Origin of the sequence: Methylosinus sp. LW4 (assembly GCF_000379125.1) — a bacterium.
Taxonomy (GTDB): domain Bacteria; phylum Pseudomonadota; class Alphaproteobacteria; order Rhizobiales; family Beijerinckiaceae; genus Methylosinus.
This window is the reverse complement of sequence record NZ_KB900626.1, coordinates 448,936-556,518: the sequence shown is the minus strand read 5'-3', so window position 1 is coordinate 556,518 and position 107,583 is coordinate 448,936. Positions and strand designations below refer to the sequence as shown.

General features: G+C 65.1%; 124 protein-coding genes (2 of these 124 cut by a window edge). 52 read left to right on the top strand and 72 right to left on the bottom strand.

The features are described from left to right. From METLW4_RS0102895 to METLW4_RS0102820, 16 genes are all read right to left on the bottom strand, one after another. Window positions 1-292, bottom strand: the 5' portion of a protein-coding gene (locus METLW4_RS0102895) for a GNAT family N-acetyltransferase (protein WP_018264708.1). It extends 212 nt beyond the left edge of the window; the window shows 292 of its 504 coding nt (coding positions 1-292); it begins with the start codon at window positions 290-292; its stop codon lies beyond the left edge, outside the window. Then, window positions 289-573, bottom strand: a complete 285-nt coding sequence (locus tag METLW4_RS0102890; protein ID WP_018264707.1) for a type II toxin-antitoxin system TacA family antitoxin — start codon at window positions 571-573, stop codon at window positions 289-291. The genes METLW4_RS0102895 and METLW4_RS0102890 overlap by 4 nt, the downstream gene beginning before the upstream one ends. A 43-nt stretch (window positions 574-616) precedes the next feature. Beyond that, window positions 617-985 carry a PRC-barrel domain-containing protein gene (locus tag METLW4_RS0102885; RefSeq protein WP_026191203.1) on the bottom strand — a complete coding sequence of 123 codons (369 nt, stop codon included), beginning with the start codon at window positions 983-985 and terminating at the stop codon, window positions 617-619. A gap of 72 nt (window positions 986-1,057) precedes the next feature. Then, window positions 1,058-2,410 carry an anion transporter gene (locus METLW4_RS0102880; RefSeq protein WP_018264705.1) on the bottom strand — a complete coding sequence of 451 codons (1,353 nt, stop codon included), beginning with the start codon at window positions 2,408-2,410 and terminating at the stop codon, window positions 1,058-1,060. A 14-nt stretch (window positions 2,411-2,424) separates the two neighbouring features. Continuing rightward, on the bottom strand, window positions 2,425-3,636 hold the full coding sequence (locus METLW4_RS0102875; RefSeq protein WP_018264704.1) for an MFS transporter: 1,212 nt from the start codon (window positions 3,634-3,636) through the stop codon (window positions 2,425-2,427). Then, window positions 3,629-4,093 carry a carboxymuconolactone decarboxylase family protein gene (locus METLW4_RS0102870; RefSeq protein WP_018264703.1) on the bottom strand — a complete coding sequence of 155 codons (465 nt, stop codon included), beginning with the start codon at window positions 4,091-4,093 and terminating at the stop codon, window positions 3,629-3,631. Before METLW4_RS0102870 ends, METLW4_RS0102875 begins: the two co-directional genes overlap by 8 nt. Before the next feature lie 100 nt (window positions 4,094-4,193). After that, window positions 4,194-5,045: a class I SAM-dependent methyltransferase gene (locus tag METLW4_RS26225; protein WP_018264702.1), complete on the bottom strand. Its 852-nt coding sequence runs from the start codon at window positions 5,043-5,045 to the stop codon at window positions 4,194-4,196. A gap of 85 nt (window positions 5,046-5,130) precedes the next feature. Then, window positions 5,131-6,096 carry a type I pantothenate kinase gene (gene coaA / locus METLW4_RS0102860; protein ID WP_018264701.1) on the bottom strand — a complete coding sequence of 322 codons (966 nt, stop codon included), beginning with the start codon at window positions 6,094-6,096 and terminating at the stop codon, window positions 5,131-5,133. Next, window positions 6,093-6,419 carry a phosphoribosyl-ATP diphosphatase gene (locus METLW4_RS0102855; RefSeq protein WP_018264700.1) on the bottom strand — a complete coding sequence of 109 codons (327 nt, stop codon included), beginning with the start codon at window positions 6,417-6,419 and terminating at the stop codon, window positions 6,093-6,095. The genes coaA and METLW4_RS0102855 overlap by 4 nt, the downstream gene beginning before the upstream one ends. Next, window positions 6,416-7,189 carry an imidazole glycerol phosphate synthase subunit HisF gene (hisF, locus tag METLW4_RS0102850; RefSeq protein WP_018264699.1) on the bottom strand — a complete coding sequence of 258 codons (774 nt, stop codon included), beginning with the start codon at window positions 7,187-7,189 and terminating at the stop codon, window positions 6,416-6,418. Before hisF ends, METLW4_RS0102855 begins: the two co-directional genes overlap by 4 nt. 1 nt (window position 7,190) lies before the next feature. Next, window positions 7,191-7,952, bottom strand: coding sequence for a 1-(5-phosphoribosyl)-5-[(5-phosphoribosylamino)methylideneamino]imidazole-4-carboxamide isomerase (gene hisA, locus METLW4_RS0102845; protein WP_018264698.1), 762 nt, complete (start codon window positions 7,950-7,952; stop codon window positions 7,191-7,193). Beyond that, complete coding sequence (gene hisH / locus METLW4_RS0102840; RefSeq protein WP_018264697.1) at window positions 7,940-8,587, bottom strand: imidazole glycerol phosphate synthase subunit HisH; 648 nt, start codon at window positions 8,585-8,587, stop codon at window positions 7,940-7,942. The genes hisA and hisH overlap by 13 nt, the downstream gene beginning before the upstream one ends. After that, window positions 8,584-9,054, bottom strand: a complete 471-nt coding sequence (locus METLW4_RS23720; RefSeq protein ID WP_018264696.1) for a DUF2628 domain-containing protein — start codon at window positions 9,052-9,054, stop codon at window positions 8,584-8,586. The genes hisH and METLW4_RS23720 overlap by 4 nt, the downstream gene beginning before the upstream one ends. 15 nt (window positions 9,055-9,069) lie before the next feature. After that, window positions 9,070-9,663 (bottom strand): imidazoleglycerol-phosphate dehydratase HisB, encoded by a 594-nt coding sequence (hisB, locus tag METLW4_RS0102830; protein WP_018264695.1) that lies wholly within the window; start codon window positions 9,661-9,663, stop codon window positions 9,070-9,072. Between the two features lie 123 nt (window positions 9,664-9,786). Beyond that, window positions 9,787-10,230, bottom strand: coding sequence for a very short patch repair endonuclease (locus tag METLW4_RS23715; RefSeq protein ID WP_018264694.1), 444 nt, complete (start codon window positions 10,228-10,230; stop codon window positions 9,787-9,789). Next, window positions 10,227-11,381: a DNA cytosine methyltransferase gene (locus METLW4_RS0102820; protein ID WP_026191201.1), complete on the bottom strand. Its 1,155-nt coding sequence runs from the start codon at window positions 11,379-11,381 to the stop codon at window positions 10,227-10,229. The genes METLW4_RS23715 and METLW4_RS0102820 overlap by 4 nt, the downstream gene beginning before the upstream one ends. 255 nt (window positions 11,382-11,636) lie before the next feature. On the opposite strand from METLW4_RS0102820, the gene gspG reads away from it, so the two are divergent. Both gspG and METLW4_RS0102810 read left to right on the top strand, forming a co-directional pair. Beyond that, the gene (gspG, locus tag METLW4_RS0102815; protein WP_018264692.1) at window positions 11,637-12,110 is read left to right on the top strand and encodes a type II secretion system major pseudopilin GspG; all 474 of its coding nucleotides are present in this window, start codon (window positions 11,637-11,639) and stop codon (window positions 12,108-12,110) included. A gap of 17 nt (window positions 12,111-12,127) precedes the next feature. After that, window positions 12,128-13,069 (top strand): type II secretion system protein GspK, encoded by a 942-nt coding sequence (locus tag METLW4_RS0102810; RefSeq protein WP_018264691.1) that lies wholly within the window; start codon window positions 12,128-12,130, stop codon window positions 13,067-13,069. Window positions 13,070-13,081: 12 nt separating this feature from the next. Here the strand turns inward: METLW4_RS0102810 and gspD are convergent, their stop codons facing one another. From gspD to METLW4_RS0102780, 6 genes are all read right to left on the bottom strand, one after another. Beyond that, on the bottom strand, window positions 13,082-15,445 hold the full coding sequence (gspD, locus tag METLW4_RS0102805; RefSeq protein ID WP_018264690.1) for a type II secretion system secretin GspD: 2,364 nt from the start codon (window positions 15,443-15,445) through the stop codon (window positions 13,082-13,084). Window positions 15,446-15,540: 95 nt separating this feature from the next. After that, window positions 15,541-16,080: a hypothetical protein gene (locus METLW4_RS0102800; RefSeq protein WP_018264689.1), complete on the bottom strand. Its 540-nt coding sequence runs from the start codon at window positions 16,078-16,080 to the stop codon at window positions 15,541-15,543. After that, window positions 16,077-16,679: a type II secretion system protein GspM gene (gene gspM, locus METLW4_RS0102795; protein ID WP_018264688.1), complete on the bottom strand. Its 603-nt coding sequence runs from the start codon at window positions 16,677-16,679 to the stop codon at window positions 16,077-16,079. Before gspM ends, METLW4_RS0102800 begins: the two co-directional genes overlap by 4 nt. 1 nt (window position 16,680) lies before the next feature. Continuing rightward, a complete protein-coding gene (locus METLW4_RS0102790) occupies window positions 16,681-17,802 on the bottom strand; it encodes a PilN domain-containing protein (protein ID WP_157234812.1) in 1,122 nt (373 codons plus the stop codon). 183 nt (window positions 17,803-17,985) lie between these two features. Beyond that, window positions 17,986-18,864 (bottom strand): heme-binding protein, encoded by an 879-nt coding sequence (locus METLW4_RS23710; protein ID WP_018264686.1) that lies wholly within the window; start codon window positions 18,862-18,864, stop codon window positions 17,986-17,988. A 203-nt stretch (window positions 18,865-19,067) separates the two neighbouring features. Beyond that, window positions 19,068-19,499, bottom strand: coding sequence for a hypothetical protein (locus tag METLW4_RS0102780; RefSeq protein WP_198290163.1), 432 nt, complete (start codon window positions 19,497-19,499; stop codon window positions 19,068-19,070). Between the two features lie 358 nt (window positions 19,500-19,857). On the opposite strand from METLW4_RS0102780, the gene METLW4_RS0102775 reads away from it, so the two are divergent. From METLW4_RS0102775 to METLW4_RS0102755, 5 genes are read left to right on the top strand one after another with little or no spacing between them, the layout of a single operon-like run. Further along, window positions 19,858-21,594 (top strand): GspE/PulE family protein, encoded by a 1,737-nt coding sequence (locus METLW4_RS0102775; RefSeq protein WP_018264684.1) that lies wholly within the window; start codon window positions 19,858-19,860, stop codon window positions 21,592-21,594. 1 nt (window position 21,595) lies between these two features. Then, the gene (locus METLW4_RS0102770; protein ID WP_018264683.1) at window positions 21,596-22,816 is read left to right on the top strand and encodes a type II secretion system F family protein; all 1,221 of its coding nucleotides are present in this window, start codon (window positions 21,596-21,598) and stop codon (window positions 22,814-22,816) included. Continuing rightward, a complete protein-coding gene (locus METLW4_RS0102765) occupies window positions 22,813-23,265 on the top strand; it encodes a prepilin-type N-terminal cleavage/methylation domain-containing protein (RefSeq protein WP_018264682.1) in 453 nt (150 codons plus the stop codon). The genes METLW4_RS0102770 and METLW4_RS0102765 overlap by 4 nt, the downstream gene beginning before the upstream one ends. Then, complete coding sequence (locus METLW4_RS0102760; RefSeq protein ID WP_018264681.1) at window positions 23,250-23,657, top strand: hypothetical protein; 408 nt, start codon at window positions 23,250-23,252, stop codon at window positions 23,655-23,657. Before METLW4_RS0102765 ends, METLW4_RS0102760 begins: the two co-directional genes overlap by 16 nt. Next, window positions 23,654-24,265 (top strand): PulJ/GspJ family protein, encoded by a 612-nt coding sequence (locus METLW4_RS0102755; protein WP_018264680.1) that lies wholly within the window; start codon window positions 23,654-23,656, stop codon window positions 24,263-24,265. Before METLW4_RS0102760 ends, METLW4_RS0102755 begins: the two co-directional genes overlap by 4 nt. On the opposite strand, the gene METLW4_RS0102750 is transcribed toward METLW4_RS0102755, so the two are convergent. Both METLW4_RS0102750 and METLW4_RS0102745 read right to left on the bottom strand, forming a co-directional pair. After that, on the bottom strand, window positions 24,250-24,870 hold the full coding sequence (locus METLW4_RS0102750) for a prepilin peptidase (RefSeq protein WP_018264679.1): 621 nt from the start codon (window positions 24,868-24,870) through the stop codon (window positions 24,250-24,252). The two genes, METLW4_RS0102755 and METLW4_RS0102750, sit on opposite strands and share 16 nt — an antisense overlap. Further along, window positions 24,867-25,238: a hypothetical protein gene (locus tag METLW4_RS0102745; protein WP_018264678.1), complete on the bottom strand. Its 372-nt coding sequence runs from the start codon at window positions 25,236-25,238 to the stop codon at window positions 24,867-24,869. Before METLW4_RS0102745 ends, METLW4_RS0102750 begins: the two co-directional genes overlap by 4 nt. Window positions 25,239-25,532: 294 nt before the next feature. Between METLW4_RS0102745 and METLW4_RS0102735 the strand changes: the two genes are divergently transcribed. Next, on the top strand, window positions 25,533-26,339 hold the full coding sequence (locus METLW4_RS0102735; RefSeq protein ID WP_018264676.1) for an ABC transporter permease: 807 nt from the start codon (window positions 25,533-25,535) through the stop codon (window positions 26,337-26,339). 66 nt (window positions 26,340-26,405) lie between these two features. Further along, window positions 26,406-28,943, top strand: a complete 2,538-nt coding sequence (locus METLW4_RS0102730) for a hypothetical protein (protein ID WP_018264675.1) — start codon at window positions 26,406-26,408, stop codon at window positions 28,941-28,943. A 13-nt stretch (window positions 28,944-28,956) separates the two neighbouring features. On the opposite strand, the gene METLW4_RS0102725 is transcribed toward METLW4_RS0102730, so the two are convergent. The 3 genes from METLW4_RS0102725 to METLW4_RS0102715 form a co-directional block, all read right to left on the bottom strand. Continuing rightward, window positions 28,957-29,580 carry a putative 2OG-Fe(II) oxygenase gene (locus METLW4_RS0102725; RefSeq protein ID WP_018264674.1) on the bottom strand — a complete coding sequence of 208 codons (624 nt, stop codon included), beginning with the start codon at window positions 29,578-29,580 and terminating at the stop codon, window positions 28,957-28,959. Window positions 29,581-29,594: 14 nt separating this feature from the next. After that, window positions 29,595-30,023, bottom strand: a complete 429-nt coding sequence (locus METLW4_RS23705; protein WP_018264673.1) for a hypothetical protein — start codon at window positions 30,021-30,023, stop codon at window positions 29,595-29,597. Window positions 30,024-30,121: 98 nt separating this feature from the next. Continuing rightward, entirely contained in the window at window positions 30,122-32,107 is a 1,986-nt protein-coding gene (locus tag METLW4_RS0102715; protein ID WP_026191200.1) for a hypothetical protein, read from the bottom strand. 223 nt (window positions 32,108-32,330) lie between these two features. On the opposite strand from METLW4_RS0102715, the gene METLW4_RS0102705 reads away from it, so the two are divergent. From METLW4_RS0102705 to METLW4_RS0102690, 4 genes are read left to right on the top strand one after another with little or no spacing between them, the layout of a single operon-like run. Then, on the top strand, window positions 32,331-33,167 hold the full coding sequence (locus tag METLW4_RS0102705; RefSeq protein WP_083919304.1) for a peptidyl-prolyl cis-trans isomerase: 837 nt from the start codon (window positions 32,331-32,333) through the stop codon (window positions 33,165-33,167). A gap of 8 nt (window positions 33,168-33,175) precedes the next feature. After that, window positions 33,176-34,144, top strand: a complete 969-nt coding sequence (locus METLW4_RS0102700; RefSeq protein ID WP_018264669.1) for a HupE/UreJ family protein — start codon at window positions 33,176-33,178, stop codon at window positions 34,142-34,144. Between the two features lie 12 nt (window positions 34,145-34,156). Continuing rightward, complete coding sequence (locus tag METLW4_RS0102695; protein WP_018264668.1) at window positions 34,157-34,762, top strand: HupE/UreJ family protein; 606 nt, start codon at window positions 34,157-34,159, stop codon at window positions 34,760-34,762. After that, entirely contained in the window at window positions 34,759-35,376 is a 618-nt protein-coding gene (locus tag METLW4_RS0102690) for a HupE/UreJ family protein (RefSeq protein WP_018264667.1), read from the top strand. The genes METLW4_RS0102695 and METLW4_RS0102690 overlap by 4 nt, the downstream gene beginning before the upstream one ends. 4 nt (window positions 35,377-35,380) lie before the next feature. Here METLW4_RS0102690 and METLW4_RS0102685 read toward each other — a convergent pair whose 3' ends face one another. From METLW4_RS0102685 to minC, 4 genes are all read right to left on the bottom strand, one after another. Beyond that, complete coding sequence (locus tag METLW4_RS0102685) at window positions 35,381-36,547, bottom strand: SGNH/GDSL hydrolase family protein (RefSeq protein WP_018264666.1); 1,167 nt, start codon at window positions 36,545-36,547, stop codon at window positions 35,381-35,383. Between the two features lie 132 nt (window positions 36,548-36,679). Then, entirely contained in the window at window positions 36,680-36,961 is a 282-nt protein-coding gene (gene minE / locus METLW4_RS0102680) for a cell division topological specificity factor MinE (protein ID WP_018264665.1), read from the bottom strand. After that, complete coding sequence (gene minD, locus METLW4_RS0102675) at window positions 36,958-37,773, bottom strand: septum site-determining protein MinD (RefSeq protein WP_018264664.1); 816 nt, start codon at window positions 37,771-37,773, stop codon at window positions 36,958-36,960. The genes minE and minD overlap by 4 nt, the downstream gene beginning before the upstream one ends. Before the next feature lie 15 nt (window positions 37,774-37,788). After that, window positions 37,789-38,562, bottom strand: coding sequence for a septum site-determining protein MinC (gene minC / locus METLW4_RS0102670; RefSeq protein WP_043332063.1), 774 nt, complete (start codon window positions 38,560-38,562; stop codon window positions 37,789-37,791). Between the two features lie 557 nt (window positions 38,563-39,119). Between minC and METLW4_RS0102660 the strand changes: the two genes are divergently transcribed. The 4 genes from METLW4_RS0102660 to METLW4_RS0102645 all read left to right on the top strand — a co-directional run bounded on the left by METLW4_RS0102660 (window position 39,120) and on the right by METLW4_RS0102645 (window position 43,501). Further along, complete coding sequence (locus METLW4_RS0102660) at window positions 39,120-39,443, top strand: hypothetical protein (protein ID WP_018264661.1); 324 nt, start codon at window positions 39,120-39,122, stop codon at window positions 39,441-39,443. 76 nt (window positions 39,444-39,519) lie between these two features. Next, window positions 39,520-40,626: a glycosyltransferase family 4 protein gene (locus METLW4_RS0102655; protein ID WP_018264660.1), complete on the top strand. Its 1,107-nt coding sequence runs from the start codon at window positions 39,520-39,522 to the stop codon at window positions 40,624-40,626. Beyond that, window positions 40,623-42,209 (top strand): glycosyltransferase family 4 protein, encoded by a 1,587-nt coding sequence (locus tag METLW4_RS26220; protein WP_051079610.1) that lies wholly within the window; start codon window positions 40,623-40,625, stop codon window positions 42,207-42,209. The genes METLW4_RS0102655 and METLW4_RS26220 overlap by 4 nt, the downstream gene beginning before the upstream one ends. Continuing rightward, the gene (locus METLW4_RS0102645; protein WP_018264659.1) at window positions 42,209-43,501 is read left to right on the top strand and encodes a glycosyltransferase; all 1,293 of its coding nucleotides are present in this window, start codon (window positions 42,209-42,211) and stop codon (window positions 43,499-43,501) included. Before METLW4_RS26220 ends, METLW4_RS0102645 begins: the two co-directional genes overlap by 1 nt. A gap of 84 nt (window positions 43,502-43,585) precedes the next feature. Here METLW4_RS0102645 and METLW4_RS0102640 read toward each other — a convergent pair whose 3' ends face one another. From METLW4_RS0102640 to METLW4_RS0102620, 5 genes are all read right to left on the bottom strand, one after another. After that, window positions 43,586-44,290, bottom strand: coding sequence for an energy transducer TonB (locus tag METLW4_RS0102640; RefSeq protein ID WP_018264658.1), 705 nt, complete (start codon window positions 44,288-44,290; stop codon window positions 43,586-43,588). A gap of 38 nt (window positions 44,291-44,328) precedes the next feature. Then, window positions 44,329-44,712: an ExbD/TolR family protein gene (locus METLW4_RS0102635; protein ID WP_018264657.1), complete on the bottom strand. Its 384-nt coding sequence runs from the start codon at window positions 44,710-44,712 to the stop codon at window positions 44,329-44,331. Continuing rightward, complete coding sequence (exbB, locus tag METLW4_RS0102630; RefSeq protein ID WP_026191199.1) at window positions 44,705-45,133, bottom strand: TonB-system energizer ExbB; 429 nt, start codon at window positions 45,131-45,133, stop codon at window positions 44,705-44,707. Before exbB ends, METLW4_RS0102635 begins: the two co-directional genes overlap by 8 nt. A 522-nt stretch (window positions 45,134-45,655) precedes the next feature. After that, entirely contained in the window at window positions 45,656-48,664 is a 3,009-nt protein-coding gene (locus METLW4_RS26215; protein ID WP_018264655.1) for a TonB-dependent receptor plug domain-containing protein, read from the bottom strand. A gap of 406 nt (window positions 48,665-49,070) precedes the next feature. After that, window positions 49,071-49,622 carry a CGNR zinc finger domain-containing protein gene (locus METLW4_RS0102620; protein ID WP_026191198.1) on the bottom strand — a complete coding sequence of 184 codons (552 nt, stop codon included), beginning with the start codon at window positions 49,620-49,622 and terminating at the stop codon, window positions 49,071-49,073. A 152-nt stretch (window positions 49,623-49,774) separates the two neighbouring features. On the opposite strand from METLW4_RS0102620, the gene METLW4_RS0102615 reads away from it, so the two are divergent. Both METLW4_RS0102615 and METLW4_RS0102610 read left to right on the top strand, forming a co-directional pair. Continuing rightward, window positions 49,775-50,734 carry an alpha/beta fold hydrolase gene (locus METLW4_RS0102615; protein WP_018264653.1) on the top strand — a complete coding sequence of 320 codons (960 nt, stop codon included), beginning with the start codon at window positions 49,775-49,777 and terminating at the stop codon, window positions 50,732-50,734. 82 nt (window positions 50,735-50,816) lie between these two features. Beyond that, a complete protein-coding gene (locus METLW4_RS0102610) occupies window positions 50,817-51,593 on the top strand; it encodes an SDR family oxidoreductase (protein WP_018264652.1) in 777 nt (258 codons plus the stop codon). Here the strand turns inward: METLW4_RS0102610 and METLW4_RS0102605 are convergent. The 3 genes from METLW4_RS0102605 to METLW4_RS0102595 form a co-directional block, all read right to left on the bottom strand. Then, complete coding sequence (locus METLW4_RS0102605; protein ID WP_018264651.1) at window positions 51,580-52,209, bottom strand: pyridoxamine 5'-phosphate oxidase family protein; 630 nt, start codon at window positions 52,207-52,209, stop codon at window positions 51,580-51,582. The genes METLW4_RS0102610 and METLW4_RS0102605 overlap by 14 nt on opposite strands. A 72-nt stretch (window positions 52,210-52,281) precedes the next feature. Then, entirely contained in the window at window positions 52,282-52,746 is a 465-nt protein-coding gene (locus METLW4_RS0102600; protein WP_026191197.1) for a nuclear transport factor 2 family protein, read from the bottom strand. 55 nt (window positions 52,747-52,801) lie between these two features. Next, a complete protein-coding gene (locus tag METLW4_RS0102595) occupies window positions 52,802-53,353 on the bottom strand; it encodes a carboxymuconolactone decarboxylase family protein (RefSeq protein ID WP_018264649.1) in 552 nt (183 codons plus the stop codon). 122 nt (window positions 53,354-53,475) lie between these two features. Between METLW4_RS0102595 and METLW4_RS0102590 the strand changes: the two genes are divergently transcribed. Further along, a complete protein-coding gene (locus tag METLW4_RS0102590) occupies window positions 53,476-54,378 on the top strand; it encodes a LysR family transcriptional regulator (RefSeq protein WP_018264648.1) in 903 nt (300 codons plus the stop codon). Window positions 54,379-54,464: 86 nt separating this feature from the next. Here METLW4_RS0102590 and bufA2 (METLW4_RS0102585) read toward each other — a convergent pair whose 3' ends face one another. After that, entirely contained in the window at window positions 54,465-54,722 is a 258-nt protein-coding gene (bufA2, locus tag METLW4_RS0102585; RefSeq protein WP_026191196.1) for a BufA2 family periplasmic bufferin-type metallophore, read from the bottom strand. A gap of 607 nt (window positions 54,723-55,329) precedes the next feature. Here bufA2 (METLW4_RS0102585) and dusA point away from each other — a divergent pair. Next, window positions 55,330-56,343 (top strand): tRNA dihydrouridine(20/20a) synthase DusA, encoded by a 1,014-nt coding sequence (dusA, locus tag METLW4_RS0102570; protein WP_083919182.1) that lies wholly within the window; start codon window positions 55,330-55,332, stop codon window positions 56,341-56,343. 7 nt (window positions 56,344-56,350) lie between these two features. On the opposite strand, the gene cobS is transcribed toward dusA, so the two are convergent. From cobS to bufA2 (METLW4_RS0102555), 3 genes are all read right to left on the bottom strand, one after another. Next, complete coding sequence (gene cobS / locus METLW4_RS0102565) at window positions 56,351-57,124, bottom strand: adenosylcobinamide-GDP ribazoletransferase (RefSeq protein WP_018264643.1); 774 nt, start codon at window positions 57,122-57,124, stop codon at window positions 56,351-56,353. A gap of 59 nt (window positions 57,125-57,183) precedes the next feature. Further along, window positions 57,184-59,499 carry a TonB-dependent receptor gene (locus METLW4_RS0102560; protein WP_083919181.1) on the bottom strand — a complete coding sequence of 772 codons (2,316 nt, stop codon included), beginning with the start codon at window positions 59,497-59,499 and terminating at the stop codon, window positions 57,184-57,186. Window positions 59,500-59,751: 252 nt separating this feature from the next. Then, window positions 59,752-60,009: a BufA2 family periplasmic bufferin-type metallophore gene (bufA2, locus tag METLW4_RS0102555; RefSeq protein ID WP_018264641.1), complete on the bottom strand. Its 258-nt coding sequence runs from the start codon at window positions 60,007-60,009 to the stop codon at window positions 59,752-59,754. A gap of 169 nt (window positions 60,010-60,178) precedes the next feature. Between bufA2 (METLW4_RS0102555) and METLW4_RS0102550 the strand changes: the two genes are divergently transcribed. From METLW4_RS0102550 to METLW4_RS0102525, 6 genes are all read left to right on the top strand, one after another. Further along, the gene (locus tag METLW4_RS0102550; RefSeq protein WP_018264640.1) at window positions 60,179-60,877 is read left to right on the top strand and encodes a phosphatidylserine decarboxylase; all 699 of its coding nucleotides are present in this window, start codon (window positions 60,179-60,181) and stop codon (window positions 60,875-60,877) included. 27 nt (window positions 60,878-60,904) lie between these two features. Beyond that, window positions 60,905-61,756 carry a CDP-diacylglycerol--serine O-phosphatidyltransferase gene (gene pssA, locus METLW4_RS0102545; RefSeq protein ID WP_018264639.1) on the top strand — a complete coding sequence of 284 codons (852 nt, stop codon included), beginning with the start codon at window positions 60,905-60,907 and terminating at the stop codon, window positions 61,754-61,756. Between the two features lie 224 nt (window positions 61,757-61,980). Then, on the top strand, window positions 61,981-62,910 hold the full coding sequence (pqqB, locus tag METLW4_RS0102540; protein WP_018264638.1) for a pyrroloquinoline quinone biosynthesis protein PqqB: 930 nt from the start codon (window positions 61,981-61,983) through the stop codon (window positions 62,908-62,910). Next, window positions 62,907-63,668, top strand: a complete 762-nt coding sequence (pqqC, locus tag METLW4_RS0102535; RefSeq protein WP_018264637.1) for a pyrroloquinoline-quinone synthase PqqC — start codon at window positions 62,907-62,909, stop codon at window positions 63,666-63,668. Before pqqB ends, pqqC begins: the two co-directional genes overlap by 4 nt. A gap of 11 nt (window positions 63,669-63,679) precedes the next feature. Continuing rightward, a complete protein-coding gene (gene pqqE, locus METLW4_RS0102530; protein WP_026191194.1) occupies window positions 63,680-65,137 on the top strand; it encodes a pyrroloquinoline quinone biosynthesis protein PqqE in 1,458 nt (485 codons plus the stop codon). 116 nt (window positions 65,138-65,253) lie between these two features. Continuing rightward, window positions 65,254-65,619: a hypothetical protein gene (locus METLW4_RS0102525; RefSeq protein WP_157234804.1), complete on the top strand. Its 366-nt coding sequence runs from the start codon at window positions 65,254-65,256 to the stop codon at window positions 65,617-65,619. Window positions 65,620-65,627: 8 nt separating this feature from the next. On the opposite strand, the gene METLW4_RS0102520 is transcribed toward METLW4_RS0102525, so the two are convergent. Further along, the gene (locus METLW4_RS0102520) at window positions 65,628-65,873 is read right to left on the bottom strand and encodes an acyl carrier protein (RefSeq protein ID WP_018264634.1); all 246 of its coding nucleotides are present in this window, start codon (window positions 65,871-65,873) and stop codon (window positions 65,628-65,630) included. A gap of 371 nt (window positions 65,874-66,244) precedes the next feature. Between METLW4_RS0102520 and METLW4_RS0102515 the strand changes: the two genes are divergently transcribed. The 6 genes from METLW4_RS0102515 (at window position 66,245) to sciP (ending at window position 69,498) form a co-directional block, all read left to right on the top strand. Then, window positions 66,245-66,454, top strand: coding sequence for a cold-shock protein (locus tag METLW4_RS0102515; protein ID WP_018264633.1), 210 nt, complete (start codon window positions 66,245-66,247; stop codon window positions 66,452-66,454). 107 nt (window positions 66,455-66,561) lie between these two features. Continuing rightward, complete coding sequence (locus tag METLW4_RS0102510; protein WP_018264632.1) at window positions 66,562-67,284, top strand: tetratricopeptide repeat protein; 723 nt, start codon at window positions 66,562-66,564, stop codon at window positions 67,282-67,284. A gap of 55 nt (window positions 67,285-67,339) precedes the next feature. Then, complete coding sequence (locus METLW4_RS0102505; RefSeq protein WP_018264631.1) at window positions 67,340-67,948, top strand: malonic semialdehyde reductase; 609 nt, start codon at window positions 67,340-67,342, stop codon at window positions 67,946-67,948. Window positions 67,949-67,979: 31 nt separating this feature from the next. After that, window positions 67,980-68,369 carry a DoxX family protein gene (locus METLW4_RS23685; protein ID WP_245258397.1) on the top strand — a complete coding sequence of 130 codons (390 nt, stop codon included), beginning with the start codon at window positions 67,980-67,982 and terminating at the stop codon, window positions 68,367-68,369. Between the two features lie 295 nt (window positions 68,370-68,664). Then, the gene (locus METLW4_RS0102495; RefSeq protein ID WP_018264630.1) at window positions 68,665-69,006 is read left to right on the top strand and encodes a septal ring lytic transglycosylase RlpA family protein; all 342 of its coding nucleotides are present in this window, start codon (window positions 68,665-68,667) and stop codon (window positions 69,004-69,006) included. A gap of 216 nt (window positions 69,007-69,222) precedes the next feature. Then, window positions 69,223-69,498: a CtrA inhibitor SciP gene (gene sciP, locus METLW4_RS0102490; protein WP_018264629.1), complete on the top strand. Its 276-nt coding sequence runs from the start codon at window positions 69,223-69,225 to the stop codon at window positions 69,496-69,498. Between the two features lie 105 nt (window positions 69,499-69,603). Here the strand turns inward: sciP and METLW4_RS0102485 are convergent, their stop codons facing one another. Beyond that, window positions 69,604-70,581, bottom strand: coding sequence for a UPF0104 family protein (locus METLW4_RS0102485; RefSeq protein WP_018264628.1), 978 nt, complete (start codon window positions 70,579-70,581; stop codon window positions 69,604-69,606). A gap of 168 nt (window positions 70,582-70,749) precedes the next feature. On the opposite strand from METLW4_RS0102485, the gene METLW4_RS0102480 reads away from it, so the two are divergent. Genes METLW4_RS0102480 through METLW4_RS0102470 form a run of 3 tightly spaced genes read left to right on the top strand, consistent with a single transcriptional unit; the run spans window position 70,750 to window position 73,057 of the window. Beyond that, window positions 70,750-71,682 (top strand): TIGR04222 domain-containing membrane protein, encoded by a 933-nt coding sequence (locus METLW4_RS0102480; RefSeq protein WP_018264627.1) that lies wholly within the window; start codon window positions 70,750-70,752, stop codon window positions 71,680-71,682. Window positions 71,683-71,687: 5 nt separating this feature from the next. After that, window positions 71,688-72,512 carry a DUF692 domain-containing protein gene (locus METLW4_RS0102475; protein ID WP_018264626.1) on the top strand — a complete coding sequence of 275 codons (825 nt, stop codon included), beginning with the start codon at window positions 71,688-71,690 and terminating at the stop codon, window positions 72,510-72,512. Next, the gene (locus METLW4_RS0102470) at window positions 72,503-73,057 is read left to right on the top strand and encodes a hypothetical protein (RefSeq protein ID WP_018264625.1); all 555 of its coding nucleotides are present in this window, start codon (window positions 72,503-72,505) and stop codon (window positions 73,055-73,057) included. Before METLW4_RS0102475 ends, METLW4_RS0102470 begins: the two co-directional genes overlap by 10 nt. A gap of 12 nt (window positions 73,058-73,069) precedes the next feature. On the opposite strand, the gene METLW4_RS0102465 is transcribed toward METLW4_RS0102470, so the two are convergent. Continuing rightward, the gene (locus tag METLW4_RS0102465; protein WP_018264624.1) at window positions 73,070-73,444 is read right to left on the bottom strand and encodes a flagellar export protein FliJ; all 375 of its coding nucleotides are present in this window, start codon (window positions 73,442-73,444) and stop codon (window positions 73,070-73,072) included. Between the two features lie 240 nt (window positions 73,445-73,684). On the opposite strand from METLW4_RS0102465, the gene METLW4_RS0102460 reads away from it, so the two are divergent. After that, entirely contained in the window at window positions 73,685-74,179 is a 495-nt protein-coding gene (locus METLW4_RS0102460) for a cupin domain-containing protein (protein WP_018264623.1), read from the top strand. Between the two features lie 12 nt (window positions 74,180-74,191). On the opposite strand, the gene ruvA is transcribed toward METLW4_RS0102460, so the two are convergent. The 7 genes from ruvA to METLW4_RS0102435 form a co-directional block, all read right to left on the bottom strand. Continuing rightward, window positions 74,192-74,806, bottom strand: a complete 615-nt coding sequence (ruvA, locus tag METLW4_RS0102455) for a Holliday junction branch migration protein RuvA (protein WP_018264622.1) — start codon at window positions 74,804-74,806, stop codon at window positions 74,192-74,194. After that, window positions 74,803-75,252 (bottom strand): hypothetical protein, encoded by a 450-nt coding sequence (locus tag METLW4_RS28225; protein WP_018264621.1) that lies wholly within the window; start codon window positions 75,250-75,252, stop codon window positions 74,803-74,805. Before METLW4_RS28225 ends, ruvA begins: the two co-directional genes overlap by 4 nt. A 143-nt stretch (window positions 75,253-75,395) precedes the next feature. Then, a complete protein-coding gene (ruvC, locus tag METLW4_RS0102445; RefSeq protein WP_018264620.1) occupies window positions 75,396-75,920 on the bottom strand; it encodes a crossover junction endodeoxyribonuclease RuvC in 525 nt (174 codons plus the stop codon). 243 nt (window positions 75,921-76,163) lie between these two features. Next, a complete protein-coding gene (locus METLW4_RS28850; RefSeq protein ID WP_198290162.1) occupies window positions 76,164-76,823 on the bottom strand; it encodes an MAE_28990/MAE_18760 family HEPN-like nuclease in 660 nt (219 codons plus the stop codon). A gap of 1 nt (window position 76,824) precedes the next feature. Next, a complete protein-coding gene (locus tag METLW4_RS26850) occupies window positions 76,825-77,961 on the bottom strand; it encodes a DUF262 domain-containing protein (protein WP_198290161.1) in 1,137 nt (378 codons plus the stop codon). 98 nt (window positions 77,962-78,059) lie between these two features. Next, complete coding sequence (locus METLW4_RS0102440) at window positions 78,060-79,229, bottom strand: L-lactate dehydrogenase (RefSeq protein ID WP_018264619.1); 1,170 nt, start codon at window positions 79,227-79,229, stop codon at window positions 78,060-78,062. A gap of 28 nt (window positions 79,230-79,257) precedes the next feature. Then, window positions 79,258-79,527 (bottom strand): hypothetical protein, encoded by a 270-nt coding sequence (locus tag METLW4_RS0102435; protein WP_018264618.1) that lies wholly within the window; start codon window positions 79,525-79,527, stop codon window positions 79,258-79,260. Between the two features lie 174 nt (window positions 79,528-79,701). On the opposite strand from METLW4_RS0102435, the gene METLW4_RS0102430 reads away from it, so the two are divergent. Further along, window positions 79,702-81,174 carry a DUF1800 domain-containing protein gene (locus METLW4_RS0102430; RefSeq protein WP_018264617.1) on the top strand — a complete coding sequence of 491 codons (1,473 nt, stop codon included), beginning with the start codon at window positions 79,702-79,704 and terminating at the stop codon, window positions 81,172-81,174. A 2-nt stretch (window positions 81,175-81,176) separates the two neighbouring features. Continuing rightward, window positions 81,177-82,418 carry a DUF1501 domain-containing protein gene (locus METLW4_RS0102425; RefSeq protein ID WP_018264616.1) on the top strand — a complete coding sequence of 414 codons (1,242 nt, stop codon included), beginning with the start codon at window positions 81,177-81,179 and terminating at the stop codon, window positions 82,416-82,418. Between the two features lie 22 nt (window positions 82,419-82,440). Here the strand turns inward: METLW4_RS0102425 and METLW4_RS0102420 are convergent, their stop codons facing one another. Then, window positions 82,441-82,875 (bottom strand): iron-sulfur cluster assembly scaffold protein, encoded by a 435-nt coding sequence (locus METLW4_RS0102420; protein ID WP_018264615.1) that lies wholly within the window; start codon window positions 82,873-82,875, stop codon window positions 82,441-82,443. 129 nt (window positions 82,876-83,004) lie between these two features. Between METLW4_RS0102420 and folE the strand changes: the two genes are divergently transcribed. The 6 genes from folE (at window position 83,005) to METLW4_RS0102390 (ending at window position 89,097) form a co-directional block, all read left to right on the top strand. Then, window positions 83,005-83,634: a GTP cyclohydrolase I FolE gene (gene folE / locus METLW4_RS0102415; protein WP_018264614.1), complete on the top strand. Its 630-nt coding sequence runs from the start codon at window positions 83,005-83,007 to the stop codon at window positions 83,632-83,634. 21 nt (window positions 83,635-83,655) lie between these two features. Beyond that, window positions 83,656-84,066, top strand: a complete 411-nt coding sequence (hisI, locus tag METLW4_RS0102410; RefSeq protein ID WP_018264613.1) for a phosphoribosyl-AMP cyclohydrolase — start codon at window positions 83,656-83,658, stop codon at window positions 84,064-84,066. A gap of 50 nt (window positions 84,067-84,116) precedes the next feature. After that, window positions 84,117-85,055, top strand: a complete 939-nt coding sequence (locus METLW4_RS0102405) for a glutaminase (RefSeq protein ID WP_026191192.1) — start codon at window positions 84,117-84,119, stop codon at window positions 85,053-85,055. Window positions 85,056-85,179: 124 nt separating this feature from the next. Next, window positions 85,180-86,211 (top strand): patatin-like phospholipase family protein, encoded by a 1,032-nt coding sequence (locus METLW4_RS0102400; protein ID WP_018264611.1) that lies wholly within the window; start codon window positions 85,180-85,182, stop codon window positions 86,209-86,211. An 83-nt stretch (window positions 86,212-86,294) separates the two neighbouring features. Continuing rightward, window positions 86,295-86,696 (top strand): DUF2946 family protein, encoded by a 402-nt coding sequence (locus METLW4_RS0102395; RefSeq protein ID WP_157234802.1) that lies wholly within the window; start codon window positions 86,295-86,297, stop codon window positions 86,694-86,696. 82 nt (window positions 86,697-86,778) lie between these two features. Next, window positions 86,779-89,097, top strand: a complete 2,319-nt coding sequence (locus METLW4_RS0102390) for a TonB-dependent receptor family protein (protein WP_157234800.1) — start codon at window positions 86,779-86,781, stop codon at window positions 89,095-89,097. A gap of 12 nt (window positions 89,098-89,109) precedes the next feature. Here the strand turns inward: METLW4_RS0102390 and METLW4_RS0102385 are convergent, their stop codons facing one another. Both METLW4_RS0102385 and METLW4_RS0102380 read right to left on the bottom strand, forming a co-directional pair. Next, window positions 89,110-89,541, bottom strand: a complete 432-nt coding sequence (locus tag METLW4_RS0102385; protein WP_018264608.1) for a CBS domain-containing protein — start codon at window positions 89,539-89,541, stop codon at window positions 89,110-89,112. A gap of 63 nt (window positions 89,542-89,604) precedes the next feature. Further along, the gene (locus METLW4_RS0102380) at window positions 89,605-90,384 is read right to left on the bottom strand and encodes a rhomboid family intramembrane serine protease (RefSeq protein WP_043332048.1); all 780 of its coding nucleotides are present in this window, start codon (window positions 90,382-90,384) and stop codon (window positions 89,605-89,607) included. Between the two features lie 161 nt (window positions 90,385-90,545). Between METLW4_RS0102380 and METLW4_RS0102375 the strand changes: the two genes are divergently transcribed. Continuing rightward, window positions 90,546-91,142 (top strand): PAS domain-containing protein, encoded by a 597-nt coding sequence (locus METLW4_RS0102375; protein ID WP_018264606.1) that lies wholly within the window; start codon window positions 90,546-90,548, stop codon window positions 91,140-91,142. A gap of 63 nt (window positions 91,143-91,205) precedes the next feature. Here METLW4_RS0102375 and smbP read toward each other — a convergent pair whose 3' ends face one another. Together smbP and METLW4_RS0102365 are read right to left on the bottom strand one after the other, a co-directional pair. Then, a complete protein-coding gene (gene smbP / locus METLW4_RS0102370) occupies window positions 91,206-91,541 on the bottom strand; it encodes a small metal-binding protein SmbP (RefSeq protein WP_026191191.1) in 336 nt (111 codons plus the stop codon). Between the two features lie 148 nt (window positions 91,542-91,689). After that, entirely contained in the window at window positions 91,690-91,896 is a 207-nt protein-coding gene (locus tag METLW4_RS0102365; protein ID WP_018264604.1) for a hypothetical protein, read from the bottom strand. Between the two features lie 406 nt (window positions 91,897-92,302). On the opposite strand from METLW4_RS0102365, the gene METLW4_RS27545 reads away from it, so the two are divergent. Both METLW4_RS27545 and METLW4_RS0102355 read left to right on the top strand, forming a co-directional pair. Then, window positions 92,303-93,796 (top strand): hypothetical protein, encoded by a 1,494-nt coding sequence (locus tag METLW4_RS27545; protein WP_018264603.1) that lies wholly within the window; start codon window positions 92,303-92,305, stop codon window positions 93,794-93,796. Between the two features lie 68 nt (window positions 93,797-93,864). Next, window positions 93,865-94,074 carry a hypothetical protein gene (locus METLW4_RS0102355; protein WP_157234798.1) on the top strand — a complete coding sequence of 70 codons (210 nt, stop codon included), beginning with the start codon at window positions 93,865-93,867 and terminating at the stop codon, window positions 94,072-94,074. Window positions 94,075-94,081: 7 nt separating this feature from the next. On the opposite strand, the gene METLW4_RS0102350 is transcribed toward METLW4_RS0102355, so the two are convergent. The 11 genes from METLW4_RS0102350 to motA form a co-directional block, all read right to left on the bottom strand. Next, a complete protein-coding gene (locus METLW4_RS0102350; RefSeq protein WP_018264601.1) occupies window positions 94,082-95,176 on the bottom strand; it encodes a flagellar basal body P-ring protein FlgI in 1,095 nt (364 codons plus the stop codon). Beyond that, window positions 95,176-95,640: a flagellar basal body P-ring formation chaperone FlgA gene (gene flgA, locus METLW4_RS0102345; RefSeq protein WP_018264600.1), complete on the bottom strand. Its 465-nt coding sequence runs from the start codon at window positions 95,638-95,640 to the stop codon at window positions 95,176-95,178. The genes METLW4_RS0102350 and flgA overlap by 1 nt, the downstream gene beginning before the upstream one ends. Further along, window positions 95,637-96,425, bottom strand: coding sequence for a flagellar basal-body rod protein FlgG (gene flgG / locus METLW4_RS0102340; RefSeq protein WP_018264599.1), 789 nt, complete (start codon window positions 96,423-96,425; stop codon window positions 95,637-95,639). The genes flgA and flgG overlap by 4 nt, the downstream gene beginning before the upstream one ends. 18 nt (window positions 96,426-96,443) lie before the next feature. Then, entirely contained in the window at window positions 96,444-96,764 is a 321-nt protein-coding gene (locus tag METLW4_RS0102335; RefSeq protein ID WP_018264598.1) for a flagellar hook-basal body complex protein FliE, read from the bottom strand. After that, window positions 96,761-97,180, bottom strand: coding sequence for a flagellar basal body rod protein FlgC (flgC, locus tag METLW4_RS0102330; RefSeq protein ID WP_018264597.1), 420 nt, complete (start codon window positions 97,178-97,180; stop codon window positions 96,761-96,763). Before flgC ends, METLW4_RS0102335 begins: the two co-directional genes overlap by 4 nt. A gap of 6 nt (window positions 97,181-97,186) precedes the next feature. Next, on the bottom strand, window positions 97,187-97,570 hold the full coding sequence (gene flgB / locus METLW4_RS0102325; protein ID WP_018264596.1) for a flagellar basal body rod protein FlgB: 384 nt from the start codon (window positions 97,568-97,570) through the stop codon (window positions 97,187-97,189). A gap of 72 nt (window positions 97,571-97,642) precedes the next feature. Then, window positions 97,643-98,722 (bottom strand): EscU/YscU/HrcU family type III secretion system export apparatus switch protein, encoded by a 1,080-nt coding sequence (locus tag METLW4_RS0102320; protein ID WP_018264595.1) that lies wholly within the window; start codon window positions 98,720-98,722, stop codon window positions 97,643-97,645. A 13-nt stretch (window positions 98,723-98,735) separates the two neighbouring features. Further along, a complete protein-coding gene (locus METLW4_RS0102315) occupies window positions 98,736-99,761 on the bottom strand; it encodes a flagellar motor switch protein FliG (RefSeq protein WP_018264594.1) in 1,026 nt (341 codons plus the stop codon). An 18-nt stretch (window positions 99,762-99,779) separates the two neighbouring features. Then, window positions 99,780-100,082: a flagellar motor switch protein FliN gene (fliN, locus tag METLW4_RS0102310; protein ID WP_244635349.1), complete on the bottom strand. Its 303-nt coding sequence runs from the start codon at window positions 100,080-100,082 to the stop codon at window positions 99,780-99,782. Between the two features lie 124 nt (window positions 100,083-100,206). After that, complete coding sequence (locus METLW4_RS0102305) at window positions 100,207-101,154, bottom strand: flagellar motor switch protein FliM (RefSeq protein ID WP_018264592.1); 948 nt, start codon at window positions 101,152-101,154, stop codon at window positions 100,207-100,209. Between the two features lie 5 nt (window positions 101,155-101,159). Then, the gene (gene motA / locus METLW4_RS0102300; RefSeq protein ID WP_018264591.1) at window positions 101,160-102,032 is read right to left on the bottom strand and encodes a flagellar motor stator protein MotA; all 873 of its coding nucleotides are present in this window, start codon (window positions 102,030-102,032) and stop codon (window positions 101,160-101,162) included. Window positions 102,033-102,186: 154 nt separating this feature from the next. On the opposite strand from motA, the gene flgF reads away from it, so the two are divergent. The 3 genes from flgF (at window position 102,187) to METLW4_RS0102285 (ending at window position 104,762) form a co-directional block, all read left to right on the top strand. Beyond that, window positions 102,187-102,909, top strand: coding sequence for a flagellar basal-body rod protein FlgF (gene flgF / locus METLW4_RS0102295; protein WP_026191187.1), 723 nt, complete (start codon window positions 102,187-102,189; stop codon window positions 102,907-102,909). Continuing rightward, window positions 102,906-104,240, top strand: coding sequence for a flagellar protein export ATPase FliI (gene fliI, locus METLW4_RS0102290; RefSeq protein WP_018264589.1), 1,335 nt, complete (start codon window positions 102,906-102,908; stop codon window positions 104,238-104,240). Before flgF ends, fliI begins: the two co-directional genes overlap by 4 nt. A gap of 81 nt (window positions 104,241-104,321) precedes the next feature. Further along, the gene (locus tag METLW4_RS0102285) at window positions 104,322-104,762 is read left to right on the top strand and encodes a hypothetical protein (RefSeq protein ID WP_018264588.1); all 441 of its coding nucleotides are present in this window, start codon (window positions 104,322-104,324) and stop codon (window positions 104,760-104,762) included. Here the strand turns inward: METLW4_RS0102285 and METLW4_RS0102280 are convergent, their stop codons facing one another. Then, window positions 104,763-105,311, bottom strand: a complete 549-nt coding sequence (locus METLW4_RS0102280; protein WP_018264587.1) for a hypothetical protein — start codon at window positions 105,309-105,311, stop codon at window positions 104,763-104,765. Between the two features lie 217 nt (window positions 105,312-105,528). Between METLW4_RS0102280 and METLW4_RS0102270 the strand changes: the two genes are divergently transcribed. After that, window positions 105,529-106,713 (top strand): hypothetical protein, encoded by a 1,185-nt coding sequence (locus METLW4_RS0102270; protein WP_018264585.1) that lies wholly within the window; start codon window positions 105,529-105,531, stop codon window positions 106,711-106,713. 13 nt (window positions 106,714-106,726) lie between these two features. Here METLW4_RS0102270 and METLW4_RS0102265 read toward each other — a convergent pair whose 3' ends face one another. Both METLW4_RS0102265 and fliK read right to left on the bottom strand, forming a co-directional pair. After that, on the bottom strand, window positions 106,727-107,320 hold the full coding sequence (locus METLW4_RS0102265) for a transglycosylase SLT domain-containing protein (protein ID WP_018264584.1): 594 nt from the start codon (window positions 107,318-107,320) through the stop codon (window positions 106,727-106,729). Continuing rightward, window positions 107,268-107,583, bottom strand: partial view of a flagellar hook-length control protein FliK gene (gene fliK / locus METLW4_RS27540; RefSeq protein WP_157234796.1) — the 3' portion only. It continues 554 nt past the right edge of the window; only the last 316 of its 870 coding nucleotides appear in the window; its start codon lies beyond the right edge, outside the window; the stop codon is at window positions 107,268-107,270. The genes METLW4_RS0102265 and fliK overlap by 53 nt, the downstream gene beginning before the upstream one ends.

Genomic DNA, 107,583 nt, shown 5'->3' with positions numbered 1-107,583 from the left:
GCCAATCGCTATGCGTGGCGAGACGCGCGAGGATCATCAGCGGAATAGGATGCCGAGGCATGCCTTTGACGACGCGCTCTGGAGCGTCCGCATGCCTCGCCTCTCCCACAACCAAAGAATAAAATCCGACTATTCGATTATCGATCGAGCCGACATAGGTCAAAGCGGATCCCGCTTGCTGCGCCTGAAGCGCATGACGAATCAGGAAACGATCCAACTCCGGCCGACAGCAGGTGAAATTCTCGACGGCATGGGTACGATCGAGCTTTTCGATCCTCGGGCCGCTCGTCACGATTTGGGATCGAAAATAGACGGCTCGCGAAACAAACGCTCCAACCTGGCATGCCTGCGTGGCGGAGCCTCTAGCGCCGCCACGAAAGCATCCCAGCTTTCGACGTCGAGCGTGAAAACGCGACGATCCGCCAAGCGTTCTTCCGCCTCGCTCAACGCGCTCTCCAGCACGAAGTCGCTCACCGTTTTGCACGAAACCGCCGCCGCCGCTTGCAAAGTCCGCTTAGCGTCCTTGCTCAGGCGAAGGTCCAGCTTCTCGCTTCTCGTCCCGCGTACAGCCATGTGAGAAATCTACGCGCCGTCCAGACAATGTCAAGACAACGTGTTACCGCGCCGCGCCTTCCCAATAGGGCGCTGCACCATAATGCTGGTGGATGCGCGTCTCCCAGTCGCGATCGGCCCAGCTCGCCTCGTCGAACTCCGGCGCCTTCTCGAGCATCTGCTCCGTCACAGAAGTCGTATAACGGCGCCTGTCCTGATCGTAGCAGAGCGCCTTCCACGGCACGGCGTGATGGCCCTTGCGCAGGCACATGAAGCCGCAGAAATCGACGATGGCGTAGCGCGCCTGGCCGGTGATGGGATCGATCATCAGATGATCGATCTCGCCGATCTCCTTGCCGCTCCGATCGAAGATTTTCGCGCCGACGATATGCTCGCTCGAGATCATATGAAGTTCAGGGATAGCGGTCGCCATTTCGACCTCCCTCATGAGCCCCCGGCCCTCTTTGCATCAAAAACGCGGCGCGAGACGAAAAGTTGCCTCGCGTCACAGAAGCCATGCGCCGAAGGCGACGGTGATCAGCGTCAGCGGCGCGCCGATTTTGAAATAGGCCCAAAAGCCGATGGAGACGCCCGCCGCGCGAGCGCGCTCGGCGACGATGAGATTGGCGACGGAGCCGATGAGCGTCAGATTGCCGGCCAGAGTCGAGGCCATGGCGACGACGAGCCAGGCGCGCTGCGGATCGGCCGCGCCAGCGAGGAAGGGCTTCAGCGCCAATACCGCCGGCACATTGCTGACGAGATTGGAGAGGACAGCGGAAACCACCGCCAGAACGCCGGCGTTGGAGAGATCGAAGCGGCCGATGGAGGCGACGGCCTCCGGCGTCAGCACAGTGGCCTCGAGTCCCTCGACGACGATGAACAGGCCGACGAACATCAAGAGAAGCGGCCAGTCGATCTCACGATAGACCTTCTCCGCCTTCACATGGCGCGTGACCAGCAGCAGCGCGCCGCCGACGATCGCCACTTTCGCGACCGGCTGGCCGGCGAAGAAGAGCGCCATCATGGCCAGCGTCACCACCACCGATTTGACGACGAGAAATCCGCGCGCCCGCGCCGGCGCAGGCGCCGCGACGGGCAGTCTCTCGCGCGTGAGAAACTCCCCCCGGTAGAACAGCGCCACCAGCACGAAAGTGGCGAGCAGACCGAATGCGGCGACCGGCCACAGCGCCGCGGCGAAGGCGCCATAGGGAATATGCGACAGGCCGCCGATAATCATGTTCTGCGGATTGCCGGTGATCGTCGCCACGCTGCCGACATTGGAGGCCATGGGCACGGCGAGGAGATAGGGCAGCGGATCGCGCTTCAGCCGGCGCGTCAGCTCGAGCGTCAAAGGCGTCATCACCAGGCAGATGGCGTCATTGACGAGAAAGGCCGAGAAGGCGCCCGTCACCAGCACGATGGCGGCGAGCAGAGCGAGCGGCGTCTTCGCGCGCGCGACGACGAAATTGCTCGCCAAGCGAAAAAAGCCGGAGAGGCGCAGATTGGCGACGACGATCATCATGCCGAGTAGAAGCGTGATCGTGTCGAAATCGATGGCGCGATAGGCCGCATCCAGCGGCAGCACGCCGAGCCCGACCATCAGGCTGGCGCCGAGCAGCGCCGCGCCGGCGCGATCGAGCCGCAGCCCGGGCGCCTCGCCGAGCGCGATGACGAAATAGGTCGCCGCGAAGATGATGATAGCGATAGCGTGCGTCCAGGCAGGGGACGCGCCGCCCGCGAGCAGCGCCGGAAGCGCGGCGAGCAGCGTCACGCCGGCGGCGGCGGCCAGCGCGCCGCCAAAGACGAGCGCAACCGTCAGCAGCGCCGCGACAAAGGGCGAGCGTTCTCTTTCGACCATTCGGACTCACGCGTTCAAGCGGCGGATCGCGCCGGCTTAGCGCTTTCCGGCATGCCGAGCCAGAGCAGCAGAAAAGCGAGCGCCGCGACGCCGGACAGAAACAGAAAAGCGACGTTGAAACCGGCGGCGTCGACGAGCGCGCCGGCGACGACATTGCTGAGCGCGGCGCCCGCGCCCCAGCAGGCGCCGGAGGCCCCGAGCGCGAGGCTGTAATGGCCCGTTCCTTCGGTCAGATCGTCGATCACGATGAAGAACAGAGCGCCGAACAAGCCCGCGCCGACGCCATCGAGCAATTGGATGGAGACGAGATAGGCCGGATCGTCGAAGAATGTGTAGAGCAGCCCGCGGATCGGCAGCACGGCGAAGCCGGCGAGCAGCAGCGGCTTGCGGCCCCAGCGATCGGCCTTGGCGCCGACGAGAGCGGCCATGGGAATCATCACCGCCTGAGCGGCGATGATGCAGGCGGCCATGAACAGCGAGCCGGTCTGCTCGCGCCCCTCGCTCAAACGTTCGCCGACCAGCGGCAGCATTGCGGCGTTGGCGAAATGAAACAGCGTGATCGCCGCGGTGAAGATCAGCAGCGGACGCGATTCGAAGATCACGCGCAGCCCGCTCGGCCGCGCGCCATCGTCGGGGTCGTCGTCGCCGTCCGCGAGACCGCGCGCGGCGCGATGGTCGATCTCGCTCGCGTCGATCATCACCAGCGCGAAAGCGCTGGCGCAGGCGAGCAGCACGACGAGCCAGAGCACGGCGACCGGCGCGATCAGCCAGCCGGCGAGCCCGGCCGCGATCGCCGTCACGACATTGCCGGCATGATTGAAGGCTTCATTGCGGCCGACGCGCTCGGCGAAGAGCGCGCGGCCGACGACGCCGAGGCTGATCGCCGCTATGGCCGGCGGAAACACCGCGTCGCAGGCGCCGATGATGGTCTGCGCCGCCGCCGCGGGCCAGAAATAGGGGAAGAGGCCGAGCGCCGCAGTGCCCGCCGCGACGAGCAGCGCGCCCGCCGCGATGAGCCCGCGCTTGCCGCGCGTCCAATCGACCAGCGCGCCGGCAGGGGCGCGCGCGGCCACTGTCGCCGCGCCGGCGATGGTCATGATGACGCCGATATGGGTGGCGTCCCAATGTTGGCTCGACCACAGATAGATGGCCAGAAACGGACCGACGCCGCTCTGCACATCGGCGAGCAGAAAGCTCACCCAATCGAGCCCCCGCTCGCTACGCATGGATCGCCGCGCGCTTCACCGCGGCGGGCGTCGCGCGAAAGGCGATGGCGATGCGGTTGTAGGCGCTCATCACGCCGATCGCGATCGTCAGATCAGCGAGCTCCTTCTCGGAGAATTGCGTCGAGACGGCGGCGAACTCGGCGTCGGGGACGCCGGTCTCGGCGACTTTCGTCACCGTCTCCGCCCAGGCGAGAGCGGCGCGCTCGCGCTCGCTGAACAATGCCTCCGCCTCGCGCCACACCGAGACCAGCGCGAGCTTGTCCACGGTGAAGCCCTCGGCGACGAGCGCGCGCGTATGCAGATCGAGACAATAGGCGCAGCCGTTGATCTGCGAGACGCGCAGATAGACGAGCTCGGCGAGCGCCTTGCCGAGGCTCGCGCCGACATAGGAATGCACGGCGCCGAGCGCCTTCATGCCCTCGGGCGCGGCGTGAGCGTAATCGAGGCGGCTGGTCATTCTTGCTCTCCTGCTCGAGCATCGGGAAAGGGCGGAAGGGTCTCGCTCGAATCGACGAAGAATATAGGGGACGAACGCGCCGGCTCTGTGTCGCTGGCGGTCACGGCGCAGTCGCGACGCAAATGAAGCTCGCCGACGCGCGCGGCACGAAGTCGAGCTCACGCGGCTTTTCGGCGCGAATTCTCGCGACGATCGCCTTCACGCACTCGATTTCGGCGGCATCGATCGCGGCGCCGGCCAGCGCCTCCCTCACCCAATCGCGGCCCATTTCCTCTTCCAGAAAGTCAATGTCGTAAGTCTCGATCGGGTCGAGACGCACGCGATCGTTCGACCACATGCGTATATTCTCGAGCCCCGCCCGCGCGAGCAAGGTCGGCAAGCGCAAGCCTATATCCTGATCGCCTCTCCGCGATTTGACGAAATCGACGAATCTGACCCAAACGCCATAGAAGGCGGCGCGTTCGGCGGGCGCGAGGAAATGGGTCAATTCGAGCGTCTGCGCCCAATTCAAATGATTGACCGGCTCGACGCAGAGGATGGTTCCGCCTCGCTTCGCCACGCGACGCATTTCCGCGACAATTTTTTCCGGCGCGAGGCTATGCATCAGCAAAGTCTGCGCGGTGACGATATCGAACGAGCCGTCTGGCAGGCCCGTGTCGCTCGCATCCGCCTCGACCGCGCGATAGGCGATATGCGGCGCGCGCTCGGCATATTTTTTTGCGGAGCGCGCGCACCATTCGCGCTCCCGATCGACGCCCGTCACTTCCCGCAGATCGACGAAGGCGTCGAGAAGGCCGAGGCTCCAATGCCCTTCGCCAACGCCGAAATCGGCGAGGCTCGTCGCAATGGCGTCGCCGATCGCGCGCGTCTTCAGCAGGCGGAGAAAATCACGGCTCCACCAATCGAAGCGCTCGTCGTGAATGTAATCCGCCGAATGCGGCGCCTCCGACATGATCGCTCCTGTGCAATGACAATAGGCCCGCGCCGATCGAAGCGGCGCGGCTCGGCAATAAATTGGACGCGCCGTCGCGCCGCGCTCACAGCTTGCGCAGCGCGACTTCCTCTATGCGATGGTCCGCGCCTTTGGTCAGCACCAGGCTGGCGCGCGGGCGCGTCGGCGAAATGTTGCGACGCAGATTTTCGAGATTGATGCGCGTCCAAATATCCTTGGCGACGCGCATCGTCTCCTCATCGTCGAGATCGGCGTATTTCTTGAAATAGGAGAGCGGATCGCGGAAGGCCGTCTCGCGCAGGCGCTGAAAACGCTCCACATACCATTGCTCGAGCACATTCTCCTCGGCGTGGAGATAGACCGAGAAGTCGAAGAAATCCGAGACGAAGGGAATCTCTCGGCCATCCTCGCGCGGACGGCTGGCGAGCAGGACGTTCACGCCCTCGACGATGAGAATGTCGGGCTTGTCGACATAGAAGAACTCGTCCGGCACCACATCATAGATGAGATGCGAATAGACCGGCGCGGCGACATTGCGCTGGCCGGCCTTCACATCGGAGAGAAAGCGCAGCAGCGCGCGATTGTCATAGCTCTCGGGAAAGCCCTTCTTGTCCATCAGCCCGTCGCGCTCGAGCACGGCGTTGGGATAGAGGAAGCCGTCGGTGGTGACGAGCTCGACCTTCGGCGTGTTGGGCCAGCGCGACAGCAACGCCTTGAGAATGCGCGCGGTCGTGGATTTGCCCACGGCGACCGAGCCGGCGACGCCGATGATATAGGGCATCTTGCCGTCCTCGGCGCCCAGGAATCGCTGCGTCGCCTTGAACAGCCCTTGCGTCGCCGCGACATAGAGCGCGAGCAGGCGCGAGAGCGGCAGATAAATCTCTATGACCTCTTCCAGAGAGATCGGATCGTCGAGCGATTTGAGCCGCGTCAGATCGTCGATCGTGAGCGTGAGCGGCGTGTCGGCGCGCAGGCTCGCCCATTCGGCGCGGGTGAAGCGCCGATAGGGCGACAGCGCGACGCCGGCTCCCAGATAGGCCTCGGCGTTCATTTGCGCTCTCCGCGCGACGCTTTTTCCGCATGGCCGGATTGGATGGTGCGCCTCTCCAGCTCGGCGAGCACCTCCGCGAGCGTGACGCCGCCGGCCTCCAGCAGCACGAGCAGATGATAGAGCGTGTCGGCGGCCTCGCTGGTCAGATTCTTGCGGTCGCCCTCCATGGCGGCGATGACGGTCTCCACCGCCTCCTCGCCGAATTTCTTGGCGATGCGGGGCGTTCCGGCCTCGAACAAGCTCTTGGTGTAGGACTGCGCGGCGTCGGCGCCCCGCTTCGATGCGATGATCTGCGCAAGATCGGCGAGGGAAAAATCGCTCATGAAGGCTCCAGGCCGTCGAGACGCATCGGTATGCCCGCTTTCGCCATATATCGCTTCGCCTGCGGGATGGTGAACTCGCCGAAGTGGAAAATAGACGCCGCGAGAACGGCGGAAGCATGGCCCTCGCGCACGCCCTCGACGAGATGATCCAGCGTGCCGACGCCGCCCGAGGCGATGACCGGCACATCGACGGCGTCCGCCACGGCGCGCGTCAGCTCTATGTCGAAGCCGATTTTGGCGCCGTCGCGGTCCATGGAGGTGAGCAATATCTCGCCCGCGCCGAGGCTCGTGACCTCCTTGGCGTATTCGACCGCGTCTATGCCGGTCGGGCGGCGGCCGCCGTGAGTGAAGATCTCCCAATGATCGCCGACGCGCTTGGCGTCTATGGCGACGACGATGCATTGCGAGCCGAATTTCTCGGCCGCCTCGCGCACGAATTGGCGATCGGCGACAGCGGCCGAATTGATCGAGGCCTTGTCGGCGCCGGCGAGCAGGAGATTGCGGATATCGTCCTCGACGCGCACGCCGCCGCCGACGGTGAGCGGCATGAAGCAGGCCTCCGCCGTGCGCCGCACCACATCGAGCATGATGCCGCGATTCTCGTGGCTGGCGGTGATGTCGAGAAAGCACAGCTCGTCGGCGCCGGCGGCGTCATAGGCGATGGCGCATTCGACCGGATCGCCGGCGTCGCGCAGATCGACGAAATTGACGCCTTTGACGACGCGGCCCTCTTTCACGTCGAGGCAGGGGATGACGCGGGATTTGAGCATTCTATCCCTCGTTCGTCGACGCCTGCCGGGACTGGCGGATCAGCGCCAGCGCTTCCGCCGGATCGAGCCGCCCGTCATAGAGCGCGCGGCCGGTGATCGCGCCCGCGAGCTTCTTGCAGTCGGGTTGCAGCAGCCGCTCTATGTCGGCGAGCGAGGCGAGGCCGCCCGAGGCGATGACCGGAATGCTCAGCGCCTCGGCCAGCGCCAGCGTCGCCTCTATGTTGAGGCCCTTCAAGACTCCATCGCGGGAGATGTCGGTGTAGACGATGGCGGCGACGCCGGCGTCCTCGAAGCTGCGCCCCAAATCCTGCGCCGAGACATGGGTGCGGCGCGCCCAGCCCTCGACGGCGACAAAGCCGTCCTTGGCGTCTATGCCCACCGCTATGCGGCCCGGATAGAGCCGCGCCGCCTCGCGCACCAACGTCGGGTCGCGCACCGCCGCCGTGCCGATGATGACGCGCGAAATCCCCTTGTCGAGCCAGCGCGAAATGGTGCGCATCTCGCGAATGCCGCCGCCGAGCTGCACCGGAATCTTTATGTTGGCGAGAATGCCCTCCACGGCGAGGGCGTTCATCGGCGCGCCGGCAAAGGCGCCGTCGAGATCGACGACATGCAGATATTCGAAGCCCTGTCGCTCGAAGGCCTGCGCCTGCGCGGTCGGATCGTCGTTGAACACCGTCGCCGAGGACATCTCGCCCTCGACGAGGCGGACGCATTGACCCTCTTTGAGATCGATCGCAGGAAACAGGATCACGGACGCCACCTCAGAAAATTCGCGATGAGAGCGAGGCCGAGCCTCTGGCTCTTCTCGGGATGGAATTGCGTGCCGACGAGATTGTCGCGCGCCACCGCCGCAGTCAGCGGGGCGCCGTAATCGGTCGTCGCCACGATATGGTCGGGCGAAGCGGGCAGGAATTGGTAGGAGTGCACGAAATAGGCGTGCAGCCCGTCCTTTCCGGTGGGGATGCCGGAAAAGAGCGCATGCGGGCGCGTCAGCTCCAGCGTGTTCCAGCCCATATGGGGGATTTTCAGGCTCTTGTCCGCAGGCTCGATGACCGCGACATCGCCGGCGATCCAGCCGAGGCCGGCCGCCTCGCCATGCTCGAGGCCGCGCGTCGCCATCAGCTGCATGCCGACGCATATGCCGAGGAAGGGTCGGCCGCGCTCGATCACCGCCTCGCGCAGCGCCTCGTCCAGCCCGGCGAGGGCGGAGAGGCCGCTCCGGCAATCACGAAAGGCGCCGACGCCCGGCAAGCAGATGCGCTCGGCCCGGCGCACCACATCCGGGTCGCTGGTGACGATGATCTTTGCCCCCTCGCCTTCCCGCGCGGCGCGCTCGAAGGCCTTGGCGGCGGAGTGCAGATTGCCCGATCCGTAATCGATGATCGCCGTCGTCACGCGCGCGGCTCCTCGAACAGGCCGCCGATGACCGAACGCATCGCGGCCCGGCCGCCGGAGGGCGCCGCCGTCGTCGGAAGAACGCCGGATGGGCGCCAATTGGCGAAAAACACGTCCTCTGCCTCATCGATCCTAGCCGCGACCATTACGGCGCTTTCCGTGTAACCCTTGCGCTCGAGCGACCAGGCGACGAGCCGCGGCCCCTCGAGGCCGAGCAGCAGGCCGAGCGCCAGCTGCAAGACCGAGGCCGCCGCGGCATTGATCCCTAGAGCCACGCCGCCGCCGAGAATCAGCGCGAGCGCGGCTGTCCATAGGACGGCCGGCAGCCACGCCCGCCGCCACAGCAGCCACAAAGGCCCGAAGAGAAAGGCCGGCGTCGAGAAGCCCTCGCGCAGAAACACGATTCGCTCCGGCGGCGGAGCCTCGCCCGGCGCGGCCGAGGGTATAAGGACGGTGTAGACGGCCATGGGCCCGCCTCCCTTTCAGTCGGTGAGCGTGCCTTTGGTGGAGGGCACCACGCCGCCGCGGCGCGGATCGGGCGCTGTCGCCTTGCCCAGGGCGCGGGCGAAGCCCTTGAAGCAGCACTCCGCTATATGATGAGAATTGACGCCGCGCAGCGCCTCCACATGCAGGCCGATACGCGCATTGGTAGCGAAAGCCTGGAAGAACTCGCGCACCAGCTCCGTGTCGAACTCGCCGATCTTGGCCGCGGGAAAGGCGACGTCGAAGACGAGGAAGGGCCGGCCGGAGACGTCCACCACGACGCGGGAAAGCGCCTCGTCCAGCGGCACATGGGCGTCGCCATAGCGGGCGATGCCCTTGCGGTCGCCGAGCGCCTGATCCACCGCCTTGCCGAGCGCGATGCCCACATCCTCGACCGTATGATGGCCGTCTATGTGCAGATCGCCCTTGGCCGCGACGGTGAGGTCGAGCGGCGCGTGGCGGGCGATCTGGTCGAGCATATGGTCGAAAAAGCCGATCCCGGTCGAAATATCGGATTTGCCCTCGCCGTCGAGATCGACGGCGACGGCGATACGGGTCTCTTTCGTGTCGCGCTCGTATTTGGCGCTGCGCATGGCTCGGCTGGCTCGCGGTGAATCTCGAGGGGCTGGAACGGAATATAGACCGCTCCCTGCGCGGCTTGTAGCAATTCGGCGGGCGCATGGCCAGAAGCGTGGGCGATCGGCGTGAACCGCGCTCTACCGCGGCCCGTCCAATTGTTCCCGCCCCCAACGCTCGGCGAGGCGGGAGGCGCGCGCTTTCAGGCGGGGCGGGTCCAGCGCCTCGCACTCCCACAGGATCGCGACGCGAAAACCCAGCGCCCGCAGAGCCTTGGCCTTACGGGCGTCGCGGGCGCGATTGGCGGCGAATTTTTCCAGCCAGAAGGCGTTGTTTTGTTTCGGGATCGTGCCGCGGCGGCAGTTCTTGTGGTGATGCCAGAAGCAGCCATTGACGAAGAGCGCCCAACGCCGGCTGCGATTGACGAAATCCGGCGCGCCGGGCAGGCCCTTGGCGTTGCGCCGATAATGGAGCCCGCCCAGCCGCAGCGCCGCGGCGACCGCCTCCTCCGCCCCGGTGCGGGACTGGCGCACCCGCTTCATCAGCGCCGAGCGCGCCGGATCGCTGGCCGGCGGCGTCCTCATTGGGCGGCGGCGAGGCCGGGGCCGGCGCGCATCGCCTCGAGATGGGCGGCCACCGCCTCCCGAAAGCCGGGCTCGAATCGCAGCTTCGCCCGCATGGTGCGGGCGAGAAACCCCGCGCTCGCGCGCTCGGACAGTGGCTTGCCTTGATGCTGCAGGAAAACATGCAGCGGCGCGCGTTCGCGCCAGACGGGAAAGGCCGAAATCTCGACGCCGCAGCGCCGCTCGCCGTCATAGCGCGCGGCGCGGGGCCAGCGCGCGCCCTCCTCCAGAACCGCGCCGTCGCGAGAGGGATCATAGCGCCCGGGCGCCTCGAGCCGGCCGCCGACCCATTCGGCCACCGGCGCGCTGACGGCGTTGCCGACCAGCGACCAGCGCCAGCCGGGACGGCCCAGCGCCTCGGCCGGCGCGGTCCAGTCGGCCGGAAAACCCTGCAAGCGCTCGGCGTCGCGAATATCGGGCGTCACCACGCCGCCGCCCGGCAGGAGAATCGCCGGCGGCGAGGCGATGCCGAGCGTCGAGCCGTTCTTCAATGTCGGCACGCAATCGGCTCCCCAGCCGAGGCCGCGCACGCCCTCAGTCCAATAAAAGCCATGGGCGTGGGTCGCCAGCGACGTGGCGCGCGGGCGCGGCGTCGCCTCGTCCACCAGCAGAATATCGGCCGGATCGGCGAGGCGCGAGGCCAGAAACAGCACGCGCTCGCGCCGCTGCGGCAGAAAGGCCAGAGTGTTGACGACACGATAGGCCCAGCGATAGCCGCGCTCCTCGAAGGCCGTGACCAGCCGCGCCATGGCGCGTCCGCGATCGAGGCTCAGCATGAAGGAGACATTCTCGAGCAGCGCATGCGGCGCGCGCGTCTCGTCGAGCAGGCGGAACACGTGGCTGACCAGCGAGGATTTGCGCCCGCCTATGCCCTGCGTGCGGCCGGCCTGGCTCAAATCCTGACAGGGAAAGCCCGCCGTGACCAGCTCCGTCTCGCCCGGCAGCGCGCGCAGCGCGGCGACATCGCCCACATTGGGCGTCTGCGGAAAATGTGTCGCCAACACGCGCGCGGCGAGCGGCCAGTTTTCGGAAAACATGAGACAATCATGTCCGGCGCGCGCGAGCCCGAGCTCGAGCCCGCCTATGCCGGCGAAGAGGCCGACGACTTTCATGGATATGGCCTCGCGGCCGAGGGCCGTCGTGCGATTCGTCTGCGCATGAGCGGAGTTGACCGCCACGGACAAAGGAGTGTCAAGCCGCGGCGCGACGCGCATCGCCCGCCAAGACATGCTCGCATGTCGCGACGATGACGAAAGGCGCGAATTCCTTTGCCGAGAAAGCCGTCGCGCGGCTGGACTCGTCGGCCCGCTCTGCCTAGTCTTGCGACGCTTTTTTCCGCGTGTGAAACGCCCAGCCCTACGAGTCCGATGCGCGCCATTCTCCCGCTCAAAGCCTCGACCCTTTCGAAACGCCGCGCGCTTCGCTCCGCGCGCGCCGGCTACACGCTCGTCGAAATGCTGGTCGTGCTCGCGATCATCGGCTCGATCGTCGGCCTCGTCGGCCCGCGCGTGCTGAACTATCTCTCCGAGTCGAAGGTGAAGACCGCGCAGATTCAGATGGAGAATATTTCCAGCGCCCTCGATCTCTTCTACCTCGACGTCGGCCGCTATCCCGCGACGGAGGAAGGCCTCTCCGCGCTCGCCCGGCGGCCGGCCGGCGCTTCTGTGTGGAACGGCCCCTATTTGAAATCCGCCAATGTGCCCAAGGATCCTTGGGGACACGACTATCTCTATCGCGCTCCGGGTCAGAACGGGCCTTACGACATAGGCTCGCTCGGCCCCGAAGGCCGCGAGGGCGGCGCCGGATCGATCACGCGCAGCCGCGACACGGCGGCGCGCTGACCATCTTCCCCGCGCGCATGACGCATGGCCGCAAGATCGCCGAGAGAAAAGGCTTCGCGCTTCTCATCGTGATCTTCGGTCTCGGGGTCATTATTCTGCTGATGACCTCCTTCATGGCGACGGCGCGCTTGCGCCTGCGCAGCGCCGTCGACAATTCCGCATCGATCAAGACGCGGCTCATCGCCGAAGGCGCCGTCAATCTCGCGATTTTCGGTTTGATCGCCGAGCAGCGGCCGTCCAATGCGCAGCAGGCCGAGCCACCCGTTTACGATGGATCGCCGCGCCTCTGCTCGCTCTCCGGCGCCGCCGTCGCGATCTCGATCGAGGATGAGAGCGGCAAGCTCGATCTCAACGCCGCATCTCCGCAGCTTCTCGAGGCGGCGCTGCGCGGCTTCAGCGCCCCCGACCCCAGCGCCTTGTCCCGCGCGATCATCGCTTTTCGCGAGGCGCAGACGTCCGAATTCGCGCGGCTCGCAGCGCCGCCGCCCTCCTCCGACCGGCCCTTCGCGCCGAAGCACGCGCCCTTCCAGACGGCGCTCGAGCTGGATCAGGTCGAGGGCATGGAGCCGCAGCTGCTGCGCGCGCTGCTGCCGGTCGTCACCATTCATTCGCATAGCGTCGGAGTCGATGCGCGCACGGCGCCGCCGGCCTTGTTCGCGGCGCTGGCGCGCTATTCGGCGACCGATGTTCTCGCGCTTTCCGCCAAGCCTTTTCCCAACAGCCTCGATCGCCGCGATCCGCGCTTTCCGCAGGAATATCGGCAGAACGGCGTCTTCGGCGGCGGAACCTATTCGATTCACGCGGAGGCCGCTCTGCTCAATGGCGCGATCGGCGTCGTGGAAATGGTCGTGACGCTGCGGCCGAACGAGCGTCTCCCCTTCACCGTGCTTGAGACGCGACGCGCGCCGGCGCGCAATCAAAGCCTGCTCGGCGCCGGCGTCGCAGCTGCGCCCTGCTGACGAAATTCGCTTCTACTCGTCGAGCAGAATGCGCCGCGCCGTGCCTTCGATATTATGCGGACGCACCTTCGCGCGCGTCGATATGTTCAGCAGCTTGCGCTTATATTCGTCGGTGATGTCGCGCGCCTCGCCGAGCGTGCGCACCACATGCGGCGTTATCATGATGAGCAGCTCGGTCTTGCCGGAAGAATCGGTCTTGTCCTTGAAGGCGTTGCCGAGCAAAGGCACATCGCCGAGCACGGGAACCTGGCTCGAGCCGCGCGTGCGCGAATCCTGAATGAGGCCGCCGAGCATCAGCGATTCGGCGTCATTGACGACGACCTGCGTTTTCACGCGGCGCTGCTGGATCGTCGGCGTCGTCGTCGTCGCGCTCGCGCCGGAGGCGACATTGGAGACCTCCTGCTCGAGCTCCAGCATCACGCGGCCGCTCTCGTTGATATGCGGCGTGATGGCGAGAATGACGCCGGTGTCGCGATAATTCACCGAATTGAATGTGGTGATGCCGCCTTGCGCCGTCGCGCCCGAGAGAGTCGTCACCGGCACCTGGTCGCCGACCTGCAGCACCGCCTGACGATTGTCGAGCACGGTGAGCGAGGGCGTCGAGACGATATTGACATTGGTGATCTGATTGAGCGCGTTGAGCGTGATTTGCGCATTGGTCGCGCGCAAGGCGTAGGCGAAGCCGGGCGACACCGCGCCCACCGCCGTGCCGAGCAGATTATTGCCGAGCGTGTCATTGGCCGCCGGCGTGCCGGCGTCGCCGGTGGAGAAGCCGGAGAGCGAGGCCTTTTTCTGCAGGAACCAGCGCACGCCGAAATGCAGATCGTCATTGAGCGAGACCTCCGCGATCGTCGCCTCGATGAACACCTGATTGGGCAGCACGTCGAGCTTCTCGATGACGCGCAGCAGACGCTTGTAGTCCTCCGGCGTCGCCATCACCACAATCGCGTTCTTGGCCTCGTCCACGGCGATCTTGAAGCGGCTGTCCTCGCCGAGCGCGGACGCCGTCGATGCGGTCTGATCTTGCGCGCTATTGGAATTGGCGGCGCCATTCGACGCGCCGCCGCCGAAGGAGGAGGAGCCGAAGCCGCCGCCGCCCGCGCCGCCCGAATTCAACGGCGCGATCGCGCCGAGCTGGCCCGAGGACGAACCGCTCGACGATCCGAGACCGCCAGAGGAGCCGAGACCGCCCGAAGAGCCGAGGCCGGAAGAGCCGAAGCCGGACGAGCCGCTCGCGTTCGACGACTGGCCGCCGGAGGAGGTGGAGAGCGCCGAGGAGCCGAAACGCGGCGACACCTCATTGCTCTTGGAGACGCCGGCGTCGCGCCCGAACATAGACGCGACGACCTGCACCATCTCCTTGGCCGGGCGATTTTGCACGCGATAGCTGAAGAACTGCTTCTGAACGCCTTCCGCCCGCGCGTCGAGACGCTCGATCCAGGCGCGCGCCCGCGCGAGATAGCCGGGCTGCGGCGTGATCGCCAATATGGCCGACAAATGCTTGTTGCCGATGAACTGGATCATGCCGTTCATCGGCCCTTCGCGTTCCGAGCCGAAGACCTTGCGCAAATCCTCGGCGAGCGCGTCCGGGTCGGCGCTCGTCACCGGCACGACGGCGAAGGACATGCCGCGCATCGTATCGACGTCGAAGAGCGCGATGGCGTCCTCCATCGCCGCGATCTCTTGCGCGCTGCCCGTCAATGTCAGCGTGCGGCGCTGATCGTCGGCGCGCACGACCGCGCCTTGACGCGTGATCGGCTCCAGCACGCGCTTGAGCTCCGACGCCGAGACATAGCGCAGGCGCACGATGCGCGCGCCGCTGCCGAGACGCTCCGCATCGAGCGGCTGCGGCGCGACGGAGAGCGTGGAGCCGGCGGCCGCCTGATCCAGCGGCACGATCTTATAGACGCCGTCATTCTCGACGATGGCGGCGCCGGAGACGCGCAAGGCCGATTGGAACAATTCGATCGCGGCGGATTTCTTGACGGGCCGCGCCGTATGCACGGTCACCTTGCCGTCGATGCGCGGATCGACGACATAATCGACGCCGACGATATCGCCGAGCACCACTTTCGCCGCTTGCGCGATGGGCAGATTGGCGAGATTGAGGCTGACGCCCTCCTTCTCGTCGCGGGCGTCGTCCTTGCGGCGCGCCACGCTCTCCCCGACGAAACGCCCGCTGCCGACGATCGCTTCCGCAGCGAGCCGTCCGCGCGCGGCGGGGACGCCGCTTTTCGTCCCGCCCTTCGAAGCGGCCGCGACATCGAGCGATTCCCTGCTCCACTCGGCGATTGGAGGATCGCTCGCGCTCTGACAACCAGAGACTGCGACCGCGACGAGGGCGATCAGGCTCGAATGGAATAAAGGCAGACGCACATTCGCCTCTGGGACGCCGAATAGACAAGCTCACGCCACCTAACATGATTGGCGGTCACACGCCACACGCCTCCTCGCGCAAAAGCGATGGAATATTATTGCAATTGCTCTGGATAGAGCTGCAGGCGCGCCGATTGCGCGCCATTGACGAGCTTCAATTCCAGCTCGCCGACCTCGGCGATCGTCCAGCCCTGCACGGATTCTCCGGGCGTGAGCCAGCGGCCCTCCGGCTCGTCGCTGGAAACGACGAAAGCGCGCACGGCCCCGCCGGAGCGCACGATCGCCGCGAGCGCGAGGCCCGCGGGCGCCGTTGGAATTCCGGCGAATCCGTCACGATCGGATTTGGCGACGGCCGGGCGCGGACGCCGCGATTTCCAGAAGATGGGGCGCGACAATGTCTGCGCGTCCTCGCGCGCGAGCGACGCCGGCCTGGATGCGGGCGAGAGCGCGCTGGGCGGACGCCAGTCGGATTTCGCCGGCGACGCGGATTCGTCCGGGCCGATCCATGCGAGAAGCGCGAAAGCGAGAGCGGCGACATCCACCGCCGCCAGCGACGCGAGCAGCATGGCGGCGAGCGGCGACAAGCGCAGCTCGCGCATGAGCGCGCGAATGCGCGCGGCGAGCGCCCGCGTCATGAGCGCTCCTTCGATGCGCCGCCGAAGACGTCGAACTGCGCGGCGAGCATGCCGTCATTGGCGGCCTGCGCGCCCCAGACCGGCATTTGCCGACGCAGCGAGGCCGTCAGCGCCAGCAGCAGCGGCGTCTCGCTCTCGAGCGATCGGACCAGCGCATGCAGCGATTCGATCGAGCCGCTCACATCGAGCCGCGCGCCGACCAGCGACGCGCCATTCACGGTCTTTGCGGGCAGCATGCGAATGGAATTCACCGTGGCGCCGGAGCGATCCGCCGCGGCCTTCAGCAGCGCTTGCAGATTGGCGTCGACGACGCCCTCCGTCGCGCCAGAGAGCAATTCGCCCTGCGCATTGCTCTCCGCCACCTGCTGCGCATAGAGACGCACCGCCTTCTCCTGCGCGGCGACGGCCGCATAGCGCGCGAGCGTCGCGCGCCGATCGACGATTCCCTCGGCGCGCTCGGCGAGCAAGGCGCGCAGCGGCTCGACGACGATGAAATAGAGCAGCAGCGCGGCCAGCACATTGACGCCGAAGAAGAACGCGCGCCGCGACCATTGCGGATGCGAGAGGGATGTCGAGCTCAGCGCCATCGGCGTGACCATCTCATGGGTTGCGTCTCACTCTGGCCTGCAGCGAGAAGGTCTCGCGCTTCTCGATCGGATCGGGCGTGATCGGCGCCGTCAGCTTGGCGTCCGTGAAAAGCGTGGAGCGATCGAACAGCGCGGGAAGGCTGGCGGCCGAATCGGCGAGGCCGACGATCTCTATCGAGCGCTCGCCCTCGCGCGCCTCGACGAGGCGCATGTCGGAAACGAAGGCGCCGTCCGGCAGAAGGCGCGAGGCTTCCTCCCAGAGATCGGCGAAGGCCGGATATTTCGCGCGCTCGCCACGGAGCGTGGCGAGAAGGCGGCTCTCGGCGGCGGCCTGCTCGGCGAGCTGACGCGCATCTGCGGCGCGGCGCGACACTTCGGCGATCTCGACATCGAGCGCCGTCGCCTCATTGTCCTGCCGCCAGAGCGTGACGCCAACGCCGACGAGAAGAAAGGCGATGGCGAGGACGGCGAGGATCAGCGCCACGGCGCGCTCCCGATGCGGCGCCTCCGCCGCGCGGCCGAGCGCGAGAGCGGGAACGAGCGCTGCGCCCTCGAGCGCCGGCTGCACAATGTCGATATCATCGACGGAAAGGCCGGAGCCGTCGAGCAGCCGCGGCAGCAGATCGCGGCGTAAAATCCATTGCTCGACCGCGAGCTTGCCGGGCGATTGCGGATGCGGCTCGATGATATGGCCATGCACGATATCGGCGAGCAGGAAAGGCGTCTTGCGCTCCACTTCCGCCGCGAGAAGGCGCGGCAGATCGGACTGCGCGGCGAGCGGCGCATCGAAGCGTCGAACAAAAAACGCCTCGCGCGGAATTTCCACGACGATCTTCGTCGCCGCGCGCGTCGCGCCGCGACGCTCCAGCGCTTCGTCGATCGAGATGCGGGACAGCTCCTCCGCCGAGACGGGCTCGGCGAGCTCTTGACCATCGGCGGAAAGCAATTGCAGCGGCAAGAGCCCTCGCCCGACGCGCAGCAGCAGACGCCGCTCGCCGCGATCGAGCAGCCATGCGAGCGTCGCCGGCGAGAAGAGCGCGAAAAACTCGGCGCGATACCAGCTCCACGCGCGACTGGCGGAACTCGCTAGCGAGCCTTCGAAAAGCTCTCTACGCCAAATGGACGACGATGACATCGTGACCTCGCCATTCCCGACCGCAGAACGATCGCTCGCCTGCTCGGCCCGCGAGCAGGCGACGATTGTGAATATGAAATCGCCGGCGATCTCGATCCGATCCGTCGGCGATTTCCAGAGAAAAGAGGAAGCGGCCCGCCGCTTCCTCCTCATGTTCGACAGCTTCTCGACCTCGCCGAAAGATCAGCGCACGGCTTCCAGACCGGCCGGCGTCAGATTGTCGCCATTGAGGGTGGGAGTATTCAAGCATTTGGGATGCCCAAATCCTTTTACGCTGAGACCATTGCCGCCCGTCGTTCCGCCGACATTGTCGGGTATGTCATAGATGATCGTGTCGGGGTTCGACGCATTGGGCGCCACGCCGCCGACGCCAGCGGTCTTGAGGTAATCGAGATTGAGGCCGCGGCGCAAATGCCAAGCCACCTGATGATCGGTGCAGGAGGTGTCGCCGCTGACGCCGACGCCGCCGACCTTCCCGCCTGCCGAGCTGAACAGAGCGAGGCCGCCGCCGAAAACATTGACGCCGCCGATCGGGCGCCCGACCATCGGATCATTGGCGGTGCCGAAGGTCGCCGGATCGTCGGGCCGTCCGTTGCGCTGGAAATAGGCGTCGGTCGGATCGACCGGATTGCTGAACTGCAGGCCATAGAGACTGCCGCCCGGCTGAACGGCCGCATAGAGATTGGCGGTGGACAAAGCCAGCGCGCCATTGGGAGAAGCCGCGCCGCTGCTGACTTTGCCGAGGCTCAGACTATTCGCCGTCGCGGCTTTCTGAGCCGAGATCACGCGGCTCGCCAGCCATTGATCGGTAAAGGAGCCACCCGAAAAGGCGACCGCGCAGACGGTTCCGTCATTGGCGACGACGGTTGCCCACATGTTGAAGCCGAGACCGCCATTGTTTGCGCCGCTTTTGACGGCCGCCCGGAGGGCCGACGTCAGCGTCGCATTGTTGGGCAGGCCTCTGCAGGAATTGACGCGCGCGCCAGGATCGAAATCCAAAGCGAGCGCGAAGCTCGAAGACGCAACCAGAACAGCGCTGGCGAGCAAGCCACTTCTCAGCATATTTCTCTCCCTCTCAATAGATTCGTTCGACTTTCAGGGCTGGCCATCAAATCCGATCCAGCGACGACGAAATGAGACGTTTGTCGAAACGGTCGGCCAGCGCAGACGGCAATAGCATTTTTTTCATTTACGGCAAAGCTTAAGACGGTTCTCCTCCGTCGGCGAGCCGAGACGAACGATGAGGCGAAACCCTTTCGCTCGCATCACTCGACGAAGGGCGCCGCGCGCAGGCGTTGGCGCCGCGCCGCGGAGGATTCGCGCCGCGCCGGGCCGACATCCTCGCGCGGCGGCGGCGCGTCGATATCGACAGCCTCTTCTTCTTCCGAACTCTGTGAGGCTTGCTCCGCGGCGGCCTTCGCTTTCGCCTGAAAGCGCCCGACGGGCAGAATAGGCGCGAAGCCGGCGACGATATGCGGCGTCGGCTCGATCGCGTGTGAGATCGGCTGCGCCACGAACGCTCGCGGCGGCGTCTCCACCGCGATGACCGGCGTCACCGTCGGCGCGCCGCCGGTCATGATCTCGACGCCGAGCAATGTCGGCCGATAGGCCTCCTCGGCGTCCGCATCCTTCTCGCATAGACGATATTTCGCTTCGCATTTCCAACGCGTCGAGAAGCGCGCGATACGCTCGCGCAATTCGATCAGCGAATTGCCGAATGCATGCGCGCAGCCCTGTCGCGAGAATCGCCCGGAAGCGACGCAGGCCTCTGCCGTAGCGAATAAATATGACGTTCCCGCCACAGCGCGCGGCGCGACGAGACAAACGGACGCGATCGCCGCGAAAAATAACAAAATATGAGACGCGCGCCGGCCCCGGCCGAGGGGGCGGCGCCTCGGCTCCATCGACGCCGACGACATTGACGCTCGCTCGTTCGCTGCTCGGCGCGATTGCGCCTGGAACGCTGCGAGGCTACCATCCGATCCCGCGAAGCGCCAGAGCTTGGCCAGCAGACCGCAGCGGGGACATTTTGAGATTTTTCGACGAGTGGCGACGATGATCGACGGCGCATATTCGCAAGGGACGCCGCCCCGTCCGCACATCGACGGCGCTGCGCTGCTGGAGCAATTCGGCGCTTATCTGCTGAGCGAGAAGGTCGTCGACGAGCTGGCGCTGCAACGCTCGCAGCGCGCCGCGCGGCAGAGCGGCGAGCGTTTCGATCATGTGCTGACCAAGCTCGGCCTCGTTTCCGAGAATGATCTCTGCATTCATCTCGGCAGATTTCTGCGCATTCCCGTTATGTCGGCGGAGGAGACGCCCGGCGAGCCGGTGCTCGAGGCGAAAATCCCGAAGAAATTCATCCGCGCCAATGGGATTCTCCCGCTCGCCGCGACGCAGGAGCGGCTGACACTCGCCGTCACCGATCCGCTGGAGAACGGCCCGATGGAGGCGCTCGCCTATTCCACGGGCCTCGCGCTCGAATTGCGCATCGCGACGCCGGCGCTGTTCGAGAAAGCCTGGGCCAGCCTCTATGGCGAGCGCTCCGAGGGCTCGGCGCTCGTCGAGGCCGACATACGCGCGGAAGACGCCAGCGATTTCGATCTGCAGCGCCTGCGCGACATCGCCAATGAGGCGCCGGTCATTCGGCGCGTCAATCAGATCGTCGGCGGCGCGATCGAGGCGCGCGCTTCCGATATTCACATAGAGCCGGGACTCGACGCGGTGCAGGTGCGCTATCGCATCGACGGCGCGCTGCGCACGGTCGACACGCTGCCGCCGGGATTGAAGGCCGCCATCACCTCGCGCATAAAAATCATGGCGCGGCTCGATATCGCCGAGCGGCGATTGCCGCAGGACGGGCGCATCAAGCTCGCCGTGCGCGGCGTCGATATCGATTTTCGCGTCTCCACCATTCCGACCGCGCATGGCGAGAGCATCGTGCTGCGCATTCTCGACCGCAGCCAGGTGGCGCTCGATTTCGAGGCGCTCGGCTTCGAGCCCGGCGTCATCGCCTCGCTGCGCAAGGTGATGCGCAGCCCCAATGGAATCGCGCTCGTCACCGGCCCGACCGGCAGCGGCAAGACGACGACGCTGTACACGGCGCTCAAGGAGCTGGCCAATCCAGAAGTGAAAGTGTTCACTGTCGAGGACCCGATCGAATATCAGCTCGCCGGCGTCAATCAGGTGCAGGTGCAGCCGGCCATCGGCCTCGATTTTCCGACCAGCCTGCGCGCCATGCTGCGCCAGGACCCGGATATCATCATGATCGGCGAGATTCGCGACGCCGAGACGGCGAAGATCGCCATACAATCGTCACTGACCGGCCATCTCGTCTTCTCGACGCTGCACACCAATAGCGCGGTGGGCTCGATCACGCGCCTCATCGACATGGGCGTCGAGCCCTATCTCATCGCCTCGACGGTGAAGGCGATCATGGCGCAACGCCTGGTGCGGCGTCTCTGCCCATCCTGCAGCAGCCCGCTGCCGGAGCGCGCGAGCTGGCGCAGCCGCCTCGCCGGCGAGGCCTTCACGCGCGAGCCGGAGCGGCTCAGGCAGCCGGTCGGCTGTCCCGCATGCCGCCACACGGGCTATGCCGGCCGCTCGACCATCGCGGAAATGCTCATCATGACCGAGCCGATGCGACGGCTCGTCTGCGAGGCGGCGCCCGAGGCGACAATGACGGCGGCGGCGCGCGAAGCCGGCATGACGACGATGTATCAATGCGGCATGGGCAAGGCATGGCGCGGCGAGACCAGCGTCGACGAGGTGCTGCGCGTGACGCAGGTCGATTGACATGTCCAATTTTCGCTATCGCGCCTATTCGTCGATCGGCGATCTGATCGAGGGCGACATAGAAGCGCGCTCCAGCGAGGACGCCGAGGACGCATTGTGGCGACGCGGGCTCACGCCGCTCTCGCTGCGCGAGACGCGCGCCGGCGCCAAGGGCTCGCTGCTGTCTCTGCAATTTGGCGCGCGCAAGCCCTCGCCCGCCGATATCGCCTCCTTCACGCGCGAGTTCGCGACGCTGGAGCAGGCCGACGTTCCGCTCGACCACAGCCTGCGGCTGCTTTCGACGCAGAGCGCGACGCCCGCCTTGCGCGCGCTGGCGGACGAAATATTGCGGCGCGTCGTCGATGGCGCGTCTCTCTCCGACGCGCTGGCGACGCGGACCGATCTCTTCGGCCCCGATTACATCAACATCGTGCGCGCTGGCGAGACGATGGGCAATGCGGCGCAGGCGCTCGGCGACATGGCCGATATTTTGGAGCGCCGCCTCGAGATGCGCGCGCGCATTCAGAGCGGGCTCGTCTATCCGGCGCTGCTGATCGTGCTGGCGATCGTCTCCACAGCCGTGGTGCTGAGCGCGCTCGTTCCCAATATCGCGCCGATCTTCGTCGACAGCGGCCAGCCCATGCCGGCGGGCCTGCAATTCGTCATCGATGTCGCGGCGCATTGGCGATGGGCCGTCGGCGCGCTCGCGCTCATCATCGCGCTCATCGTCTCGCTGCGCCGCTATGCGGCGGCGAGCCCGGATTTCGGCGTGCGTTTCGATCGCGCGCTGCTCGCTCTGCCCTATGCCGGGCCGCTGAGCGCCAAATTGCAGACGGCGCGCTTCGCCTACACGCTCGGCTCCTCGCTGAAGGCCGGCGTGCCGCTGCTGCAAGGCCTCGAGAGCGCGCGGGCCGTGCTGTCGGATCGCTATTTCTCGGCGGAGCTGGCCAAGGTGATCGAGTCCGTGCGCGGCGGCGGCGCGCTGAGCTCCGCCCTGGAGCGGGTCGAGCGTCTTCCGCCGACGACGGCGACGATGGCGCGCATCGGCGAGGAGGCCGGGCGGCTCGACGACATGCTGCTGCGCCTCGCGGCGATGTTCGAGCGGCAGACGCAGCGCAGCCTGGAGCGCGCCGTCGGCCTCATCACGCCGAGCCTGACGATCCTCATCGCCGCCGTCGTCGGCGGGCTGGTGATGACGGTAATGGACGCCGTTCTCGGCATCAATGATCTCGCTCTGCGATGAAGCCGCCGCGCACGCGTCGGCGCGGCTTCTCCTTGCTGGAGACGCTCGCCATTCTGCTGATCATCGCGCTGCTCGCCGGAATGGCGGGCCAATTCGCACGCCGGCCGTCGCCGCGCCTGCGCGTCGAGAGCGCGACGCGCGCGCTCTGCGCCGGACTGCGGGCGACGCGCATGCGCGCCATCTCCACCGCCAGCGAGCAGGCGCTGACGATCGACCTGCGGCGCAAAGCTTTCTTTTCTCCGGCCGTCGCCGAGACGGCGCTGCCGGAGGACGCCGCTATAGAGCTGGCCGTTTCGGCGCGCGAGCGGACGGAGCCCGCGCGCGGCGCCATCGCCTTTTTCCCCGATGGCGGCTCCTCGGGCGGCGGGCTGACGATCGGCGTCGCTGGCGCGCGCGCGGAGATCGACGTCAATTGGCTCACCGGAGCGACGCGATGCGCCTTTCATTAGCGCGGCGCGGCTTCGCGCTGGTCGAGGCGCTGGCGGCCTTTCTGATCCTGGCTCTGGTGCTGGGCGGGCTGCTGCAGGGCGTCGGCTTCGGCGCCCGCAATGAGAGCCGCGGCGATTTCCTGCTGCGCGCGGCGCGCCAGGGACGCTCACAGCTGGAGGCGCTGGGCGTCGCCGCGCCGCTCGCCATGGGCGAAAGCTCAGGGCGCTATGCGGACGGACTCGTCTGGAGCCTTTCGGTCGGCCCCTGCCGCTCCGCCGCCGACTCCGGCGGCCTCGGCGAGATCGTCGCCTGCCCCGTTGCGCTCGCCATACGCCGTCCGGGCGACGCCGCTCCTGGCGACGCGCTGACGCTGCGCACGGTCAAGATCGACGCCAATCGGCCGGCGCAATGAGACTCCCGCGCCGCGCCCGCGGCTTCACCCTGCTCGAAGCGCTGCTCTCCATCGCGCTGATGTCGCTGATCGTCGGGACCATCGCCGGCGGCTTTCGGCTCGGCAAGCGCGTCTGGGAGACCGGTCGCGACTATGAAGGCGTGCAGGAGGTGGAGGAGGCCGCCGGCGCGCTGGAGGCGATCTTGTCCCGCGCCTTTCCCGTTCAGCTCGACAGGCGGGACGGCCGGCCGACGGTCGCTTTCGAGGGCCGCGCCAATCGCATTCGCCTGGTGACGACCAGCGATGGCGGCGCGGATTGGGGCGGCCTGGCGCTGACCGAAATCTCCGCATCCGCGGACGACCTCGACGTGCGCTCCGGCGTGCTGCGGCAGGAGGCCTGGTTCGGCGGCGGCGGTCCGTCGCGCTCCGCCACGGCGCTGCGCGGGCTCGCCGCCTTCGAGCTCTCCTATTTCGGCGCGCCGGAGCCCAATGCGCCGCCCGTCTGGACCAATGAGTGGGTGGATCGCGACGCCCCGCCCAAGCTCATCGCCGTGCGGCTGGCGGGCGCGCGTCGCGGCAAGCGCATCGACGCCTCATTCACCGTGCGCATTCGTCAAAACCCGCTCTGAGCCGCCTCCAGCGGCCCGAGGCTCCAGCAGAGCCAGAAGCCGAGCGCGAGATGTGGGCCGAAGGGGATGGGCTGCGCCATATGGCCGAGCGCGCCGTCGCGCGCCGCGATCAGCGCCGAAAGGAAGGCCGAGACCACCGCTATGAGCAGGCAGCCGGGCAGAGCCGCCGGCCCCAGCCACAGGCCGGCGAGGCCCAGCAGATGCGCGTCCGCGAGGCCGAGCCCGGCGCGCCCACGCAGCAGCCGAAAGGCCATGTCGACCGCTCGCAGAGTCGCATAGCCGCCGGCCGCGCCCGCGAGGCGCAGCGCCGCCTCTTCGCCATCGGAAGGCAGCAGGGCGAGGCCGAGCAGCAGCAGGACGATCAGCGGCCCGTCGGGGATGATGAGGAAGCGCGCATCGAAGACAGCGGCCAAAGCCAACGCCCCGAACAGAACCAGAGTCGGCGCCGCCCACCATCCGAGCTGCGCGAAATCGACAAATGTGAAGGCGAGAGCGACGAATGCGATCCAGACGACATGCGCCAGCGCGCGCCCTTCGCCGCGCGCGGTCGCCGCCCGGACGGCGGTCTCGACGAGCGCAGCGCGGCGGCGCGCCGGGACGCTCAAATATCGACGTAGATCTCGCAGCCGAAGGCCGAGACGGGAAGATGCGCGTCGTCGAGAATCTTGGTCCAGCATCGCCCGACGCCGCTGATCATTCGAAACAGATAGACGCCAGTCTCGTCCTCGAGACGCCGCTCCCGGACATGACGATAGCCGAGATAGTTGAAATAGGAGATGGCGACGTCGCCGTGACAGCGATAGAGGATCTGTCGCGACAGGACATAGACGAAGCTGCGGTCCTTCGCCTCGTTGACGCAATAGGAATAATGCGCGAGCGCCTCCGGCTCGACGCTGACGCCGGACGGCGCCGCCGAGCAGGGCGCGCCGAGCGAGAGGGCGCAAATCGATATGACGCTCGCGGCTCTGCGCATCGAAACGCCCCATTTCGCAAAGAGGCCGCCAATGCGAAACGCGCTGGCCTCCGACAATTCTATCTAAGTGAAAGCCGCCGCCGGATCAAGAAGCTCCGCGTCTCGCGCGCCCGCCGCGCCGATCTTGCCGGCGCCCGAGGATTGCGATATCGAATCGAGCCGCGCAAGCGCCCGGCTCTATCGAGCTCCGCGCCGCATGGGCGCCATATTCGAAACCTATTCGAGGCGAAACCCTTCGCCCAATGATCCGCGCGCTCCGAGCGGGAGATCGCCAAGCCCGAGTGGAGGCAGCCCATGTACGCCACGCAGAGCGCGACATCGGAATTACAGGACGCGTTCCGGCGCCAGCGGCGCGTGCTGCTCGCCTTGATGCTGCGCAATATTCGCACGCGCTTCTTCGGTCACGGCCTCGGCTATCTGGTGGCGATCGCCTGGCCGCTCTTGCATACGCTGGTCATCATCCTGCTCTTCGTCTTCAACGCCCGCATGGCGCCCATCGGAGAAAGCACCATGCTGTTCGTCGCGACCGGCGCCATTCCTTTCCAAGTCCAGGCCTATCTCTCCACCTTCATGATGACGTCCGTCCTTCAGAGCCGGCCGCTCTTCGCCTTTCCCGAGGTCAAGGTAATGGACGCGCTGATCGCGAGCATTGTGCTCGAGATCCTCTCCTCCTGCATGGTCGTGCTGATTCTCCTCATTCTCGGGACTGCCGCCGGCGAAAATTTCACGCCGCGAGACATGGAGCAGGCGGCGGCGGCCTATGGCGCCGCGATCATATTGGGCGTCGGCGTGGGGTTCTTCAACGGCGCGCTGGCTCTCGCAATGCCGATGTGGGCGATGCTGTTCTCTCTGATCCGCATTTTGCTATGGTTCGCTTCGGGCACCGTTTTTCTGCCGGACAATCTGCCGGAACCCTATCGCACGATGCAATCCTACAATCCGATCGCGCAATCGATCGAATGGATGCGCTACGCTTATTACGATGGCGTGGGCGCCGGCTTTTTGGACCGCGCCTATGTGCTCGAATTCGGCGTCGGCATGATTTTCGTGAGCCTGCTGATCGAGCGCATGACCCGAGGCCATCTGCTGTCGCTGCGCTGATCGTCATCAAACCGTATCGAAGGCGCGATACGCGAGGAATTTCGCGGCTTCACGGATAATGAGACGATGCGGACCTCTATCGATCCAGCGCGCCGGGCGCAGATCGAGCTCACGGCGCTGATTGCGATCACCGTCGCATCGGGCTTCGCCGGTCTCGGCTATGAGATCGTCTGGACGCGCATGGCGAGCCTCGTCGTCGGCTCCGAGATGATGGCCGTGCTCGGCGTGATCGCCGGATTTTTCGCCGGCCTCGCGCTCGGCGCCTTCCTTCTCGACCGCCTCATCCGCGACACGCCTGCGCCCTTTCTCGCCTATGCTCTGCTGGAAGCGGCCATCGGTCTGTGGGGCGCGGCGAGCGTCCTCGTCCTCGAGCAGGCTGCGCGCATCGCGCCGGCGCTGCTCGGCGTCGATCCCTCTCCCGCGGCGCTATGGGCCGTCGGCTTCGCCCTACCGGCGCTTCTGCTGCTCCCCGCGACGACGGCGATGGGCGGAACGCTCGCCGCCCTCGCCCGCATGACCAAGGCGCTCTCAGGCGATGCGCGCGTCTCCGCCGGCGTCTATGGCGCCAATACGGCGGGCGCGGTGCTCGGCGCGCTGGTCTCTGCTTTCTGGCTGATGCCGCAGCTCGGCCTGTCGCGAACTCTGCTCGCGCTCGCCTGCGTGAACGCGGCCTGCGCGATCGGCGCCGTCGCGCTGCAGAGACGGGTCGAGCCGAGCCCCTCCCCTCGCACGTCGCCTGCGAGCGCGACGCGCCTGCTCTGCGCTCTTTTCACGACCGGCTTTCTCGGCATCGCCTTCGAGATGACGATCGTGCGGCTGGCCGCGCAGATTCTCGAGGACACGGTCTACACATTCGCGAGCCTGCTCGCCGCCTATCTTCTCGGCTCCGCCGTCGGCGGCCTGGCGTGGCAGAAATTCGGCCGGCGCTTCGGCGACGCCGCCGCCGGCTGGCTGCTCGCGGCGACCGCCGCCGCCTGCCTTTCGACGACGGCGCTCGCGCCGAGCGTGCTCAGCGCCGCGGAAAAGGCGGGCGGCTTCGGCGTCGCCGGCGAGCTCGTCGCCGCATTCGCGCTCTTCGCTTTGCCATCCATCGCCATGGGCGCGCTCTTCGGCCGATTGGCGCAGCAGGCGCAGGATTTGCGCGGCTCTCTCGGCTTCGCGGTCGGCGTCAATAGTCTCGGCGCCGCGCTCGCGCCCTTCGTGACGGCGCAATTTCTCATCCCGACATTCGGCGCATGGCGCGCGACCATACCGATCGCGCTCGGCTATCTGCTGCTGCTGCGTCCCCGTCTCGCCGCGCTCGCGCCCATGGCGGCGCCGGCTCTCGCTGGCGCTCTGCTGCTCGCCCTCCCGGCGCCCTCCTTCATTCGCGCGCCGCAAGGCGGACGCGTGCTGGCGACGCTCGATGGCCCGACCGTCACCGCCAGCGTCGTCGATGACGCCGCCGGCGTGCGCTATCTCGATCTCAACGGCCATTTTCGAATGGGCGGCACCAGCTCGGCGCGCTCCGACTTCCGCCAGGCGATGCTGCCGCTGCTGCTGCATCCGGCGCCGCGCGAGGCGCTCTTCCTCGGCGTCGGAACGGGAGCCACGCTCATCGGCGGCGCCATGACGCCCGGCGTCGACGCGCAAGGCGTCGAGCTGTCGCCGGAAGTCGTGGCGCTCCTGCCATGGTTCGCCGATGAGACGCGCTCCCTAGAGCCGAAGGTGCATGTCGCCGACGCCCGGCGCTACATTCTCGCCGATCGCGCGAAATATGACGTGATCGTCGCCGATCTGTTTCATCCGGCGCTGGATGGAAGCGGCGCGCTCTACACAGTGGAACATTTCGCGGCGACGCGCGCGCGGCTCGCGCCCGGCGGCCTCTTCTGCCAATGGCTGCCGCTCTATCAGCTCGATCTGCCGTCCCTGCGCGCGATCATTCGCAGCTTTCTCTCCGCCTATCCCCACGCGTCGGCCTGGCTCAATCATTACAGCGTGCGCACGCCCATGCTCGCGCTGATCGGACGCAGCGATGACGCGCCTCTCGACATGGACGCGCTTTCCGCACGGCTGAGCGAGCCCGCGACCGCGGCCGTCACGCGCCCGCTCGGCCTTTCCACGCCGATCGATCTGCTCGGCCAATATGCCGGCGGCCCGCATGCGCTCGCTGCTTTCGCCGGCGCCGGGCCGCTCAATGTCGATGATGCGCCTTTCGTGACCTTCGACGCGCGCCGCAATGTTCGCGCGCTGACGGCGCCGCCCTGGACCACGCTCCTCGCCGTGACGCGCGAGATGACGCCAGACGCCGCAGAGCTCGCGCGCGACGATGACGCGCTCGCGCGGCGCCTCTCCGCCTATTGGCGCGCACGCAATCATTTCCTCGAGGTCGGCGCCGCTCTGCCCGGCGATCCACGCGGCCGCGCGCTCGTGGACGCCGCCGCTCCGGGATTGCTGGAGACGCTCCGCATCAGCCCGGAGTTCGATCCGGCCTATGCGCCGTTGATGGCGATGGCGCGATCGCTCGGCGAGTCGAGCCGCGAAGAGGCGACGCGCCTGCTGCAGGCGATCGACGAAGCCGCGCCGCAAAGACGAAACTCGCGCGGAGAGACTGGCGGCGAGTGATCGCGCGCCATTCTCACGGAGCGAATTTGATCTGATAGCCCCAGCAATCGAGACGATCGGGGATCGCGTTGAAGGCGACCGTCACCCGCACGCCGCCCTGATTCTTCGGCACCTCATGATAGAGATAGCTCGGAAACAGGATGAGATCGCCCGGCTCCGCCTCGGGAACCACATATTTTCCGGCGTTGAAAGGCCCCATCGAAGCAGAGCGCGTGTGATGCCGAAAATTGAACTCGAATCCGCCGGGCGGCCGCACGAAAGCGGTGCGGCTGCCAGGATGCGAGGGCGTGAGATAGAAGACGCCAGAGGCAAAGCTGTTGGCGTGCGAATGAAGCGCCTGATTGCCGCCGGGCTCGAGCACATTGGTCCACATTTCCTTGACCATCCATTCCAGCCGCTCTCCGAAGAGAAGCGCGCCGAAATCGACGAGCTTGGGAATAGCGAGATCCGACATGCGGCGAAACAGCTCGTCGCTGCGCGGGTCGGCGATCTCCGTATGAAAGAGCTGCTCCGAGCGAAGGTTTTTCTCGATGCGCGCATTGCCGATCGCTTCGACAGCCGCCTCGACGAGCGCCGCGTCCAGAAGGCCGGGACAGCGCATCAGCGGAATGGGAAAAAGCGGCTCGATCTGATCCATCTTTCGTCCTCGGCCTATTTTCGCGCTTTGTCGCGCATGGGCTTCTTCTCTGCATCCTGAGCGGGCGCCGGCTTCTCGTCCGGCCGCAGCACGCCGAGCGTTTCTCCCGGCCGCAGCTGGTGCCGCAGCTCGCGCACCTCATCGGCCGCCGCCGCCGCCCAATCGAGGCAATCGTCGAACTCGCCATTGCCGGCCTCGACCATCGACTGATGCAGATGGCGCTCCGCAATGTAGCGCGAGGGATGCTCCTTCGGCAGAGCATCGGCGAGCGCCCGCGCCTTTTCCACCGCGGCGACGCAATCCTCGCGCGTCGGCTCGGCGTCCGCAGCCTTCGCTGTCGTTTCGACGATCGCAGCTGCAGGCGCCGCGGGCGCGCGCGCAGTTGTGGGCGGCTCTCGCCGCGCTGCGAGCAGCAGCGCCGCGCAGACGAAAATATTCGCCATGAAAACAAGCACAGCCCGCATCGCCATAGAACCCGCAAAACGAGAAAGCCGGCGACGATAAATCGCCGCCGGCGTTTGAGCTACGCGAAAGAGAGCGATCAATCGCGCTCGGCGTGTTCCTCGCGCCAGCGATCGAAACCGTTCTGGATGGCGAGACGCCGCGCGAGCTCGGCGTTCTGCTCGACGAGCAGCTTCGGCGAGCCGACAGGACGCAGGAAAATCGGGTTTCCGTAGAACCAGAGATTGGACCAGGCCTGCACGTCATGGGTCACTTTCTTGACGCCATTGACGGATTCGAGATGCGCCGGGCAGGAGCTGTCCGTGCAGCTGACCGCCGCATTATTGGCGTCGAGCAGCGGATTGCCGGCGCTATCCGTCACATTGGGAGTCGCGACCGGAATATTGGTGCCGCGCGCGCGAATATAGCCCGGCTCCGATCCCATGGTGAATGTGGTCTCGAAGGAGAGGCGCGTCGAGCCGTCGCGCTGCTTCTTGACCTTCATGTTCCGCCAATTGATCTGCTTGGCGATCGCCGCCGTCGGATTGTAGACGATCGACGCGCCGGCGACGCCAGCGGCGTTGGCCACGGCGTAATTGGGCGCGCTCGGCGACACGACGCCGGTGATCTTGCCGGTGATGAGATCGATGTGATCGATCGACGGCTTGTTCAGCGGCTGATGCTGGCCGATCTGCGCCAGCAGCGGATTGTCGAAGCTATAAGGGCTGTTGTTGGTCGCCGGAACGGTCAGCTCGACTTCGAGCACGATCTTCTCGCCAGGACGCGCGACGATCGTCTCGCCCATCGTCTTCCACTGGCCATGCGCGCTGGCGCGGAACTCGAAATCCGGGCCGATGACGTCGCCATTCACCGAATAGCTGTTGCCGGAACGCATGCCGTCGATGATCGACTGATTGCGGAAGCCTTCCGTCCGCGGAACATAGAGCTTCGTATATTCGCCCGGAATGAAGTCCGCCGTGGTGTAGCGATCACGCGCGCCGAAGGCGCCGCGCTGATGCCAGTCCGAGCTGATGAACATGAAGAAGTTGCGGCCTTCCGCGAGCAGGCCGTCCCACAAGCCGCCGACCTTCGCCGTATAGACGCCGACCATGCCGTAGGTGCCGCCGCCGACCGCGCCGGAGCCATAAGAGCCCGACCCGCCGGTCAAGCCGCCTTCCGCCATATGGCCTGGAGACTCGATGCCGAAGGCGACCGTCGGCGCCGCATTGTTGAAGTCGCGGAAATGCTCGATATTGTAGCCTTTGCTGGCCGTCGCCGAGAACGGCCCCTGGCGCTCCGTATGCGTCGGGATGGCGTAGGACTGCAGCGGGTAGTTCGCCTGCAGCCATTTGACGCCTTCCAGCGCCTTTCCATGGCCGGCGGTTCCCGAATTGTTGACATTGTCTTTGCCGGGCCACAGCGGGTTATTGCTGAGATCCACCGGGCCTATGCTGTCGGTGTCGCCACGGTCGAAGCGGAACTCGAACTCCGCCATCTTGTCGGCGTTGCCGCCATGACGCGGATGCTGGCCGGCGATCACCGCCACATCCGTATGCTCATGGCCCGGAACGACCCATTCGAGGCCTTCGACGAGCACCTTGTCATATTGCGCGGAGCGATTGACGATGATCGGATATTCGACCTCGCCGATCGACTGCCAGCGCCACATGTTCGCATTGGCGCCGGTTCCATTCGCCGAGCCTTTCAGGCCGGTGATGGTGATGCCCTGAATGGTCTGGCCGATCGTCTGCGACCAGGTGGTGGTCGTCTCGCCCGGGATGTTGGCGCTGGTGTCGGCGAAGCGGCAATCGCGATTGCCCGAGCCGCCATGATTGCCGAGCGTGAACCAATCGAGATCGAAATTGGTTCCGCCAGCGGCGGCCTGACCGGTTCCGACCGCGCGATCGATCGTGTAGCCCGCGGCGACGGAGCCGTCGGTGCAGGTATTGTGGTTGTGCATGTCGCCGGCGACATACGGATTATTCTTGCGCGACTCCTCGCCGAATCCCCCTGCGGACGCCGATTGACCCAAAGCGATCGTGACAGACGCGGCAGTCAATAGAACCGCTGATTTCGAACGGTGCATGCCAATCCCCCGCAAAAACCTAGACGAGCCCCCCAGCGTCGAGCGACGCATCGGCGCGCGGAATATGGAAGAACGACAACGACAGTCTTGTGACCGTTTCATTACAAGGACGCGCTTTTATTCATGCTGGAACGTGTTTTTTTCATCAAGGAGCCGATGACAAAGCGCATGCGTCGATGCATAAGGCTGCTCTCGCGACATATTCGAAAAGCATATGGTCTCGATGGTGAAGTCACTCTCCTCAGCTCTCCTTCGGAATCGGCTCGGCGACGCGGCGCGACGCCTTCGCGGCGAGCCTCTCCTGCATTTTCTGGCGATCGGCGCGCTCGTCTTCGCCGCCGACGCCGCGCTGCATCCCCCGCCCAAGGACGAGCGCGTCATCACGGTGAGCAAGGCGCTACGTCAATCCTTCATTGATAATTTCGACGAGGACAAAGCGCGCGCTCCCTCGGACGCGCAGCTGCAGGCGATGATCGACAGCTGGGTGGCGAGCGAGATTCTCTATCGCGAGGGCAAGGCGCTCGGCGTCGATCGCGGCGACGACATGATCCGCGACCGCATCGCCTATAAGCTGCAGCTGCTCATCTTCGATCAGATCAAGCTGCCGCAGCCGAGCGAGGAGCGATTGCGCGCCTGGTTCGAGCAAAATCGCGACCGCTTCGACGAGCCGGAGCGCGTCGGATTCTATCTCACGCCCGCCGCCGATTCCGCCGAGGCGGCGCGCTGGCTCGAGGAAATCTCGGCCGGTCATGAATCGGAAGAGCTTCGCGAGCGCACGCGCGCCATTCTCGCGCGTCCCGTCACCAGCCTCGCGCCCGCCTTCGGCGAGAAATTCCGCGACGATCTGCTCGCGCTGCCGCAAGGCAGCTGGGCGAAGCTGCAATCGAAGGAAGGCTGGCACATCGTTCGGCTCGACTCGCGCCGTCCCGGCGAGCCCGCGCATTTCGAGGATGTGCGCGACGAAGTCTTGCGGCAATGGCGCGTCGACGAGACCCGCTCGCGCGCATGGGAGGCGGTCAACCGGCTGAAGGCGTCCTATACCGTGCGGATAGAGCCGTGAGACGAGCGATGCGACTGCTCGCGGCATGGATCGTCGCGGCGACGCTACTGGCGCCCGTGGCGCTGCTCGCGCATGAATCCTCGCTGGGCGTTCTCGAATTGCGCGAGGTGCGGCAAGGCGCCTATGTCGGCCGCTGGACGATGGAGCCGACGATCGGCGCCGCGCGCGTCGATCTGCGCGCGCCGCCGCATTGCTTCTTGCGCATGCCGCAACTCGAATGCGGCGCCAAGGGCCTCATCGGCGCGATGACGATCGGCAATCTCGGCTCGAGCATGTCGGCGGCGCTCATCAAGATCATCCCGCTGCAAGGCGAGGCGCACAGCTACACCATCACCTCCGCCAATCCGACGGTCTCTATTCTCGGCTCCGAGGCGCCGACGCTGGAGAGCTGGATCGCGCTCGGCGCGACCTATCTGAATTATGGCGTCGACCATATTCTGCTCGGAGCCGATCATCTTCTCTTCGTCTTCGGCTTGATCTGGATCGTCGGCGTCGGCCGGCGGCTCGTTTCGACGATCACCGCCTTCACCATTGGGCACAGCATATCGCTGGCGGCGGCGGCCTTCGGCGTGATCGGCGTGCCGGAGCGGCCGCTCAACGCCTGCATCGCGCTCAGCATCGTCTTCGTCGGCGTCGAAATCGTGAAGCAGCGACGCGGCGAAGCGGGATTGACGGCGCGCTATCCATGGGCCGTCGCGGGGGGATTCGGCCTCGTTCACGGAATCGGCTTTGCGAGCGCGCTCGCCGGGCTCGGCATCGAAAAGCGCCTGCTGCCGGCGGCGCTCGGCTTCTTCAATATCGGCGTCGAGATCGGACAGCTCGCCTTCGTGCTTCTCACTCTCGCGCTCATCTGGGCGCATCGCCGCCTCGGCGCTGTTCTCCCCGGCTCGCGCGATCTTCTTCCCGGCTATGCGATCGGCTCGATCGCCGCCTTCTGGTTCATCGGCCGACTTCTTCGCGTGCTCGCGATCGATTGAGGAGCCTTGCCCATGTCGTCCCGTCTCCGCCTCTTCGTTACCGCTCTTCTCGCGGGCGTCGCGCTCGCCTCGCCCGCTCTCGCGCATGACGGCGAAGGCGTGGCGGGCGGCCTCACGAGCGGCTTTCTGCATCCATTGACCGGCGCGGATCATCTCGTCGCAATGGTCGCCGTCGGTCTTTGGGGCGCGCAGCTCGGCGCGCCGGCGATCTTTCTGCTGCCTATCGCCTTTCCGCTCGTCATGGCCTTGGGCGGCGTGCTCGGCGTTCTGCATATTCCGCTGCCGGCGCCGGAAATGATGATCGCGCTATCGGCGCTTCTTCTCGGCGCCGCCGTAGCGATGTGCGTGCGGCCGCCTGTCGTCGTCGCCGCGCTCATCGTCGCGCTCTTCGCGATCTTCCACGGCCACGCGCATGGCGCCGAGCTGCCCGGCGCCGCCGACCCTATGGCCTATGGCGTCGGCTTCATCACCGCCACCGGGCTTTTGCACGGATTCGGCATCCTCATCGGCGCCTTGTCGCGATGGCCGCTCGGCGCGCGCGTCATCCAGGGCCTCGGCGCGTCGATCGCGCTGCTCGGCGGCTATTTTCTGTTCGTCGGCGCGGGCGTCGCAGGATGATGCGCCGCTCGCGACAGGCCGGCGTCGGCGCGCTCTTTCTGCTGCTCTCGGCCACGAGCGCGAAAGCGCATATCATCGGGGCGCGGCTCGGCGATTTCTACGCCGGCGCGGCGCATCCTCTCACCGATCTGAAAGATGTGACGCTCTGGGTCGCATTGGGCATGCTCGCCGGCTCGCTCGGCGCAAAGCAGACGCGGCCGCTGCTGCTGCTTTTCCCCTTCGGCCTCGCCATCGGCGTCACGGGCGCGATGGCGCTGAATGTGACATCGGAAGGCGCATTGCTCGCCGCCGGCGCTCTGGTTCTGCTCGGCGCCCTTCTGGCCTCGGCGGCGCCCATTCCCGCCGCCGCGCTGGGCGGATTCGCATTGGTTCTCGCGGCGATGCGCGGCGCCGCCAACGCCGCCGCCATAGGGCCGGAGACCAATCGCCTGCTGTTCGTCGCCGGACTTTCCGTCGCGGGCTATGTGATCGTCACGCTGGTCTCGGCGGCGACGCTCGCATTTCGCGGCGACAACGCCGATGCGCGCGCGTGGCGCTCCGTCGCCATTCGCGCGCTCGGCAGCTGGCTCGCCGCGCTCGGGCTGATGATGGGTGGATTGGCCTTGGCGTCCTGACGCCTCATCGGCGACGAAACTTCTCTATGAGATCAGCGGCGAGCAGGCGGTTGCCCTCGGCGTTGAAATGCACGTCCGCCCAGAAATAGAGATCGCGCACATAATCCGCGTGTCCGCTCTTATATTGAACGAAGGCGGGAAAATGATCGAAGTAGCGCGCGCATTTTTCGGCGCACCAATCGCGCCAAATCTGCGCTTGCCGCGAATTCTCGACATCATAGAGAAGCTGATGCGGCCAGGGGTAGACGCCGACCGAGAGCGCGATTCCGCGCGCGGCCAGCAGCTCATGGAGACGATCCATCTGCTGCAGCGCCTTGCGCACGCCGCCGGCGACGCCTGCATCGCCATAACAGCTCGCCTTATCGTCGAAGGTCCAGGAGGCGCGGCTCCAATCACGACTATAGACCCGGCCCGGCCGCATCAGCTCCGACAGGCTGGCGCTGGCGTTCGCCGCATTGGCTTTCTTGACGAATAGAAGATTGGAAACGAATTCGGCGACGAAGGATCGCTTCTCCAACCAGCCGGGCGGATCACGCGGCAGCAGCTGATAGGCGCTCGGCAGACATTTTTCTGGATTGGGCGTGAACACGCCGAGCTCCAAAACGCCCTTATCGTCGTAGCGATAAGAAATGGCCTCGTCTTGAATGTCGGAAATGTCGATGTAGACGATCGCCTCGTCGAATTTCAGACCCTTGTCGAGATAATATTTCAGCTTCTCGTAATAGGCGGAGGGCGCATAGCTGGAGACGCCCGCGTTCAGCACGTCGATCTCGGGAAAAGCCTGCGCGAAGCGGCCGACGAAAGTCTGCTCATAAGGCAGACCGACGCCCTCGGTGAAGGAATCGCCGATAAAGACGATGCGTCGACGGTCGGAAAGCAAGGGAACATTGCGCGCCGCCGCATCCTTGAAGCCGAGCGAATTGGTGAATATGCGCGGCGTATAGGGCCCCCATACGTCATAGCCGTCGAAATTTGGACGCAGCGTATGGGTGAAGACGGGATCGCGCGACCGCAGCGCATTCTCGCCGTGGTCGAGGAAAGGGTTGGTCCAATTATAGACGCGATGAAGAATGAATTCCGTCGCCGCGAGCAGGGCGATCGCCAACGCCACATTGAAGAGAACGAGGCCCGATAGGCGCAATGCGCGCGCCCTTGTGGTCGAGACCGCCATCGCCTCCTCCAGCTCGTCGCGGACGCCTCTCGACGTCGATGCGAGGAGGCTTAGGCGACCAGAGAGGCGGGCGTCAATTCGCGATGATTACGTGATGCGAGCGGCGGATCGCCGCCGCTCGCCTCGTCAACGTCACGCCGCGGCGTCGGCGATCGCCTCGCGCGCCGAGGCGCTGGTCGAAATCTCTATATCGATCTCGAGCAGCGACATGTCGTCGCCCTCGCGCAGCTTGACCTCCACCTTCTCCGGGTCGATCTCTATGTGCTTGGAGACGGCGGCGAGCACCTCTCTGTGCAGCAGAGCGACGAGATTGGAGTTGGACACGGATGCGCGCTCATGCGCGAGCAGAATCTGCAGACGCTCGCGCGCGACCGGCGCAGATGCGCGGCGATTGAAAAAATTGAACAGCTTCATGCCGCCCTCCGACCAAACAATCTAACGAGAAGCCCCTTTTTGTCGGACGGTATGTCCATCGGCACCTCGGCGCCGCACAGGCGCCGCGCCGCATCGGCATAGGCGCGCGACGGCGCGCTCGTGCCGCTGTGGAGCGTGACCGGAGATCCGACATTGGAGGCGCGCAGGACATCCTCGCTCTCGGGAATGATGCCGAGCAGCGGGATCGACAGAATTTCCAGCACATCGTCGACATTCAGCATCTCGCCGCGCGCGGCGCGGCCGGCGTCGTAGCGCGTCAGCAGCAGATGCTTCTCCATGCGGCCGCCCTTTTCGGCGACCTCCGTCTTGGCGTCGAGCAGGCCGATGATGCGATCCGAATCGCGCACCGATGAGACCTCGGGATTGGCGACGACGACGGCCACATCGGCGAAGCGCATGGCGAGCGTCGCGCCACGCTCAATGCCCGCCGGGCTGTCGCAGACGATCCAGTCGAAGCGCTCGCGCAATTCGTCGATGACGCGGCGCACGCCCTCCTCGGTCAGCGCGTCCTTGTCGCGCGTCTGGGAGGCGGGAAGCAGATAGAGATTGTCGAGCCGCTTGTCGCGAATGAGCGCCTGATGCAGCTTGGCGTCGCCCTGCGCGACATTGATGAGGTCATAGACGACCCGCCGCTCCGCGCCCATGACGAGATCGAGATTGCGCAGGCCGACGTCGAAATCGACGACCGCGACCTTCTGATTCGACTGAGCCAGCGCGGCGCCGAGCGCGGCGGTCGACGTCGTCTTGCCGACGCCCCCTTTGCCGGAAGTGACGACCAATATCTTGGGCATTTTATACCGTCCCTCTCAGTCGAGCTTGATGATCTTGATCGTTTCGTCCTCGAGCCTTGCGTGAACCGCGCGTCCGCGCACGTCGTCTCGAATTTCGTCCGCCGTCATATAGAAGCCGCCGACGGCCAGAAGCTCCGCCTCGAGGCGGCGGCAGAAAATGCGCGCCCGCGAATCGCCATAGGCGCCCGCCATGATTCGGCCGCGCACGGTTCCGTAGACGTGGACCGAGCCGCCCGCGACGATGTCGGCGCCGGAGGAGACCGAGCCGATGACGATCACATCGCCATCGGGATGAAAGATGGACTGGCCCGAGCGCACCGCCGTCTCGACGATGAGCGGCGCGGCGCTTCGCTCCGGCTCATGGGGCGGCTCCGCGCCGGCCTCGCCGCCGCCGAGCGCCTCGGCGATCTCATCGAATGCGGCGCGCTCGCTCGGCGACAGGCTCGGCGCCTCGCCGCCCTCGGCGGGCGGCTCGTCGGCGACGATGGAACGGCCATTGGTGAGGATCGGCGGCAGGTCGTCGCACGCCCAGGCGGGATCGACGCCGGTCAGCCCCATGATGCGGACGCCACGGCCGGACAGCTGCTCCACCAGCTCCCCGACGGTGTCGCGATCGAGTCCCAGCCTGGCGACGTCGATGACGATCGCCTTGCGGGAAAAGAAGGCGGGCGAATGTTCGAGGCAGGCGTCGAGCCGCTCGAACCATCCGGCGATCGGCGCATCCGGCTCCAGGGCCAGGACGGGGAAGGATCGGCCACGAAAACGAATGTGAGTCGAAGGTTGGGTCAACGGCGGACTCGGCTCCAGCTGCGCCTTCATCTCACGCCGTCATGGTTAACAATAGGTTAAATTACCTAAAGGTAAATTCGGAGAAAGTGGGGATTGGCCATGCGGGCGCGACCCGCGGACAAGATCGAATGGTCCGAAGCGTGCTTGTGGAAAGGAATGAGATCGACCATCGGCGCGAGCCTGCCTCGCGCTTGGGCGCCCCGCGAACAAAGCGAGCGCCTCTCGCCTGCTCGCTCGGCGCCGTCGCCTCGTCCGCGACGACGCCGCGAAATATCGCCGTCGCGTTGCACGCTTTATCGACGACGACGCACGAACGACATGTCATGGGCTTTCGATAGCAATGGCCGCGCGTTGACATATCGACAGTCCGCTTTATACAACTGCGGCTGCGAGCTTACAAAAAATGGAAGGCTCTTATGAATAAAGTGATATCGACAACGGAGAAGCGACGACTATCCGAATTCGCGCATGCGCTCGTCACTCGCGCAAGATCGCAACCACAGGGTGAAACATCGAGCGAGCTGCCGCCACTCACATTCACGAGCGGCGTTTCGACGATGGATTCCCTGCTGCTCCATTTGACTGAACAACGCAATTACCTCCTGAAATTCTCCGCGCAGATTTCCGCGCAGCTTCTCACCCTCTCCTCGACCATCGATCGCCTGTCCACGGAAGTCGCCAAGGTCGGCGGCGAGGTGGACGGCTTGAGACGCGAGCGAGAGGCGCTGCAGCAGGCCCTCGAGGACGCCAAGCAGGAGATGAACGATGTCGCCGAAGCCGTCGTCGCCGGCGTGACGCAGCAATTGGAGCAGCAGATGGAGGTGTTCGGGCCTCTGGCGCGCGCTCCCTCCTCGGCGGAGACGGAAGCTTCGGGGCTTTGATCCAACAGTTCTCCGCTGTGGCGGAGACGCCCCGTCTTGGCGGCTCGATTTCGAAACATCTGGCTGGTGAGGATGAATGTCACGTGTTGTTCAATATCATCCCTCGGTAATTAGCGCCGACGCCATCGGCGCCTCGATTTCATCCCTTCATCAGATCCTTCGAGAGCGCGGCGCCGCGTCCTATGTGGCGTGCGCGGATTCCACTATCGCCACGAGCGATTATGCGACGCTCTCGACCTCCATGCTGAAACGCATGGCTTGGAGCGACACGGATCTGCTGCTGCTGCATTATTCTTTTTTCAATGAGGAGCTCGAAGCGCTGCTGGACCTGCCCGTCCGCAAGATTCTGATCTACCACAATGTCACGCCGGGCCATTTTTTCCGCGGCCAGGGCTCGATGAGCTGGCTCGGGGACATGTGCGACCATTCCCGCGCGCAGATGCGGCGCTTCGCCGGCGCATTCGAGAAAGGCGTCGGCGATTCGGACTACAACACCGCCGAGCTGAGAGAATTCGGCTTTCGGGAACCCGTGACGATCCCGGTGTTTTTCAACGACGCTTTTTTCTCGTCGCGCGAGCTCGACAATCAGCTCTATCTCGACATAAAGGCCGCGTCAGAGGTCAATATCGTCTTCGTCGGACGCTTCGTTCCCAATAAGCGGCACGATCTGCTGATCGACACTCTGGCCGCCTATAAGAGGCTCTTCGGCCGCTCGGCCTCGCTGCATCTCGGCGGCAAGATTTGGGGCGACGAATATTTCCATGGGCTGCTGGGGCGGGCGGTGCAGGGCGGCGTCCTCTCCGACATCAAAATCTATCAGAACGCCAGCGGCCTCGCGATCAAGACGCTGTTCGCCGCCGCCGACGCCTATATTTCCATGAGCGAGCACGAAGGCTTCATGGTGCCTGTGCTCGAGGCCTTCACGGTAGGCTGTCCAGTGCTCGCCTATGCGGGAACCGCAGTGGGCGAGACGATGGGCCCTGCCGGCATCAAATTCGACACGCTCGATCCATCGATCCCCGCAGGCTATCTGGAGCTCTTGCGTCGCGATAAGACGCTGCGCAACAATATCGTTCGCGAGCAGGCGGACCGTGCGACGGACTTCTACTCCGAAGCGACCGCGAGACGGTGGCTCTCATTCTTAGAGGGATTCGTCGACATCTCCGCGGGGTTGCACTCATGATCATCGCATATGACGCCGGCGCCTTTCAGCAGTCGATCAGCGGTGGAATTTTCAATGTCTCCGTCGGCTTTTTGAACGCCGCCGCCAGAGTCGCCCCCGACGCCGAATTCGTTTTCGTCGCCGACCCGTTTTTCGGCGAGGTGCGGCCAGACGCCTTGGCGGCGTTGGCCTTCAGACCGCGCGTGATCTATCGCAGCGTGCTGAAATCCTCCGGCTCCTTCTCGCTGCGCACAAATCGGGAGCGCGTGCGCTTCGAGGTCGACGGCCGCATCGTCCCGACGGAGCAGACAACGACGCCGGACGGCGTTTGCTATTATTACGACGGCCCGACGCCTCGGCATAGATTGTTGCTGCGCAGCCGAGCGGCGCGTCCTTGCGACACGATGAACTCGCCGGACAGCCGCAGCCTCGGCGTCGCCCTCAGCAAGATCGTCATCGAATCGGACAAGGGATCGCAGGAGTTCGCCTTCGACGACGCCCGCCTCACCAATGGCTATCACGACCCGGAGAGCGCTTGGCGCTGGACCAATGGCGCCGCCGAAATCCCGCTCGAATTTTTCCCGCGCGTCGAAACGGCGCGCGTCAGCGTGCATATTCGGCACAAGGTCGTCTACAGCCTGGCGGACGGCCGCTTCGATCGTCGCTACAATGGCGTCGTGCAAGCGGCGATCGAGCAGCGGCGCGCCTACAATTTGCAGGAGCTGGGCCGCGAGCTGCGTGAAATGGGCGCGACCGTCTATTTCGCGAATCACTTCATTCCGATCGCCATCCCGGGGCTCGCTCTGGCGAGCTGGGCGCATGACGTCATCCCGATCCTGTTTCCGAACTTCTTCGGCAAGGACGCGATCGAAAATTTCGCCAATGTCATCGATGTATTCAAACGCGCCGATCACATTTTTTGCAACTCGGAGACGACCCGCAAGGACATTATCGACAATGTCGGCGTCTCTCCCGAGCGTCTGACGACCTCATGGATCGGCCCTGGGGCGATCGGGCCGCGCCCCGCTCCCGTGGTGGACGCGGCGATCGCCAAATTCGGCCTTCGTCGAGACTATATTCTCAATGTCGGGACGCTGGAGCCGCGCAAGAACCATGTTCGTCTGGTTCAGGCCTATGACGAATTTCGCCGCGGCGTCGACCATCCGCCGCAGCTCGCCATCGTCGGCTCGCATGGGTGGGGATATGACGAATTGGTGCGGCTGATCGCCAACAGCGGGCTCTCCGAGCATGTGAGAGTGCTGAGCGGCGTCGACAATGACGATTTGTCGGCGCTGTATTCGGGCGCGATGTTCGTCGCCTATCCCAGCGTCTATGAAGGATTCGGCATGCCCGTGCTGGAGGCCATGGCCTGCGGCGTCCCGGTCTTGACCTCACAGGAAACCAGCATGCAGGACATAGCGAAGAACGCCGCCGTTCTCGTGGATCCTTTGTCGGTGAGCTCGATCGCTCAGGGACTGCGCGAGCTCTCGCTCGATTCCGAGCTGCGCTCGCGCCTCGCCTCCAAAGCAAAGGAGGCCGCGTCGCGCTTCGATTGGGACCGCGTCGCCAAAACAATCATCGATGTCTTGAAAGGAACGCGCTGATGAAGATCGTTGTCCTTTCCACATTCGACATCACCCCGGTCCGCGACGGCGGGCAGACCCGTTACGTCTCGGTCTACAAGAATATCGCGAAAGAGCATGACGTCACGCTCATCGCCTATGATTTCAAGCAGACCGATCACATAAGGCGCTATAAGCTCGCCGACCGTTTCGACGTGATCGTTTTCCCCGCGGCGCCCAGCGACCAGCATCACGTCTGGCACATAATGGAGAAGACGCGGCGCCTCGCGCATGATGTTCTCTGCATAAGGGAATATCATTTCTCGGACGAGTTCGTGCGCGACGCGCGGCAGATCATCGGCGCGGCCGATGTCGTCATCTCCTCGCATCCCTATCTCGCGCTTCTGGGCTTCGGCTTCGCCAAGCGGAACGCCCTCAAAATATATGAAGCGCACAATGTCGAATATGACATAAAGGAGCAGCATTTCCGCGGCGGACTCGGCGCGGCGCAGCTCGATTCCTTCGTGGATACGGTGTTTCACGCCGAGAGAATGGCCTGTCGCGAGGCCCATTTCGTGACCACTGTGAGCGCCCATGACGCCGAGCGCATGGCGCAATTATACGATGTGCCGCGCGGCAAGATCACTGTCGCGCCCAATGGCGTCGATTGCTCCCAATATCCGGTCTGGGACAAGGCGAGCCGCGACGAGCTTCGCAGCAGGCTGCAGATCGGCGACAAGACGCTGGCCGTCTTTTTGGGCAGCGGCTATGGGCCGAATGTCGAATCCTATTCCAAGGCGCGGCAGCTGCTGGCGCAGGCAGGTTTCGACGGCGCTGTCGCCTTGATCGGCTCGATCGCGCAGGCCGACCGCACCGGCTGGCCCGATGTTCCCTTCGACGAGCTGTGGTTCGATTACGTCGAGGACGATCTCAAGATCGCGCTCCTGAGCTCGGCGGACATCGCTCTGCAGCTGCTGTTTTCCGGCGGCGGAACCAATTTGAAGCTCTTCGACTATATGGCGGCCGGATGCCTGATCGTCGCCAATGAGTTCGGCGCACGCGGCGTCGCCGCGGACGGATGGCATGTAGCGGCTCAGAATGAGAGCGAGCTGCAGACATTGCTGCGCGAGCGCGTTTGGGAAACCGAGCGCGGCGAGGCGATCCGCGCGAAGGCGCGCGCCATCGCCAAGGAGCAATTCGACTGGTCGATCATCGCCAAGAAGATCACCACGCTCTTCAGCCCGCGTCTCGATATGGCGGCTACGGAGGCGGCCGCCGCCGCGCTCGCCGATGATTCCGAGCAGGCTCCGAGTAGAGAGGCTCTATCCGCGTAAACAGCGAGCGCGATAAGTGCGGGAGCGTCGGCCGACTGCTTGCGACGAGCGGGCGACGCCCCCGAGCGCCGGCGAAATTCGCGCTCAGCGCGAGGGGCCGAACTCGACGTCGATAGCCACATTCATCTCCCGCGGCGGCGCTGCGAAGGGCGCGCTCGATCGCACCGTTTTCAACGCGCTGACGTCGAGGCGCTCCTGACCGCTGGTCGAAACGATCTTGAGCGTTTCTTCGCGGATTTGTCCGCTCTCGAGGATGCGGAAGGAGACTTTCGCGACGCCCCGCAGCCCGGCGCGACGCCCCTCCTCTGGATAAACCAGCCGCTCGTGAACGCGCTTCGATAATTGCCGCAAATAGGCGCGAATGCGGTCTTCCTCGCTTACCGTGCGGCGGGCGATGGTGCGCGCGACCTGCTGCTCCTGCGCGCCGGTCACATTGGCGGAGCCGGCCGGGTCTGGCTTCGACTGCGAAGGTGCCTGAGCGGGGACCGCGGCTGCATTGGCCTCGCCTTCATCCGCCTGCTCGCGCTGCTCGACAGGCTTCGCCTCCGACGCCCGAGTCTCATTCGGCGCGGTCTCCTGAGTCGCGCCCGCATTATCCTGCTGCACTTTCTCGTCGGTCTGCTCGTCATCGACGAGACCATCGAGCTCGAAGACGAGAACCGAAGCCTCTTCTTCGGTCGCATAGAGACGATGCAGAAGGTAGGGCGCGCATAGCAGGGCATGCAGCGCCAAAGAGAGCGCGACGCCATGATAGATGGTGAACCGGCTCGCCGGTCTCACAGTGTTCATTGGCGCGGACGCCGCCAGGAAAGCCATCTCTGCGCCTCTCACTTGGGACTGTTCTTGGTCTGCACGGCGACCTTGGTGAAGCTCATGCGCTTGAGCAGCTCGGCGACGTCGATGAAGCTCTGCAATGCCACAGCGCGATCGGCGCGAATGAGGAAGCCCGTTTCCGGCGGCAGGCCTGTGAGCCGGCTCCGCAACTCGTCCTTGGTCGCGACATGGCCGTCGAAATAGACGCTTCCGTCGGCGGCGATCTCGATCGTCTTATCCTTCTGGCGGTCGACCTGCGTCTGCGCAGCCTGCGGCAAGGCGACCGGTATGCGGCCCGTCGCGATGAAATTCGCCGTCGTCAGCACCATTGTGAGAAGCACGAGCATCACATCGACGAGCGGAATGACGTTGAGCGTCTCGAAAGGCTTCTCATCCATGGGCGATCTCCCACTTCAGCATCAGCACCTTCGTCTTGCGCAAAAGGGCGTTGTAGGAGACCACCGACAAGAGCGCGACGACGAGCCCGATCGCCGTCGCCTTGAGCGCGAGCGCGAGGCCGGCCATGATCTTGCTGGCGTCCGCCGAAGCGTCGAGGCCGAGATTATAGAAGGTCAGCATAATGCCGAGCACAGTGCCGAGCAGTCCGATGTAAGGCGCGTTGGAGGCGACGGATGCGATGACGACGAGGCGCTTGGTCAATTCCAGCTCCAGCGCCTTGATGCTGGTGAAGGTCGCAATGTCGATCGCCCGGTAGAAAAAATGCCGCTCCAGCGCCACGGCGACAACGACGACGCTGAGCGCGGCCAGCAGCCCTATGACGCCGAAATCGATCGCCGTCGACAACCATTCCATTTGCATTGCGCAATTCTCCAGCAGAGGCGATCGCGAAGGACGAATGTCGAGAGCCCTGGGCGCGCCGCACTCGTCATCGCTCGCCATGACGCGCTCGCCCACGACGAGTGTTCCATCGCGTCGATATCTACATTCGTTACATTGCGAACGCGCCGAGATCGCGTCAATGGGAAAATTCGCGCGCAGACAAAGCAGCCGAATGCGGGCGCCTGATTTTCAGCCACCCAATATAATTCGTCGCTGCGTTCGGCGTCCAAAGCCAGTCTAAAGTAACGAGGAAATTACCTCGCCGGCGACAACGGGACGGAAAGCTTTATCGAAATGGCCGAGCGGCGGCGCTATTGTCCAATTCTCGCACAAGTTGCATCTTTTTTTGCTGACTTGCGGATTTTTTTTGCAATAGATGATCGCGCCTTTCGACTCCCTGCTCTAAGAGCCGAAAACCGACCGAGATTGCTACGCCTGCGCGCAAAGAGAGAGACGGCGCTATGCCGGCCCTCTCCCGATGCACACGAGAATCGTCGGCCTCTATTCAAAATGATAGTTGACGCCGGCGCGCAGGACATGGCCGGCGAGGCGCGACGACGAGATCACGGCCGCCCCATAGAGGCCCGGATTGGCGGCCGCTGTCTGATTATAGCCGGCCATGATCCCATAGGCGCCCTGGTTGCCGAGGTCGTAGCGCAGATATTCCAGCTTGGCGCTCCAACTCTGCCGGAACATCCATTCGCCGCCAGCGCCCGCCGCCCAGCCGATGCGGATCGACGAAGAGCCGATGGTTCCGCCGTTCGGCGCGAAGGACGCCGCGGTGGAGGACTGCGTCAGAGACGTCGAGAAGCCGCCTTCGCCATAGGCGAGACCGGCGGTGAGATAGGGAAGCAGCGTCGGCGCCACGAGATAGCCGACGCGGCCGCGCGCCGTGCCGAGATAGGCGAGGCTCTTCGTCACCGCCGTCGACGTCGCCACATTCGCGCCGGTGACGGGCTCAGTCGCGGAGCGCAGCGAGGAGCCCGAGGCGCGCCCGCCCGCCACGCCTTGCAGATCGAGCTCGAGACCGCCGATCACATCGGGACGGAAGCGCCAATTATAGCCGAGCTGCGCGCCGCCGATTCCGCCGCCGACGCCGAGCGGGATCGTGCTCGCCGCGCTGGAGGCGCTGGCCCGGCCGAAGAAGGTCGCCGGGCGGCCGACCGCGCCCTTGTCGTCGTAAGCGTCGCCGAGAATGGTGGACGTGCCGGGAACCGTGTTGACCCCATGTCCGTCGCCGAAGAGTCCGCCGGCGTTGAGGCCGGCGTAGAGCCCGCTCCAGGGCGACGGCGCATCGTCGGCTCCGGCCGGCGCCGCCATGCCCGGCAGCGGCACGGGCGAGGAATGCTCGCCCCAGGAGAGCTTCAGCTCCGAGCCCCAGACGGCGCCCCAGGCCTTGTAGGTGTAGATCGTCTCATAGCGCTTATTGGTGATGTTGCGGCCGTAGAAGCTGAGCCGCGCATCCCAATCCATGAGCTGGAATTTATAAGCGATGTTGGCGTCCAGCGTCGTGTAGTTGCCGATCTGGTGATAGGCGTTGTCGACGGCGAAGCCATTGGACCAGTACATGGAGACATGATTGAGCGCGACCGTGCCGGTGAAACGGTCCCAAGCATGGGTGAACGCGAAGTTGATTTGCGTTCTGGGAGTCTGGAAGCGATAGGGGTTGAGCCAGTCGTAGGTTCCCAGCGAATTGCTATAGACCTCGGTCAGCCGCGTGTAGCTGCCGCGATAGGTCGTCTTGCCGAAAAGCTCGTCCTGCAGCACGCCTTGCGCGACCGCCTCTACGCCCTTGCGCGAGGTATTGCCCTGCGTCCAGTAAGTGATGTTGTTATTGTTCACCGTGACGGTGCGCGAGGGCTGCTTGTTGTTCTGAATTTCGGTGTCGAAATAAGTCACTTCCGGCGTGAACCAGCGGAAGACCGGGATTTTGACGCCCGCTTCGTATTTGTCCTGCTTCTCCGGCAGCAGAGTGACGTTCGCGTCCGCGATAATGCCGGACATATCGCTCTGCTCAGTGTGCGAGTAGCGGCCGCTGAAGGAGACATTGGCGAGGCCCTCGAGCGGATTGAGATCGCCGAGGGACGCGCCCATCCCACCGATCCCCGATCCGCGCAGCGGCTTCACCGTGGCGCCGCCCGCATAATTCACCGCGAGCGGGAAGCCGCGATTGTAGAAATATCTCGTCGTTCCGGCCGAATCGACTCCGACATAATCGAAGTGATTGTCCAGCCGGAAGCTCGCGTCGAAGATCAGGCGATCTTCGAGCAGCTTCTGCTCGAAATTGCCATAGCCGCTGAGCGTGTCCTCCTTGCGCGCATAATTGGCGTAATTGGTCTGTCCGCTGGGGCTCGCCCAGTTCACATATTGCAGGCCGAGCTGCGCCAATGTGCCATCATAGGTGAAGCTGTGGCGCGCGTTGATCTGGCCGGTATAGCCCTGCTCATTGGCGACTGTCAGATTGGGGCTGGTGAAGGAGGCGAGGACGTTGTTGTCCTCCGTTCGCGTATAGGCGAGCGTGAGCAGGCTGACATTGTGCTCGTCCCAGCGGAACGTCGAGTTCCAGGATAGGAATGTCGATTCGATCGGCGAATAGCCCCATTTCTGCGCGAGCGTGCTCGCCGTCTGCTCGCCGAAGGTCCCCTGCTGAAAGCCATAGCGCGTGCTCGACTGAAACAGGGTGAAGCTGGTGTCGAGCGGACCGACAGTGAAGCCGCCCTTGAGCAAGCCGGCGACCGTGTCGTTCCAGTTGGAGCCGTTCGCCGGCCCATCGTCGGAGCTCTTCTTAATGAAGCCCGAGATAAAGGCTGGAATCTCGCCGGGCTTCTTCCCGAAGACATAGCCGCCATAGACGCTGCCGAGCACGCCGCCATAGCTCTGCGCCGCCGTGCGCAGCTCCATTTCATTCTCTTGCGGCGTATGTGTGCGCACGACGACGAAGCCGCTGTTGAGCGCGCCCGAGGAGGAGCCGAAATCGACGAGCGGGCCATGCGTCAGCGCCGAAGCGTCGCGCACGACATCGACCTGATCGAGCGCCGAAACGGGCAGCGATTGCATCATCAGGCCTGCGGTCTGCGCGCTCACATAGGCGCCGTCGACGATGAAGCCGAAATTGCCGTCGCCGCGGAATTTCAGATTGTTCGGAAATTTGCGGCCCTGATAGGTGACGAGAATGCTGGTCGCATTGCGCAGCAGGCCGAACACATCCTGCGGGTTCAGCTCCTCTATGTCCTGCCGCGTGAATGTCTGCGTGTGCGAGCGGCTGCTGGTGGCGACGCGCGCGGCATTGGCGACATTGTCGGGCTGGAGATCCGGCCGGGCGAGCTGCGGCGCCAGCGGCGCTCCCGAGGAGGCGGCGTTGGAGCCGCCCGACGCCACGCCGATCTCGATCGCCGGCAAAGCCTCCTGAGCCGAGGCGGCGACTGTCAGAACGACCGACAAAGCGAGCGCGGAGCTGGTGGAGTAAACCGCATCACGTATATGCGGCGTCGCAGCGCTGTTCTTTGTCATGACATCCCTTGGTTGCGCTCTATATGAAACGGTTGCGCCACGACTAGCGGCGGCGGCTCGCCGAACACGTGATATATTTGTAATATAGGTAGTGACCGCAGAGGTCCTCGGGCAAGCCGATAATCAAGGCAATCCGCCTAAATCCTGGTCCAATAGAGACATTTTTGTGGACACCGAAGGTGTTGGGTTCGGTATTCCTTCCGGCAGGACGAGGCGCGACCCCTGCTTGTGACTTTACTATAAGACGCCAGATTGCATTATATTCGATCAAATCTGGATGCGGCTCGAAGCGCCATAGACGAGCATGCGTTCGACATCGGGATTGCAGAAACGCCCATCGCTCCGACTCGAGAGACGATTCCACGCTTATTGGAATGCCGGGCCGCGACTCGGCCGCGGACATAGCTCATTTCTCTCGCGCCTTGCGCGCGCGATATTGCGCGACCTTGTCGCGATTGCCGCAGATCGCCATCGTGCACCAGCGCCGAATGTTATTGCGGCCGCGATCGTAGAACACCATAGAGCACGCCGGGTTGCCGCAGCGCTTGAGCCGAGCAGGCTCCGCCTCACAAACGAATTGCGCGAAATCCCGCGCGACGGTCGTCGCCACGACATCCTTCTCGATGCGCGCATCCTCGATGAGCGCCACATGGCCGTCACGCAGGTTCAATCGCTGACGAATCACCACCGCGCCGAGCAGGCGATCGATCGGCTCGAGGCGCTGGGCGGAGATCGCGCGCCCCGCAGAAAGCTTGTCGAAGAGCGCGCGTAGCGCCGCGCGCGCCTCCCACGCCGACTTCAGCTCCGCCTTCGACGGTTTCACTGCGCAATCGATTCCCGCGGCGCGCGCCCATTTGGCCAGCCCCTCCGCGTCGGAGAGAAAATCGACCGCCTCGCCGTTCATCACCGGCGTCGTATTGAGAAAGTCGATCCAGAGCGCGCCTCCAAAGAATGGCATCCCGTCTCGCCACTCGCTCACATCGGTCGCCATCTCCCCACCCTCTCCTCATGCGCAGCCGGCAAATTTTTGTAACCGGTAAAGTGAACCTTGACAGGCGTCGCCGCAAGTGTCACCACTATATATGTATAACAGTGGTTACAGGAGACCCCATGTTCCTCGCCTCCAATCCCCTCCTCACGCTCGCCGCCGTGTCGGCCGCGACGATCGCGACCGCCATGCCTCTCCAATCCAACCGCGCGCACTTCCAGAATCCCGAAGTCCGACATCGGCATCTCGACGTCATGGGACGCTCGATCTTCTTTCGCGAGGCCGGCGATCCGAAAGCGCCGGCGATCATTCTCCTTCACGGCTTTCCGACCTCGTCGCGCATGTATCGCGAGCTGATCCCGGCGCTCGCCGACAAGTTTCACGTCGTCGCGCCGGATTATGTCGGCTTCGGCCATTCGGAGGCGCCGGCGGCGGATCAATTCCCCTACACATTCGAGACGCTCACCGCCCATGTGACCGGCCTGATCGATCAGCTCGGCCTGAGCTCTTATGTGCTCTACATGCAGGATTATGGCGGCCCGGTCGGATTCCGCATACAGGCTGCGCGTCCGCATCAGGTCGCCGGATTGGTGGTGCAGAACGCCAACGCCTATCTCGAAGGCGTGGGCGAGGCGCCGCGCCAGGTCTTTCTGCCTTTGTGGGAAAAGCGCGACGAAAAGAGCGAAGCCGGCGCGCGCAGCCTGCTGCAGGCGGATATGACCAAATTCCAATATGTGTATGGCGCGCGCAATCCCGAGGCGATCGATCCCGATAATTGGACGGTCGATCAAGCCTTGCTCGATCGGCCGGGCGTCGCCGCCTATCAGATCGATCTGCTCGAAAACTACAAGACCAATGTCGCCTCCTATGACGCCTGGCACGCATCGTTCCGCGCGCATCGCCCGAAGACCTTGATCGTCTGGGGCAAGAACGATCCGATCTTCATTCCGGCCGGAGCCGAGGCGTTCAAGAAGGATTTGCCGGACGCCAAGCTCGTCTGGCTCGACGGCGGACATTTCGCGCTCGAAGAGAATGTCCCGCTCGTCGCCTCCGAGATCAAAGCGATGTTCGCCGGAAAATAGCCCCCTCCTCCGGCGAATGGGGCCGATCCGACAGCCTCTCGGATCGGCCCCGACTCTCTTTGCTCATACGAAGGAATTGGCCATGCCGAACCAGGAACGTGTCGCGATCGTGACCGGAGCGAGCCGCGGAATCGGCCGCGCGACCGCCATCCGTCTCGCCCGAGATTTCTCCGCCGTCGTCCTCGTCGCGCGCGACGCCATCGCCCTCGCGAGCGTCGCCGAGGCGGTGAGCGCAGCCGGAGCCGCGAGCCTCACGCTCTCGCGCGATTTGCGCGTCGCAGATGCGGCGCGCGAGGCGATCGAGACGACGCGTGATCGCTTCGGACGCATAGACGCGCTCGTCAACATCGCCGGCGCGGTTCCGCAAGCCGACCTCTTCGCGATGAGCGAAGAAGAATGGACAGATGGCCTCTCGCTCAAATTCCACGCTGCGCGTCGTCTGACGCTCGCCGCTTGGGAAACGCTCGTCGAATATAGAGGCTCGGTGGTTTTCATCTCCGGGACCTCGGCGCTGACGCCGAAAGCCTCGCTCGCCGCAGTCGGAACGATCAACGCCGCCATTTCGGCGCTCGCGAAAGCTTTCGCCGAGCGCGGAGTCGGCGATGGCGTGCAGGTGAACGCCGTGCTGCCCGGCCCTGTGTTGACCGATCGACGCCGCGCCATGCTCGCGCTCTATGGCCAGGCGAAAGGCCTGTCGATCGACACGGCCATGAACGCCTTCGCCGCGGAGACGAAGATCACGCGCTATGGAACGCCGGAGGATATCGCGGAGCTGATCGCCTTCGCCATTTCGCCGGCGGCGCGCTGGATGACAGGCGTGACGCTGCGGATGGATGGCGGCGAGATCAAATCGATATGACCGCGCCAGGGTCCGCGCTCGCGCGCAGCTCCTGCACTCGAGCTTCCAGCGCAGCGATGCGCGCGTCTCGTTCCGCCAGCGCGGCGGCGACGTCGGCCGCCTCGAAGCGCTGCGGAATATGGCTGGGGCAGTTCACATCCAAGGCGACAACGGAAAAAAGGATCGCGCGCTCGACGCGCGCCGCATAGTCTTTCGGCGCGAGCCGCGCGATCAGCTCGGCGTCGTCTTCCACGACGCGCGCCGTTCCCCAAATCTTCACGCGGCGACGGCGCGAATAGTCGATCAAGAAGAGATAGGCTCTCGGATTGTCGGCGAGATTGCCGATCGTCACATATTGGCGATTTCCCGAGAAATCAGCGAAGCCGATGGTCGACTCGTCGAGCGTCTTCAAAAAGCCGGCGGGGCCGCCGCGATGCTGGATATAGGGCTGCATTTCCCTATTCGCGGTCGCGAGAAACACGCTGGTCTGCTGCGCGATAAAGGCCTCTATGTCCGGCGTCACGCTCGTTCGCCACGAATGCTCCTCCTCCATGCGCGCATAGGCGCGGCGCGAGCCCTCGCGCGCTTGAATTGACTTGACGGTGGGCGTGAAGGCGATGTCGCTGGGATAGGTCATGTCGATTGCCTCCCGAGACGCGAGAAAAGGATCGACGCGCGAGCGCAGCTATCGCGCTCGCGCGGCGTTCGATCAAAGACCGAGGTCGCTTAGGCCCGGATGCTCGTCCGGGCGGCGGCCGAGCGGCCAATGGAACTTGCGATCGGCATCGACGATCGCAAGATCGTTGATAGAGGCGATGCGCAAGCGCATGAGGCCATGCTCGTCGAACTCCCAATTCTCATTGCCATAGGCACGGAACCAGGCGCCGCTGTCGTCACGCCATTCATAGGCGAAGCGCACCGCGATGCGGTTCTCGCGAAAGGCCCACAGCTCCTTGATGAGCCGATAGTCCAGCTCGCGCGACCATTTGCGCCCGAGAAAAGCTTCGATCTGATCGCGGCCGACGATGAATTCGGCGCGATTGCGCCAGCGACTGTCCGGCGTGTAGGCGAGCGCGACCTTTTGTGGATCGCGGCTGTTCCAGCCGTCCTCGGCGACGCGCACCTTTTGCGTCGCGGTTTCGAGCGTGAAGGGGGGAAGCGGCGGTCTCGACATGCTCATTGCTCCAATGAAGGCGCGCGCCTGGAACGAATCCAGACGCGCTTGCAATCTACGCCACGCGGCGCGTCTCGAGCGCGGGAAAGTCGACCAGCGTGTCGGCGACTTCATTGATGTAATTGGTCAGCGTGTTGAGCCCGACATGGAAGATGATCTCGATGATCTCTCCCTCGCCGAATCCCGCCGCGCGAACAGCCGCGAGATCGGCGTCGGAGACGTGGCCGCGCTTGCGGGCGACCTCGAGCGCAAAGCGCAGCGCCGCCTCCGCCTTGGGGTCGGCGGAACGGCCGTCGCGATTGGCGCCGATCTCCGCATCGTCGAGCTTGACGACCGCCTTGCCGATATAAGCATGGGCCGAAAGGCAATAGCCGCAGCCGTTGAACTCTGCGATCGCCACGGCGAGACGCTCGCGCGTGCGGGCGTCGAGCGCGCCCTTCGCCAACGCGCCATTCAATCCGATGAGGCCTTCGAGGCTCGCGGGGCTGTTGGCGACCAGGCGATAGAAATTCGGAACGACGCCGAGCTTCGCCTTCACTGTCTCCAGCAGCGGGCGAGCGGCAGCGGGGGCGATTTCGATGGCGGCGGGAGTGGAGATACGAGGCATGAAGCGCTCCTTTTAAGGATGATCGCAGGTCTTTCGCCTGACCAGGGGAAGATGATAGACAATGATCGAGATGATAATCGCCATCCTCGACACGACATCGTTGCAGGTAGCGCCGCAATCCCATGGACCGTTTCGACACGATCGCCGCTTTCATCGCGGTCGCCGATCATAAGGGCTTTGCGCCGGCGGCGCGGGCGCTCGGCATTTCTGCGCCTATGGCGACGCGGCTCGTCGCGGCGCTCGAGGAGCGGCTCGGCGTGCGTCTTCTGCAACGCACGACGCGCTCGGTGGGCCTGACCGATGAGGGAGCGCGCTTCCTCGAGCGCGCCCGCCATATCGTCGCCGATCTCGAGGAGGCCGAACGTCTCGCCGAGAATGAGCGGAGCGAGCCGAGTGGACGATTGAGCGTCTCCGCGCCGCTGATGTTCGGACGCATGCATGTCGGACCGCTGATCTCACGCTATATGACCGAGCACCCGCAGGTCAGCGTCGAGCTGTCGCTCTCCGACCGCTTCGTCGATCTCATCGAGGAAGGCGTCGATCTCGCTCTGCGCATCGGACATTTGTCCGATTCTGCGCTGGTCGCGCGCAAGCTCGGCGCAACGCGACGCGTCGTCGTCGGTTCGCCCGCCTATCTCGAGGCGAGAGGCGGCGCGCCCCTCGCTCCGGCGGACCTCGGCCGCTATCGCCTCATTTCCTGCTCTGCGCTGACGCCGGTGACGCGATGGCGCTTCTGGTCGCAGTCGCGAGCATTCGACGTGGAGACGCGCCCGGCCTATGTGACCAACAGCGCCGAGGCGGCGATCTGCCACGCAGAAAGAGACGGGGGGCTGACGATCGCGGTCGGATATCAGGTTTTCGATCTCGTTCGCGCCGGCTGGCTGCAGGTCGTTCTGGCCGACTATGAGCCGGAGCCGCTGCCGATCCAATTCGTCTATCCGAGCGCGAGATTGCTGTCTGCGAAGGTCCGAGCGTTGATCGATCTGGCCGGGCGGCAATGCGACTGGAGCTTCGTCGATCTTTGAGCGACGCTCGCGCGCTCCGGGCGCGAAGCCGCGCATCGAGAAGCGGATGGGCGAAGTCTCGCCCATCCTTTTGGCGAAAGCCCGATTCAGCCGAGCGCGCCGCCCTGCGCTTCGCAAGCCGCTTCGGACTTGGCCGGTAGCCAGCCATGGCCCTTGCAGGAGTTCTGCCCTTTGCAGCTATTGTGCGCCGACTTGCACGCCGAGTGACCGCGACAGGAATTCACGCCGAAGCACTGCACGGTCCTGTGCGCCTTTTTCGCAGAAGCCGGCGCCCCCGCGCCAGCGAGGACGAGCGCGACGGCCGCGGCGGCCAGCGAGCCGCCGGATATGATGCTCATTTTCATCTCGATCTCCCGAATGAGAGCCAGCCCTGTAGCGGACCGCGACAAGCCAGGACTCGGCTTGCTGAGCTCAATTCGCTTCGTCGACGATCAGCGTTACGCAGAAGGCGTGACGAGACGAAAATTTCTGCCGTCCGTCGAAGCGAAACATGTCGAGCGCGCCGCATGGCCGCGAATGACGTCGCAACGCGCGCGGCTCGAGACGCGTTTGGACAATTCGCGCGCTCGCGAGAGTGGGAGCGAATGGTCTGTCGACGCCGCGCAAACCGAAGTCTTTCAAATTGTCTCGCGCGGCGGCTGATGAGAAAGTCTCAGCGTCGCCGATTGCGGGACTCGAGCCGCGCGCCATCGATCGCGATCTTCGAAGAGCGGCTCGATCGGCTCGTCCTGGCCAGAAGCAATCCGCCTCGAGCCGCGCTTAGCTCGGCGGTCGCCAATTCCAGCAAGTCGGCGATGGCGGCGCGCTCGCCACGCTCACGCATCTCGATCGTTCCGCGCGCAGGCCGGGCGTCGCTCGATTCGGCCCTGCGCGGAGAAGTCGAAAAGGAGCGAAAATTGTCGTATCGAGGCGCGGGGCGCGCACGCGCCCGCCCATCGCCATGAGATCAGGATGACATCGCTGACAAATCGAGATTTTAGATTCTCCGTGGCCCCGATGATGGACTGGACGGATCGTCACTGTCGCTCCTTCCATCGGCTGATGTCGCGCCGCGCGCGGCTCTATACGGAGATGCTGACGACCGGGGCCGTGATCTTCGGCGATCGCGATCGGCTGCTCGGCTTCGATGCGGCGGAGCGTCCGCTGGCGCTGCAGCTCGGCGGATCCGATCCGGGCGAGCTGGCCAAGGCCGCGCGCATCGCCGAGCCCTATGGGTTCGACGAGATCAATCTCAACGTCGGCTGCCCCTCTGATCGCGTGCAGAACGGCGCTTTCGGCGCCTGCCTCATGCGGCGGCCCGATCTCGTCGCCGATTGCGTGCGCGCGATGAAGGATGCGGTCGCGCTTCCCGTCACGGTCAAATGCCGCATCGGCGTCGACGATCAGGAGCCGAGAGCCGCGCTGTTCGGCCTCGCCGAGCGCTCCGTCGCCGCCGGCTGCGACGCGCTCGTCGTCCACGCTCGCAAGGCCTGGCTCTCCGGCCTCTCGCCCAAGGAAAATCGCGACGTTCCACCGCTCGACTACGGCCTCGTCTATGAGCTGAAGCGCGCCTATCCGAATTTGCCGATCGCGATCAACGGCGGCATTGCGACGCTCGAGGACATGCGCGCGCATCTCGCTCATGTCGATGGCGTGATGATCGGCCGCGCCGCCTATCATGAGCCGGAGCTTCTGCTCCGCGTCGATCCCGAGCTGTTCGGCGAGGCGGCGCCGCTGGCCGACGGCTTCACCGCGGTGGAAGCCTTCATTCCTTACATCGAGGCGCAACTGCGGCATGGCGAGCGTCTCTCCAACATGACGCGGCATATGCTCGGCCTCTTCGCCGGCAAGCCCGGCGCGCGCGCCTTCCGCCGGCGACTCGCAGAAGAGGCGGCGCGGCCCGGCGCCGGCGTGGAGACGCTGCGCGCGGCCGTCGACGAGGTGCGGCGCGCGACGGCGCGCATGGCGGAGGCGGCCAGAGCCTGACGCCGCTTCAGCCGCCGCTCGCGAAGACGAGCAGCGCCGCGATCTCGGCCGCCTGCTGCGCGCCGCCGAGCACATCGCCGGTGAGGCCGCCGATCTGCCGCTCGGCGAGCTTGGCCGTCGCATAGGCCGCGGCGACGGACGCCGCGCCGGCCAGCAGAGCCGCGACCGGCGAGACCCCGAGCGCGATCGGCAAAATGGAGAGGGCGCTCGCCAGCAGCGCCGCCGTCTGCAGCGCCTCCTTGAACGGCCGCATGGCGGCGTGACCGGCCCCGTCCGCGCGCGCTGGCGCGAGGATCATGATCGGCAGCAGCCCGGCCGTGCGCGAGAGCGACGCCGCGAAAATGAGAATGGCCGCCGCCTCGAAGACTCCGCGCTGCGTGATGGCGGTCAAGGCGCCGAGGCGCAGAGCCAGCGCGAGCATCAGCGCGACCGCGCCATAGGAGCCGAGCCGGCTGTCGCGCATGATCTCGAGCTTTTCCTCCCGCGTCGCGCCGCCGCCGAAGCCATCGGCGAGATCGGCGAGCCCGTCCTCATGCAGCGCGCCGGTGACGGCGACCAGCGCGGCGAGCGCCAGCGTCGCGGCGAGGAAAGGCGGCAGGCCGAGCGCGCGGGCGGCGAGCAGCGTCCAGGCCGGCGCGAGCGCGATCAGCGCCCCCGCCAGCGGCAGCGCCCGCACGGCGGTGCGAAAGTCCGGCATCTCATGCCCCCGCGGCGCAGGAACCGGCAGGCGGGAGTAGAAACGCAGGCAGGCGAGGAAGTCGTCGACGAAGGGACGGAACATGCGTCCCCTCATGAAGCCAAAGAGGCGATTTGTCGAGAAGGGGCGATCCGGCCTCGGCGTCACCAGACGTAGCGGACCGAGGCGAAGATCGAGCGCGGATCATTATAGGCCACGGTCCAATAGGCAGGCAGGCCCGCGCCCGGCCGTCCCGCGGAAATCGCCTGATAGGTGTAGCTCTGCGGATAACGGTGATCGAAGAGATTTTTCACCGCGAGCTTAAACGTCCAATGACCATCGGCCGTGGTGTAGCTCGTCTGCAGATTGGCGAAGGTCTGCGGCGGTATTTTTATGATCGGGTTGTTGATGATATCCGTGTAGAGCGACGTCTGCGCCTGTACGGAGCCGCCGATCTTCCACACGCCCGGCACATCGAGCGGCACGCGATAATTGGTGTAGAGGCTGCCCTGGAATTTCGGCGAATAGGGCAGACGCGAGCCCGAATGCGCGGCGGTCGGAACGACGGCGTTGGGGCCGAACGGCGAATTGACCAGCGTCGCCCATGTCGTCGTTCCCGCGTAAGAATCGAGCACGGCGTCGAGATAGGAGCCGGTCGCGCCGATCTCCCATTCGTCGATCGGCGTGAAGGTCGCCTGCCCTTCGACGCCCCTGGAGCGGCCATGGCCGGCGCTGAAACGATGCGAGCTATTGGTGACTGGATCGATCGCCGTCGCCTGCACATTGCGAAAATCGTTCCAAAAGGCCGAGATCGCGACGTTCAGCCGCTCGTCGAGCCATGATGATTTCACGCCGAATTCATATGTCGTCAGCGTCTCCGGCTTATAGGGAACGCTCGCCTGCGTCACAGAGGCGATAGTCGGTCCCTGCGCGCGAAAATCGAAGCCGCCGTCCTTATGACCCTGCGAGAAGGAGGCATAAGCGAGGATCTCCGGCGTCGCTTGATAGGAGAGGACGGCTTTGGGAGAGCCCGTTCCCCATGACGCGCTGTTCTGGACGCTCCAATTGAGCACGCCGCGCGGATTGTAGAAGGCCGCGAGCCAATCGGTGGAAGTGAAGCCGCCGCCCAGCAACGACGAGGTCGTCTGCCCATTCACCAGCGAATAATTGTAATTATTGTTCCACTGCTTCTCGTAATTATAGCGGCCTCCGAGCGTGAGCTTCAATTCGTCGGTGAGCCGATAATTCGCTTCGCCATAGACGGCGTAAGTGTTGGTGTATTGCCACAGCTCCTGCCAATTCGGCTGGAAGGTCGTCGGAACCTGCGGAGTGGCGAAAAAGCTCGTCACTGTTCCGAATGCGTTAGCGCGTCGGCCGGAGAACCATTCGTCGCGATTGAGATAGACGCCGCCTTTGAAATCCAGGCGATCGTAATCGCCGATGACGCGAAACTCCTGCGTGTAGTTGCGATCCCAATAATGGAGCCAGTTGGAGCTGCGCGCCCACAGATCGCTGGTGTTGTCATAGAGCGCGACCTGCTCGAAGCGGCGCGCCTGGGTGATCGACTTCAGCTGCAGATTGGCGTCGAGCTGATAGCTGATCGTCAGCGCTCCGCCATATTGCTGGAAGTGATTCAGTGGATAGAGCGGATAATAGGCCGTGCTCGACGTGTTTCCAGGAATGGCGAGATTATTGTAGGACTTCGCTTGGCCGTCGTCGAACTCGCCGTCGAAGGCGAGCAGCACCTCGAGCGGCTGGATCGGCGTCCAGCGCAGCTTGGCGAGCGCATTGCTCAGATTGACATTGTTGACGTCGGCGTTGCGCAGCAGATTGCGCGTGACGCCATCGCGCGCCCGATGGCTGTAGGAGAGGCTGCCGAAGAGCTCGTCCGCGATGATAGGCCCGCTCACCAGCGCGCCGACCTTCCATTCATTGTAATTGCCGTAGCCCGCTTCCACCTCGACGCGCTTTCTATTGTCCGGCTTGCGCGTGACGATCTGAACGACGCCGGCTTCCGCATTATGCGGCGAAGACGTGTCCTGCGGCCCCGGACGCGCGTCTATACGCTCCACATCGAGCAGCTCGATGCGCGAGCCGAGGAGGCGCGGGAAATAGGCGTCGTCGAGATAGACGCCGACAGAGGGCTGTCCCTGCGGATCATATTCGCCGATCCCGCGAAAGAAATAATTGGAGTTGGACGTCGTGACGCCCGTGCGGAACTGCGTCAGGCCCGGCACATAGCCGGAGAGATCGCGCGTATTGGTGATGCTGAGGTCGCGCAATTTCTTCTCGTCGAAGCGCACGATCGTCTGGGGTGCCTTTTGGGCCTCGACCCGGTCATGCTCCGCTTGCACGACGACATCCTGCACCGTCGCCTCGCCGGCGCCGCCCTGCGGCGCCGCCAGCGCCGCGCAGGCCTGCAGCGTCAAAGCTCCGACGCCCGTCGCCACAATACGTTGTTTCTGTGAGGCTTTTGTCATGTCATAACCACTTATAAATATTAAGTCTGTAGATATAATATGTTTTAAGCTAGAACTTGGCAATCAATCGGCTATGCCGATTTGCGAAAATCATACATGTTAAATAGAGGTATCACGCTGGCGCGTGGCGGGACGGGGCAAGCAGGCCGGCCGTTTGACTGGCCGCGATGTGACGTCGAGACGGGCGAATGCGGCCCATCCCGGAGGGACAGGCGCGCATCGCTTGCCAGAAGTCGTTGCGAGAGGTCTGGATCAGTTCAGCGTCTTGCCGCCGGCGGCCTTGCAGGCCTCCTCGGACTCGACGAAGGCCCAGCCCTTGCCCTGGCAGGCGTTCATGCCCTTGCACGCGTTTTTGGGGCTGTGGCAGTCGCTCTTGCCCTTGCAGGCGTTGGCGCCGATGCACTGCACCTTGCCGGGCGTCGCCGCCATGGCCGTCGTCACGGCGCCGGCGAGCGCGAGAGACACGGCCGCTATGGCCAGGGCCGTTCCGTTGCGAATATTGTCTTTCATGTTTCCTCCCCGAGGGGTGTCCGCCTCTTTGGGCTTCGACCGCGCCTATCTGTCGTGAATCCGCCGCAGGGGCAAGGGCGCAGACGGCTCGCCCGCGTGACTTTCGCGCCGCAAAATGGCAGAACTCGCCCCGCCTGCGGCGACGGGCCGCATTCGGAGCCTCTCATCCATGTCGATCCTCGAATCGGTCCGCAAATCGCTCGTCCCGATCCATCCCGAAGGCTACATCTTCATCGCCGCCTTCGCCATCGCCGCCCTGCTGCTGCATTGGATTTCCTCGACGCTCGGCTGGGTGGGCTTCATCGCCACAGGCTGGTGCGTCTATTTCTTCCGCGATCCGCAACGCCTGACGCCTTTGCGCGAGGGGCTCGTCGTGTCGCCGGCGGATGGCGTCGTCTGCTCCATCGGCTTCTTCCTGCCGCCGGCCGAGCTCGGTCTCGGCGCGGAGCCGATGCAGCGCGTCTCCATCTTCATGAGCGTCTTCGACGTGCATGTGAACCGCGCCCCCATCACCGGCCGCATCAGCAAGGTCGCCTATAAGCCCGGCATCTTCCTCAACGCCGATCTCGACAAGGCGAGCGAGGACAATGAGCGCAACGGAATCGTCATCGACGCGCCCTCCGGCCGCTATGGCGTGGTGCAGATCGCTGGCCTGGTGGCGCGGCGCATCGTCTGCTTCGTGCAGGATGGCGAGCCGATCGGCGTCGGCGACCGTTTCGGCCTCATCCGTTTCGGCTCGCGCGTCGACGTCTATATGCCGACCGCCGCCAAGCCCCGCGTCGCCGTGGGCTCGCGCGCGATAGCGGGCGAAACGATCCTCGCCGATGTGAACTCCACCGCCGCTCCCCTGAGCTTCAAGGCCGGCTGAGCCGTCGCCGCGACAAAGGCCTCTCCGATGACCGAACCTTCGTCCTTCGACGCCGGCCCCGAGGGCCGGGACGCGCAATTGTCGCCCTCGGAACGGCGCCGGCTGCGCTTCCGCAATATTCCGATCCGCGTGGTGCTGCCCAATCTGGTGACGCTTCTGGCGCTCTCCATGGGCCTCACCGCCATACGCTACGCCACGGAAGGCAAGTTCGACACGGCCGTGACCGCCGTCATCGCCGCCGCCGTGCTGGACGGGCTCGACGGCCGCATCGCGCGCGCGCTCAAAGGCACGTCGCGCTTCGGCGCGGAGCTCGATTCGCTCGCCGATTTCGTCGATTTCGGCGTCGCGCCGGCGCTTCTGCTCTATCTCTGGTCGCTTCACGAGATCAAAGGGCTCGGCTGGTTCGCGGCGCTCGTCTTCGCCATCGCCGGCGCGCTGCGCCTCGCCCGCTTCAACGTCACCGTGGACGATCCGGGACGCCCGGCCTGGCATTCGGATTTCTTCGTCGGCATGCCGGCGCCCGCCGGCGCCGTGACCGTGCTGCTGCCGCTCTATCTCAACCTCTCGGTGGTCGATCTGCCCGGCTCCAAGGCGCTGGTTCCGCTCTTCATCATCTATGTGCTGGCCATCGCCTTTCTGATGGCGAGCCGCATTCCGCATCTCTCCGGCAAGCGCATCGGCCGCATCCCGCGCGAATATGTCATTCTCGTGCTGTTCTGCGTCGGCGTGACGGCGCTGCTGCTCGCCATCTATCCGATGGAGACGCTGGTGCTGGCGAGCCTCGCCTATCTCGCCGCCATCCCCTTCGGCGTGAAGCGCTACAAGGAGCTGGAGCGGCAGGAGGCGGAGAGAGCGGCGGAGAAGGCGCGGCCGGCCTGACGCGGCGGCTCGAGCGGCGCGACAAAGTGGCGCTTGCGCGCCGCCGCGCGCGCCGACATAGTGCCTGCGAAAACAAGCCGTCCATGGCCATGCGCCATGGGAAAAAGCGGCAAAATCGGGAGGGGAGCGAAACAGCGCTTCGAGGAGAAGCGGTTTCGCTCTAGAACGTCGGCTCGAGAGGAGAGACCGCGCCTTTAAAAAACGGCGCCGTCGCGGATCGCGTCATGTTCATCAAGATACTCGGATCGGGCGCCGGCGGCGGCTTCCCGCAATGGAACTGCAATTGCGCCAATTGCCGCGCCGTGCGCGAGGGCAAGCCCGGCTTTTCGGCGCGCACGCAATCCTCGCTCGCGGTCAGCGCCAATGGGGTCGATTTCGCGCTGCTCAACGCCTCGCCGGATTTGCGCCAGCAAATCGCGCAAGCGCCGCAGCTCTCGCCCGGCCCGCAAGATGGTCTGCGCGCGAGCCCGATCAAATCCGTCGTGCTGACCAATGGCGACGTCGACCATGTCGCCGGCCTGCTGAACCTTCGTGAGGCGCAGGCCTTCTCGATCTATTCCTCCGGCCGCATATTGAACGTGCTCGCCGGCAATCGCATCTTCGACATTCTGGTCCCTGAATTGGTGACGCGCGTCGAATTTCCCTTCGACGAGGCGATCCCCCTGCATGGCGCCGGCGTCGATCTCGGCCTCGCGGTGAAGGCCTTTCCCGTCCATGGCAAGATTGCGCTGTGGCTCGAGGACAAGAGCGTCGCGGGTTTCGGCACGCAGGTGGGCGACACGCTCGGCGTCGAGATCATCGAGACCGCGACGGGCAAGAGCTGTTTCTATATTCCCGGCTGCGCGAAGATCGACGAGCCGCTGCGGGAACGCCTGCGCGGCGCGAGCGCCGTCTTCTTCGATGGAACATTATTCCATGAGAATGAGATGATCGAGCAAGGATTGCTCGGCAAGACCGGCTCCCGCATGGGCCATGTGAATATGAGCGGCGAGGACGGCTCGATGAAAGCCTTCGAGGATTTGTCCGTCGCGCGCAAAATCTATGTGCACATCAACAACTCCAATCCGACGCTCGACGCTTCCTCCAAGGAACGCGCCATCGTGAATGCGGCCGGATGGGAGATCGGCGCGGACGGCATGGAGGTGACGCTATGAACGACTTCTCGACGGCCGAGTGGCACGACGCTCCTCCCTTGTCGAAGGAGGCCTTCGAGGCCGCGATCCGCGCCGTCGGCGAGGAGCGCTATCACGACAAGCATCCTTTCCATAAGATGCTGCATGGCGGAAAGCTGAGCAAAGGCCAGGTGCAGGCCTGGGCGCTCAATCGCTATTGCTATCAGGAGGCGGTGCCGCGCAAGGACGCCGCCTTCATGAGTCGCGTCCATGACCGCGAATTGCGGCGCGAATGGATTCACCGCATCCACGATCATGATGGATTGGGCGAGGAAGGCGGCGGCATAGAGCGCTGGCTCGTGCTCACCGACGGGCTCGGCCTCTCGCGCGATTACGTCACCTCGCGCAAGGGCGCGCTGCCGGCGACCAAATTCGCCGTCGAGGCCTATGTGCGCTTCGTCGTCGAGCAGCCGCTCGTCATCGCGGTGGCGTCATCGCTGACGGAGCTGTTCGCGCCGGCGATCCATCGCGAGCGCATCGCGGGAATGCTCGAGAATTACAATTTCGTCGATGATTCCGTGATGGCCTATTTCAAGCGCCGTCTCGCCCAGGCGCCGCGCGACAGCGATTTCGCTCTGTCGTATATTCTCCAGCACGCCTATACGCGGGCGGAGCAAGAGGCCTGCGTCGGCGCCGTGCGCTTCAAATGCGACGTGCTATGGGCGCAGCTCGACGCGCTCTATCAGGCCTATGTGACCGGCCTCATCCCGCCCGGCGCATTCACGCCGGGAGAGAAGTGAAGGACGAGAGAATGAGCGAAGCGCGTTTCATTGTGGCGCCGGAGTCGAAGCCGGCCTTCACGCGCTATTCGCGCCTGCACGAGGATGTCGTGCGCAAGCGCAAGGTGATCCTCGCGCCGGAACGCGCCTATGAGCTGGACCCGATCGGCCTCGCCGTGCTCGGCCATGTCGATGGCCTCGCCAGAGTCGCCGAGATTTCGCAGCGTCTCGCGCAGAGCTATTCGGCGCCGGTCGAGGTGATCCAGACGGATGTCGTGAAGCTGCTGCAAGGCCTCGCCGACAAGCGCCTGCTGCGCGACGGGCCGGACGCATTCTCGCCCCCTCCCCTGTCGCAGACGGCGAAATCCTATGCGCCCTTCGAGCGCGGCCCGGCGGGGCTGCTCGCCGAGCTGACGCATCGCTGTCCGCTCCAGTGCCCCTATTGCTCCAATCCGCTCGATCTCGAGCGCGCCAATACGGAGCTGACCTCCGGCGAATGGGGCGACGTGTTTCGTCAGGCCGCCTCCATCGGCGCGCTGCAATTGCATCTCTCCGGCGGCGAGCCGACCATTCGCCGCGATCTCGAGGAGATTCTCGCCCACGCCGTCGACGCCGGCCTCTACACAAATCTCGTGACCTCCGCCGTGCTGCTGACGCGCGAGCGTCTGGCGCATCTCGCCGAGATCGGCCTCGATCATGTGCAGGTCTCGGTGCAGGACGTCGTGCCGGAAAGCTCGGACCATATTTCCGGCTATGAGGGCGGCGTCGCCAAGAAGCGCGACGTCGCGCGCTGGGCGCGGGAGCTCGGCCTCGGCCTCACCATCAATGCGCCGATCCATCGCCAGAACATCGACCATCTGCCGCAGATCATCGATTTCGCGGTGGAAGTCGGGGCGCAGCGGCTCGAGGTGGCGCATATTCAATATTACGCCTGGGCGGAAGTGAACCGCGCCGCGCTGATCCCGACGCGCGAGAAATTCCTCGCCACCGTCGGCATTGTGGAAGAGGCGAAGAAGCGCCTGCAGGGCGTGCTCAATTTCGATTTCGTGATCCACGACCATTACGCCTCGCGCCCGAAGGCCTGCACGGGCGGCTGGGGCCGCAGCATCATGGTGGTGACGCCCTCCGGCAAGGCCCTGCCCTGCCATGCCGCGCAGACTCTGCCGGGCCTTTCCTTCGACAATGTGCGGGACCGCCCGCTCGCCGAGATTTGGCGCGACGGCGCGGCCTTCCAGGCCTTTCGCGGCGAGGAGTGGATGCAGGAGCCCTGCCGCAGCTGCGACAAGCGCGGAGTCGATTATGGCGGCTGCCGCTGCCAGGCGCTGGCCGTCACGGGCGACGCCGCGGCGACCGACCCCGCCTGCCATCGCTCGGCCCATCACGAGGAATTCGCCGCGCTGGGGCAGAACGAGTCGCTGCTGCCGGCGCCGCCTTTCGTCTATCGCCGCCTCGGCGGGGCGGAGCGCAAGGAGAAGGCGCTGGACCAGTAGCCGGCGTGAGGCCTCCGGTCACTCCCTGCTAATCATATCCCACGCTCGCGCTGGAGCGACGCGGGCGGCGCTCCATTTGACCCTTTCGGCCGGTTTTGCGGCCAAGGGGGTCCAAAATGTCACGAGCAGATTTGGGCGCGCGTCGGATCGGCGCGCTTTTCGTCGCCTTCTCGGCGTTCGTCTTCTTCACCATAGTGGTGATGATGGAGCGCGCCTGCGCCGCGCCGCCGCCGGCCTATCGCATTCCGCTCTTCGCCCAATGCGGGCTCGACGGGCTGACGCCGGAGCCGGGGGCGGAGAAGCTGGCCGCCCGCGCGACGCGCGAGGGACGCTCCGCCGCCTTCCAGAGCTGGGCGGCCTCGACGCGGCCGGTGACGCCGGCGCTGCTGGCTTTCGCGCCGCAGCAGAACGCCTTTCCAGCCGCGCTCTCGGCCGGAGCCGATCGCAAGGCGCGCTATTGCCCCTCGGGCGCCCGCCTATGAGCGCCGGCTCAGGCCGCCTTGCGCTCCAACGCATGCAGGCAGGAGACGATGGCGGCGATGGAGGCGAAATTGCGACGGCGCAGCATATGCTCCGGGAATTGGACGCCATAGGCGTCCTCGAGCGCGAGCATGATTCTGACCGCCGCGAATGAGGTGAGGCCGAGCTCATAGAGGTCGGCGTTGTCCGCTATGTCGCAGGCGGGCGCGGGCAGGCGTCCATTCTCGTCGATCGCTTGCCGAACGAGGTCGATCACTTTTGCTCTCCGCTTCTGGCTGCGCGCGGGGGCCTCCCCCCGCCGTCGCAGGTCACGATCATTCAGCGACAATTCGACGCGATGATCGTAAATCCAACGCTAAGATCGCGCCGTCTCGATGAATGTGGCGTGAACCAGGCGCCTCCTCCAATTGTGTAGGTTAGGAAATCCTTTCTTTTTCGGGAATTACTTATGGCCTATAGCGTGATCCGCCATTGCCCGGGGCGGTTCGGCCCTCTATGTTCCCGAGCATCGATTTTCGGCCGGCGACTTGGGCGCGCTTCGGAGACGGAGCCGCTGACGACCTCTCCCTACATCGATCGACCCGGCCCCGCGCAGGCGGGCCTTCTCCTCTATGTCTGGAGAGACAAATGGCGACTGGAACGGTTAAGTGGTTCAACGCCCAGAAGGGCTATGGCTTCATCCAGCCGGATGGCGACGACAAGGACGTGTTCGTCCACATCAGCGCGGTGGAGCGCGCCGGCCTGCGCGATCTGCGCGAGGGCCAGAAGGTGAGCTTCGAGATCGCGCAGGACCGCCGCACCGGCAAGTCCTCCGCGGACCAGCTCAAGGCGCTCTGAGCCTTTGATCTGAGCTTGAAACGAGAGGGTCGCCGCTCAGCGGCGGCCCTTTTTGCGTTTCGCATGGTCCTTGTCTCGAGGCCAGCGCCTTTGCTACAGTCGCGCTCATGCGCCTCGCGCCCTCGTCCCGCATTCTCGCCGCTTTGCTCGCGGCCGCGTTTTTCCCCGCTCCCGGGGCGCTCGCCGCCGGGGCCGAGCGTCCGCTCACCGAGCCGCAATTTCTCGAAATTCCCGGCATAGGCCGCGTGCCGATCCCACTGCCGCCGGGCGCGCGCGTGTTCTCGCCGCAGCGCCGGCCGGCCGCCCCGGCCGAGCCGGAGATCGCGCCCGAGCGGGCGCCGCAGACGGCGCGCGACTCGCTCGACGATCTCATCCGCCGCCTCTCCCTCGCCGAGAGCGAGGAGGAGGAGAGCGCCCTCGCCCAGGCGATCGGCCGGCTCTGGGCGCGCTCCGCCTCCCCCACCGTCGACCTGCTGATGCGCCGCGCGCTCGTCGCCGTCGGCCTCGGCGCGGATTCGCTGGCGCTCGATCTCTTCGACCGCATCGTCATCCTCGAGCCGGAATGGGCGGAGGCGCTGGTCGGCCGCGCCAATGTCCGCATCGCGCTCGGCGATCTCGACGGGGCGGAGCGCGATCTCGAATCCGCGGTGCGGCTGGAGCCCCGCCGTTTCGACGCGCTCGGCGCATTGGGCGCGCTACGCGAGCGAGCCGGCGCCGCGGCGCGCGCGCTCGAGGCCTATCGCCGCGCCCGCGCGCTCGATCCGCGCCGCGAGGAATGGCGCAAGGCGGAGGAGCGGCTGCGATTGGAAGTCGAGGGCCGGGACATCTGAGCGGCGCGCGCGTTCTCCCGCGAGCCGCGATGCGAGCGAGCCGAGGAGCGATGATATGGCGCAAAACGACATTTCGCAGGAAATTCTGAGCGCCGAGGCGCTCGCGCAGCTTTTCACCGAAGCGCGCACTCACAACGGCTGGTCTGATCGCGAGGTCCCCGACGCTTTGCTCCAGCAGGCGGTGCGGCTCGCGCTATGGGGGCCGACCAGCGCCAATTGCCTGCCGGCGCGCTTTCTCTTCATCCGCTCGGCGGAGGCCAAGGCGCGGCTGGCGCCGGCGCTCGCTCCCGGCAATCTCGACAAGACGCTCGCCGCGCCGGCGACGGCGATCGTCGCCCATGACACGCAATTCTACGAGCATCTGCCGCGCCTCTATCCGGCGACCGACGCGCGCGCCTGGTTCGTCGGCAACGCCCCGCTCATCGAGACGACGGCCTTTCGCAATGGCACGCTGCAGGGCGCCTATTTCCTGCTGGCGCTGCGCGCCGTCGGGCTCGACGCCGGGCCGATGAGCGGCTTCGACAATGCGAAGGTGGACGCCGAATTCTTCCCCGGCGGGACGGTGAAGTCCAATTTCCTCATCAACATCGGCTATGGCGATCCGGCGAAACTCTATCCGCGGGGTCCGCGTTTCTCCTTCGAGGAGGTCGCCTCGATCCTGTGAGGCGCGATCCTCGACAAATGAGGAAACGCCCATGGCTTCTCTGGCTTCGCCGGGCCGCGCGCAGGCGCTGCTCGGCCTTTTGCGCATTTTCGCCGCTCTGCTTTTCCTTCAGCATGGGACGGCCAAGCTCTTCGGCTTTCCACATGTGGCCATGTTCGACGGGCTGAAGCTCGTCTCTCTGCTCGGCCTCGCCGGGGCGATCGAGATCCTCGGCGGCCTGCTGCTGCTCCTCGGCCTCTTCACCCGGCTGACGGCCATCGTGCTCGCGGCGGAAATGGTCGCCGCCTATGTCGTCGGCCACGCCGCCCGCGGCGCTCTGCCGATCCACAATGGCGGCGAGCTGGCTCGTCTATGGCGTCGCCTTCGCGCTTTTCGCCCTCGCGGGTCCCGGCCGCTTCGCCCTGGATCGATCCGTTCATGACAGGGCTTGACAGCTGGCCGACAGATTCTCGCAGCCTGTGTCATTTCGGTCACAGAAAAGTAATTCAATGACAAATATATTGCAAAATACATAAATGTTTATTTGAGGCTTTAGTATAGATTACATCGAAATATTGATGCGGCATACTTGGCGTCGTGGCGCGGAACTAGGCAAAATCCGGCGCTGGCGCTCTCGCCACTATTTGATCACAACTCACCCTTACCGCGGGTCTACTCGACAGCTCGGGCCGAGCTCGGTCGGCTGTCGGGAGAGAAACGGCAAGGGGGATAGCGCATTGAAACAATGGATCATCGGAGCGGCGATTTTTGCGGGTTCGACAGCGACGGCGGCGGGCCAATCCTGGGTGGGGAAGGCCTCCTACTACGGCTATCATGGCCGGACGGCGAGCGGGGGCCATGTGGGGGCGCTGACGGCGGCCCATCGCAGCCTTCCTTTCGGCTCGCGCGCGCGCGTGACCAATCTCGGCAATGGCCGTTCTGTGGTCGTCACGATCAATGATCGCGGCCCCTTCGTGCATGGACGAGTGATCGACGTCTCCGCTCATGCGGCGGACAGCCTCGGCTTCCGTTCGGCGGGCGTCGCGCGCGTGAAGGTGGAGCGGGTCGCGGGCGAGTAGCTCGGGCTCTGTCGTTCCGGCGGGGAATCCCGAGCGATAGGCTCGCTATCGCTCGGGATTCCCGATCGCTCGCCCCGCGGCGCCGCCGACCGTGAGCTATGGTAAACGGCGATTTCTCAATTGGCCGCAAACACAGGAGTTTGGCTTAGGCAAATGTTAAATCGCCTCGCCTATAGAGGGAGGGTCGAGTGATCGTGAGAGTATGCGAGTAACAAAATGACCGAGACGCATCGTCCGCGTGTCAAATATGTCATCGGCCCCGATGGCAGCCCATTGACCGTCGCGGATCTGCCGCCGCCCACGACCAAGCGTTGGGTGATACGCCGCAAGGCCGAAGTGGTCGCGGCGGTGCGCGGCGGGCTCCTCTCCCTCGAGGAGGCTTGCACCCGCTACACGCTGACGGTGGACGAGTTTCTGAGCTGGCAGATGTCGATCGACCAGCATGGTCTCGCCGGATTGCGGACGACCCGCCTTCAGCAATACCGTATGTGATTTCGGCGCCCGATCGCGGCGCCTCTTTGAAAACGCAGAGCCGGCGCGCCTTGGAGGCCGCCGGCTCTTCGTCGTTTCAGGGCCTTTTTCGCGCCAGTTCGGCCGTCAGCTCTCGCTGTCGGCGCGGCCGCGCAAGGTCTCGGCGAGACGGCCGCGCTCGAACACCAGCACGACGACGAGCGCGAACAGCAGCGGCACGATGAGATAGAGCAGGCGGAACACCAGCAGAGCGGTCAGCACCTTGAGCCGCGGCACATCCGGCATGGCCTTGATGAAGATGAGCTCGAACACGCCGAGCCCGCCGGGCGCATGGGAGACCAGCGCCGCCGAGAAGGACAAGAGGAAAGTGCCGAGCACGACGATATAGGGCGTGCCGCTGCCTTCCGGCAGAGCAAAATAGATGATGCCGGCGGCGCCGATCAGCTCGAGGGGCGCGGCGAACATCTGCCGGATCATCACCTCGGGCCGCGGATACATCACATGGATCTTGCCGAGATCGATCGGCTTGAAGTGCATCAGCGAGCCAACGACATAGAGCGCGACGGCGCCGAGGCAGGAGAGGCCGATGATGAGCGCCGTATGCTCATTGGTGAGCATTTCCGGCAGCATGCCGGAGAGGCGGCCGAGCAGGCTCGGCTGATAGGTGAGCAATATGCCGGTGAGCAGCACTGTGCCCAGGCCGAAAGTGTAGGAGCACAGCACCACCAGCACCGCCACCTGACCGGCCGTCAGGCCCTTGGTGGAATAGGCCCGGTAGCGCACCACGGCGCCGGAGAACACCGAGGCGCCGATATTGTGCGAGAGCGCATAGGTGGTGAAGGAGCACAGCGAGATGAACACCATGGAGATGTGCTTCACGCCCAGATGCAGCAACGCGATCCGATCGTACCAGGCGAGCGCCGCATAAGCGAGCAGCGAGCAGAAGCCGGCCGCGATCCAATGGGAGACGGGAATGGCCCGAAGATCGGCCCAGACCTCCTCGCCGACCGATTCCCCGCGAAATTCGCCATAGAGAAGATAGAAAGAGGCGATGACAGCCACCAGCCCGACGAGAGGCCAGACAAATTCCAAAATTTTTTTCATGTGGCGCTGTGGGTTCGGCGCTCCCGGTGCGGAGCGCGCGCTCTCACTGGCATGGCCACGCCGCGACCGCAAGCCTGAATGCCGGCGTCGTTCCGGCGTCGGCTTGTCCGCAGCGCGGGGGCTGCTAATCTGCTCCGCAATTTCTTTTCAGCCAGCGCGGGGGCGCCTATGGCCGGCTTTTCGATCCTCGGTCTTCCGGGGCCGGAGTTTTTAGGCCTCTATGCCGGCGTGGCGGCGCTGACGCTCGGCCTGTCCTTCCTCTTCATCCGCGCGGCCGATCCGACGCGCGACATGGCCCGGCTGAAAGCGCCGAGCGAGCCCGACGCCATTGCGCTCGCCTATCTCGCGGGCGGCGTCAATAATGTCATCCGCACGCTTTTGTTCGATCTGCGCCAGCAAGGCTATGTCGGCATAGCCGATGGACGGCTGGAGCGGGGCGCCGGACCACAGTCCGGCCGCGCGCTGGACGCCCGCTCGGCGCGCGTGCTGGCGGCGCTTTCGGCGCGGCCGACGCCGGGCGATCTCTTCGCCGATGAGGCGCTGGCGGCCGATATAGAAAGGCTCTGCGCGCCGGAGCGGCGGAGCCTCGTCGAGAATGACCTGCTGGCGCCCCTCGGCGTCGGCCGGACCGCCGGCTTGGCCTTTATCCTCGGCTCGATCGTCCTCCTCGGCCTGGGGGCGAGCAAGCTGGCGGCGGCGCTCCTCGCCGGCCATCACAACGTGATCTTTCTCATCGTCCTGGCGGCGGCCGCCGAAATTTTCCTCTGGATGCTGACCTCCAAGGCCCGCAAGCGAGTCGCCAGCGCGCGCGGGACGGCCTATCTCGCGACGATCAAGCGCGCCTATGGCCGCCGCCTCTCCGAAAAGCTCGGCCAGGCGAAATCGCGCCCCGCCGGGGCTGCGGCTTTCGACGCCGGCTCGCTCTTCCTCGTCTCGATCTTCGGCTATGAGGCGCTGAAGGGCGCCTTAGAGCCGGAATTCATGAGCCTGTTCAGGAAGTCGGCGAGCGATTCCTCCGGCTCCTGCGGCTCGTCCTGCAGCAGCGGCGGCGGCGGAGACGGCGGCGGTGGTTGCGGCGGTTGCGGCGGCGGCGGCGACTGAACCACATGGCGACGCCCACAGAGCTGCGCGCCGGCCTCGGCTATCGGCCGCAATTCTGCGCCGATCTCTTCGCCAATCGCGAAAAGATCGAGATCGTCGAGATCATCGCCGACCATTATCTCGACGCCTCGTGGGAGAAATTGGCCGAGCTCGATCTCCTCGCCGATCATTTCCCCATCGTGCCGCATGGGCTCGATCTCTCGCTCGGCTCGGCGGAGGGCGTCGATCCCTCCTATCTGCGAAAGCTGGCGGCCCTCGTCGCGCGGCTCGATCCGCCCTGGTGGAGCGAGCATCTCGCCTTCACTAAGGCGGGCGGAATCTCCATCGGCCATCTCGCCGCCCTGCCCTACACGCAGGAGGCGGCGGAGGCGGTGGCGCGCAATGTCGAGACCGTGCGCCGGGCGATTTCCACTCCGCTGATCCTCGAAAATCCGACTGTCATCGCGCTCGTCCCCGGCGGCGAGATGGACGAGGCGGGCTTTCTCACCCGCGTGCTGGAGCTGACCGGCTGCGGCTGGCTCTGCGACGTCACCAATCTCTACACCAACGCCGTCAATCAGGGCGTCGATCTCGAGGCCGAGCTCGACCGCTGGCCCTTCGAGCGCGTGGTCCAATTCCACATCGCCGGCGGGCGGCGGCTGCGCGGCCTGCTGATGGACAGCCATGACGCCCCCGCGCCGCCGGAAATCTGGAGCCTGCTCAAGAAAGTCCTGCCGCGCGCGCCCAATGCGCGGGCGATGGTGCTGGAGCGGGACGAAAATCTGCCGCCCTTCGGCGATCTCCTCGAGGAGGTCGCGCACGCGCGCGCGATCAGCCGCCTATGCCGCTGAAGGAGACGCAGGAGCTGCTGGCGCTTCTCTATACGGACGAGACGTTCCGCAAGGCCTTCTTCCGCGCGCCGCTCGAGCGTGCGCGGCAATTCGGGCTCGGCGAGGCGGAGGCCGAGAGCTTCGCCCGCATCGATCCCGCCGCCGTCGCGCGCTTTGCCGATTGCCTGAAGGGAAAACGGACGCTCGACGCGCGCAAGACGCTGCCGCTGACCTATAGAGCGCTGGGCGCGCGTTTCGATCGCGAACTTCTCGCCGTTGTCGCCGGCCCGCCGCGGCCAGGGCGCCATCGCGCCGATGCGGCTGCGCTCGCAGCGCGCCTCGCGCGCGCCGAGCCCGCCTGGATCCGCGATCTCGCCCGCTTCGAGCTGGCCTTTGTCGAGGCGGGCGCGCGCCGCAATTACCTTACGCTGCGATTCTTCCGCTATCCGGTCGCCGAGATCGCGGAGCAGCTCGCATGCGGCGAGGCGCCGGGCGCGGTGCGGCGTCCCAGCGTCGGCGTCTGGCTGCGGCTTTTCGGCTCGCGCCTCTTCTATTTTCTGGCCTGAGCCAGAAAAACGTCAGACGCGCCGCTCGGCGACGAGATCGATGATGCGATCGCCGCCGCGGTCGCGGGCTTCCTGGCCCTGCGCCTTGCCCAGCTCCTCGGCCGCATCCTTCATATGCGTCTCCGCCTCGACCAGCTGGTCCTTGAGATCGGCGACAGAGCGCAGGAGATTGTCGCGGCGGGTGCGCGCGGCCTGAGCATAGGTCGGATAGGCGAAGTGATTGGGGTCGGTGATATTGGCCCGCTGCTCCTCATGAGCGATCTCGCGATCGAGATCGCCCGTCATGCGGGTGAATTCAGCGATCATCGTCTGAAGCTGCGCCACGCGGCGCCGGCACTCTTCGGCGTGAAAACGTTTCAGCCGAACCAAGGCATCTCGCGACTTCATGACACTACTCTCCGGCACAAGTTACTTACGACGCATGCGAACACAATCGCTTTTCCGCGAGACGAGCGGAAATATGGCGCAAGGAGGTTGCTCGAGTGTTACTGCCCGACATTTCTGCCGGCCAAACAAAAAAGCGCCGTAATTTCAATCAGCCCCTCGGCCAGTCGGAGCCGCGCCCTATATGAGCCGCCGCGGGCGCAGCGCCCGTCGCGAGGTTTCTGGCGAAGAGAGGAGGCGAAGATGAGACGCGCCCATGCGATCATTGCGGCGGCCGGGGTCGCCGCGCTCCTTTCGGCGGCGCCGTCGGGCGCCGATCATGTGGGGACGCATAAGGTCCTCCTGCCGGGCGACATTCCCTTCACGGCCGCGCCGCCGTCGCTGCCGGCCGGGGCGGAGGCCGCCGTCCTCTATGGCGATCCCGCCAAGGACGGAATCTTCGTGATGCGGCTGAAGGCGCCCGCGGGCTATCGCATTCCGCCGCATACGCATCCCAAGGCGGAGGTCGTCTCGATCGTTTCCGGGCGCATGCGGCTCGGCCTCGGTCCGGCGGCGGATCGGGCGAGCGTCGAGGAGCTGCCCGCGGGCGCCTTCTCCATCATGCCGCCGGGCGTGGCGCATTACGCCTTCTTCGACGCGGAGACGGTGCTCCAGATCGACGCCATGGGGCCTTGGAGCATCGATTACGTCAATGCCAAGGACGATCCGCGCAATCAGATCGCGCCGGCGCAGCGGTGAGGCGCTCGGCCGTCAGCCCGCCAGCTCCTTCAGCCCCCGGCGGATGAGCGCGCCCGTATCGGCCCCCTCCCCCATCGCCTCGAGGCTCTTGGCGACGGCGGCCGCCGCCTGCGGGCGTCCATAGCCGAGATTGACCAGCGCGGAAATCGCGTCCTGCGCCGCCTGGGGCGCCGCCGCTGGCTCCTCGCCGGAAAGCCGCGCCACTGCCGGATCGATCCCGGCGAAGGCCGGAGCCTTGTCCTTCAGCTCGGCGACGATGCGCGCCGCCAGCTTGGGGCCGACGCCGGAGGCGCGCGCCACCATCGCCTTGTCTTGGGCCCCAATGGCGGAGGCCAGCTCGCCCGGCGAGAGAATGGACAAAATGGCGAGCGCCACCTTGGAGCCCACGCCCTGCACGCTCTGCAGCAGGCGGAACCAGTCGCGCTCGGCCTCCGACGAGAAGCCGAAGAGGCGTATGGCGTCCTCGCGCACCTGCGTCTCTATGGAGAGCGCCGCCGCCTCGCCCACGGGCGCGAGCTTTTGCAGCGTGCGCGCCGAGCAGCTCACCACATAGCCGACGCCATGCACGTCGATAATGACGAAATCCTCGCCATAGGAATCGACGATTCCCTTGAGCTTGCCGATCATCTCGCCCCCGCGCAGCGCACGAGCCCGGCGCTCTTCGTCCCGTCGCTCCAGAGAAATCGCAACACGCCGCCTTCGAGCGTCAATTTGAACGCGTCTCGATGCGGCTTGCCGCCCTCCTCGCCGGAGCAGGCCCGCGCCGTCACAGAGAAGAGCGCGCGGCCGCCCTTATTCTCGGTCTCGTCATATTCGACGCCTTCGCAGGAATAGGTCGGCAGCGTGAGCTTCGTCTCCTCGAGCGTCGCGAAATAATCCTTCGCCTTGCAGCTCGCCGCATCCAGCGCATAACGCCCGATCGGCGAATGTGCGTCGAGCGAGCCCGCCTGCGCCGCGCCGGCGAACAGGAGGATCGCGAGCGCGCCAATACCGCCCCAGAGTGATAAAATGAAGCTTCCCTCATCCTGAGGAGCGGCCGCAGGCCGCGTCTCGAAGGACGAGGGAAGCGTCACGCGGCGCCCAATGGAGCTCGCCCCCGTGCTTCGAGACGGTCGCTTCGCGACCTCCTCAGCATGAGGGCGAGGGTGATTGTCCAAGGCCGAGCCGCGCCCGGACCGCGAGCCTTCAGGCTCGCACAGCGCCCCGCGCGAACCGCTCATCGCGCCCCCGCAGCGAGCTTGCGCGCGGCGATGCGGCCGGCGCGATGATGGGCGTGGCAGATGGCGACGGCCAGCGCATCGGCGGCGTCGGGACTCTCGGCCCGGCTCAGCGGCAGCAGCACGCGCACCATCATGGCGATCTGCTCCTTATCGGCGTGGCCATTGCCGACCACGGTCTTCTTGACGACATTGGCGGCGTATTCCGCCACCTCGAGCCCGGCGAGCGCCGGCGCCGCCAGCGCGACGCCGCGCGCCTGTCCGAGCTTCAGCGCCGATTGCGGATCGCGATTGACGAATGTCTCCTCGATCGCCGCCTCATGCGGCGCATGCTCCTCGATGATGCGCGCGAGCCCGCGCTGCAATTGCGCGAGCCGCTCGCCCATGGAGGCGTCGCCGTCCGAATGCAGCGAGCCGCAAGCGACAAAGGAGAGCCGCGAGCCGCGCGACGCCTCGACGAGCCCCCAGCCCGTGTTGCGAAGGCCCGGGTCTATGCCGAGAATGCGAATCGTCTCTTCCGTCATGGCGGGAGGTTAGGGGGAAAGGCGCGCGAGCGGTAGCGGCGTCTCTCGCGCTGAGCGGCGCGCCCACCTCCCCCTCGAGGGGAGAGGTCGATCGCCGAAGGCGAGCGGGAGGGGGTGATCCCCGAGTCTCGGGCGTTGACCCCACCCCGGACCGCTCCGCGGTCCGACCACTCCCCTTTAGGAGTGGGCCATGAGACAGACAGTTTTGCGTTCGTATCGAATACGATCAGAATTTTAAATCTCCTAAGGGACTCGCTTGTATCCCGATCGCTCAAACAGATCTATTATCTCTACCGCCAGCGCATGCATTAATAGTATAATACTAGATTGCAACTGAAATATATCTGCTGCCAGATCAGCATTCGACTTTGTCGTATCAAAAGTAAGTTGCTCACCATGTGCACAATCGTGCCGAAGCGCGACAATCCGGCCTATGTCTCGGCGAGCGTAAGAAAATTTGGTCGGATCCACACCAACACACCCAAGCGCCCAGTCGAAATTTTGATTATTCAAATTTCCGCAGTCTAGTATCATAGAAGCATCTGGAGGCGGCAAATCATCAACCAAGCACAATGATTTAATTGCACACGCAGATAATTCCTTGTTAGATAAAGAGGAAAGATTTTGCCTCAATCTATTTGCAAAAAGATTAACTATTATCGAATCGCAGCATTCTGACCACCTTATTCCAGATGTAAATATATCCTGCATAGCCTGCGCAATTATTCGCTTCGAAAAAGCTTCATAGTGTGCATATGTAAGCATAACTATACACCTATATGAATACGCGAATGCCATTCTGTCAATTAGAGATTTATGAAGATGGAGCTTTGCAATTGCGAGCTCACCTTCGCGCCAGCATAGTTCGCCATCGATCGTAGATATAAGCTGCTTAGATGCCATGTTAGGCGCTCTTAATAGCTTCTTCCAATATTTCTATACGACCGATTAGCTTTGTTCTCTTATTTGCGCCGGTACCAACATTGCTACGGAACTCATTTGTCTGTCTTGATGCTACCAAAATCCCATTCAAACGAATAGGATCAACAGACTCTACCTTTTCAATCTGCCGCGCAAAAGAACAGGCAACCGCCTCGAAGTAAGCAGGCGCAAGCCCACCTATGGGCAGATCGTTCTTATACTTGCAGAACGCTCCCTCACCACAGACTCGATAAACTGCATCAAAAACCCTCTGGAATAACTTACGCTCAAAATCATAGTCAAATTTACAGTTACCAAGAAAAACGGACTCCATATAACTATTTAGCCACTCCGCCACGTTTCCATGATAAAATTGAGGACCATTCTTCGCCGCAAAGAACCTGAGCACCAATTCTTCGCGCCCCCTTTTTTCCTCATCAGCATCAGCAAGCGTATTTGTAGTTGACGAAAATGTCGGAAATTTTGACAACTCAACCAAATATTCATAGAAAACAACACCAATTTCACCAAAAATTCTAGCAGAGCAATTGCGTATCTCCTGCTCACTAAGCTCAGATCCACCTGTATTTAATCGCTTGAACATCTCGTAGCGAAGAAAATTCTTACTCTGCCGCTTGATCACTACCGCACGAACTGTTGACCGCTTCAGTTGTAACCGAAGAGTCAGTGGCAGCACATCAAATGTCATCCCGTTGAGGTCCCCGACAATGTCGCACCCCTTAAGCACGAGTTCCGGCTTATCGACAGCTTTGTGATTCAGAAATTGCACCATCGAGCTTACACGTTGCAGTCCGTCAATTAGCTCGTATCGACCGTCTTCATTTTCTATAAAGAAAATCGGAGGGATCGGAAGTCGTAAAAGAATCGACTCTACTAAGCGAGATCTCTGCTCCTCCGACCAGCGAAACAACCTTTGATAGTCTGGATCGATAATAATCTCATTATCTTTCATGAGATTCATAATTTCACCAAAGCTTAAATCAATAGCTTCGGTTCTAACCTCCCCAATTTTTTTATCGATCGCCGTCAACAACTCATCTTGAGCAGCAGTTACAGCCTTCGGCTCCGGGTCGACGTTTGCACTCACTGCTTGCTCCAATCACGAGTTCGTAATAGGCGACCATCGACCGCCCAACTCACCTAAACGTGTAACGGCTAAAATCGTTCTAGCCAACCAGAACACAGCAAAGGCTTGGCTCATGGCTGTCGCTGGCCCTGTCGCACTGGTTCAATCACTCGGCAAAGATTTGAACGACCAATTTGCCTCACCTCCCCCACCCCGCACAACATCATCCCCACCCGCAGCTCCGCCGCGAAAATATCCAGCATGTTCTCCACGCCCGCCTGCCCCGCCGCGGCCAGCGCATAGGCGTAGGCGCGGCCCAGCAGAACGCCCTTCGCGCCCAGCGCCAGCAGGCGCAGCACGTCGAGGCCGAAGCGGGCGCCGGAATCGGCGAGGAGGAGGAGATCGTCGCCCACGGCGTCGGCGATGCGCGGCAGCATGCGCGCGACGGAGGGCGCGCCGTCGAGCTGGCGGCCGCCGTGATTGGAGACGACGATCGCCTCCACGCCGCAGCGGACGGCGTCGCGCGCGTCGGCCTCGTCCAGCACGCCTTTCAGAATGATGCGGCCCGGCCAGCGCGCGCGCACCCAATCCAGCGTCGACCAGTCGAGCGTGGGATCGACATTGGCGGCGATGTCGCGCAGATAATTCTGCTGCTTCATCGCGCCGCCGAGATAGGCCGCGACATTGCCGAGATCATGCGGCCGGCCCATGAGGCCGACATCATAGGCCCAGGCGGGCTTGGCGAGCGCCTGCAGCAGGCGCCGCTGCGGCGCGAATGGCCCGGCCATGCCGGAATGGGCGTCCCTATAGCGAACGCCCAGCGCCGGCAGATCGACGGTGAAGACGAGATGCTCTATCCCCGCGGCGCTCGCGCGCGCGAGCATATTCTCCATGAAGCCGCGATCCTTGAGCATATAGAGCTGCAGCCAGATCGGCCGCGCGCTCGCCGCGGCGACTTCCTCCAGCGAGCAGACCGAGAGCGTGGAGAGAATGAAGGGAACGCCCTTTTTCGCCGCCGCCCGCGCGCCCTGAACCTCGCCGCGCCGCGCGAACATGCCGGACATGCCGATGGGCGCGATCAGCACCGGCAAATCCGCCGCGACGCCGAGCCACTGCGTGGAGACATCGACGCCGGCGACGCCCTGCATCACGCGCTGGCGCAGAGTGACGCTCTGAAGTTCCGCCATATTGGCGGCGAGCGTGCGCTCGGCGCCGGCGCCGCCGTCTATATAGTCGAAGAGAAAGCGCGGCAGGCGCCGACGCGCGGCCTCGCGATAATCGGCGGCCGAGGAAATAATCATCGCGTGCCTCTCATGACTTGCGCGGCGCTCATGCGAATTTGCCGATCGCCTTGGCGGAGGCGATCGCGCGGAAAGTGTGGAAATTGGGGCTCGCGCCGGTCTCGCGGCAATAGCGGTCGAAATCCTCGGCGCCGACTTCGATCATGACCACATCCCAGCCGCTCGCGCGCCAATTGGCGATCTCCTTCGCTTGGAGGCGAAGCCATTTGTCATGCGTGTCGGCCGGATAATTCGTCACTGTATGGCGCAAGACCTCGTGATCGGCCGCGGTGACGCGCGGGAGATAGGTCGTCGGCACGCTGGGTTCCTCCTCCCTCAAGAATCGCGCGCCGACTCTTACACCGTATGGAATGGCGGTCGCCGCGCTCGCGTGAAATTATAGGTCGCTCCGCTCGCGGTTCATCCCCTGGTCATCTGCGCGGGCGCATGAAGCGAGCGCCGCTATTTTGCGGCTCACGATCAAGGGGGGAACATGGCCATCGGTCCAGATCCTCGCGGCGCGCTGATCGCTCTCAGCAGATTCGGCCTCGGGGCCAGGCCCGGCGATCTCGCCGCGGCCGCAGCCGATCCGCGCGGCTTTCTATTGGAAGAGTTGCGCCGGCCCAATGTCGGCCGGCTGGAAAATGCTTCGCTCGCCCCGTCCAATGTCGCCCTGCAGGCGTTGTTCGCCGATCAGCAGGAAAAGCGCATGGAGCGCGAGCGCGCCATGGCCGCGGAGGCGACGCGCGTCTCCATGGCCGGCGCGGCGGTGGGGCCAGGCGCAGCGATGGCCGGGCCCGGCCCCGCCGCGCCGCCGCTGGGCGCCGACGGCAAGCCCAAGCCGCAGGAGCCGCCGGTCGAGCAGAAATTGTTTCGCGCCGAGGCGATGGCGCGTTTCGAGAAGCAGGCGAGCGCGCAGGCCGGCTTCGTCGAGCGGCTCGTCGCCTTCTGGTCCAATCATTTCGCCGTTTCGGTCGCCAAGGGGCAAATCCTCCGCGTGGCCGCCGGCCCCTTCGAGCGCGAGGCGATCCGGCCGCATGCGCTCGGCCGCTTCGCCGATCTTCTGGCGGCGGTCGAGAGCCATCCGGCCATGCTCTTCTATCTCGACAATCAGCGCTCCATCGGGCCAGGCTCCGCGGCGGGGCGCTTCGCCGGCAAGGGCCTCAACGAGAATCTCGCGCGCGAGATTCTCGAGCTGCATACGCTCGGCGTCGGCGGCGGCTATTCGCAGGCCGATGTGACGGCGCTGGCGCGCATCATCACCGGTTGGAGCTTCGCCGAGGCGGAGAGCGAGATCGGCGAGCCGGGCGGCTTCGTGTTCAAGGCCAATTGGCACGAGCCGGGCGCGCCCGCTCTGCTCGGCAAGCATTATCCGCAGACGGGCCGCGAGCAAGGCGCGGCGGCGCTCGCAGACATCGCCCGCCATCCGGCGACGGCGACGCATATCGCGACCAAGCTGGCGCGGCATTTCATCGCCGACGCGCCGCCGAAGCCGATCGTCGACACGCTGGCGAAAACCTTCCGTGACACGGAAGGCGATCTCACGGCGGTGGCGGAGGCGCTGATCGCGAGCGATCTCGCCTGGAGCGAGCCGCTCGCGAAAATCCGCACGCCGGACGAATATCTGATGGCGGCGGCGCGGGCGACGGGCGCGCTGCCCAATGACCCCGGCCAATATCTCAACATGCTGAACGCCATGGGCATGCCCTTGTGGCAGCCGCCCGGCCCCAATGGCTATCCCGACAGTCTCGACGCCTGGGCCTCGCCCGAGGCGATGAAGCTGCGCCTCGACGTCGCCTGGCAGATGGCGCAGAGGCTGAAGGACATCGGCCATCCGCTGAGCGTGCTCGACACCGCCGCCGGCCTCGCCGCCTCGCGCGAGACGCGGGAGGCGGCGTCGCGCGCGGAATCGCGCCAGCAGGCGCTGGCGATTCTCTTCATGTCGCCCGAATTTCAACGGAGGTGACGATGCGCATTCCCTCTTCCTCTTCTCTCTCGCGCTCTTCTCTCTCGCGCCGTCGCCTCCTCGCGCTCGGCGGCGCCTCTCTGGCATTGGCGCATTTTCCGAAAGCGGCGAGCGCCGCGGCGGCGCGCGATCCGCGCCTCGTCGTCATCGTGCTGCGCGGCGCGCTGGACGGGCTCTCGGCCGTCGCGCCGATCGGCGATCCCGATTACGCGGCGCTGCGCGGGTCGCTCGCTCTCTCGCCCATCGGCGACAAGCCCACTCTGCCGCTCGACGGATTTTTCGCGCTCAATCCCGCCATGCCGGTCTTCGCGCGCCTCTATAAGGATGGAAAAGCGAGCGTCGTTCATGCGGTGGCGACCAGCTATCGCGAGCGCTCGCATTTCGACGGGCAGGATGTGCTGGAGAGCGGCTTCGCCGGCCCGGGACACACAGAATCCGGCTGGCTCAATCGCGCCGTCTTCGCGCTGCAATCATCGGAGCCGACGCGGCGGCGCGGGCTCGGCGTCGGCGCGGCGCCGCCGCTGGTGATGCGCGGGCCTGCGCCGGCGCTCGGCTGGGCGCCGCAAGTGCTGCCGCCGGCGGGCGAAGACCTCGCCCAGCGCGTGCTCGATCTCTACACGCATAGCGATCCGACGCTCGCCGCCGCGCTGCGGGCGGGGCTGGACGCCGACAAAATCGCGACCTCGGGCGGGCTCACCGGCGATATGGCCAAGGCGCGCGGCGGCATGGACCAGCCCAATGGCATGCGTCAGGCGGCCATGGGCGCGGCGCGGCTGCTGGCGACGCCGGACGGGCCGCGCGTCGCCGCCCTCGCCTTCGACGGCTGGGACACGCACGCCAATGAGAGCGGCCTGCTGGCGACGCGCCTCTCCGGCCTCGACGGCGCGCTGGAGGAGTTCGAGAAAGGCCTCGGCGAGGCCTGGAAGGATACGGCGATCGTCGCCATCACCGAATTCGGCCGCACGGCGCGCGTCAATGGCACGGGCGGAACAGATCATGGCACGGCGAGCGTCGCATTTCTGGCCGGCGGCGCGGTGAGAGGCGCGCGCGTCATCGCCGACTGGCCCGGATTGAAGGCGAGCCGTCTCTATCAGGAGCGAGACCTCGCCCCGACCCATGATTTGCGCGCCGTGCTGAAGGGGCTTTTGGCCGAGCAATTCGACCTTTCGGCGCAGGCTCTCGCGGAGAAGGCTTTTCCCGACTCCGCGAGCGTCGCGCCGATGAAAGGCCTCATCGCCGGATGAGAGGGGCGCGAAAGCGTCCCCCTCAGCCCTGTCGTTTCTCGATCTGCCCGATCGCGTCCACGACGGCGTCGAAGGTCAGGAGCGTCGAGGCGTGACGCGACTTGAAATCGCGCACCGGCTCCAGAATGGCGATTTCCTCCCATTTTCCATCGGGGGGAGCGCCATTCTCCTTCAACATTTTGCGGACGGTCTCGCGCAGGGCGCGCAATTCTTGCGGCGTGGAGCCGACAATATGGCGCGCCATGATCGAGGAGGCCGCCTGGCCGAGAGCGCAGGCTTTGACCTCATGTGCGAAATCCGCCACTTTTCCATCCGATAGGGTGAGATCGATCGTGACGGTCGATCCGCACAGCTTGGAATGGGCGGTGGCGCTTGCATCTGGAGCCGCGAGCCGACCGACGCGCGGTATCTGCGCGGCGAGTTCCAGTATGCGCTGGTTGTAGACTTGATCGAGCATTGTGGCCGATAAGTTGCTAGCGGGGGGTTACGTGGAATCCTTCCACTGAGTATATAATTCCGCAGGCCGCGATGAAAGCGGCCGTCTTCCCCGAAGTGGTCGGGCCAATCGTCTATCTGGAGGCGCCACATGGATGCCGTGGTTAAGTCCTTGCTCGACCGTAACGAGACGGCCGAGACGCCCGTGGAACGTCCGACCCGCGAGGAAGCGGAGGCGGCGGTGCGCGTGCTGCTGCGCTGGGCGGGCGACAATCCCGAGCGCGAAGGCCTGAAGGAGACGCCCCGCCGCGTCGTGAAGGCCTATGAGGAGTTCTTCCGCGGCTATCAGGAGGACGCCGGCGAGGAGCTGGCGCGCGTCTTCGAGGAGGTCGAGGGCTACGACGACCTCGTGCTGGTCCGCGACATACCGTTTTTCTCGCATTGCGAGCATCACGTCGTCCCCTTTGTCGGAAAAGCGCATATCGCCTATTATCCGACCGGCGGCGTCGTCGGCCTCTCCAAGCTGGCGCGGCTCGTCGACGTCTACGCCCGCAGGTTGCAGACGCAGGAGGCGATGACGGCGCAGATCGCCACCGCGATCAACCAGCATCTGACGCCGCGCGGCGTCGCCGTGCTGGTGGAGGCGGAGCATATGTGCATGTCCATGCGCGGCGTGATGAAACAGGGCTCTTCCACGGTGACGGTTCAGTTCTCGGGCGTGTTCCGCGACGATCCGGCCGAGCAGGTGCATTTCTACACGCTGCTGCGCGGCGCCCGCTGACCGCTTCCCTGGGGAAATCCAATGTCCGCTCTGCCGCCGGCCGAGGCCCATGCGCTCGAGGAAGGGCTCGCCCTCGCGCCGCGCTATGACGCCCAAGGGCTCATCGTCTGCGTCACCGTCGAGGCGGCGACGAACGAGGTGCTGATGGTCGCCTATATGAACGCTCTGGCGCTCGAGAAGACGCTGGAGACCGGAGTCGCCCATTATTGGTCGCGCTCCCGGCAGAGCCTGTGGCGCAAGGGCGACACCTCCGGCCAAGTGCAGAAAGTGGTGTCGCTGAAGGTCGATTGCGACCAGGACGCATTGCTGCTGGCGGTCGTGGCCGGCGGCGACGGCAAGGCCTGCCACACCGGCCGCAAATCCTGCTTCTATCGCCATGTCGAGAATTTGGGCGAGAGCGGCGCCGCTCCCCGCCTCGTTCTCGAGAACTAAAAGGCGCGACGTCGCGCTCTGGTAGGCCCAAGTAAGTGACCGAGGCCCAAGTGACCGAGCTCGAAACAGCCGTGCAGGAGATCGCCGCCGAAATGGCGGCGCGGCCGGATCGCGGCGAGGTCGCGAGCTACATACCGGAGCTGGCTGGCGTCGATCCCGGCGCTTTCGGCATGGTGGCGATCGACGCCGAGGGCCGCGTCGCCGCCGGCGGCGACGCCGACCTGCCCTTCTCGATCCAGAGCATATCGAAGGTCTTCACGCTGACGCTGGCGCTCGGCATGGTGGGCGATCTTCTGTGGCGGCGCGTCGGCCGCGAGCCCTCCGGCAATCCGTTCAACTCCATCGTGCAGCTGGAGCGCGAACGCGGCGTGCCGCGCAATCCTTTCATCAACGCCGGCGCCATAGCGGTGACGGATGTGATCCTGTCCGGCCATCAGCCGCGCGAGGCGCTGGGCGAAATTTTGCGCTTTCTGCAGTTTTTGGCCCAGGACGAGACGATCTATGTCGATCGGGCCGTGGCGGAATCGGAGAAACGCACCGGCTTTCGCAATATCGCGCTCGCCAATTATATGAAATCCTTCGGCGTGATCGACAATCCGGTGGATTTCACCCTCGGCGTCTATTTCCACCATTGCGCCATCGCCATGACCTGCCGGCAGCTGGCGATGGCGGGGCGCTATCTCGCCCATTCGGGCCGTATTCCCTCCGCCGGATCGTCTGTGGTCTCGCCCGAGCGCGCCCGCCGCATCAATGCGCTGATGCTGACCTGCGGCCATTATGACGGCTCCGGCGAATTCGCCTATCGCGTCGGCCTGCCCGGCAAGAGCGGCGTCGGCGGCGGCATATTGGCCGTCGCGCCGGGCAAGGCGTCCATCGCCGTCTGGTCGCCGGGCCTCGACGCCAATGGCAATTCGCATCTCGGCCGCATCGCGCTGGAGAAGCTGGCGCGGCGCATGGGCTGGTCGATCTTCGGAACCGAGCCGGCCTGAGCCGAAGCCGCGATCCGGCTCGCCGCGGCGACGCCGTTAACGGCCCCGCTACTTTCTGCGCGCAGCCTCCCGCCCAATATAAGAAAGACCGATACGGGCGGAGACGGCAGGCAGGAGAGGCGCGATGACGGCCTTTTTTCGCAATCCCTTCGACAGATGGGCGCCGGATGGCGGCGGCGGCGTCGAAGCCCCGCCCATCGCGCGCGAGCCGACGCCCCCGCCCGTGGCCGCCCGGCCCAAGATCGGCCTGGCGCTGGGCGCCGGCGCGGCGCGCGGCTGGTCGCATATCGGCGTGCTGCGTGAATTGGCGGCGCATGGAATCGTGCCGGATGTGGTCGCCGGCACCTCCATCGGCGCCGTGGTGGGCAGCTGCTACGCCGCCGGCAAGCTGGACGCCGTGGAGGCCTTCGCGCGCTCCATGACCAAAAGGCGCGTGTTCACCTTCATGGATCTGTCCTTCTCGGGCATGAGCCTGATCGGCGGCGAACGGCTGCGCGCTGCGCTCGAGAAGGAGCTGACCGACCTCTCGATCGAGGATCTGCCGGTCCGCTTCGCCGCCGTGGCCACCGAGGTCGGCACGGGACACGAAGTCTGGCTGAAGCGCGGAGCGCTGGCGCCGGCCGTGCGCGCCTCCTACGCCCTGCCCGGCATTTTCGAGCCCGTGCGCATCGGCGACCGTTGGCTCTTCGACGGCGCGCTCGTCAATCCGATTCCGATCACCGTCTGCCGGGCGCTGGGCGCCGATTTCGTGATCGCGGTGAATGTCACCGCCGACACCATGTATCGCTCCCATGTGATCCACGATCATCACGCCCATGCGGGCGGCGGCCGCGCCAAAGAAAGCGCGCCCTTCGCCGACGCCTCGGAGCCGGGCCTCGCGGCGCATCTTCTGCCGCGCTATTTCCAGCGCCGCCCCGGCGCCGCGCCCAATGTCGCGGCCTCGATGATCGACGCGTTCAACATCATCCAGGATCGCATATTGCGCTCGCGCATGGCGGGCGATCCGCCGGACGCCACCATCCATGCGCGTCACGAGGATGTCGGCATGTTCGACTTCCACCGCGCCGAGGAGCTGATCGAGCTCGGCCATGAGGCGACGAGGCGCTCGCTGCCCAACATCTTCGCCCACATACCGCTCGTCGGCGCGACGCCGTGAGCCCCATCGGCGGCATCCAAGAATTATTGTAATCTGGCGGGCGTCGTCTTGACCGCGTGATGCGCGGCGGCCATGAGTTCTTCATGGCGAAAAAATGGCGCGCTTCGACTTTCGCAGTCCGCCTGCTCGGGGCCTTCGTCGCTCTGGCCCTGCTCGTCTCGCAGGGGCTCGAGCTTCCCGCTTCGGCGCGGTCGGCCGACCTCACGGAAGGCGTCGCCGCGCTTTCCGTCGCATCGGCTGAATTCTGCGAGCGCTCCGGCAAGCGACATTCCCGCGACGACCGCCACGACGCATCACAATGCTGCGTTTATTGCGCGGGCGACGGCCGCGCCCAATCGGCGGCGCTGCTCGCGACGCCATTCTTCGTCTCCGCTTTTCTAGCGGCCGTGATCGGCCGCCGACCACAGGCCGATCGCTCTCTCCCGGCCACAACGGGATGGCTCGCCTCCTGGTCCTCGCGCTCGCCTCCCGACGACTTCTCCTGACGAATGAAACGCGCGGCGGGAAACGCCGCATTTTCTTTCTCTTCGCGCGTGCGCTTCGACGCCGCGGCAGGAGCAGTCATTCATGCAACGCACCCAACTCATGCGCGGCGTTTCCGCCGGCGCGATTTGCCTCGTCGTCATCTCCGGCGCCGCGCGGGCCCAGGACGCCCTTCCGACGATCGACGTCGCCGGCGAGCAGAAGCTCGCGCGCCAGAAGGAGGCGCCGCCCGGCTTCTCGGAAGAGAAGAAGGAGCTGCCGGTCTATCGCGAGCCTACGGGACAGACCTTCACGACCGTCCGCAGCGAGGATTTCGAGAACACGCCGCTCTTCACCATTCGCGACATGCTGCAATATAGCCCGGGCCTCTCGTTCAAGCAGGGCAATGGGCCGCGCGACATCGTCGTCTCGATCCGCGGCTCCTCGGCGCGCGGCGGCTTCGGCGTGCGCAATATCGTCGTGATGGAGGACGGCTTCTCCGTCATGCAGCCCGACGGCCTGTCGCGCACAGATCTCACCGACCCGCACGCCTATGCGGGCGTCGACGTCTATCGCGGCCCCTCCTCCGCCCTGTTCGGCAATTTCGCCAATGGCGGCGCCATCAACTTCCGCACGCGCACCGGCGCGGAGATCGACGGCGTCGAGACCGGACACGAGTTCGACAGCTTCGGCACGATCAACAACTTCACCGCCATCGGCAAGCAATATGGCGATTTCGACATGGCCGTCTTCGCCAGCGACGTGCGCAGCGACGGCTTCATCCAGCATTTCGACTCCAACACGCAGACCGTCAACACGACGGCGCGCTATCGCGTGACGCCCGACGATCTCCTCGTCTTCAAGGGCATTCACAACGAGCTGTTCGCAAATCTCGCCGTGCGCCAGTCGCTGCTGCAATATTACAACAACCCCTATCAGACCGGCTGCCGCCTCGTGCCCAATCTCGGCGCGGCGACATTCGGCGGCGCGGCGAGCCGCGCCTGGTGCGGACAGATCTCCAGCTTCCTCAATGGCGTCGGCGGAACGACGGTGCAGAACTCGGCCGATCTCGCCGGCCTGCATCGCAATGACCGCCGCGATATTTTCGGCCTGCGCTGGGAGCATGATATCGACAAGGACACCAAGCTGCGCCTGCAGGCGAGCTATGACGACAAGAACATCTTCCAGCCCGCCGGCTCCAACTTTCTGCAGGACGAGCCCGCCGTCTCCGCCTCGGCGGACATCACTCATCACGACACGCTCGGCGGGCTCGATCGGACCGATTATTTCGGCCTCTATTTCAACCGCACGCGCTATGTGAGCTATTCGGGAACGACGATCCCGGTCGGCGACGGCGCCTGGGGCGCGACGACCAACAAGCAGAACAATATGATGCAGAATTTGGGCGCGCGCGGCCGCGAGGAATTCGCGCTCGCGCCGGACGTCACCGCCGTAATCGGCCTCGACGTCGAGCTGTCCAAGATTTCCGGCTATTCGGAATCGATGAGCTATTCCAGCGCCGGGACGATGAGCTCATGGACCGGCGTCGTCGCCAATCGCGCCTTCTGGAATTTCGCGCCGGAAGCCTCCGTCGTCTGGCGGCCCTCGCCGGAATGGCAGACGCGCGTGCGCGCCTCCAGCGGCTTCGGCACGCCCAACCCCAGCATGCTGTTCGTGACCCAGCAGGGGACCTTCGGCAGCAATATCGGGCTCAAATCGCAGCGCAACACCGGCTTCGACGTCGGCGTCGACTGGACGCCGTCGGAACAGCTGAAGGCGAGCCTCACCCTCTTCCACGAATGGTATCAGAACGAGCAGCTGACGCAGACGCCGGGCGCGGGCCTGCAATCCTATACATTCAACGCGCCGAACTCGATCCATCGCGGAATCGAGGCGACGATCGACTATCGTCCCTTCGACGGCTGGCGGCTGCTCGCCAATTATTCCTACAATGATCAGAAATTCACGCGCTTCGTCGAGCAGCTCGGCCCCGGCTCCTATTTCGATCGCTCGGGCCGGCAGACGCCCAATGTCGCGCCGCACGAGCTGACCGCGCGCGTCGGCTACGACCAGCCGGACGGCGATTTCAAAGGGCTGGGCGCCTATGTCGAATACAGCTTCAAAAGCTCCTATTACCTCGACAACAGCAATCAGCTGACGATCCCCGGCTATGGGATCGTCAATCTGAACCTCCACTATGACGCCGCCCTGCCGGACAATCCGCTGCTGCTGAAGAACATCAACGCCTATTTCGGCGTGCAGAATGTCTTCGACCGCACCTATGTGGCTTCGGCGAGCAATATAACCAACACGCTCGCCGCGCCGGGCGTGGAGAACCCCTATGGCGTTCTGGTCTCGTCGACGGGCTCGATCTATCCCGGCGCGCCGCGAGCCTTTGTCGGCGGGGTGAAGTTCAAATTCTGACGACTACGAGCGTCAGGCGGTCGCGATATAGGCGCGAAGCTCCTGGCGCTCGGACTCGATCTCGTCGATACGGCATTTGACGACGTCGCCGATCGAGACGAGGCCGGCGAGACGTCCCTCGCGCAGAACCGGCAGATGACGGCGGCGCTCCACCGTCATCGCCTCCATCGTCGCTTCCAGCGAATGATCCTCGGCGATCGACATGGGATCGGCGGTCATGAAGCGCGCGACCTCGTCGCAGAGCGCCTCGACGCCGTAGCGCGCTATGGCGCCGACGATGTCGCGCTCGGTGATGAGGCCGACGACCTCGTCATCGGCGCTGACGACGACGAGCGCGCCTATGCCGCGGCGGGTCAGCTCCTCCGCCACTTGCAGCAATGTCCGTCCTGGCGCGATGGTGACGACCTCGGCTCCCTTGCGGGCGAGTATGCGGGCGACATTCATATGAAATCCCTCCCCTCTCGCTAGTTTATCTCAGCGCTCCCGACTTGCGGCTAGCTGTTGCGGTTACTCACGGCCTCCCTCACGACGGTCGAAGGCGCCGAACAGGAGAAGCCCCGCGACAAAGCCCCCGACATGCGCCTCCCAGGCGATCTGCTCCGTCGACCCCGCCGCGCCGGGGAACAGGCCGAAAATCAGATTGGCCGCGAACCAGAGACCGACGAAGGCGAGCGCGCGCCGGTTGGACCAGAGCTCGGCGAGGCTCGACGCGCGCCGTGACGCAAAAGGCGCCCCGATCCGCGAATCCTGGGCGAAAGCGAAACGCGCGCTCGCCGCCATGGTTCCCGAGATCGCCGCCGAGGCGCCGACGACCGGTCCGAGGTCGAAAGGATGGATCGAAAAATGCGCGGCGGCGCCGGCCGCCGCTGTCAGCGCCATGAAGGCGAGGAAGCGCGCCGGGCCGAAACGACGCGCGAGAGGCGAGCCGAAAGCCGCCAGCGTCACGCCATTGACGGCGAGATGCGTCCAATTGGCGTGCAGCAGCGCATAGGTGACGAAGGTCCACCAGGGCAGGCGCTCCGCGCCCAGAGCCTCGGCCACGTCGCCGGCCTCGACGCCCGGAGCCAATTGCCCCGCTATGGAGCGCATGAAGGCGTCCGGCGCCAAAACGATCGAGATTCGTCCCGGAACGAAAGCCAGCGCGGAGAAGATCTCGGAGACAGTCGCGCCGGGCAGAGCGCCGAGCGCGAATTGGATCGCCGCGAGCGCGGCGAGCAGCGCCGTGACCTCGCCGGGCAGATTGAGGATTTTCTCCCTCTGTGGCCTCGCCTCGAAACGATCGTTCATCTCAGCGCCGTCCTTCAGGCTCGCCGGAGCCATTGCGAGTGGTTACCGATTTCTTGCCGCTGGCATGCGGCCTGCTCTTCAGCTCTCGCCGCTCGGGGGCGGGCGGCAGGGCGCGCCGATTCGACGCAAAGTCCTTAACGATACGCCGTTTTGGAAACAAAATGAGACACAAGGTCAACCAGCAACTCTACGCCTATTGGAGCCGCTTGAAAGGGGCGCGATCAGCGCCCGAGCGGTCCGAGATCGACCCGGCGGAAATTCGCGAGGCGCTGCCCGATTCCTTCATCATCGAGATCGATGAGGCGGGCCGCTTCCCGATTCGGCTGTGCGGCACGAGGCTGAACGCGCTCTGGCTCGACGAGCAGAAGGGGAAGTCCTTTCTCGATCTGTGGTCTCCCGAGGACCGCCGCACGCTCGCCTCGGTCATGCTGACCGTCATCGACGGCGTGGCTCCCGTGGTCGCCGGAGTCGAAGGACGCGCCGGGGACGAGGGCGACGTTCTGGAACTCGAGCTGCTGCTGCTGCCGCTGCGTCACTTCGGCAAGACGCATTCCCGCGTTCTCGGCGCCATCGCGCCCGCGCGCCGTCCGCGCTGGCTCGGCGTCGCGCCCGCCCATCCGCTGCGGCTGACGTCCTTTCGCGTGATCGCGCCCAGCGAGGCGCATTTTCGACTGTCGGAGCCGGTCGGCCGCCGCGTGGTGCGGCCGGGCGCGCCGGGGCGGCCGGAGCTGGTTCTCTATCGCGGCGGAAAAGCTTGAAAAATCACATTCGACGGCAGCGGCGCGCCCCTGAGCGGGGGCGCGCCGGCCGGAGGCGAGAAATTACTTCGCGACCTGCTTGAGCTCCGCGTCGGCGGCCTTCACATGCTCGGCGGCCTGGGCGAGATGGTTCTGGCGGGCCTCGTCGATGGTGGCCTTCAGATGGTCGATCGCCGCGGCGAGATGCGCGTCCGGCTTGAACTTCTGCAGCGACTCGGCCTTCTCCAGCGCGAGATCGGCATGATAGGCGAGAAGCCCGGAGTCCTTCAGCTTGACCTGAGTGATCGCTTCCTCGACGTGGTTGGCGGCCTGATCGAGCCGGTCGTCGGCGCGGGCGATCGTCGAGGCGAAAAGCGCGCCGCCGAAAGCGAGCGTGAGAGCGGCGGTTTTGAGCTTCATGGTCGTTTCCTCATGATCCGGCGGCGCGCGCATCGTTACTGAACGTTTCGATTTATCGCGGCCGCCGATGATCGTGTCCGGCATTTAAATGCAAATGGGGGCGCCTTGCTAGCCCATCGGTAGGATTTTCCGCCGCGCCCCGCTCGCCTCACCAGAACTTCAACGCGGCGAGCAGGCCTTTTTGCGCGACCTGGCGGTCCTGCTCCTTGAGCTCGAGGAATATCTGCCGCGCGCTGGCCCGCAGATCGAGCAGCTGCTCGTCCGAAATGTCGAAATCGACCGACGCCGACCGCAATTCGCGGCGCGCCGAATCGAGCTTTTCCTGCAACAGGGCGATAAGGGAATTCTTTGCCATTTTCTTGCTCTCTCACTCGCTTGGGCGAGCCTGAGAGCGGGAGCGGAAGAACGCTCGAATTCCCTTTGCGGGCCTCAATCAGATTCGCCGGTCGGGCCTGCATCCGAGGCCCTCGGTTCTTTTGAACGCTCACGCTCGAGCGTCGGCGCCGATTATCTTTGAAGTTTCGCCGATCCGCAATCCGGCCGCCGAGCCCCTCGAAAGCTACGCGAAGCCCGCTCGGCGACATCACGTCGGTAGCGTATAAATATTGCACAGGCGCTTGAATCTGCTTGATGATCTAGGCTCGGCGCTGCGCAAATCCCCCAATGGCGAAGCGCCGGCGCATCGATAGATTCGCACTCGTCGATTCAACGCGTTGCGTCGCGCCTGCCGCGTTTTCGCCTATTCCCGACCAGGACCTCCCATGACATTCGCTCGCTGCGGCCTCGCCGCCGCGGCCGGGCTCGCGGCCATATTGGCGTCGCGAGGCGCGGCCGCCCATTGCATGATCGGCCCCCGCATGATCCCGATGACGCTGGCCATAGACACGCCCTGCGTCATGGATGATTTCATGCCCATGGCGATGGGAACGCGAAACGGCGATCACACGCGCGAGCTCGATGTCCCGCTGATGCTCTCCAAGCGCATCACCAAGGATTTCGGCGTCACCCTCGCCGGCACATGGACGCGCATGTGGATGCCGGAGAATCTCTCCTACATGGCCATGATCATGGATCATCACATGACGCCCGACGGCGCGATGATGATGATGCCCATGCTGATGCCGATGGGCATGTACATGCCCGGCATGACGATGGGCGGCTGGCAGAATCTGCAGACGACGTTCAAATATCAGCTGCTCACCGACAAGAAGAGCGAGCTCGTCGTCTCGGCGGGACTGTTCGTCGATTGGGGCGGCGTCGGCAATCGCTCGGCGGGCGCGCCACGCTTCACCACTCTGGTTCCGTCGCTATGGATCGGCAAAGGGTTCGGCGATCTGCCGGAAGAATTCGGCTGGACGCGCGCCTTCGCCGCGACCGGGCAATTCGGCCTGCGCCTGCCGACATGGCGGCGCACCCTCGCCTATTCGCTGAGCGGCATGAGCCCCGCCGGCGCGGACATGTCCGGCATGCTCAACTCCGTGATGGACATGTCCTGCATGAACATGCCCGCGCCCTACACATTCGACATGACGATGGCGATGCCGAGCATAGACGAGTGCCGCCACTCGCCGACCTTCGCCTATGGCGCGAGCCTGCAATACAGCTTCTCCTATTTGAAGAAGACGCTGAAGGTCGATCTCGGCGTCCCAGATTTCGTCTATGAGCTCAACCCGATCGTCGAGGTTCAGTTCCGCACGCCGCTCTCCGGCGTGCGCACGACGAGCCTGCCGCCCTATTACGGCGTGGAGCTGACGCCCAATAATCAAAGGGTCTTCGCCACCTCTCCCACTTCGGCCTCGACGGTCGGGACGGTCAATCCCGGCCTCATCTGGATGGGAGACAAGATCCAGATCGGCGCCGAGGCGATCATTCCGATCAACCGCCAGAGCGGGCGCGCCGTAGGCTGGATGGCCTCGATCGACTTCTCATTGCAGCGCTTGTTTCCAGACACTCTGGGCAAGCCGCTCATCCAAATGGCGGGCGATGAGGAGGAAGATCACGACCACGATCATGACGGCCATGAAGGCCACGATCACGAAGGTCACGATCATGAGGACCACGATCATCAGGGCCACGACCATGGCGCTCACGCGCATGGCGCCGGTCACGGTGGGCATAGCCACGGTGGACATGGCCATGGCGGAGGCGCGAAGGGCGCCGGAGGCCATCATGACCATAGCAGCCATGCCGCGCATCGCGGAACAAGCGCGACCGCAACCGGGACGGAAAGCTCAGGCCATCTTCACACGCATTGACGCCCCTACCGCGGACTGACCGCAGCGCCCAAATGAGCGCGGAGGCCGATCGCATAGCGGAGGGAAATATGGGCGATCAAATCGAGCTTTCGCTCATGCTCGAGCGCATCGACGCAGCGACGCTGCTCGAGAGCCTCGAGCGTCAGCTGGAAGCTCTGCAGAAGATCGAGCGCGCCGATGGCGACGAGCTCTATTCCGTGGCGCAACGTGAGAAGACCGCCATCATACCCGTCATAATGGCGCTGGAGAGCGCCTTGCGGGCGAGCCGCCCGCACTGACCCGCCATCACTGAATGATGAGGTCCGCCTGCAGGGCGCCGGCCGTCTTGATCGCCTGCAGGATCGAGATGATCCCTGTCGGCTTCAGCCCGATCTGATTGAGCCCGCGCACCAGCGTGCGCAATGTCGGCCCTTCCAGCGTAGCGACGCCGCCGACCTCCTCCGTCGCGGTGATGCGCGTCTGGCTGGTCACAGTCGTCTTGCCATTGGAGAAAGGCGCCGGCTGAGAGACTTCCGGCGTCTCATTGATGCGCACGGTGAGGCCCCCATGCGTCAAAGCGACGGGCGATATCTTCACATCCTGGCCGATCACCACAGTGCCGGTGCGTTCATCTATCACGACGCGCGCCGGCGTGCTCGGCTCTATGCGCAGCTCGCCGATCTCCGCGAGCAAGCGCGTCGCGCCGCCGCGCGTCGTCGTCAGCGCGATGGTGCGATTGTCGCGCTCGCGCGCAATGCGCTGATGATATTTCGCCTGCGAGTAGCGGTTGATCGCGTCGACGATTTGCACCGCCGTCTGGAAGTCGGGATTGCGCAGCTCCAGCATCAGCGCGCCATTCTCGCCGGCCGGCCGCGGCGCCTCGCGCTCGATCGTCGCGCCATTGGGCACGCGCCCCACAGTCGCGACGCCATGCGTCAAAGTCTCGTTCTGGCCGCCGACGGCGAAGCCGGAGACCGCGATCGGCCCTTGCGCGATCGCATAGACATTGCCGTCTATGCCGGTGAGCGAGGTGAGCAGCAGCGTTCCGCCCATCAGCGACGTGGCGTCGCCCATTGCGGAAACAGTGATGTCGATCGTCGAGCCCCAGCCGACGAAGGGCGGCAGCGCCGCCGTCACCATCACCGCGGCGAGATTGCGCGTGCGCAACGAGCTGTTGCGCACATTGACGCCGAGCCGATCCAGCATGGACGACACTGATTGCTCGGTGAAAGGCGCGTTGCGCAACGTGTCGCCCGTGCCTTGCAGGCCGACGACGAGGCCATAGCCGAGCAGCTGATATTCCCGCACGCCGCGCGGAAAGGTGATGTCCTTGAGCCGCACCGAAGCGAGCGCCGGCGCGCTCATCAGCACGAGCAGAGCGAGCGCGACGAGCCTGCGCATCAGCCCTCGCTCACGCGGATGGAGCCATCCGCCTGCACGCGGCCGGTGACGACAAGCCCGCTGTCCTGATTGCGCACGCGAATGAGATCGCCGATAGAGCCGGCCTGCAACGCCGAGCCGTAAGCGACGATGACCATGCCGCCTTCATCGAAAACGATCTTCACCGAAGCATTTATCGTCACGACCTTGGGCGCGTCGACGGCGATCGTCGGAACCGGACGGTCCGGCAGCAGCGTGCGCCGCGCCACCTTGCCGATGAGCGCGCCTTTTGTCTCCGCCACCGAGCCATCCGCCCCGGCGCCGAGGCCGAAGGCGCGCTCGCCGAGCATGGAGTCACGAATGACGTCGCCCGGATAGATGACGCCCAGCGGCACCGGGAGCATGCGCTCCTCTGCGCCGAGCGGCGTGGGGCCGCAGGCGACCGCGGCCAGCACGAGAGCGACGAGCCGCGGAAGGCGCATCATCTGATTCCCTTCGAGACAGTGCCTTCCATCTCGTCCACCGCCTGGATCACCTTGGAGCTGAGCTCGAAGGCGCGCTGCGCGGAGATGAGATTGACGAGCTCCTTGACCGGATCGACATTCGAGCTCTCGAGATAGTACTGGCTAATCGTGCCGAAGCCCGGATCGCCCGGCACGCCGACGACCGGCGCGCCGGAGGCGACCGTCTGGCGGAAGAGATTGCCGCCCAACGCCTCGAGGCCCGATTCATTGGCGAAATTGGCGATGGTCAATTGGCCGAGCTGCTGCGGAGTCGTCTGCCCGCCTATGGTGGCCGAGACGATGCCCGATTGATTGACCGTGATCGCGGTGGCGTTATTGGGAATGACGATGGTCGGCGTCACCAGATAGCCGTCGCCCGTCACCAATTGCCTATTGGCGTTGGTGCTGAAAGAGCCGGCGCGCGTATACACGGTCTCGCTGTCGGCGCCGACGATCTGGAACCAGCCGCGGCCCTGCAACGCGAGATCGAGCTGATTGCCCGTCTGCGTCAGCGAGCCTTGCGTCTGCAGGCTGCGGATCGCCGCGAGACGCACGCCGAGGCCGGTCTGCGAGCCTTCTGGAATCGTCGCGTCGCGGCCGCGGTTGGAGACGCCCTGAAGGCGGTCCGCCTGATAGAGCAGATCGGTGAATTCCGCGCGCGAGCGCTTGAACGCCGTCGTGTTAATATTGGCGATATTGTTGGAGAGAACTTCGATATTCTGCTGCTGGGCGTTCATGCCCGTGGCCGCGATGGCGAGCGCTCGCATGGTTCTACCGATCCTTGTTCAAATCGTCATACGGCTGATTTCCTGATAGGCGCCGACCGCCTTGTCGCGCACGGCGATCGCCGTCTGCAAGGCGCGCTCGGCGGACATGATCTCATCCACCACCTGCTGCACAGAGGCTTTGCCCTGCACGCCGGCGATAGACGTCGCCTCGCTCGACTTCACCTTGTCGACGACGCCGGTCGTGAGCTGATCGAGCACTTGCGAGAAAGACGCTCCATCGACAGACGAAGCCGCAGCGCTCTGCGCCGCGCCGCTCAGCGCCGAGACGCCGGCGCTGGAGGCGACGGAGGAGACGATTCCGGGGACGAGTCCGATCATTGGCTTCCCTTCAGCAGATCGATTGTCATGGAGAGCAGATCGCGCGTCTGCTTCATGACCTGGAGATTGGCCTCATAAGCGCGATTGGCCTCGCGCATGTCGGCCACTTCGGTGAGAATGTTCACATTCGGAAACTTCACATTGCCATCCTTGTCCGCAGCCGGATTGCCCGGATCATGCTCGACGCGAAACGGCGTGCGATCGACGCCGACGGCGCCGACGTGAACCAGCTCCGCGCCGCTCGCACGATCGAGCTCATTAGCGAAGGTGACGGTCTTGCGCGCATAAGGATTCGCGCCCGCGGTCTGACCCGTGGAGCGCGCATTGGCCATATTCTCCGCGACGACGCGCAGGCGCGACGATTGCGCCTCGAGTCCCGCGCCGGAAATTTTCATGGAGGCTTCGAGAGCGTCCATCTCGCATTATCCCTTCAACGTCGCCATCCACATTCCGTGGAACGACTTCATGATATTGGTGCTGAGAGAGAAGGCGCCGCGAATCTCGCCCGACTTCATCATCTCCTGCTCGAGGCTGACCGAATTGCCGGAGAGGCTCGTCTCCCAATTCGCGCCCTCCTTCGGCGAAGAGGCGCGCGGATCGAAAGCCGCTGTCTGAATATGCAGCCCATTGGTTCCCGCGAGCTCCAATGCGCTGTGATCCAGAACCTTGGAGAAGGGCGCGACATCGACCGCCTTGTAGCCGGGCGTGTTGGCGTTGGCGATGTTCTGGGCGACCACCGATTGACGCGCGGAGAGCCAGCTCCGCTGCTTTTCGACGAGATCGAAGAGATAAACAGGCTCGACCATGATGCCTCGCGCAGATTTGGTAACGGAAAATTATCTGTTCGGTCTTGCGTCAAGCTGGACTTGCGCCCGCGATCAGCGAGAACGCGAAGCCTGACCGCTGTTGTGCAGAAAATGAATGAGCTCTGCGATCGGACGATAGAATTCCGACGGGATCATCTTGTCGATCTCGACATGATCGTACATCGCGCGCGTCAGCGCCTGACGCTCGAGCACGGGCACGTCATTGGCCTCCGCGATCTCCCTGATCTTGAGCGCGACGAGATCGGTTCCCTTGGCGACGACGAGCGGCGCGCCGCCCTCCTCGCGCACATAGCGAAGCGCGATGGCGTAATGCGTGGGGTTGGCGATGACGAAGGTCGCACGCGGAACCGCCGCCATCATGCGCTTGCGCGAACGATCCAGCGCGATGGAGCGCAGACGCGCCTTCATCATCGGATCGCCTTCCGATTGCCGGAGCTCCTCCTTGATCTCCTGGCGGCTCATGCGCATGTCGCGCCGCCACTTCATGCGGCTCCAGGCGAAATCCGCCATCGCCAGCAGAACGACCGGAATGCAGACGACGCTGGTGAGGCGAATGACGAGCTTGAGCAGCAGGCCCGGCACCTGGCCGGGCTCGACGCGCATCGCATCGGTGATGAGGCCGCGGTCGACATTGAGCGAAAAAATGACCGCGCCGGCGATGATAATGATTTTCGCCACCGATTTGGCGAGCTCTACGAGGCCTGTGACGCTGAAGATGCGCTTCAGCCCCTCACGCGGCGAGATGCGCGAGAGATCGGGCTCGATACGCTGAAAGACGAGGCGCGGCGAGCCCTGAATGAAAGCGGCGACAATCGCCGAGACGATGAACATTCCGAGAATGGGCGTCAGAAAGCGCGCCGTCTCCAGCACCACCGTCCGCGATTGCATATAGGCGTCCGCGCCATTGGCGAGCGCGAATTGCCCGACATTGCCGAGCATGAGAGCCATGGCCTCCGCGAGGCGCGGGCCGACGGTCTGAAAGACGAAGGCGGAGCAGAGCAGAAAGGTGAGAAAGAGCGTCGCGATCGACAAATCGCGCGAAACGGGCGTCTTGCCCTGCTCGAGGGCGTCGAGAATCTTCTTCTCCGACGCCTCTTCTGTTCGTGATTCGTCGTCTTCCGTATCGCTCATCGATCAGAGGCCGTCACTCGGCGGCCTCCTCGGGAGCGGCGCTGGACAAGTCGATCTTGCCCTGCTCGGCGAGCCTCAGCACCGTGTCGGCGATGACGCGGCGCGCCTCCATGATGTCGCGACGCGGCGGCGACGCGCCGCTCGCCAGCTCGGCCTCCACCATGCGCCGCGTGCGCGCGGAGAGCGCCGCCAGCACAAAGTCGCGAACGTCCACCTCCGCGCCGCGCAGCGCCAGAATGACGCGATCGGCGGGAATGGCGTCGAACAGGATCATGCGGGCGCGGACATTCAGCTTGGTGATGTCCTCGAAGTTGAACAGCATGCCCTTCAACGCTTCGGCGTCGCGCGGGCGGCGCTCGGAGAGGCTGCGCAGCACGCCCTCGGCATGCTCGCGCTCCATCTTGTTGATGATCGCCGCGAGCTTGGCGTTCTTCGCCGCGGAGGCCGTGGCCTCGGAATTCTGCAGGAGCTCCTCCTGCAATGTCGTCTCCACCAGTCGCAACGCCTCGTCGGTGACGGGCTTCGACGACAGCATTCGCCGCATCACATCGTCGCGAAAATCAGCCGGCAGCACGGACAGCGCCTTGGCGGCGCGCGCCGGATCGATCCGCGACAACGTCAACGCCGCCGTTTGCGGATGCTCCTTGGCGAGATATTCGATGAAGGCCGGCTCCGGCGCGGCGCTGACGCGGCCCCACACGGCGCTATTGGAGCTGCCGAGAACATCCGACATGATCTCGGCGATCTGCTCCGGCGGAATGACGCCCGCCAGCAGCTTTTCCGCCTCGCCCGCCGTGCCGCGCAGATCAGAGCCGCCGCTCTCGAGCTGCGACATGAAATCTTCGATGAGCGGCTCGATCGTGCTCGCTGGAACCGCGCCGAGGCCAGCGGCGAATTTGGTGATCTGCCGCAGCTCGTTCTGATCGAAATGCTTGAGAACGCGCTGCGCCACATCCTTGTCGACCGACAGCAGCAGCGCCGCGACTTTTTCCGGGCCGTTGAGCGTGCGGCCTACATCGGCCGCAATCAGATTCGTCATCGCGGGCTCCCGCCTCCGTCACATGCGCCGCGCGCCGCTCCCGGGCTCGATGATCTCGGTGAGCGAGACCCCGAAGCGCGTATTGTCGTCCTCGACGACGACCACCTCGCCGCGCGCGATGAGCCGTCCGTTGACGACGACGTCCACCGGCTCGCCGATCTTCTGGTCCAGCGGCACGATCGCGCCGCGCCCGAGCTTGAGCAGATTGGAGACCGGCATGGTCACCGACCCGATCACCACTTGCATGACGACCGGAATACGCAGGATCGACTCGAATTTGCGCGCGTCGATCTCGGGCTCGCCGGCGCGCTCCGCCATCATCAGATCTTCGCCCATCGGGCGCGAGCCGCCGATCAGCCGTTCGAGCTCCTCGCTCTTGGAGCTCTCAAAATCGAACTCACCCATGTCGATCTCTCCATTGTCGACGCCGCAATCGCGCCAGCGCTCAACCGCGCAGCACGTCGTCGATGAATTCCTGCTGCTGATCGACGAAATCGTCGATGCGTATCGTGTAGGAGCCGTCCTTCTGGCCGATCTCGCACCAGAACAGCGACTGCCCTTCGCACATCAGCGCGACGAGACCCGTCGGCGAGACGGGCAGCTCTATGACCTGGCCGACCTCGAAGCGGGCGACGTCCGCGAGCGTGAGATCGCTCTTCTCCATCACGGCGCTCAGCGTCACCTCGGTCTCGGTCACGCGCTCTTTCATCCGCTTCGCCCATTGCGGATCCGTCGCGGTCGTCGATTTCGGCGCCTCCTGCGACAGGGCGTCGCGCAGCGGATCGAGCGTCCCCTGCGGAATGGCGATGAGCAGCGCGCCCTCTGCTCCGAAGGCGCGCAGCCGGCAACGGCAAACGACGCTGAAGCCGCCGCTCTTGCGCGCGGCGCCTGCGGGCTCCGAGCGCGCTTCCGTCGGCTCGAGCGTGAAGCGCGCTCCGACGAGCGCGACGAAAGCCGCCTGCAAGGAATTGGTCACGCGCGAGAAGGCCAGCAGGCCGACGCGCGTCTCGATCGCCGTGAGCTCGCGCTCCGCGTCATAAGGCGGCTCCGACCCGTCAGAGCCGAACAATCCCTCGAGCAGCGTGAACACGAAACGCCGGTCGGCGGCGATGATCGTCCTGGCTTCTGGATCGGCGCCCGCGACATAGGATGCGACGAGCGCGGCGCGCTCCGTCTCGAGCGCGATCTCGCCCGCGCGCGCCACCGTCATCGACTCGACGGCGAATTGCATCGCGCCTTCCGCGAGCCCGCGCATCGAATCCTGCATCTGCGATGCCATGGCGTCGAACACCGCGCGCAACAGCGGCATACGATCGAGCGAGGGGCCGCCGCCCGAGAGCAGACGCTCCCTCACTCCCTGCGAGGCGAATTCCACGGCTCCATTCATGCTCATACCGATCACGCCGCCTCGGCCGCGCCGCCGCCGGAGAGCGTCTCGTTCTCGACCTCGTCGATCGAGGGACGCTCGTAGGCGGGAATGGATTTACGTCCATGCTCGACGGCCACTTGCGGCATGGCGCCATTCATGAACGCGAGCAGCGTCTGCTTGACGATGACGTAGAGGTGGCACTCCTTGCTGCGCGCCACCTTCACCTTGAAGGCGAGCGGCGTGACAATGCCATAGGAAACGAAGATGCCGGCGAATGTGCCGACCATGGCGGCGCCGATGAGGCCGCCGAGCAGCTCCGGCGATTGATCGAGCGCGCCCATCGCCTTGATGACGCCGAGCACGGCCGCCACGATTCCGAGCGCCGGCAGGCCGTCGCCGACCGAGGTCAGCGCATGATAGGGCTTCAGCCGATCGTAGCGAATGGCGGCGATCTCCTCGTCCATCAGCGCCTCGATCTCGAAGGTGCGGACATTGCCGATGATGAAGAGACGGCAGTAATCGCAGATGAAGGTGGTCATTTCCTTATTGGCGAGCACCTTCGGAAACGCCGTGAATATCTTCGATTCCGCGGGATTGTCGACATGCGCCTCGACCTCGTTGCGCGGCTTGCTGCGCAATTCGCGCATCAGAGCGTGCAGCAGGCCGAGTATGTCGAGAAAGTCGCGATGCTTGGGGCCTTTGTCCATGACCGCCTGGCCGAGCGCCTTGCCCGTGTCCATGATCACCTTGGTCGGATTGGCGACGACGAAAGTGCCGAGCGAGGAGCCCATGATGATCACGAACTCCCATGGCTGCCATAGCACGATCAAATGGCCGCCCAGCGCCGCGAAGCCTCCGAACATGCAGCCCATCGTGATGATCAGCCCGACGAGAAAGCCCATGACGCCAGTCTCCGATGGAAATTCGTATTAACGAATTAGTCACCCTCCCTTGCGCGAGGCTGACATTTTCTTTCAGCTTCACGCAAGCAAAACCGGTCAGCTTCATGACGGAGCGGCGCGATGCGGCCGCAGCGCAGGCACGGACCTCGACGACATGCAATCGGCCTTTTACGTCTCGCTTTCGGCGCAAGTCTCCGTAGACAAGCGGATGGAGACACTCGCCAACAATATCGCCAATGCGGCGACGCCGGGCTATCGCGCCGATGGCGTGAGCTTTCAGCAGGTCGTCTCCCAAACGGACACGAGCAAGACCGCCTATGTGTCGGCGGGCAAGGATTTCGTCTCGCGCGCCGTCGGCGAGCTCACGAAGACCGGCGATCCTTACGATATCGGCATTGTGGGCAATGGCTATTTCGCCATACGGACGCCGAATGGAACCGCCTACACGCGCGACGGACGCATGCGCATGACGGAGACCGGCGATCTGCAGACCGTCTCTGGCTTTCCGATTCTCGATGCGGGCAATTCGGCCGTTGTGCTCGATCCCAATGGCGGCCCGCCGATGATCTCGCGCGACGGCATGATCACGCAGAGCGGTCGTCAGGTCGGCGCCGTCGGGCTCTTCACCTTAGACGATACAGCGGACTTGACCCGCGGCCCCAACGCCAGCCTCATTCCGTCCAAGCCCGCGACGGCGGTGCTCGATTTCGTGCGCAATGGCGTGCAGCAAGGATTTATCGAGGGCTCCAACGTCAATCCGATTCACGAGATGGCGAAGCTGATCGCCACATCGCGCGCTTTCGACAGCGTAAGCTCGATGAACGACATGCTCGACAGCTCGCAGCGTGAGGCCATTCGCACCCTCGGCGGCTCATGACCTCGCTACAGCGCCTGCGCGCCGCGGTGGAGCGCGACCAGCGTCGCATCGATCACATTCGCGTCTTCGGCCTCGTGACCGAGGTGACGCCGTCATATTGCCGCGTCAGCGGCCTCTCCGATTTCGTCGAGCTCGGCGAATGCGTGCGCATCGGCGCGCCGCCGGACGGCGCGCTGGGGCAAGTCGTGCGCGTCGGCAAAGAAGGCGCGATCATCAAATCCTTCGACAATCGCGTGCGCATCGGCCTCAACTCACCCGCCTATCGCGCCGGGCCGATCGCGGTCGCGCCGAGCGCCGATTGGGCCGGGCGCGTTCTCGACGCTTTTGCGCGGCCGATCGACGAGCGTGGCGCGCTCTCGGATGGCGACACGGCTTTCGACGTCGACGCCTCGGCGCCGAAGGCGATGCGCCGCGGCCGCGTGAGCGTGCCCGTGCGCACCGGCGTCAAGGCGGTCGATTGCTTTACGCCGATTTGCGCTGGCCAGCGCATCGGCATTTTCGCCGGCTCTGGCGTCGGCAAGTCCACCTTGCTGGCGATGCTGGCGCGCGCGCCGGGCTTCGACACTGTGGTGATCTGCCTCGTCGGCGAGCGCGGTCGCGAAGTGCGGGAATTTCTCGACGAGGTGCTGGCCGGACAAGCGAGCGAGTCGATCGTCGTCGTGGCCACAGGCGATGAAAGCCCGATGATGCGCCGTCTCGCGCCGCTGACGGCGACGACCATAGCGGAATATTTTCGCGATATCGGCCGCAATGTTCTGCTCATCGTCGATTCCGTGACGCGTTTCGCGCACGCCTCGCGCGAGGTGGCCTTGGCCGCCGGCGAGCCGCCGGTGGCGCATGGCTACACGCCGAGCATATTCGCCGATATTCCACGCCTGCTGGAGCGCGCCGGACCTGGCGAGGAAGGGCGCGGCTCGATCACCGGCGTCTATTCCGTGCTCGTCGACGGCGACAATCACAATGATCCGATCGCCGATTGCGTGCGCGGCACGCTGGATGGCCATATCGTGCTCGACCGCGCCATCGCCGAGCAAGGACGCTATCCGGCGATCGATCTCAAAGCGTCGATCTCGCGCCTCGCGCATCACGCCTGGAAGCCGGAGCAGCGGCATCTCATCCAGAAGCTGCGCGCGCTGGTGTCCCGCTATGAGGACACGCGCGATCTGCGCATGCTCGGCGGCTATCAGCGGGGCGCGGATGTGGAGCTGGACCAGGCCGTGCAGCTCGTTCCCAAGCTCTATGAGGCGCTGACTCAGTCGCCGCAATCCCCGCCGAGCGTCGACCCCTTCCGAGAGGTCGCCGACAGGCTGCAGCACGCGACGCACGGCTGAACGGGACGGCGCGCCCGCCCGGTCAACCAATCTTTCACTCCTTCGCGGTCATGATCCCGGCCCTGCCTGCGGCTCGGGACCATGACGAATTTCGCGACCATTCTCGATAGCCTGGAAAAAGCGACCCGCGCCACGGAGCGCGACGCCGGGCCTGTGCGCCCTCCCCCCATCGGGGCCCTGCTGCGCGAGGAGGCGACGCCGTCTCCGCTATCGCCGGAGGATCGCGTGGCGCGAATATCCCGCGCTTATGGAATCGATCGCGCGACACCGAGGGAGCCCGCCCCACCGCCGCCGCCGAAGGTCGCGCGGCTGCCCGAGCGCGAGGAGGTCCTCATCGAGCTGCAGCGCGCCGAAGGCTCGCTCGCGAAGCTCGGCGCGCTGCGTCGACGCCTCGCCTGGGCCTGTCACCCGGATCGGCAGGAGAAATCGCGCGCGCGGCAGGCGGAGCACCTGCTCGCGGAGTTCAATGCGCAGATCGACCAGGCCGTCGCGCGCGCCAATGCGCGCGTCGCCCGGCGCTGATCACTCGCCGATGACGACTCCGGCGCTCGAGACCAGCGCCCATTTCTCGCCGCGACGCTCCAGCGCGGTGACGCGGCCGAGCCCCTCCACGAGATCGCCCGGCGACACTTTGATGATCGCATTCGGCGTTTGCAGCAGAGCGACGCCCGAGCGGACGCTGAGCAGCGCGAAGCCGGGAACGCCGACCTCCGATTGCGCCTCGCCGATCGAGCCGACGGGCGTGAAGTCGACCTTCCCGCGCTGATCGGCGATCTGCGTCTGAATCCGCTTGGCGGCGATGACCGTGGGGCGGCTGTAGATCGCGAGATGCTCGAGACCGGCGAATTGCGGACGCCGCTCCGCATCGGAAATCATATAGCCGGCGAAACCCGTCGACACGACCGCGAGAGCGACCCCGACAGTGCGCAGGGCCAGCTCGCCGATATCGCGCGTCGGGCGCATCGGCGGCGTGCGGCGCTCCGCGAAGAGATGCGGCGGCGCGATCTTCGGCTTGCCCAGCGTCGGCGCGCGACGCGGGCCATCGGAGCGAAATGTCGGAGCGTCAACCATGCGACCGTTCCTCGAATCGATGAACTAGAAATGGATAGCTCAAAATCGAGCAAAGTTGAATCGAGCTGCGAAATTTCGACAAGCTTCGGGAAATGTTGGCTCGTTAGCTATCTGATCCGACGCGAGAGGCGTCGACGGCGAAGGATGCGCCGAGTTCCGTGCGGCGATCGGAGCGGCAGACGGTGAATTTATGCGTATCGAGCAATCGTCGGATCCCATGAACGCGCTGCCGATCGGCCTCGCCAAGCTGACGCGGCTGGCCTTCGCCGGCGTCGATCTGAGCCGAGTCGCCGGGCGCCTGCTCGGCATGTGCGAGCGCGACCCGAACCACGCCGGCGCGCTGATGGATCTCGCGGTCATCGATCAGCTCGAGGGCAATCTCGCGACGGGCCTGAAGCGGCAGGCCATGGCGCTCAGCAAGCAGCGCGTGTTCCGCAGCACCTGCTGCGGCGCCAATCCGAGATTGCGCGTGCTCGCATTCGTCGCCGCCGCCGACATAGGTGCGAACACGCCGCTCGAATTTCTGCTGGAAGGCTCCGACATCGCCTTGACGATGGTCTATGTGATGCCCGGCCGCGAGCTGCCCACCGCCTTACCGGATCATGATCTCGCCTTTGTCGCGATCGCGGCGACGAGCCTCAACCGTCGCCTGCTCGCCGAACTCGAGGATCTGCTCGCCTATTGGCCGACGCCGGTCGTCAACCTTCCCGACCGCGTCTCTATGCTGGAGCCGATCGCGCTGGCCGCCAATCTGACAGAGGCCGGGCTGCGCACGCCCATTCTGCGTCGGATGGCGCACGACGAGCTGCGCGACGTCGCCGAGTCGAGCGCGGCCGGCGGAAATTTTCCGATCGTCGTCCGCGCGATCGAGCAGCGCAACGAGCGCGGCGCCGAGAAGATCGACACGGCGCTCGGCCTCGGCCTCTATCTCGCGAAGCGCTCGGACCGGGCCTATCTCGTTTCGCCATTCGTCGATTGCCGTGGACAGGACGGGCTCTATCGAAAAATCCGCCTGCTGTTCATCGACCGACGCCCCTACGCGTGCCATCTCGCCGTCTCAGAAGGCTGGAACGGCTCCTATGTCGATGCGCGAATGGAGGCGGATCTGCGGCGCCGGCGCGAGGAAGAGCATTTTTTCGCGACCTTCGACAGCGACTTCGTGACGCGCCATTCGGACGCCTTCGAGGCGCTGGTCGACTGCGTCGGCCTCACCTATTTCGGCGTGGATTGCGCCGAGACGGAGAGCGGCGAGCTGGTCGTGTTCAAGGTCGATCACACGCTGCTGGTCCACGACATGGATCCTGTCGACGTGTTCCCCTACAAGCCGCCGCAGATGCGCAAGATATTCGACGCCTTCGCGTCCTATCTGCATCGCGCCGCGGGCGACGGCGAGCGGCGCTGAGCGTCGGCCGCGCTCAGCGCGACGCGGCTTCTCGGCGCGGGCGGCAGAAATCGCGCGAGGCGTCGGTCCAGGCGCCGAAGCCGCTGGCGATCATATTGGCGATCACCGAGCACACATAGCTCTTCTGCGCCGGCGCGTTCTTCGGCCCGGCGTGATAGCGCGCGACGGCCGAGGTCCATGTCCCTTCGCGCTTGTGCAAATCTTTGAGGAAGCGCGCCGCATAATCGACATTGGCGCGCGGATCGAACATCGCCTCGACGCTGGCGAAGCGCGCGCCGTGATAGTGATGATTGACCTGCATGCAGCCGATATCGATGAGCACGGCGCCGGAGCGTTTCGCCGCGAGAAATCGCATCATCGCCTCGCGGAAATCGGCGCTGAGCACCGCGCGCCCTTCGACATTCATCGCAAAGGCGTTGAGCGCGCCCTTCTGCCCCGTCTCAGTGAGCGCCACCGCATAGAGCACGGCGAGAGGAACCGCATTCTCATTGGAGGCGCGGATCATCTCCCTTTCGCAAATATTGCTCGACGTCGGCCGACCTTCGGCGCGCGCCTCACAGATAGACGTCGCCGCCGCGGCGATCAGCGACGCGGCGAGGCTCGCCATTCGTCCCCCGCTCGCCATTCTCCGCGCTCGCGCCTTGCCTGCGATCACCGCCCGATCCCCCATAGCCCGCTCCCTGTCGACCGACGCTCTGCTCCTCACGTCCGCCTCCGCCCGCTTGCGCGAAGCCCCCGCCATTGTCGGGCGCGGCTTGCGCATTGGCGCCGTCGGCGGCGGTCGGGCCGATCTGTATGGTGCAGGAGTCGATCGTGCAGCCGGACGATTGCATCGCCTCGACGAGCTTCTCGCGCGTCGAATCGAGCCGG

Bases quoted from the DNA above. Each gene is read 5' to 3' on its own strand.
- METLW4_RS0102890 (WP_018264707.1), bottom strand. From the start codon at position 573: ATGGCTGTACGCGGGACGAGAAGCGAGAAGCTGGACCTTCGCCTGAGC.
- METLW4_RS0102885 (WP_026191203.1), bottom strand. From the start codon at position 985: ATGGCGACCGCTATCCCTGAACTTCATATGATCTCGAGCGAGCATATC.
- METLW4_RS0102880 (WP_018264705.1), bottom strand. From the start codon at position 2,410: ATGGTCGAAAGAGAACGCTCGCCCTTTGTCGCGGCGCTGCTGACGGTT.
- METLW4_RS0102875 (WP_018264704.1), bottom strand. From the start codon at position 3,636: ATGCGTAGCGAGCGGGGGCTCGATTGGGTGAGCTTTCTGCTCGCCGAT.
- METLW4_RS0102870 (WP_018264703.1), bottom strand. From the start codon at position 4,093: ATGACCAGCCGCCTCGATTACGCTCACGCCGCGCCCGAGGGCATGAAG.
- METLW4_RS26225 (WP_018264702.1), bottom strand. From the start codon at position 5,045: ATGTCGGAGGCGCCGCATTCGGCGGATTACATTCACGACGAGCGCTTC.
- coaA (WP_018264701.1), bottom strand. From the start codon at position 6,096: ATGAACGCCGAGGCCTATCTGGGAGCCGGCGTCGCGCTGTCGCCCTAT.
- METLW4_RS0102855 (WP_018264700.1), bottom strand. From the start codon at position 6,419: ATGAGCGATTTTTCCCTCGCCGATCTTGCGCAGATCATCGCATCGAAG.
- hisF (WP_018264699.1), bottom strand. From the start codon at position 7,189: ATGCTCAAATCCCGCGTCATCCCCTGCCTCGACGTGAAAGAGGGCCGC.
- METLW4_RS23720 (WP_018264696.1), bottom strand. From the start codon at position 9,054: ATGGCCGTCTACACCGTCCTTATACCCTCGGCCGCGCCGGGCGAGGCT.
- hisB (WP_018264695.1), bottom strand. From the start codon at position 9,663: ATGCGCAGCGCCAAATACGAGCGCGACACGAAAGAGACCCGTATCGCC.
- METLW4_RS23715 (WP_018264694.1), bottom strand. From the start codon at position 10,230: ATGAGGACGCCGCCGGCCAGCGATCCGGCGCGCTCGGCGCTGATGAAG.
- METLW4_RS0102820 (WP_026191201.1), bottom strand. From the start codon at position 11,381: ATGAAAGTCGTCGGCCTCTTCGCCGGCATAGGCGGGCTCGAGCTCGGG.
- gspG (WP_018264692.1), top strand. From the start codon at position 11,637: ATGCGCGCCATTCTCCCGCTCAAAGCCTCGACCCTTTCGAAACGCCGC.
- METLW4_RS0102810 (WP_018264691.1), top strand. From the start codon at position 12,128: ATGACGCATGGCCGCAAGATCGCCGAGAGAAAAGGCTTCGCGCTTCTC.
- METLW4_RS0102800 (WP_018264689.1), bottom strand. From the start codon at position 16,080: ATGACGCGGGCGCTCGCCGCGCGCATTCGCGCGCTCATGCGCGAGCTG.
- gspM (WP_018264688.1), bottom strand. From the start codon at position 16,679: ATGGTCACGCCGATGGCGCTGAGCTCGACATCCCTCTCGCATCCGCAA.
- METLW4_RS0102790 (WP_157234812.1), bottom strand. From the start codon at position 17,802: ATGTCATCGTCGTCCATTTGGCGTAGAGAGCTTTTCGAAGGCTCGCTA.
- METLW4_RS23710 (WP_018264686.1), bottom strand. From the start codon at position 18,864: ATGCTGAGAAGTGGCTTGCTCGCCAGCGCTGTTCTGGTTGCGTCTTCG.
- METLW4_RS0102775 (WP_018264684.1), top strand. From the start codon at position 19,858: ATGATCGACGGCGCATATTCGCAAGGGACGCCGCCCCGTCCGCACATC.
- METLW4_RS0102770 (WP_018264683.1), top strand. From the start codon at position 21,596: ATGTCCAATTTTCGCTATCGCGCCTATTCGTCGATCGGCGATCTGATC.
- METLW4_RS0102765 (WP_018264682.1), top strand. From the start codon at position 22,813: ATGAAGCCGCCGCGCACGCGTCGGCGCGGCTTCTCCTTGCTGGAGACG.
- METLW4_RS0102760 (WP_018264681.1), top strand. From the start codon at position 23,250: ATGCGCCTTTCATTAGCGCGGCGCGGCTTCGCGCTGGTCGAGGCGCTG.
- METLW4_RS0102755 (WP_018264680.1), top strand. From the start codon at position 23,654: ATGAGACTCCCGCGCCGCGCCCGCGGCTTCACCCTGCTCGAAGCGCTG.
- METLW4_RS0102745 (WP_018264678.1), bottom strand. From the start codon at position 25,238: ATGCGCAGAGCCGCGAGCGTCATATCGATTTGCGCCCTCTCGCTCGGC.
- METLW4_RS0102735 (WP_018264676.1), top strand. From the start codon at position 25,533: ATGTACGCCACGCAGAGCGCGACATCGGAATTACAGGACGCGTTCCGG.
- METLW4_RS0102730 (WP_018264675.1), top strand. From the start codon at position 26,406: ATGCGGACCTCTATCGATCCAGCGCGCCGGGCGCAGATCGAGCTCACG.
- METLW4_RS0102725 (WP_018264674.1), bottom strand. From the start codon at position 29,580: ATGGATCAGATCGAGCCGCTTTTTCCCATTCCGCTGATGCGCTGTCCC.
- METLW4_RS23705 (WP_018264673.1), bottom strand. From the start codon at position 30,023: ATGGCGAATATTTTCGTCTGCGCGGCGCTGCTGCTCGCAGCGCGGCGA.
- METLW4_RS0102715 (WP_026191200.1), bottom strand. From the start codon at position 32,107: ATGCACCGTTCGAAATCAGCGGTTCTATTGACTGCCGCGTCTGTCACG.
- METLW4_RS0102705 (WP_083919304.1), top strand. From the start codon at position 32,331: ATGGTGAAGTCACTCTCCTCAGCTCTCCTTCGGAATCGGCTCGGCGAC.
- METLW4_RS0102700 (WP_018264669.1), top strand. From the start codon at position 33,176: ATGCGACTGCTCGCGGCATGGATCGTCGCGGCGACGCTACTGGCGCCC.
- METLW4_RS0102695 (WP_018264668.1), top strand. From the start codon at position 34,157: ATGTCGTCCCGTCTCCGCCTCTTCGTTACCGCTCTTCTCGCGGGCGTC.
- METLW4_RS0102690 (WP_018264667.1), top strand. From the start codon at position 34,759: ATGATGCGCCGCTCGCGACAGGCCGGCGTCGGCGCGCTCTTTCTGCTG.
- METLW4_RS0102685 (WP_018264666.1), bottom strand. From the start codon at position 36,547: ATGGCGGTCTCGACCACAAGGGCGCGCGCATTGCGCCTATCGGGCCTC.
- minE (WP_018264665.1), bottom strand. From the start codon at position 36,961: ATGAAGCTGTTCAATTTTTTCAATCGCCGCGCATCTGCGCCGGTCGCG.
- minD (WP_018264664.1), bottom strand. From the start codon at position 37,773: ATGCCCAAGATATTGGTCGTCACTTCCGGCAAAGGGGGCGTCGGCAAG.
- METLW4_RS0102660 (WP_018264661.1), top strand. From the start codon at position 39,120: ATGGATTCCCTGCTGCTCCATTTGACTGAACAACGCAATTACCTCCTG.
- METLW4_RS0102655 (WP_018264660.1), top strand. From the start codon at position 39,520: ATGTCACGTGTTGTTCAATATCATCCCTCGGTAATTAGCGCCGACGCC.
- METLW4_RS26220 (WP_051079610.1), top strand. From the start codon at position 40,623: ATGATCATCGCATATGACGCCGGCGCCTTTCAGCAGTCGATCAGCGGT.
- METLW4_RS0102645 (WP_018264659.1), top strand. From the start codon at position 42,209: ATGAAGATCGTTGTCCTTTCCACATTCGACATCACCCCGGTCCGCGAC.
- METLW4_RS0102640 (WP_018264658.1), bottom strand. From the start codon at position 44,290: ATGAACACTGTGAGACCGGCGAGCCGGTTCACCATCTATCATGGCGTC.
- METLW4_RS0102635 (WP_018264657.1), bottom strand. From the start codon at position 44,712: ATGGATGAGAAGCCTTTCGAGACGCTCAACGTCATTCCGCTCGTCGAT.
- exbB (WP_026191199.1), bottom strand. From the start codon at position 45,133: ATGCAAATGGAATGGTTGTCGACGGCGATCGATTTCGGCGTCATAGGG.
- METLW4_RS26215 (WP_018264655.1), bottom strand. From the start codon at position 48,664: ATGACAAAGAACAGCGCTGCGACGCCGCATATACGTGATGCGGTTTAC.
- METLW4_RS0102620 (WP_026191198.1), bottom strand. From the start codon at position 49,622: ATGCCATTCTTTGGAGGCGCGCTCTGGATCGACTTTCTCAATACGACG.
- METLW4_RS0102615 (WP_018264653.1), top strand. From the start codon at position 49,775: ATGTTCCTCGCCTCCAATCCCCTCCTCACGCTCGCCGCCGTGTCGGCC.
- METLW4_RS0102610 (WP_018264652.1), top strand. From the start codon at position 50,817: ATGCCGAACCAGGAACGTGTCGCGATCGTGACCGGAGCGAGCCGCGGA.
- METLW4_RS0102605 (WP_018264651.1), bottom strand. From the start codon at position 52,209: ATGACCTATCCCAGCGACATCGCCTTCACGCCCACCGTCAAGTCAATT.
- METLW4_RS0102600 (WP_026191197.1), bottom strand. From the start codon at position 52,746: ATGTCGAGACCGCCGCTTCCCCCCTTCACGCTCGAAACCGCGACGCAA.
- METLW4_RS0102595 (WP_018264649.1), bottom strand. From the start codon at position 53,353: ATGCCTCGTATCTCCACTCCCGCCGCCATCGAAATCGCCCCCGCTGCC.
- METLW4_RS0102590 (WP_018264648.1), top strand. From the start codon at position 53,476: ATGGACCGTTTCGACACGATCGCCGCTTTCATCGCGGTCGCCGATCAT.
- bufA2 (WP_026191196.1), bottom strand. From the start codon at position 54,722: ATGAAAATGAGCATCATATCCGGCGGCTCGCTGGCCGCCGCGGCCGTC.
- dusA (WP_083919182.1), top strand. From the start codon at position 55,330: ATGACATCGCTGACAAATCGAGATTTTAGATTCTCCGTGGCCCCGATG.
- cobS (WP_018264643.1), bottom strand. From the start codon at position 57,124: ATGTTCCGTCCCTTCGTCGACGACTTCCTCGCCTGCCTGCGTTTCTAC.
- METLW4_RS0102560 (WP_083919181.1), bottom strand. From the start codon at position 59,499: ATGACAAAAGCCTCACAGAAACAACGTATTGTGGCGACGGGCGTCGGA.
- bufA2 (WP_018264641.1), bottom strand. From the start codon at position 60,009: ATGAAAGACAATATTCGCAACGGAACGGCCCTGGCCATAGCGGCCGTG.
- METLW4_RS0102550 (WP_018264640.1), top strand. From the start codon at position 60,179: ATGTCGATCCTCGAATCGGTCCGCAAATCGCTCGTCCCGATCCATCCC.
- pssA (WP_018264639.1), top strand. From the start codon at position 60,905: ATGACCGAACCTTCGTCCTTCGACGCCGGCCCCGAGGGCCGGGACGCG.
- pqqB (WP_018264638.1), top strand. From the start codon at position 61,981: ATGTTCATCAAGATACTCGGATCGGGCGCCGGCGGCGGCTTCCCGCAA.
- pqqC (WP_018264637.1), top strand. From the start codon at position 62,907: ATGAACGACTTCTCGACGGCCGAGTGGCACGACGCTCCTCCCTTGTCG.
- pqqE (WP_026191194.1), top strand. From the start codon at position 63,680: ATGAGCGAAGCGCGTTTCATTGTGGCGCCGGAGTCGAAGCCGGCCTTC.
- METLW4_RS0102525 (WP_157234804.1), top strand. From the start codon at position 65,254: ATGTCACGAGCAGATTTGGGCGCGCGTCGGATCGGCGCGCTTTTCGTC.
- METLW4_RS0102515 (WP_018264633.1), top strand. From the start codon at position 66,245: ATGGCGACTGGAACGGTTAAGTGGTTCAACGCCCAGAAGGGCTATGGC.
- METLW4_RS0102510 (WP_018264632.1), top strand. From the start codon at position 66,562: ATGCGCCTCGCGCCCTCGTCCCGCATTCTCGCCGCTTTGCTCGCGGCC.
- METLW4_RS0102505 (WP_018264631.1), top strand. From the start codon at position 67,340: ATGGCGCAAAACGACATTTCGCAGGAAATTCTGAGCGCCGAGGCGCTC.
- METLW4_RS23685 (WP_245258397.1), top strand. From the start codon at position 67,980: ATGGCTTCTCTGGCTTCGCCGGGCCGCGCGCAGGCGCTGCTCGGCCTT.
- sciP (WP_018264629.1), top strand. From the start codon at position 69,223: ATGACCGAGACGCATCGTCCGCGTGTCAAATATGTCATCGGCCCCGAT.
- METLW4_RS0102485 (WP_018264628.1), bottom strand. From the start codon at position 70,581: ATGAAAAAAATTTTGGAATTTGTCTGGCCTCTCGTCGGGCTGGTGGCT.
- METLW4_RS0102480 (WP_018264627.1), top strand. From the start codon at position 70,750: ATGGCCGGCTTTTCGATCCTCGGTCTTCCGGGGCCGGAGTTTTTAGGC.
- METLW4_RS0102475 (WP_018264626.1), top strand. From the start codon at position 71,688: ATGGCGACGCCCACAGAGCTGCGCGCCGGCCTCGGCTATCGGCCGCAA.
- METLW4_RS0102470 (WP_018264625.1), top strand. From the start codon at position 72,503: ATGCCGCTGAAGGAGACGCAGGAGCTGCTGGCGCTTCTCTATACGGAC.
- METLW4_RS0102465 (WP_018264624.1), bottom strand. From the start codon at position 73,444: ATGAAGTCGCGAGATGCCTTGGTTCGGCTGAAACGTTTTCACGCCGAA.
- METLW4_RS0102460 (WP_018264623.1), top strand. From the start codon at position 73,685: ATGAGACGCGCCCATGCGATCATTGCGGCGGCCGGGGTCGCCGCGCTC.
- ruvA (WP_018264622.1), bottom strand. From the start codon at position 74,806: ATGATCGGCAAGCTCAAGGGAATCGTCGATTCCTATGGCGAGGATTTC.
- ruvC (WP_018264620.1), bottom strand. From the start codon at position 75,920: ATGACGGAAGAGACGATTCGCATTCTCGGCATAGACCCGGGCCTTCGC.
- METLW4_RS28850 (WP_198290162.1), bottom strand. From the start codon at position 76,823: ATGGCATCTAAGCAGCTTATATCTACGATCGATGGCGAACTATGCTGG.
- METLW4_RS0102440 (WP_018264619.1), bottom strand. From the start codon at position 79,229: ATGATTATTTCCTCGGCCGCCGATTATCGCGAGGCCGCGCGTCGGCGC.
- METLW4_RS0102430 (WP_018264617.1), top strand. From the start codon at position 79,702: ATGGCCATCGGTCCAGATCCTCGCGGCGCGCTGATCGCTCTCAGCAGA.
- METLW4_RS0102425 (WP_018264616.1), top strand. From the start codon at position 81,177: ATGCGCATTCCCTCTTCCTCTTCTCTCTCGCGCTCTTCTCTCTCGCGC.
- METLW4_RS0102420 (WP_018264615.1), bottom strand. From the start codon at position 82,875: ATGCTCGATCAAGTCTACAACCAGCGCATACTGGAACTCGCCGCGCAG.
- folE (WP_018264614.1), top strand. From the start codon at position 83,005: ATGGATGCCGTGGTTAAGTCCTTGCTCGACCGTAACGAGACGGCCGAG.
- hisI (WP_018264613.1), top strand. From the start codon at position 83,656: ATGTCCGCTCTGCCGCCGGCCGAGGCCCATGCGCTCGAGGAAGGGCTC.
- METLW4_RS0102400 (WP_018264611.1), top strand. From the start codon at position 85,180: ATGACGGCCTTTTTTCGCAATCCCTTCGACAGATGGGCGCCGGATGGC.
- METLW4_RS0102395 (WP_157234802.1), top strand. From the start codon at position 86,295: ATGGCGAAAAAATGGCGCGCTTCGACTTTCGCAGTCCGCCTGCTCGGG.
- METLW4_RS0102390 (WP_157234800.1), top strand. From the start codon at position 86,779: ATGCAACGCACCCAACTCATGCGCGGCGTTTCCGCCGGCGCGATTTGC.
- METLW4_RS0102385 (WP_018264608.1), bottom strand. From the start codon at position 89,541: ATGAATGTCGCCCGCATACTCGCCCGCAAGGGAGCCGAGGTCGTCACC.
- METLW4_RS0102380 (WP_043332048.1), bottom strand. From the start codon at position 90,384: ATGAACGATCGTTTCGAGGCGAGGCCACAGAGGGAGAAAATCCTCAAT.
- METLW4_RS0102375 (WP_018264606.1), top strand. From the start codon at position 90,546: ATGAGACACAAGGTCAACCAGCAACTCTACGCCTATTGGAGCCGCTTG.
- smbP (WP_026191191.1), bottom strand. From the start codon at position 91,541: ATGAAGCTCAAAACCGCCGCTCTCACGCTCGCTTTCGGCGGCGCGCTT.
- METLW4_RS0102365 (WP_018264604.1), bottom strand. From the start codon at position 91,896: ATGGCAAAGAATTCCCTTATCGCCCTGTTGCAGGAAAAGCTCGATTCG.
- METLW4_RS27545 (WP_018264603.1), top strand. From the start codon at position 92,303: ATGACATTCGCTCGCTGCGGCCTCGCCGCCGCGGCCGGGCTCGCGGCC.
- METLW4_RS0102355 (WP_157234798.1), top strand. From the start codon at position 93,865: ATGGGCGATCAAATCGAGCTTTCGCTCATGCTCGAGCGCATCGACGCA.
- METLW4_RS0102350 (WP_018264601.1), bottom strand. From the start codon at position 95,176: ATGCGCAGGCTCGTCGCGCTCGCTCTGCTCGTGCTGATGAGCGCGCCG.
- flgA (WP_018264600.1), bottom strand. From the start codon at position 95,640: ATGATGCGCCTTCCGCGGCTCGTCGCTCTCGTGCTGGCCGCGGTCGCC.
- flgG (WP_018264599.1), bottom strand. From the start codon at position 96,425: ATGCGAGCGCTCGCCATCGCGGCCACGGGCATGAACGCCCAGCAGCAG.
- METLW4_RS0102335 (WP_018264598.1), bottom strand. From the start codon at position 96,764: ATGATCGGACTCGTCCCCGGAATCGTCTCCTCCGTCGCCTCCAGCGCC.
- flgC (WP_018264597.1), bottom strand. From the start codon at position 97,180: ATGGACGCTCTCGAAGCCTCCATGAAAATTTCCGGCGCGGGACTCGAG.
- flgB (WP_018264596.1), bottom strand. From the start codon at position 97,570: ATGGTCGAGCCTGTTTATCTCTTCGATCTCGTCGAAAAGCAGCGGAGC.
- METLW4_RS0102320 (WP_018264595.1), bottom strand. From the start codon at position 98,722: ATGAGCGATACGGAAGACGACGAATCACGAACAGAAGAGGCGTCGGAG.
- METLW4_RS0102315 (WP_018264594.1), bottom strand. From the start codon at position 99,761: ATGACGAATCTGATTGCGGCCGATGTAGGCCGCACGCTCAACGGCCCG.
- fliN (WP_244635349.1), bottom strand. From the start codon at position 100,082: ATGATGGCGGAGCGCGCCGGCGAGCCCGAGATCGACGCGCGCAAATTC.
- METLW4_RS0102305 (WP_018264592.1), bottom strand. From the start codon at position 101,154: ATGAGCATGAATGGAGCCGTGGAATTCGCCTCGCAGGGAGTGAGGGAG.
- motA (WP_018264591.1), bottom strand. From the start codon at position 102,032: ATGGGCTTTCTCGTCGGGCTGATCATCACGATGGGCTGCATGTTCGGA.
- flgF (WP_026191187.1), top strand. From the start codon at position 102,187: ATGCAATCGGCCTTTTACGTCTCGCTTTCGGCGCAAGTCTCCGTAGAC.
- fliI (WP_018264589.1), top strand. From the start codon at position 102,906: ATGACCTCGCTACAGCGCCTGCGCGCCGCGGTGGAGCGCGACCAGCGT.
- METLW4_RS0102285 (WP_018264588.1), top strand. From the start codon at position 104,322: ATGACGAATTTCGCGACCATTCTCGATAGCCTGGAAAAAGCGACCCGC.
- METLW4_RS0102280 (WP_018264587.1), bottom strand. From the start codon at position 105,311: ATGGTTGACGCTCCGACATTTCGCTCCGATGGCCCGCGTCGCGCGCCG.
- METLW4_RS0102270 (WP_018264585.1), top strand. From the start codon at position 105,529: ATGAACGCGCTGCCGATCGGCCTCGCCAAGCTGACGCGGCTGGCCTTC.
- METLW4_RS0102265 (WP_018264584.1), bottom strand. From the start codon at position 107,320: ATGGCGAGCCTCGCCGCGTCGCTGATCGCCGCGGCGGCGACGTCTATC.